Here is a 113,139-nt window from a genome sequence, read left to right as displayed (position 1 = left end):
CCGCCGTTGCCGCCGTCACCGCCATCAGGGCCGCCATATTCGATGAATTTCTCGCGCCGGAACGACACGCAGCCCGCACCACCGCCGCCAGAACGGATATAGACCTTGGAGAGATCGAGGAATTTCATGTCTTGGCGCCTTTTGCGGTTTGGGCTGCACGTAGTCTATTGTGCGTCCGCACTCAAGTCGCGCCATTGCGCGCGCCTCAGGCGCAGGTGATGCGACAGCATCGGGGTGCGCCGCGCCTTGGCATATTCAAAACAGGTGTGCCAATGATTGAGCCCCAGTTTGTCCAGCACGCGACGCGATCCAGCGTTGTCGGCCCAGACGGTCGCATCGATCCGGTCATGATCAGTGGTGTCGAATGCATGCGCGATGGCCCGTCCCGCCAATGCCGTTGCGATCCCCTGCCCCCAGACATCGCTATGCAGCATGTAGCCCAGGCTGCCGTTCGTCACACCGACCGTCCCGATGACACGGCCCGCCCGCACGATTCCCCAGACGAAACCCTCTCCGTCAAAGGGCCGCGCCCGCGACGCGGTGAATGACAGATCCGCAGGCCAGGGCCAGCCGCCAAGCTGCCGGACCGTCGGCCAATGGCTGGCCATGTCATGCAGATCGTCCTGATCTGACGCGCACAGGTCGCGGGTTGTAATGTTACTGAACACGGTCCAACCAGTCCTGACGGGTCAACTGCATCCGCTGGCACGGAACGGCACGCCCCGTTGCAATCTGATCATGCATGGCGACATGGGTGTCGCGGAAACCCAGTCCACGCAGAACAGTGCGTGACGGCGCGTTGGCAGGATAATAACCCGACACCAGCAGATCGTTCTGTGTGAAATAGGCCGCGACGACGGCACGCGCTGCCTCTTTCATATATCCATGACGCTGCGCCGCCGGTGCCAGCCAATACCCCAGATCACCACTCAGCACGTCGATCACACCGATCAGCCCTGCACCTGCATCAATCGCCCAGATGTCGCGTTGTGACGCTGCAATCCAGCCCGCCGCATCGTCCGCACTGTAGGGAAAGGGCACGTTGGTCAGCCATCGCGTCACGGACCAATCATTCAAGGCCGCCACAACCGGTGCCGCATCGGCCTGCACCAATGGGCGCAGCGTCAGCCGTGCCGTGGCAATCCGGGGCGCTAGAGCCCGGTTTTCATCATGTAGGTCCATGTCGGCACCACCGCATTCCGTGCGAGGCTGAACGCCTCTGCATCGCCCAGATAATCAAAGCCGCAGTTCGTCAGCACGCGGGCTGAACCGGGGTTGTCCTGAAAGCTTTCTGCGAAATACTGGCGCGCCCCGTGTGGATTGGCCGTCAGCAAGGCCCGCAGTGCTTCGGTCGCGAAACCGACATTCCAGAATGCGGGTGCGACCCAGAAAAACACCTCTGACTGCGCGCGATCCATCCGCACAAGGCTGACAAGGCCCAGCACCTCGGCGTGGCCTGCCCGCGATCCGTCCATGGCCCATACATCCTCGACCCGGCCCGGCTGGGACGCACGCGAGATCATGGCCGCGATCACCCCGTCCGGCAACGGGTGCGGGATCGACCGGGTGCCGCGCGCCAGGACGGGGTCGGCGGCATACATGCTGATCAGGCCGACGTCCGATGTCTGCAGTGGGCGCAACACGAAACGGTCCGACGGAATGGTCGGTTGCACGGCGGGCGGAACCGGCGTGACGGGTGCGTAGGTCATGACATCTCCTCCCAAAGATGCGGTCCCCGAAACAGGGGTCCGAAAACGCAAAAGGGGGACCGGCTGCGCGCCGGTCCCCCAAATTTTAAAAGGGTCTGGCGCTTACTCGGCGGCCTCGGCCACGGGCAGGACGGAAATGAAGGTCCGGCCCTTCAGGCCCTTGTGGAACTGAACGTTGCCTTCGACGGTCGCAAAGATCGTGTGATCCTTGCCCATGCCGACGCCTGCGCCCGGCCACATTTTCGTGCCGCGTTGACGCATGATGATGTTGCCAGGAATGACGACTTCGCCGCCGAACTTCTTGACGCCAAGACGACGACCAGCTGAGTCGCGTCCGTTACGGGATGAGCCGCCTGCTTTTTTGTGTGCCATGTGTCGGTCTCCTTACTTCGAAAGTTCTTTTGCTTGCTCGATCCAGCCTTCACGCTCGATGCGGCCTTTGAACGACAGGGCTTCGCCGAATTTTTCAACGTCCTCATCAGTCCATGCAGCGATCTGCGCAAAGGTCGTGATACCTTCAGCATGCAGTTTCTTTTCCAGCGCGGGGCCTACGCCCGACAGCTGCTTGAGGTCATCCGCACCACCGGTGACAGATGCTTCTTTGGCGGTCTTGGCCTTGGGGGCCGCTTTTTCAGTGGCGGACGGCTTGGCCTTTTTCGGCGCGGCCTCTGCCTTGTCGTCGCTGCGGGTCGCTGCATAGGCGGCGGCGGCACCAGCTGCTGCGGCAACGCCGGCGATCGCGAATGCGATACCACGGCCGGACACAGCCGCACGGATGCCGGACTTGTCAGCGCCGGATTCCAGGATGTCGCCGATACGCACCAGCGTCAGCTGTTGGCGGTGACCCTTGCGACGCTGCGAACCGTGCTTACGGCGACGCTTGACGAAGTTGATCGTCTTCGGCCCTTTGATCTGATCAATCACGGTGGCCTTGACGCCAGCGCCCTCAACCAGCGGCGCACCGACGGTGTCGCCAACCATCAGGACTTCGTTGAACTGGATTTCGTCGCCAGCTTCGGCGTTCAGCTTTTCGACACGCAGAACGTCGCCCGACTGGACGCGATACTGTTTGCCACCGGTTTTCATAACCGCGAACATATGGTCTTCCTTTTGTCTTTCGCGTCGGTCAGGTTCCCCGTGGGGCATTTGCGGCCTAGCCACCTGTCAACAGCGCGCCCTTGGGCGAATTCATGTAGGTCCGACACAAGAGACTTGCGCGGATGGCGGCTTATCTGATCAACCGGGGATCAAGTCAACCCCGCGGCGAAGGGAAATACCATGCGCGCAGGACCGATCTGCCTGATCTTTCTCACGGCTTGCGCCCCGGCGGGCGTGGCGTTTCAGAACCCGTTTACCGGAACGCTTTCGCGTCCGACAGTGCCCGATCAAACACGTGGCGCAGTTGAGCTGGCGGTGAAATCCGAATTCCCCGAAATCAACCGTGACATCGCCGCTGGTGGTGGGCCCGCGCTGACACGGGCCTTCGACGCGGCCTCGGTTCCGATGGCCGACCGCCCTGCCCGGATCATTCAGTTGCAATCGGATACCGGACTATACGCCGCAAGCCCGGCTGCACTGGGCAACGCGCTGCTGGTCTGGGGACGCTGATCTACAGGTCAGACACCCGCATCTGTGCAGCCGCCGCCAGCGCCAACTGCCGCGACGCGTCGATATAATAGGCGTCAAAAGCCGCATACATCGCCCTGCTCAGCGCCTGTCCGGGCTGGGATTCCATGAACGTGATATAGGCGTCGATATCCGCGTCGCTTAGCGGATCGTAGGCGAGGTAGAGAAACGCATAGACCCGTGAAGTCACGTCGCGCCGGATTTCGTCCTGACGGCTGTAGACGTCGCGCAGCACTTCGTCCTCGGTCAGTGACGGCGGCAGCGCGCCACCGTCCATCAGCCCCATGTAGAACGCGACGCTGGCGTTCATGGTCGATGTGACTTCTTGTTCGATGACATCATTGGCAGCCAGATAGGCGTTCATCTGATCGATGCGGGGGCCGCCATCCGCCACTGCGAGGGCCGCGGCCTCTGTTGCCGCCTCTTCGATGGTTTCGTCCAGAAACGCCTCGCGTGCCGACAGTTCCAAGGTGGTGATCTGCTGACCCAATGGACTGTCATAGAACGCCACGATCGCATCGGTCTCGGTGCCGTCCAGTCCCGCGGCCAAACCGCTGCGCAAGGTGTCGGCCATGACCGTGGTGTCGAATACCGCGTCCACCGCGCCATCCCACGCGCCGCTGACCGGTCCGTTGAACAATTCGGCGGCGATGTCATCGCCGTAATCCAGACCTTCGGCACGCAGAATGGTGACTAGTTCATCCATGCGCAGCGCATCATAAACCGGGTCGATATCCTGCGCAGTGACCGCCGACGCGCTGCCGATGACAAGGGCCGCTATAAGCGCGGGCTGACGAAGTGCTGGAAACATGAAGTGGTCCTTCGGGTGGGCTGATGTGAAATAGGTAACCGGCCATCGGCAACAGACAAGGACAAAGGCCGCATCTTGGGGCTTGCAGACCCGCGCAAGGGCGATTACACGCCGCACCGTTGACCCTTGGTGCGGAGAGGTGCCGGAGTGGTCGAACGGGGCGGTCTCGAAAACCGTTGAGCCTGCAAGGGTTCCCAGGGTTCGAATCCCTGTCTCTCCGCCACACTTTCACTTGTCATTCGAATTGTGCCCTGCCCTTGCGGCGGCGCATTTTGTGTCCGTGTGAACCTGACAGCCAGATGCATGGACGCCGCCCTCGGGCGGCGTCCTGCGTTTGTGTGGGTCCCGACGCGATCAGCAGTCGCTGACTGCGGCCTTGCGTTCGGCCTTGGCGTCGAAACGGTCCAGCATCATCACCTTGTGCCAGGCCCGCACGAATGTATCGACAAAATACCGTTCCCCATCGACACCGGCATACAGCTCTGAAATCTGGCGCAATTCGGCATTCGCACCGAATACCAGGTCCAGGCGCGTGGCATGCCAGCGGGTCTGGCCGGTTGCGCGATCAACCAGATCAAAGGCCGTTTCAGCATCCGTTTCAGGCTGCCAGTCCAGATCGGTAGAAACCAGTTCGCGGAAGAAATCAGCCGACAACGTGCCGGGACGATCCGTGAACACACCCTTGTCCGATCCGTCCCAGTTCTGATCCAGCACCCTCAGGCCACCGGTCAGTGCGGTCCATTCCGGTGCCGACAGCGACAGCAATGCCGCCTTGTCCAGCGCGATCTGTTCGGGCGAAACACTATAGCCCACCGCATCGTCCACATAGTTGCGGAAACCGTCGACAACCGGGCGCAGCCACTCAAAGCTTTCGTCGTCCGTCATGTCGGCCGTGGCGTCGGTGCGGCCCGGCACGAACGGCACCGTCACATCGTGTCCCCCGGCCTTGGCGGCGGCTTCGATCCCGGCGCAGCCGGCCAACACGATCAGGTCGGCCATCGATACCTTTGCCGGGCCTTTCGCATCAAAGTCGGACTTCAACCCGGTCAGCGCATTCAGGACACGGTCCAGACGTGCGGGATTGTTCACGGTCCAGCCACGCTGTGGTGCCAGTTGCACCCGTGCACCGTTGGCCCCGCCACGTTTGTCGCTGTCGCGGTATGTCGATGCCGCGGCCCATGCCGCCGCGATCAGATCGGTCGCAGAGACATCCAGATCCAGCGCACGCGTTTTGAGGTCGGCAATCTGCGTCTCGTTGATCAGCGGATGATCAACCTCGGGCACCGGGTCCTGCCAAATGAACGTGTCACCCTGATCCGGCCCCAGCCAACGCGAGGTCGGGCCCAGATCGCGGTGCATCAGCTTGTGCCACGCCTTGGAAAAGGTTTCGGTGAAATAATCGAAATCCTCGAGGAATCTTTCGGCGATCTTGCGATAGGCCGGATCGACCTTGAACGCGATATCCGTGGTCATCATCATCAGCGGGTTCATGACGCCCGGCAGATGGGCGTCAGGCGTTTTCGGCGCATCGGGATCGGTCGGCGTCCACTGCAGGGCACCGGCGGGCGATTTTGTCTGTTCCCATTCGAATTTGAACAGGTTGGTCAGATAATCGTTGTCCCACTGCGTCGGGTTCGGCGTCCAGGACCCTTCGATCCCGTTTGTCATAGTATGTTCGGCGTTGCCGGATCCGACCGGGTTCGACCAGCCCAGACCCTGTTCGGACATCTTGGCGATTTCCGGTGCGCCACCGATTTCAGACGCAGGCACGGCACCATGCGATTTGCCAAAGGCATGGCCACCGGCGACCAGTGCCAGCGTTTCCTCGTCGTTCATCGCCATCCGGGCAAAGGTTTCGCGGATGTCGCGCGCGGCATCCATCGGGTCGCCGTTGCCGCCCGGACCCTCGGGGTCGACATAGATCAACGACTGGTGGGATGCGGCCAGCGGGTTTTCCAGATCATAATGGTCGTCCTTTGGTCCGCCTTCCCAGCGCAGACCACGATTGACCATCTGTTCGGGATGCCCCAGCTGCGGGTCCGCGGGCTGTTCAGACGGCGGTTTGCCGAACCAGCCTTCGGGGCCCCAATAGGTGTTCACATCAGCTGACCAGGCGTCCTCGCGGCCATAGGCAAAGCCTTGCACCGGCAGACCCATGTCCTCCAGCGCGACGGTGCCGGCCAGCGCGATCAGGTCGGCCCAGCTGAGGCCGGCACCGTATTTCGCTTTGATCGGGGCCAGTAGTCGGCGCGATTTATCCGTGTTGCCGTTGTCCCACCAGGAATTGATCGGCGCAAAGCGCTGCATCCCCTGGCCCGCGCCACCGCGCCCGTCAGCGATGCGATAGGTGCCAGCCGAATGCCACGACATGCGGTTCATCTGCGGGCCGTAGTGACCATAATCCGACGGCCACCAATCGACGGGCGTATGCAGGAACGCGCGCACGTCCTCCCACAGCGCCTTGTGGTCGATCTTGGCGTTGGCTGCGGCATAGTCGAAATCGCGGCCCAGCGGGTTGGACTGCGGCGGGTCCTGATACAGCGCCTCGACTTTCAACCGGTTCGGCCACCAGTGGTTCACATTCGGCTCTGAACCTTGTGCGCCACCGATCCGCGTTCCGCGAAATGGGCAGGCACCTTGCGTTGCAGCGTGGTCTTTCATGGGGGTGATCCTTTCGTCTGCCGACACAGCGCGGGGTTGCGTGGCATTGATTTACGCAGCACAGGTGTGTGCCGCCTCTGACCGGGGAGCTAGCGCCTGCCCGTGTCGGATCAACGTCGGGGTCACAGTTGATTGACCGACCAAGATGGTCAAAGGCAATGTGCACCAAACAGGGCCAGCCTGCCGGGGTCATAACCGCGCCAGAAAAAGTCATCACTCCAGCACGGGCGAATATGCCTCGCCTCTACCTGCAACCTGATAATTTTTTTTGTTATGCGAACCTAGGGGCTCATCCGTGCCTTGATCTGGCGGCCTGCGTACAGACCGATCAGCATCATCGGCAAAAACACCAGCGTGCCCGGTGCCGCGAATGTCAGTGCGGTCCAGGCTGGACCCGGACAAAATCCGCCGATGCCCCAGCCTATTCCGAACAACGCGGCCCCGGTCAACAAAGGTGCATCAACCCGTGTGGTGTCCGGCATGTCGAATGATTGCATCAGCACTGGCGCTGGCCTGCGCCAGACCAGCCGGTAGCCGATGTACGCCGTCACGCTCGCCCCACCCATCACAAACGCAAGCGAAGGGTCCCACGGACCAAAAACATCAAGGAAATTCAGAACCTTGGCCGGGTCCGACATGCCCGAAATCACGAGGCCAAGACCAAAGACGAGACCTGACAAAAGACCAAAGAGAATTCGCACAACCTAGCCCCAGACGTGTCGGATGATGAAAACGGTGACAAAGGCAAAGGCCATGAAGGTCAGCACGGCGACAGCGGACCTCTTTGACAGGCGAGCCAGACCACAGACGCCGTGACCCGATGTGCAGCCGGACCCAAGTGCGGTGCCGGTGCCGACGATCAAACCCGCTGCGGCCATGCCCCACAGGTTCGTAGGCACGCTGTGCGGCACCTCGACTGCCACCGCCGTCACCAAGAGCGGCGCGGCAATCAGGCCGACCAGAAACGCCAGACGCCAGGACCAGTCGCGAGCGGTTGCCTGCGTCGGATCCACCACGCTGATGCCACCCGCGGTGATCCCCGTGATCCCGGCAATGCGCCCGAACAGCCCCATGACCATGACGGCCGAAAGCCCGATCAGGACGCCGCCGAAAAGCGACGCAAATGGAGTGAATGCAGTGGTGACGAATGGCAGCATGATATTCCCTGTCAAACATGATGAAGACGAGAGCTGGGACTGAACACCGACGGCCTGTCTTTCGGTTTGCGAAGATGCACTTCGAGGGCCAAAGGGGCAACCGATGAAAAGGTTGCACGTTTTCCCGAGCCAATCTGGGATTTCTGTTGCCCTAGCCACTGGTTCGATTTGTGTTCCTTAAGCCAAAAGACCGACGTCGAAGTGGTCAGTTCGACAGGTCAAATAGATAAGCAAGTTCAATGTGGTAGAAAAATTTACAAATCTGACGTAGTCATCAGGCCCGGAGGACATCGCCTCTGAGAAACCGCTTCTCGGCCGACCGGCACCGCGGCCAGTTTTCAGCCCACCTCGCATATCCCTCGAGAACAACCGAAAAATCCGGACGTAGCCGGATCGGGAGAACGCTTTCGCGAGGACAAGTGGCGGACAGACAGGGATTCGAACCCTGGAGACGGTCTCCCGCCTACACACTTTCCAGGCGTGCGCCTTCGACCACTCGGCCACCTGTCCGTTGCTGGGCTACTTAGCGGGGGTTTTCGGGGCGTGCAAGCCCGTTACCGCGGGAAATTGTCGCTCATCGCATTGTCACCCCGGACAAGAGCCGACATAGTTTTGTCACCCACAGCTGGCATCAGCGTCCAAGTCCCAAAACAGCACGGCCCCATGAAACACACGCCGAAACCAACGCCAGACGGTCAGGACCAGCGGTCAGACATGACCCGCCTGCAGACGGCTGCGCTGATCATCATCGCATTCGCCGTGGTGCTGTTCCTGCTGGTGCAGGCGCGGTTCATCCTGATTTCGCTGGCCACGGCCATCATTCTGTTCTCACTGACATCTGACGTGATCAGCTTTATCGCGCGTGCACGCATCGGTCCGTTTCATGTCCCGAACTGGCTGGCCAGTGTTGTGGCTGTCTTGTTGATCGCAACAGCCCTGATCACCCTGACCTCGATCGTGGTGGCCCAGATCAACACGGTCTTGGTCACGACGCTCGCCTATGCCGAAAGAGCCCCGGACGCGGTGGCGGCGTTATTTGCCTGGGCCGGTGCCGACGTGGAAAGCGCTGTCCGCAATTCCATGCAGTCCATCGAGCTGTCAGGCTACCTGCGCGGCGCGGCAGGCGGGGCCACCAGTCTGACACAGGCCACCGTTCTGGTGATCCTGTTCGTGGGATTTCTGTTCGCGGAACGCGTCTGGTTCCAGACCAAGCTGTTGAATTTCACGGGTGATCCCGCGCAGGCCAAGCGTATCGGGCGTATCATCGCGTCCATCATCCGCCGCGTGAACTATTACCTGCTGGTCAAGACCATCATTTCCCTCGCCACGGGGGCCATGACCTATGCCCTTGCGCGGGCGTTTGGCCTGGAAATCGCGATGCCGCTGGGTGTCGTGACCTTTGTGCTGAATTTCATTCCCAACATCGGGTCCATCATCGCGACCGGCCTTGTGGTTCTGGCAGCCTATATCCAGCTGGGTGATCCGTGGATGACGTCATTGATCTTTGTCATTGCGGGCACGATCCAGTTTGTGAACGGGTCGATCATCGATCCGATGCTGATGGGTCGTGCCTTGCGCCTGTCCAGTTTCGGCATCCTGCTGTCACTGGCGTTCTGGGGCGCGGTCTGGGGGATTCCCGGCATGTTCCTGTCGGTCCCGATCATGGTGATGATGCTGGTGGTCTGCAGCCATGTCGCCGCATTGCGCCCCTTTGCGATCCTGTTGTCGCGCGAGGGCCTGCCCGAGGAAGAAGCCGCGTTGGAACAGCGCTAGCGCGCGATGACAAATGCCGCGGCCATCGCGAACTCGATCCCGGCAGCAACCAGGATGGCATAGCTGGCCTGCCCCATGCCGTAGGACCAGATTCCGGTCAGTGCGATGCCTGCCCAGGTTGCAGCCATGCCGAACGCCACGGCATCGCGTAGTGCCCCCGGCGGCGTGTCACGCAGCAAAAACATCAGGACCGCCAGCCCCAGAAATATCGGGGCCGCCCGCCGTCCCATGAATGCGGCACCCGCGTCAGGTTGCGCATAAAGCCCGACATAAAGGCCCGGCGAAATCAGCAGAACGCAGAACAACCCTAGACAGATCACCGCGGTCGCGAGACAGATCAGGTGAAACATCAGCCGTCCTCCAGATGCAGATAGACACGCCGGTTCTGGCGGCCCTTCTTTTCGATTTTGCCAAGACGCAGCGCACCGATTTCGATGGTGCTGCGGACATGGGTTCCGCCACAGGGTTGCAAGTCGATCTGGTCAGCGCCCTGCCCGATCTGCACTAGCCGGACCTGATCCGCGCCACGCGGCGGCTTGACGGACAATGTCTTGATCAATTCGGGCTGCGCGTCCAACTCAGCCTGCGTGATCCATTGCCATGTCACGGGCAGGTCTGCCGCGATCATGCCGTTCAGCCTGTCCGTCAGACCGTCGCGATCATCAGGGGGGTCCTGCATGTCGAAATCCAGCCGCCCCTTTGCTTCGGCAATCTGGCCGCCGGTCACGGGTCTGGGAATCACGACGGACAAAAGATGCAGCGCTGTGTGCATCCGCATCAGACGGTGACGGCGTTCCCAATCCAGCGTTTGCGTCAGATGGGTTCCCACGGGCGGCAGGGCCGCGGGTTCCGCGGGCACCAGGATGATATCATCGCCGGTCCCCTTGATCGCAGTGGCAATCATCAGGCGCCGCCCCTGCCATTCCAGATGTCCGGAATCGCCGGGCTGTCCGCCCGCTGTGGGATAGAACAGACTGGCGTTCAGCACGATGCCGCCTTCGGCTGTCAGTGCCGTCACACGGCCTTCGGCCTGCCGCTGATAGGCATCATCCAGATACAACGCCGTCGTCATGCACCCTGCCCTGCATCGGGATCCGCGTCGCCGTCCGCCTCGAAATCATCTGACGTCAGCATGGCCTCCGGTTCTGAAGGGCGGCTTTGTGGCGCGGGCTCGGACTGGCCGGATTCCGTGCCGGATGATTTCGGCTGGCGCAACCAGATGTCCTGCTGCGGAAACGGAATTTCGATACCGGCGGCAGCCAGTTTTGCATTGATTTCGCCGTTCATTTCGTCGGTGACGATCATTTTCCAGTTCACGTCGCGCAGAATGACACGCAATTCGAAATCCAGCGACGACGCGCCAAAGCCGACGAACAGCGCCTGCGGTTCGGGATCGGCGATCACCAGCGGATGATTATTGCCCACAGCACGCAGAATGTCGCGCACCTGTTCGATGTCGGACCCATAAGCCACGCCGACCGGCAGGATCAGCCGACCGACCAGATTGCCACGCGTCCAGTTCGTGACCTGTCCGCTGACCAGATCGGCATTGGGAATGATCACGTCGGTCCGGTCAAAGGTTTCGATCCGGGTCGACCGCACCGAAATGTCGCGCACGAAACCGACCTGTCCGTTCACCTCGATCATGTCGCCCTCGCCGATGGGGCGTTCGATCAGCAGGATGATCCCGGACACAAAGTTCTGCACGATCGTCTGCAAACCAAAACCGATGCCGACCGACAGTGCACCCGCCACGATGGCCAGACTGCTCAGGTCGATCCCAGCCAGCGTGATCGCAATCAGCGCCGCCAGCGTGATCCCGACATAACCCAACCCGGACACAACGGCGTTCTGGCCGCCCAGATCAAGGTTCGTGCGCGGCAGAACCGAATTCTTGAGCGACCGCTGAATGAAACGGGTCAGAAGGTAGCCCACGGCAAAGACGGCGGCAAAGGTCAGGAAATCGGTCGGCGATACCACCGTTTCCCCGATCCTGAACCCGGCCAGAAACTGCGTCCAGATTTCCAGCAGATCCGTGACGCTGGCCCCCCAGACCAATGCCGTTACCGGCAACAGCAACACGACCAGTACCGCGCCGACCAGAAACGGCACCAGCGACCCGCCGTCTTGCGAATCGTCCGGGGCGTAGATCCGCGTGATCAACTGTTGCAACACGATGAACCCGCCAAGGATCGCCAGTGTCATGACCGACGGCGCAAATACGCCGCGCGCGGCCTGCGTATATCCCGACAAGGCCAAAATTGGCGTCACACCGGCAACGCCCATGTAGATCAGCCCCAGGGCGTGCCTGAACCGACCGCTGCTCTCCTCGCCGGTCTCGGCGGTCGGGGCGCGCCGCAGCAGTGCGCCCAGCATCCACAACAGCAAGCTGGCGAGAACCAGCACAGGAAAGGTGACGACAGCCCGCGCCAGCGCAGATGCGTTATCATCCTCCAGCGTTGCCGCCATGATCAACAGGACGGCAACCGCAGTGCCAAGCGCCATTCCCGTGCGCCGGATCTTGCGTCTGACGTCGGCGGTGTAGCCAAGTGGTCCGTTGAATTCGCCCTTTGGGAACAATTGCACGTTCAGCCAACGGGCGACGATCACCAGAACGCCGGCGGCATAGACCGCGCTGGTCACCGTGGTGTCACCGCTTGGCAGTACACCGAACTGACGCAGTGCGAGAAACAGCAACGACATCCCCGCAACCGGCAGGCCGATCTGTAGGCCCGATAGCAGGAATGCCCAGACTGCGCGCCCACGGGCGTGGGATTGTTCCACCTTGGTCTGGGCCCGCAAGAGAAGACGCGGCGACCGGATCAGCAATCCCAGCGCCGCCAGCAAGGCCACAATTCCGATCGGCAGGTTCGCCAGAAACTGGTCCTCGCCGACACCGGCGATCCGCAACTGGTAGCGACGGATCGCCTGCGCCAAGGATCCTTGCGCTGCGCTGACACCTTCGGCGATGCTCTCTGGCCAGAACAGGGCGTTATCGCGGGACCACATGCGTTCTGCACCGACCTGCCGCAGGCGACCGTCGATTTCCGAAATCAGACCGCTGGCCCGCGCGCTGGCTTCTGCCGCCAGCAGGCCCGGTGCGCGCAAGCGATCCAGTTCCTGACCCAAGCTGTCCAGGCGTGCGGCAATCGCGGGCGACGGTGTTGCATCCGCCGCCACCGGCGTCAGCGCCTCGATCTGGCTCTGGACCGTGCTGATGCGCCCGGAATTGATTCCCGTCTGCCCCAACAAACGCTGCCGCCAGTCGAACAGGGCATCGCGCGCCTCGGCCAGCGCCGCGTCCGATATGCCCGGATCATCAAGCTGGCGTTCGACGGCTGCCGCAAGGTCTGTCCAGTCGGACAGGTCCGGCACCGCGGCGGCAAATGCTGCCTCTGCCGCATCCAGTGCTGCGGTATCGGCCTCGGGCTCGGATGCGGCGGCATCGGGCGCAGGTTCTTCTTCGGCAGATGTGCCGCCGATCAGCCCGTCCAGACCGACCTGTGCTGCCACAGGCCCGCCCATGATCAAACCGACCATGAAGATCAGCGCGATCAGGGGCTGCGACATGGTCAAACGTCCTCGAACACGCCGGGGATCGACTGCGGGTCCTGATCCAGCCAGCCGGGAACCGGCAGGCCCTTGGATTTCAGGAACGAGGGGTTCCAGACCTTGGACTGATAGCGGGTGCCGTAGTCACACAGGATCGTCACGATGGTGTGGCCTGGCCCCATGTCGCGCGCCATGCGCATCGCTCCGGCCACGTTCACGCCGGACGATCCGCCCAGACACAGACCTTCGGTTTGCAACAGATCGAACACGACCGGCAGCGCCTCTGCATCGGGGATGCGATAGTTGAAATCGGGTGTGAACCCTTCGAGGTTGGCCGTGATCCGCCCCTGACCAATCCCTTCGGTGATGCTGTCGCCGGGGTTTTCCTCGCCTGTGTAGATCTTGAACAGGCCGGCACCTTCGGGATCGGCCAGACCGATTTTGACACCCTTGGGCTGCAACGCCATGCCGACACCCGCCAGCGTCCCGCCAGAACCCACAGCACAGATGAACCCGTCAACCTTGCCAACGGTCTGGTCCCAGATTTCGGGTCCGGTGGTTTCGATATGCGCCTGCCGGTTCGCCACGTTGTCGAACTGATTGGCCCAGATGACGCCCTCGTTGCTCTCGCGGGCCATCTGTTCGGCAAGGCGGCCAGAATATTTGACGTAATTGTTCGGGTTCTTGTAGGGCACTGCCGGTACCTGCACGAGGGTGGCACCCGCCAGCCGCAACATGTCCTTTTTTTCCTCGGACTGGGTTTCGGGGATGACGATGACGGTCTTGAACCCCATCGAGGCCCCGACCAGCGCCAGCCCGATGCCCGTGTTGCCTGCCGTGCCCTCGACAATGGTGCCGCCGGGTTTCAGCAGACCTTTTTCCACGGCATCCTTGATGATGTAGAGTGCGGCGCGGTCCTTGACCGACTGGCCGGGGTTCATGAACTCAGCCTTGCCCAGGATCGTGCAGCCTGTCGCCTCGGACGGGCCCTTGAGCTTGATCAGGGGGGTGTTTCCGACGGTATCGGCAAGATCTGATTTGATTGTCATGGCTGCGGCCTTTCGCGCGGTGTTACGTTCACCTAACTAGCGATGCCACCGCTGAACTCAACCCGCAACGCGGCGCGGTGCAGTGCCAACCAATAGATCAGCATCACGCCGGGGGCGACATTCATCTCTCCGCTGGCGACCAGTTCCAGCGCGCGATCCAATGATACCACGTGCAAACGCAGGTCTTCGTGTTCCGCGGCAAGACCGCCGGACCATTGGTCGGTATCCGGAATATCCGCGAGCCCGACGTAACAATGGAAAAAATCGGTGGCATTTCCCGGTGACGGATAGCAACCGCTGACCTTGCGCAGGGTCACGTCCAGCCCCGCCTCTTCCTTGGTTTCGCGCAAGGCGGCGGTTTCCGGCTCCTCAAAGGCGTCGATCATTCCGGCCACCGGTTCCAGAATCCACGGGTTCGGATCGTTGCGGATCAGTGCGCCCATGCGCAGCTGTTCCACCAGAACCACCCGTTCCGTGACCGGATCATAGGGCAGCACGATCACCGCCTCGATCCCAACAAACACCTCGCGCGGCAACGGCCCCTGCCGGCCACCATCGAACCTGCGATGTTCAACCCCGAACCCTTGCAGGCGGAAAAAACTGCCGACAGGCGCTTTGCGATGGGTGACCGCCACATCGCCCGCATCGGGTGTGTAGCGCAGGCTGGCGGGTGTCGCGGTCTGGCTGGCCTGCACCTGCCCCCAGGCGCGTTTCTGCATCATTGGAAATTGCCATGCGAGGTCCGACAGGCTGGGCAACGGGTCCATCGCAAACAGCTCTTGTGCCGCAAGCACCGACGCCTTTGCGTAATGCGTTTGCCAATGCGCCAGCGACCAGCTGCCGTCACCCGCAGCCGCATCCTGCGGCGGCACCCACATCTGCGCGGCGGCAGGTGTGCCGTCCGCCAGTGTCACCGTCACGTCGATCAAACGATAGTCGTAGATGCCTTCGTACAGTGCCAGCCGTGCCGCCTGATCCGCACTGATGCCACCCCACAGCTTGCCCACTGCCGTACCTTGCGGGTCTACCTGCACGATCGGGACGACACTGTCTGACAGCGGTCGCACGCCGTAGCCAGGCAGTACCGCATCCACCAACTGCCCGCCTGCACCCGCAACCGCGACACGCAAGGCTTCGTCCAGCAATGTGCCGTAAATGAACAGACGCATGGTCAGTGGTACTTGCTGCCGACGGCCTCGGTGATCAGCCCTGCGATGAGGCCGCCCAGAACCAGCACGCCGACCACGACGGGGGTTGCAAACTGCTGACCGTAGCCCGCCATCAAGCCAAAGGTCGAAATCAGTGCATCCATCGGGCCGTCATATTGCCCCCGCATCGACCGGGTGATCATCGTATGTCCCGACAGGATCAATAAGGCCCAGAACACCACGGCCCCGGCGGCCGTCAGCGCCGTGCCGATGGCGATACTGTAGCCCTGACCGACCCTTGCGCCCATGATGCGCCAACCGCACAACAATCCCGCAACGATGCATAGCGGATACCAGAAACCCGGTGCCCGTCCTGCGTCAAACAAGGGTCCCGTCAGATAGGCGAGCACCCCCGCCAGAACGGCATAAAGGATCGCCCCCGTCAGTTTTCCGGCTGTTGGCATGGCGGACCTTCCCTGGCTTGCGCAGACCGTCAGGCAGGCCGTGCGATCGTGATTTGTGTCACATCGCAGTTTTCACTGGCAAAGGTCGATGCACAAGAGGTCAGGTAAAAGTTCCACATGCGCCGAAACCGATCATCAAATCCCAAGGCGGCGACCTGATCCCATTTCGCGTTGAACGTCTCGTGCCAGCGCCGCAATGTCACGTCATAGCTGTGGCCAAATTCGACCGATTTCACCACGTTCATACCCGCGCGTGTCACCGTATCGCGCAGAATGCTCGGGCTGGGCAACATGCCACCCGGAAAGATGTATTTTTGAATGAAATCAGGGCCTCGCTTGTAGATCTTCCAGCGGCGGTCCGCCACGGTGATGATCTGAAGTGTCGCGTTCTTGCCAGGCTTGAGCCTGTTTTTGACCGTCTCGAAATAGACAGGCCAGTATTGTTCACCTACCGCCTCGAACATTTCGATGCTGGCGATGCCGTCATAGGTGCCTGTCTCGTCGCGGTAATCCTGCAACTTGATCGTGACCTTGTCGGATAGCCCTGCCTTTTCAATGCGATCCACAGCGTATTTGAACTGCTCTGTGCTGATCGTCAGGCAGGTGACGCGCAGGTCGCGCTGGCCGGCGGCGTATTCCGCAAACCCGCCCCACCCACAGCCGATTTCCAGCACGTGATCGCCGGGCTGCGCGCCCATCTCGTCAACCATGGATGCATATTTGAGCGTCTGCGCCGCCTCCAGACTTTCCTGGCCCGTCTCGAATTTCGCGCTGGAATAGGTCATCGTCTCGTCCAGCCAGAGGCTGTAGAAATCATTGCCCAGATCGTAGTGATATTCGATGTTCTTGCGCGCCTGCTTCTTGGAATTGCGCTGCAACCAGAACCGCAGCCGTTCAAAGCTGCGTACGATGAACTGGCCCGGAAAACCGTCATACATTTCCTCGGCGTCGTCGTGCACGAGGTCCATGAAGGCCTGCAAATCCGGCGTACTCCACCAGCCGTCGAGATAGGCATCACACAGACCCAGGTCGCCCTCTCGGATCGTGCGGGCAAACAGATCCGCGTTGTGTACGGTCACCTCGGCCACATGGCCGGGCGCTGCGCCCTCGGTACGGAAATGCCGTCCGTCGGGCAGGATCACGTCCAGCCGGCCGCGTTTCAATTTCAGCATGTTGAAAACAGACGAAAAATAACGCGGAAGGTCGTTTTGCCCCTCGGTGGTCGTCAAGATCATGCGCGATGTGTCCCCGTGGTTTGTCCTGCCGTTTCAGGCTTTTGCGGACATTAGTGATTATGATGCCAAAGTCACGATACAGCGGACCGAATAGTTGCGGCCTTGGTCACAATGTCACAAGCCATCAGCCATTCTTGAACCGATCATAGGCGTCCAGCGCCGCCTTGCGCCCGTCATCCGCCGCCACGACCGGATCGGGGTACGTGTCATCTGGCGACATGCCCCAATGTTCGGGGATCGCCTCAAAGTAGGACAAGGCCGTATCTGATGGATTGCTGTACTCTTCGGCCAGCCAGGCGCGCACGTAGTCGCCGTCGCCGTCAAATTTATCCAGCTGCGTGACCGGGTTGAACACGCGGAAATAAGGCGTGGCATCAGGCCCCGACCCGGCCGACCATTGCCAGCCCATCGCGTTGCTGGCCGGGTCCCAGTCGATCAGGCAATCCGCAAACCAACGCTGCCCGATGCGCCAGTCGCATTGCAGGTGCTTGGTCAAGTAACTGGCGACGATCATCCTGCCACGGTTATGCATCGTGCCGGTCACGTACATCTCGCGCATTGCGGCATCAACAAACCGGATACCGGTGCGCCCCTTTTTCCAGGCCTTGACCTCGGCCAGGCGTTCGTCGGTGTTCCAGTCGAACCCGTCCCATTCCTCGCGCCAGTTGCGATCAACGATGCGCGGCGTGTGATAGATCAGGTGATAGGCAAATTCGCGCCAGACCAGTTCCTTGAGGAATGTCTCTGCCCCGGTCCCTGCCCGGTCCATCGCGCGCCAGCCTGCATGCCAGCAGGTCAGCGGGCTGATTTCGCCGTAGGTCAGGTTTTCCGACAGGCCCGAGGTGCCGTGTTTCATGCCCGGAATGTCACGGTTTTTCTGATAATCCGCGATCCGGTGCTGTACAAAGGTTGCAAGCCGCTGAATGGCCGCATCCTCGCCCACGGTGCACCAGGGACGCACGACGTCGGCCCCGCGCTGCATCGCCGCTGCCATCTGCCAATCATCCAGATCGTCGCTGTCCGGCCACTGGTCCGGCGCGGGAACCGTGGATGGTGCCGAAATACTGTCCGGCAGTTGCCGGTCTCGGACGTTTTTCCACATCGGCGTATAGACCTTGTAGAAACCACCACTGCCGGTCTCGACCGTCCAGGGTTCGAACAGCAGATGGCCTGCATGACTCTTTGCGTCGATCCCGTCATCGGTCAGCGCTGATTTCACAGCCGTATCCCGATCCTTGCATTCGGGATCATACAGGCGCGACCACCAGACGGCCCCTGCACCTGTTTCCCTGACCAGATCGCGCAAGACAGCCAGCGCGTCACCACGGCGCAGGATCAGGCGACTGCCCTTGTCATGCAGTGCAGCGGCCTGCGCGGCAATCGACATGCCCCAACGCATTTTAGCGGCAGCACCTGTGTTTTCCACCACATCGTCGTGAATGAACACCGGAATGACGGGACGACCCGTCGTACAGGCCGCGTCCAGCGCGGGATGATCGGATAATCGCAGGTCGCGACGAAACCAAAGCAGGATAGGAGAATTTTCAGACATGCGCTGCTATCTAGCGCACCGTCGCCGCGTTCAAGCGGGAAAGTGCGGATGCCCTGATCCGGGCATCCGCAATTGCATCACGACTTTGGTTCGCTGCGCAAACCCTTGAAAATCGCGTAGCACATGATCAGCAGCACGATGGTGAATGGCAATCCGGTCGAAATCACCATGGATTGCAGCGATTCCAGACCGCCTGCTGACAACAACAGAACGATGGCCACGGCACCTTCGAACACGCACCAGAACACGCGCTGCGGCACCGGCGCATCGATCTTGCCACCTGCCGTGATCGTGTCGATCACCAGCGATCCTGAATCCGACGAAGTGACAAAGAACACGATGACCAGCACGATCCCGATGAAACTGGTGATCTGCGCCAGCGGAAGTGCTGCCAGCATCTCGAACAGCTGCACCGGCAGGTCCGCGTCCTGGGCGGCGGTGTAACCGTCCTGCACGACCTGCTGGATGGCGACGCCGCCAAAGACCGACATCCACAGCACGCAGACCAGCGACGGGATCAGCAACACGCATGTCACGAATTCACGCACCGTGCGGCCGCGGCTGACACGGGCGATGAACATGCCGACAAAGGGCGACCAGCTGATCCACCAGGCCCAGTAGAACGCCGTCCAGCCTTGGACAAAGTTCGCGTCCTCACGGCCGACCGGGTTCGACAGCGCGGGCAGGAATTCCAGATAGGCAAGCAACGACGAGCCGAATGTCGAAAGGATCGCAACCGTCGGCCCCACCAAGAGCACGAACACCAGCAGCAACGCCGCCAGCCCCATGTTGATTTCCGACAGGATTTTCACACCACCATCGAGGCCGCGCGTGACGGACACCAATGCAACCGCGGTGATCGCGGTAATCAGCAGCACCTCGGTCGTGGCTCCCACGGGGACGCCGAACAATGCGTTCAGACCGGCATTTGCCTGCGTCGCACCGAACCCCAGCGATGTCGCCAGACCGAACAATGTCGCAAACACGGCGATGATGTCGATCACGTGACCTGTCCAGCCCCAGACGCGTTCACCAAAGATTGGATAGAACGCCGACCGGATCGTCAGTGGCAGGCCCTTGTTGTAGCTGAACAGCGCCAGCGACAGGCCGACAATGGCGTAGATCCCCCAAGGGTGCAGACCCCAATGGAAAATGGTGGCCGCCATGCCCAGCCGGATTGCCGCTTCGGTATCGCCCGCAGCGGCACCCAACGGTGCCCAGTCCGTGCGCGCGCCTTCTTCGACGCTTGTGCCACCCAAGGCGGTGGAAAAATGTGTCAGCGGCTCGGACACACCGTAGAACATCAGGCCAATGCCCATGCCGGCTGCGAACAGCATCGCGAACCAGCCCAGATAGCTATAGTCAGCGGTCGCATCCGCGCCACCCAGCCGGACCCGGCCCAGCGGCGAGACAATCAAGAACAGGCAAAACAGCACAAAGATGTTTGCGGCCGTCACAAAGAACCAGTCGAATTTCTGGGTGACGGTCGAAAACAGCCAGCTGAATACCGCGCCGGCCTGATCGGGCAGCGCCAGCGTATAGAAAACGAATGCCACGACCGCGGCGCCCGAAATCGCGAATACCGGGTTGTGAATGTCAAAGGCAATCCGTCCAAGATTGCCTTCAAAGTTGTCTTGACCGATCTCGTAATCGGTCTGGATCTGCTCAACAGCGCCTTCCGGGGCGGGAATGCCCTCTGGCGTTACTTCTGTCATCTTGTCTCCTTACCGTTCAGTTAATCCTGCGCGACGATTAGCGGAAAATTGCCCAAGATAAAACCAACCCCACCTATTCAGCGGGGTTGGCGACTGCTTCAGCGGCTTTGGCACGGCGCCCGTCACGGTACAGCGCCTTGATCAAAGACAGGCACATCAGCACCATGACGACCGAAAACGGCAGTGCGCCGATGATCATCGCAGTATTGATCGCGTCCAGCCCGCCCGCCACCAGCAAGGCACCGATCACAAAGCCAAGGATGCTGCCCCAGGCGATGATATGCAGCCGGCCCTTAGGCGATTCGTCACCTGCCGCCGCAATCGTGTTGATGATCAGGATCGCGCTGTCGGCAGAGGTCACGAGGTAGGTCAGCAGCAATACGACGATCACCGCGCTCATCAGTTTGGCCAACAAAGGCGACAGCATGAAGTTGATCATCGCGAACAGCTGGCTGGAAATGCCCGCACCGGTGATCTGGTCGCCCGCACCACCGTTCAGCGTCAGATCAATCGCCGTCCCGCCGGCAAAGGCAAACCAGACGAAACACATCAGCGACGGCACGATCATGGCCCCCAGCACGTATTCCCGCACCGTTCGTCCACGACTGATCCGCGCCAGGAACAGACCCACGAATGGCGCAAAGGCAATCCACCAGGCCCAGTAAAAGATGGTCCAGCCCCCCTGCCAACCGGCCAGGGCGTTCTGCATGTTGTCCGCGTCAGTGCCATCAGGACGAAAGAGCGTCAGCGACATCGCGGGCAGATTGATCAGATAATCCCACAGCCCCACGAACAGCGACCGGAACGCAAATAGCGTCGACCCGAACACCAGAAAAAACGCGAGGATGAAAAACGACAGGCCCATGTTCAGGTTCGACAGCCACTTGATTCCCTTGCCGACGCCGGACAGGGCGCTCAGGACAGAACAGAACATCACCACGACCAGCGCCGTCAGCATGCCGGCGACAGTCGGTGTTCCTTCGGCGTTCATCAGCCAGGCCGCACCCGTGATGTTGAATACACCCGATGCAAATTGCGAAACGCCGTAGCCGATGGTCACGGCAACCCCCAGGATCGTCGCGATGACAGAGACGATATCGATGACGTGACCCAGCGGCCCTTCCAACGCGCGGCCGAACAGCGGCGTCAGACCGGAACGGATCGTCAGCGGCAGCCCGCGCGAATAGCTGAAAAACGCCAGTGCCAGACCCACGATCGCGTAGCATCCCCATGCGGAAAAGCCCCAATGCAGGAACGACCATTTATAGGCTGAAATCACATTGTCAGCCGCGCTGGCCGTGGTGGCCCCGGTGATCGTGTCGGGATTGATGCCGAAATGATAGATCGGCTCTGCGGTGGCATAGGTCAGCATGCCGATCCCGATGCCCGCGCCGAACATCATCGAAAACCAGGAAAAACTGCTGAATTCAGGCTTATCGCCCGGCTGACCCAACATCAACCGACCCGTTGTCGGATACAGCGCAAGCCCCAGCGCCGTGACGATGAAAAACGCGACCGCGTACATGTACCATGGGCCGGTATTCGCGTCGATGGTTGACCGGATGTTGCTCAGGATTTCCCCTGCCTGGATCGACCAGACGGCGGCCCAGACGATCAAGACCCCGATCAGAACCTTGGACCCGACAGAGACGATGGTGTTGAAACCTTCGTAGAATCCGTTGTCGGCGGTCTGAATATCGAGATCGGTAAGGGGTGGCTTCAACGGCATCTGAGAGTCTCCGGCTATGAACAGGAAACTAAACCTAGCCCGCGCCGCCGGATCTGACACCCGACGGCGCGAAATAAAATTGCGCGTCAGTGATTGACGTCGACGACGACGCGCCCGCGCACCTGACCTTTCAGGATGTCCGCGCCCAGCTTTGGCAGATCGGACAAGGTCGCAGGCTGGATCATCGCGTCGAGTTTATCCATCGGCAGATCGGTGGCGATCCGGCCCCACGCCCGCTGACGGTTTTCAAACGGCTGCATGACGGAATCGATACCCAGCAGGTTCACGCCGCGCAGCAGGAAAGGGATCACCGTCGCAGGCAGGCCAGCGCCCCCGGCCAGTCCCACCGCCGCAACTGACGCACCATACTGCATCTGGCCCAGCAGACGTGCCAGCATGTCGCCACCCACCGCATCGATACAGCCGCCCCAGCGTTCGCCCTCCAACGGGCGTTTGACGGTCTCATTCAGATCGGTGCGTGCCACGATCTCGGTCGCGCCCATCTCGCGCAGATAATCCGCGCTCTCGGGCCGGCCGGTGACGGCGGCAACAGAATAACCCAGATTGGACAGGATCGCGGTGGCCACCGATCCCACGCCGCCAGAGGCACCGGTGACCAGCACCGGCCCATCCTTGATGCCGTGATCCTCCAGCGCCATGACCGCCAGCATCGCCGTGAAACCGGCTGTCCCCACGGCCATCGCCCGGCGCGCATCCAGACCATCGGGCAGCGGCACCAGCCAGTCCGCCTTGACCCGCGCTTTTTGTGCGTAACCGCCCCAATGCGCCTCACCGACGCGCCAACCGGTCAGGACCACCTTGTCACCGACCGCATAGCGGTCATCCGATGACGCCTCGACGGTCCCCGCAAAATCGATGCCTGGCACATGCGGATAGTTTCGCACCAGACCGCCACCCGGACCGATGCACAGTCCGTCCTTGTAGTTGACGGTCGAATAGTCGACCGCGACCGTGACCTCGCCCTCGGGCAGATCATCCAGCCCGATCTGTTTCACCTGGGCCGACGTCTTGCCGTCCTCGCCCTTGTCCACGATCAATGCATTGAACATCGCTGTCTCCTCGCTTGTAAAATCTTTCCGCCACAGGTCACGGTTCCGCATGTGCCCGAGCCCGTCGTATCATCTTGCCCCAAATACTCCCGCCGGAGGCACCGCCGCCGCAACCCGCGCAACATCCAGACCGTTGCACGCAACATGACATCGCGCGGCCATGATCCCCCGCAGGCCCATCGGTTATGGTCTCCGCAGGCAGGCAGTGACACGGGTCACGCGGGGGGCGTCTCGAACAGGTTGACGCTGGGCAACGCATGACCCATCGCCGCCAGATGCGTGCGGATCACCGCCCGCTGATCGGTCTGCTGGTTGAACATGTGCATGACGCAGGCATCCTTTTGCAGGATGATGTCCTGCTCCAGCGAAATCGACCAGAACGCGATTTGTTCAAGCAAATCCACGGAATTGAGCGTATCCGCCCACATCCGCAGCGCACCGTCGGTGCGAAACCGATCCAGCCACCATGCGCGTATGTCCGGGGTCAATGTCGTGCTCTCGGACAGGTCCTTTGCTGGCGGTTTGATCGCATAAAGCCGCGACAGCCACATGCGGTCCAGCCACAGCAGGTGGTTCACCGCCCCCAGGACCGAGCCGTGAGGCGATACGATCTTTGCTGACAGTTCGGCATCCGTCATCGTCTGAAAGACGTCCCACAAGGCCTTGTTCTGCCACGCATTGTAGCGGGCCATCATGCGGCAATAGGCGCGGTCGATCACGGCTTGGGACCTTTCCAGTCGATCGGACAGACCTCTGCCGACTTGCCGCCGAAATCCCAGACTCGCCCGTAGTCGCGGACCTTGGATTTCAGGCCGGTGGCCGCGATGATGTCCGGGCCCATCCAGTATTTGCTGTTGGACACCATCACTGGGTGGTCCTTGTCCTTGCCGGCCAGCATCTCGATCTCGCCCTGGATCTTGCGACCGATGTAGATGCCGCGCCTGTTGCCGTCGCGCACGATCTCGACCTTTTCACGCTCTGCTCCGATGATTTCGGACACCAGCATCGTGAACAGCCCCGTCGTGCCCCCCGCCTGACCGGAAAAGATCTTGAGCAGACCGTTATAGGCCTTTTGGCTGGACCGGTCGTCGACATAGGCCGCGACCTTCCAGTTACCTTCGGCCATGCGTCCGGGGATGTCGACCAGCAGGCCAACGTTCAATCCCGACAGAACCTCACCCTCGAAATGGCCTTCGTCGATGGCGATGGCCATCCACGCATGGCAATGCCCTTCGGTGGGGGGATGCGCGCCCAGCGATACGACGCAAGGACAAAAGACCGTGCAGGAACAGTTCAGAAACAGCTCGCCCTTGATGGCCCAATCGGTCGGCTGCATCTTGCGTCTGCGCGGGTTCGGCATCCGGCTGTCGATGCGTTGCGAAATCGGCAGGCGATCGGTCGTCGTGGCCATCGGCATTCCTCTCAGCGCAATGCGACGAACAGGCCACCGGCAATCAGCGCCCATCCCGCAGGTTTGATCAGACGATGCCCGATCTGTGGTAATTTCTCGAACACCATGAACACCGTGGCAAGCCCCATCCACAACAAAGACATCACACCACCCACGAAACCCAGCGCCATGAACCCCCAGCAACACCCGACGCAGAACGCCCCCAGCCCCAGCCCCATCCGCAGGCCGCCAGCGAAACCGGGCCGCCATGACCCCAGGAAATAGTGCATTGGCGCATGACATACCCCGTGGCACACCTCCTTGGCGCGGGTGAACTGAAACGCGCCCACGACGATCAGCAGCCCCGCAGACAGCCAGCGTGACGTAACGGCACCCAGCACATCGATACCGCCAAAGGCCAGCAGGGCCAATTGTGCCATGGAAATCACCGCTGCGAATCCAACCCAGACGATCAGGTATCCCAACAAGATACCTACCCAGCCCGCACGGCTGCCATCTGCCGACCGCATCAATGCCTCGTATGTCGTCAGGGTCGGTATCATCGTGGGCAACATCATGGCCGCCATCATCACGGCCCACATGGGAAACAACATCCCAAAGGTCGTCAGCGGCATCATGTTGGGCCCGGTCACCCGCCCCCAGACATCCAGCCCCGCCATCATCGACATCATGTAGAGCCAGGCCCAGGACAGCAGGATCGCCACGAAAAAACCCAGCCACAGCGCCGTTCGTATCCCATGCCGGGCAATCCGTTCCATCGCGATCTCCGATTTGGTCAGACAGGTTTTGTGCCAGCGCGCAAACTTGGGATCAAGCCGTGCGATCCTCTCTTGTCGCGACCCGCGCGAGGTTCTAGCGTTTCTGGCGACAACAGGTTCACACAGGGGATGCACCATGACCTTTGCACGTCTACTTGGCACAGCTGCCGCCGTCGCAACCGCCAGCGCTGCGGGTGCGCAGGACAGCGATCTGCTCGTCTTTGACTACCCCGGGTTTGAAAACCCCGAATTCCATCAGGCCTATATCGAAGCACATGGCGACAGCCCCGCCTTCAGCTTTTTCGGGGACGAAGACGAGGCGTTCCAGAAAATCCGGTCCGGGTTTCAGGCCGATGTGGCGCATATCTGTGCAGGATCGGTCACCCGTTGGGCCGAAAGTGGTATCCTGGATGAATGGGACACCAGCCGCATTGACGCTTGGGCCGATCTGGACAGCAACCTGACGGGCGAAAACGTGGCGGACGCCGCCGGCGTGTTCTTTGTGCCGACAGATTTCGGCTCCACCGCCATTGCCTACAACCCCGAAGAGGTCCCGGCAGAGGATGTTGCCTCACTTCAGGTCTTCCAGAACCCCGCCTACGCCGGTCGCATGACCCTGCCCGACAACGTCGACGATGCCTATGCGCTCGCTTATCTGGCGACCGGCGTGGACAACTGGCAAAATGCGACCGACGAACAGTTTCAGGCCGCATCGGACTGGCTGCGGGCCGTGCACCCGAACCTGCGGACCTATTGGACCGACCCCGCGGAACTGGCACAGCTGATGTCGTCTGGCGAAATCCTGGTCAGCTGGGCCTGGAACGAGACCTACCCCACCATGGTCGAAGAAGGTCGCCCCATCGCCTTCCAGCGTGAGGCCGCAGAAGGGTCGTCATTGTGGCTGTGCGGCTACGTGAACCTGTCCGACGGCGAAGGCTCCGAGGACAAGGCCTATGACTACATCAACGCCATGCTGGCCGCGTCCTCTGTCGTGCCGCTGCTGGACGCGGGCTTCGGATCATCGAACAAGGTCGCCCTGAACGATCAGGTCAGCGAAGAGGATCTGGCAGCCTCCGGTCTGGAACCGATCGCCGTGCCGGTTTTGGCACAGCTGCCCATGAGCAACGAGATGCGCGAACGTCAGGCAGAGACGTTCGAACTGATCAAGGCCGGTTTCTAAAAACCGGTGAGCGGCGGGCGGCCCGACATCGGACCGCCCTTCTGCTGCTTGCGTTAAATGATGCCGCGCAACCCATCCGGATACAGCGCCGGACCCCCGGGCAGTTCGAGTGTGTCAGGATCGACCCAACTGGCGTGACACAGGGTGCCGTTATCCTCGTGAAATGCGATCCGGTCGACACCGTCAAATGCGCCATTCGGAAAAACCACCTCAAAGACGGCAATGATTTCGTGGCCTGGCGCACCGTGATGCACGAACAGATTCTCGACATCGTCAGCTGCGCCGATGGTCTGGACGTCGATACCCAATTCCTCCCTGAATTCGCGTATGACAGCGGTTTGCGCCGTTTCGCCAAAATTGACCGAACCGCCTAGCGGCCGCATGCCCTTGATGCGTGCATCATCATCCGGCACCGCTGCCGCCAGCATGGCTGCGCCGCACCAATGCAACCCAAGCGCCTTGAACCGGATGTCGGCGGCGGGTCACCAGCGATGGCTTAAAGTGTCTTGCATGTGCGTTCCCCTGTGTGCCGCGACGCATGCGCCATTCTTCTGGTCAAAAATATCCTCGGGGGTCCGGGGGTGAAACCCCCGAAAAGGGGTGGGTGGGCGGGGCCACCCACCGCACTAGGTTGAACCGCAACGCAATTTCAAAGGCACATCGCAATGGACATCATCAACATTCTGCTCGCTCTTCTTTCAATCGGTTTCGGTGTCATCGGATGGCTGGCACCGCGCTACACCATGGATGTGCTGGACACCGCGACCAAAAACGACAGCACCATGGGCCTGTCAGAGGTCCGCGCTGCCTCCGGTGCGCTCTTCGTGGGTCTGGGGGTCGGAGCACTTCTGACTGGCCTGCCCGGTGCCTATGCAGCGATCGGGTTTGCCTGGGGTGGCGGTGCAGTGGGCCGGCTCACCTCGATCGTGCTGGACGGTCCCAGCCGCCTGAAATGGATCTTTTTCGCGGTAGAGGCCGTGGTTGGCGTCACGGCGATCGTCATCAACCTGTGAACCCCGCTGGCGCAGGTCCCGCCTAGTCGATAGACAGACGGCCATCGGCGCATACTTGGGGGTTTGCACATGGCGTTCATGTTTCGGTGGCTACTGCGGATCGCGACGGGTCTGTTCGTCCTGTTCGTCGCGGCGGTGACGCTGATCTGGTATTTCGCATCGCGGTCCCTACCTGACTACGAGGGCAATTTTGCCGTCGCAGGTATCTCTGCCCCGGTCGAGATCGTGCGCGACAATGCTGCTGTGCCGCATATCTTTGGCGAAACGGATGCCGACACCTTCTATGCGCTGGGATATGTCCATGCACAGGACCGGTTGTGGCAGATGACCATGCTGCGCCGTACGGCGCAGGGGCGTCTGTCCGAACTCTTTGGTCAGCGGACGGTCAGCATCGACAATCTGCTGCGCAGGCTCGATCTGTACAATCTTGCCGTCAGCTCGGTGCAGGCGCAGGATGCGCAGACGATGGACGCGCTGAATGCCTATGCCGCCGGGGTCAATGCCTGGCTGGCCGAGATCAACAGCGGCGCGCGCGGACGCGGCGCGCCCGAAATGTGGGTATTCAATCACGCCATCGCGCCCTGGCAGCCTGCCGACAGTCTCGCCGTACTGAAACTGATGGCGCTGCAATTATCCGGTCAGGCCGACTACGAGGTTCTGCGCGCGCGGACCTCGCTGATGCTGCCGAACGCACGCCTGTCCGATATTCTGCCCGATGATCCATCGTCCGGCGTCGCCGCACTTCCGGAATACAGCGCGATGGTGGGTGACCTGCCGCAACCGACATCCGGCACCAGGGTATACGATGATCCCCTGTCGCCACTGAAATCACACGAGCTGTCGGGCGCATCCAACGCCTGGGCCGCCGGTCTGACCCGGTCCGCCGCGGGTTCGACACTCCTGGCGAACGACCCGCACCTGGGACTGACCGCGCCGACGATCTGGTATCTGACGCGGTTGCAACTGGAAACGGGCGACGTGATCGGGGCCACGATTCCCGGCCTGCCGGTGGTCCTGTCCGGGCGCAGCGCGGATGTCGGTTGGGGTGTGACCACAGCCTATGTCGACGATCAGGACATCCACCTCGAACAGATCAATCCCGACAACGCCAACCAGTATCGCACGCCGGATGGCTGGGCGGATTTCCGGTCGCGCGACAGCATCATCCGGATCAAAGGCGCGCCCGCGATCACGCTACGTTTGCGCTGGACAGAAAACGGACCTGTCCTGCCCGGAGATGTGTTCGACGTCGGCAGCGTGACACCGCCCGGCCATGTGGCGGCCCTGTCATGGACGGCCCTGTCGGATCGCGACACCTCGGTCAGTGCCGCGATGGCCATGATGCGCGCCCGCACCGTCGAAGGCGCGATTGACGCCGCCGAAGACTACCTGGCACCCGCACAGAACCTGACGCTGGCCGACCGCACTGATGTCGCCATGAAAACCATCGGCATGATCCCGCGACGCGACCCCATGCATATCAGCCGGGGCCGCCTGCCAGCCTATGGCTATTTGCCGGAAAACCGCTGGCAGGGCCGCATGCCCTATGCCGACAATCCCGAATTCGTGGCCCCCGAAGGCGGCATTCTGGGAAATACCAACAACAAGACGGTGGACCGGCCGTTTCCGAACCATGTCAGCTATCGCTGGGGCGATACGCAGCGCATCAACCGCTGGCGTCGCCTGATGCAAAGCCGACAGGTCCACACGCGCGACAGTTTCATCGAGGCGCAGCTGGACACCGTCAGTTTCACCGCGCGCGCCCTGCTGCCGCTGATCGGTGCGGACCTGTGGTTCACCGGAGAGGCTGCCGCAGACGGCACACCCGAGCGTCGCCGTCAGATCGCACTAACGCTGCTGGCCAACTGGAACGGAGAGATGAACGAACATCTGCCCGAGCCTTTGATCTATGCCGCCTGGCTGCGTGCCCTGCAAACACGCCTTATTCAGGATGACCTCGGGCCATTGGCGACCGAATTTACCCATGTCGATCCGGTCTTTGTCGAACGGGTGTTCCGCGACGTGGACGGCGCATCGGCCTGGTGCGACGTGATCCAGTCCGCCCCGGTCGAGACCTGTACGGACATGGCGCGTCTGGCATTGGATGACGCGTTGCAGTGGATCGACGATTCCTTTGGCACGAACCTGGAAACCCTGCGTTGGGGCGATGTGCATCAGGCGACCCACGACCATCCGACGCTGGGCGGCGTCCCCGTCCTGCAATGGTTCGTGAATATCCGCCAATCGACGTCCGGCGGGGACAACACGTTGATGCGCGGCCGCACTGCAGGCGAAGGTGCGAATCCGTTTCGCAACGTCCATGCCGCAGGCTACCGGGGCGTCTACGATTTTGCCGACCCCGACAGCTCTGTTTTCGTGACGGCCACTGGCCAGTCCGGGCATTTCCTGTCGCGCTACTATGACAACCTGGGGGAATTGTGGCGCCGTGGCGAATACATCCCGATGTCGCTGGACCCGGCGCTCGCGCGTGGGGCTGCGTTGGGCGTCATGACGCTGGTCCCACAGCAAAATGACGACTAAAGCCTGCTTGCTTTAATCTATTGATAACGAATGCACTCTAAGTCTTTTGCATGTTGCAAAAGCTGCTTTCAGTCATGATTTCCATTGCCCGTTGGATGATGCCAAAGGGGCGGGTCGACCTGATGTTGAAGGTCACGCTGATGACCGTCTTCATTCACCTGTTTTCAGTCAGCGCAGAATGGTTTCTGATCGGACAAATCGCCTACCCGTTCTGGCCGCGTCTGATGCTGACGGCCATTTCGGCATTCCCCTTTGTGGCGATGGTCGTCGTCAGTTTTCACGTTGCAGAGAAAAGCCGCGCGAAGCTGCGTGCTTTGGCGGATACGGACACATTGACCAGCCTGCCGAACCGGCGGGCCTTTATCGCAGCCACCACCGCCGCGATCGACGCAGGCATGCCCGGCTTCCTTGCGATCCTTGATGGCGATTGCTTCAAGTCGATCAACGACACGCTTGGCCATGCGACGGGTGATCGCGCACTTTTGGCCATTGCCGCACAGTTGCATCGGTTGCAGGGTCCCCACGTCTGCGTTGCACGACTGGGCGGGGATGAATTCGGCATCCTGGTTCTGGCGGAAAACCCGGTTTTCCAACTCGACCACATCGAAAGCGTGATCTGCGCGGGGGTTCGGTTCAACATTTCCGAGGGTGGACAGGACCTCGTGCTGCGGATGTCGGCTGGTGCTGCCCGATTGACGGCAGATCAGACTGTCATTCGCATCATGGCAGAGGCTGACTGGGCGCTTTATGCCGCCAAAAAGAAAGGCGGCGCATGTCTGGTCTATCGCAAGCAACAGGTTCCGGGGGCCAGGCAATCTGCCATTTTCCATGAAAAAGGGGCACTGCGATCACGCAGCGCCCCCATCACTTGACTGCGGTTGCCGTCAGCCGCGGGCGTTTGCGACCAGCTTCCACAAGCTGGGCACCAGCAGCGCCGCCAGCACCAGCTTGACCAGGTCGCCGACCAAGAACGGTGTCAGACCCCAGGCGACGATCGGCTGGTCCCAGCCGTACAGCACGCCAAGCCACAGCAGACCCGGAACGTAGATTGCGACATTGCCTGCGATCAACGCGGCAACCATGCCCTTGACACTGCGATCATAGCCTGCGCGCGCGGCAAAACCCAGCATCACGGTCGCCAGAACATAACCCACCAGATAGCCGCCTGTGCCGCCCAGCATGTAGGTCAGGCCGGATGCATCCGCACCGGTGCCTGCAAAAACGTCCAACCCCAGCGCACCCAGGATCATGTAACCCATGATCGTGACCAGACCCAGGCGCGGACCATAGGCCGCCCCCAGCGTCAGCACGGCAAAGGTTCCCATCGTGATCGGAACGGGCCACATCGGCACCTTGATCTTGGCGGCAATCGCAAGGAACGCGATGCCTGCGATGACCAGCGCCACCTGCTTTACCCGCAGGGCCGTGCCTTCGGTCGCGCCAAAGGATTCACCCAGCACTTTATCTGTCAATGTCAGCGCCATGCGCGTCACTCCTGTTCGAACAAATGGTCACTCATGTTTGACGCAGCGTTTGCGGGGGCGCAAGGGCTCAACCCCGGCGATATGCGCTGGTCATGGTATAATTCTTGGCCGGGCCCGTAACGATCCAGACGCTCTGCCACGCGGGCCAGCGCGTGAAATCATAGGTGACGCGGTAATAATCAGACCCGCAGGGGTGGTCCGTGCCTGCCGCCATGCCTTGGGGCGTGAACGCATGAAAATCGCGCCCGTCACTGAACTGCACCGCGATCCCGTCAGCACCAAAGGTCCACAGATAGACCCTCTCGGCCCGAAAACCCGGACCGTTCCCCAGTCGAAGCACACCGGTTTCATGATAGCGCAGACCGCCCGCGCCGTCCGGTGTCAGCACGGCATGGCCTGCAAATGTGCCGCGCTGGCACGCATGCCTGTCGTCGATCTGCCGGGCGATCTGCCATGTGCCCGCGAAATCCTCTTGCCCCAGGGTCATGCCGGTGCCTTTCCATTCCTGCCTGACGGCAGTATGACGCGCGCGATCCCGCTGCCAACCCGAAAGGCCCGCCCAATGATCCCACGTTATTCCCGCCCCGACATGGTCGCCATCTGGGAGCCCGCCACGAAATACCGCATCTGGTACGAAATCGAGGCGCATGCCTGCGACGCGATGGCCAAGCTGGGCGTGATCCCGCAGGCCAATGCCGACGCGGTGTGGAAAGCCAAAGATGTGACATTTGACGTGGCCCGCATCGACGAAATCGAAGCGGTGACGAAACACGATGTCATTGCTTTCCTGACGCATCTGGCCGAACACATCGGGTCCGAGGACGCGCGTTTTGTCCACCAGGGCATGACGTCATCGGACGTGCTGGACACGACGTTAAACGTGCAGTTGACCCGCGCTGCCGATCTGCTGCTGGACGGGATGGATCGCGTTCTGGCCGCGCTGAAAGCCCGCGCGATGGAACACAAGGACACGGTGCGCATCGGGCGCAGCCATGGCATTCACGCGGAACCAACGACCATGGGCCTGACCTTTGCACGGTTCTATGCCGAAATGGACCGTGGCCGCCGCCGCCTGGTCGCCGCCCGCGAGGAAATCGCCACGGGTGCGATTTCGGGTGCTGTCGGCACATTCGCCAATATCGACCCCGCGGTCGAGGAACACGTCTGCGCGCAGATGGGCCTGACGCCCGAACCGATCAGCACTCAGGTCATCCCCCGCGACCGCCATGCCATGTTCTTTGCCACGCTGGGCGTCATCGCATCCAGCATTGAAAACATCGCTACCGAGGTGCGTCACATGCAGCGCACCGAGGTGCTGGAGGCCGAAGAGTTCTTTTCCAAGGGACAAAAAGGCAGCTCTGCCATGCCGCACAAGCGAAACCCGGTCCTGACCGAAAACCTGACCGGTCTGGCCCGCCTGGTGCGCATGTCGGTGGTCCCCGCGCTGGAAAACGTGACCCTGTGGCACGAGCGCGACATCAGCCATTCGTCGGTCGAACGCGCCATCGGGCCCGACACCACCGTGACGCTGGATTTCGCCCTGCACCGTCTGGCCGGATTGATCGAGAAACTGGTCATCTATCCGCAGAACATGCTGGACAACATGAACAAGTTCCGCGGCCTGGTGATGTCGCAGCGGGTGTTGCTGGCCCTGACGCAGGCCGGCACCAGCCGCGAGGACGCTTACCGTCTGGTGCAGCGCAACGCCATGAAAGTGTGGGAAGAAGGCAAGGATTTCCAGACCGAACTGCTGGCCGACTCCGAGGTGACGGCCGTGTTGTCCGAGGATGAAATCCGCGAGAAATTCGACCTTGGCTATCATACCAAACATGTCGACACGATCTTTGCGCGGGTTTTCGGATAGCTCCGATCTGTCGCAGGTGACGCAGGGTCAATCGCGTGCTAATATTGCTTCACCTCAAAAAGGGAGAAGTACGATGATTGCACGAACGATCCTTGCGCTGTTTCTTTTGTCCCCTGCGACGGCCTTTGCCGCAGGGTGCAGCAGCAGCGAGACGGCCATGTCCTGCCCCGAGGGTGCGATGATGGACCACGAGACCGGCACCTGCGTGCCCGTCGTCAGCAGCTGAACAAAATCTGTGAACGGACCCCCTGCGTTCAGGGTCCGTTCATGATCGCAGGGATATCACCATGGCATGCGCCATGAACCCGACCTGCCCCAGTCCGCGACCGATCACATCCTGCCGCTGTCCCGACGGCGCAAGGCTGCGATCATCGTGCAACTCCTGATCAGCGATGGCAGCAAATTGTCGTTGGCCGACCTGCCCGACCGTCTGCAAGAGGATCTGACCGCTGAACTGGCGTCCATTCGTCTGGTCGACCGCGATACGGTCAATGCCGTCGCTGCGGAATTCGCGGATCTGCTGGATGCCATCGGTCTGAGTGCGCCAGGGGGCGTGGCGGCTGCGCTGGATGCACTGTCAGACCATCTGTCACCCTACATCGCGACACGTCTGCGCGGTCGGGTCACGGGGCCAGACAATGCCGACCCGTGGGACCGGCTGATCAACCTTGACAACGAGACGATCCAGCGCATTCTGATGGCGGAAAACATCCACATCGGCGCGATCCTGATGTCGAAACTGCCTGTCCCGCGCGCGGCAGAACTGCTGGGAAAACTGCCGGGTGATCTTGCGCGTCGCCTCGCGGTCGGGATCAAACAGACCGAAACAATCGCCCCGCAGGCTGTCGCACGGATCGGCGCGGCACTGATCGCAAACTACAGCACCACGCCTGACACCGCGTTCACTGCCCCGCCAGGCAAACGGGTCGGCGCGATCCTGAACGCGGCCAAACCATCCATGCGCGAAACGCTGCTGACCGGGTTGGACGCCGATGACCAAGGGTTTGCCGCGGATGTGCGCAAATCCATTTTCACGTTCGAGGATATTCCCGCACGTGTCCGACCAGTGGACCTGCCGATGTGCCTGCGCGATATCGCCCCGGACGATCTTGCGACGGCGATGGCCTATGCAACGGCAACCGGCAATGATGCTGCGACGACCGCCACCTTCATCCTCGATAGTCTGTCGCAACGCATGGCCAGCCAGATCCGCGACACCATCGAAGATCTGGGCGAGGTTTCTGCCCAGGCGGGTGAATCCGCCATGAGCATCGTCAGTGCAGCTGTCCGCGCGCAAGCTGACAGCGGGCGGATCAGCCTGATCCAGACCGAGGCACCCTGACCCCTTTTCAAACAGCGGCGGTGTCGCTAACGCTGACCTATGCAGAGCGAAAAAATCACCGGCAGCATGTCCGAGAAACTTCAGGATACGGCGCTTCGGGCCGTGCTGGCCGGGTTGATGCGGCTGCCGTACACCAAACGCGTTGCGCTGATGGGACGGCTTGTGGCGGGCACATTCGGGCCACTGGCAGGCTATCGCAAACGGGCGCTGGCCAATCTGGCGCAGGTTCGGCCCGATCTGACACCACAAGACAGACAAAAGATTGCCGATCTGGTCTGCGACAATTTCGGGCGCACGCTGATCGAAAACTATTCCTACCAGGAATTCGGTGCCCATCTGCGTGGCACGACACCGACTGGTGACGGACTGGATGCGCTGCAAGAGGCGCGCGACACGGGCCGACCGGTGATTTTCGTGACCGGCCATTTCGGAAATTTCGAGGCACCGCGCCATGTCTTGACCCAATCGGGCCTGACGATTGGCGGGCTGTATCGCCCGATGTCGAATGGCTATGTCGATGCGCACTACCGCGAAACCATGACCAGCTGGGGCGGACCCGTCTTTGCGCAGGGCAGTCGCGGAACGATGGGTTTTGCGCGCCACATCAAATCAGGTGGCATGGGAACGCTCTTGTTCGATGTGCACGTCAGCGAGGGAACCGCCACGCCGTTTTTGGGACAGGATGCGTTTACGTCATTGTCAGCTGCCGAAATGGCGCTGCGTTTCAACGCGCTCTTGATCCCTTATTTCGGCATCCGGCAACGCGATGGCCTGTCGTTCGCGGTCGAGGTGGATGCCCCCATTCCGCATGGTGATCCGCTGGAGATGATGCAGACCGCCACTGCCGCATTGGAAGAGCGTATCGCGCGGCACCCTGCACAATGGTTCTGGATCCACCGCCGCTGGAAACCGGCCCGCTAGGGCAGTTTGACAGCCCCCAGGATCGGACCGGACGTCCCGTCCTGCACGATGACAACCACAGGCCCCGCATGATCCAATGGCACGGACAGGCGGGCGGGCTGTGCTGTCGTCCATATGCCGGCGTTCTGCCAGCCTGTCACGACATTGCGATAGTCTATTGTTTTACCAGCATTTTCACCGCGTTCGATATTGCGCGTTACGGAATGGGTCAGACTGACGACCTGCACCAGCGCCTGCGCCGGAACGTCCCCTATGGCGCGTGCGGAAATGTGTAAACCGTCCCCTCGGCGCAAAACCTCCAGCGCAATGGGGCTGGCGGTGTTGCGATGAACCGCCATCGCGTTCATGACCGCGCCAGGGTCACTGCCAACGACGCCGACTGCACCTGCAATCACCATCTGGGGGGTGTAGACATTCTTGGCGTTCCACCGCTGGGCGTAGGCGCGTTGTCGCTGGGTGTATTCCGGCCGGGCCAGATCGTCGGTCCAGCCGATATAGTCCCAATAATCGACATGCAGCGCAATCGCGATCACATCGTCGCGGTCCGCCATCTGGGCCAGCAAACGATCCGCTGGCGGGCAACTGGAACACCCCTGCGAGGTGTAAAGTTCGACCACTGTGCCGGATTGTTGGGCACCAGCCGGGCCAGCCAGCGCAATCGCGCAAGATAGCGCTGCAATGAGATGACGCATCAATGAACTCCTGTCATGATGATGCACGAGGTACAGCCTGCGTCTTGAAATGACCAATCAAGCAATCGCGACAGAAGCGGACATCATCGCGACTGCAACACAATGGCCACATCAACTTTGTATGCAGATGTATACAAAAATGCGTACTAGGCCTTGATCCCTTGCGTCAGCTACGGCAAAACGAGGCAAGAGAACTGCATCAACGCCCACACTGAAAGGGACATCATGACCGTCACCGTCGGCACCGATACCGCAAAAACCCGTAAGACCCTGACCGTTGGCGACCAGTCGGTCGACTATTATTCCATCGACGCGGCGACGGCCGCTGGCTTGGGCGACTTTTCGCGTCTGCCGGCAGCACTCAAGGTCGTTTTGGAAAACATGCTGCGGTTCGAGGACGGCAAGACCGTCACCACAGACGACATCAAGGCCTTTGCTACCTGGGCTGAAAACGGTGGCAAGAACCCGATCGAGATCGCCTACCGCCCTGCCCGCGTGCTGATGCAGGATTTCACCGGCGTGCCTGCCGTGGTCGACCTCGCCGCCATGCGCGACGGCATCGTGGCCCTTGGCGGTGACGCGCAGCAGATCAATCCGCTGAACCCCGTCGATCTTGTCATCGACCACTCTGTCATGATCGACGAATTCGGCAATCCGCGTGCATTCCAGATGAACGTGGACCGCGAATACGAACGGAACATGGAACGCTACCAGTTCCTGAAGTGGGGCCAAAAGGCGTTCAACAACTTCCGCGTGGTGCCGCCGGGCACGGGCATCTGCCACCAGGTGAACCTGGAATATCTGGCGCAGACCGTCTGGACTGACACCGACCAGAATGGCGTCACCGTCGCCTATCCCGATACGCTGGTCGGCACCGACAGCCATACCACCATGGTCAACGGCCTGGCCGTTCTGGGCTGGGGTGTCGGCGGGATCGAGGCCGAGGCCGCGATGCTGGGCCAGCCTGTCTCCATGCTCATCCCCGAGGTCGTCGGCTTCAAGCTGACCGGCGAAATGACCGAAGGCACGACCGCAACCGACCTCGTGCTGAAGGTCGTGGAAATGCTGCGCGCAAAGGGCGTCGTCAGCAAGTTCGTAGAATTTTATGGCCCTGGCCTGGACAACCTGCCGCTGGCAGACCGCGCCACGATCGGCAACATGGCCCCCGAATACGGTGCCACCTGCGGTTATTTCCCGATCGACAACGAAACCCTGAAATATCTGCGTCTGACCGGCCGTGACGAGGACCGCATCGCACTGGTCGAAGCCTACGCCAAGGAAAACGGTTTCTGGCGCGGTGCAGATTACGAACCCGTCTACACCGACACGCTGGAACTGGACATGAGCACCGTCGTGCCCGCCATTTCGGGGCCGAAACGTCCTCAGGATCACATCAACCTTGATGTTGCCGCAACGGCCTTTGGCGAATACGTCAAGGGCGTCCGCGCAGGCAAGGACGCCTCGGTCAACTCGGAAATCCGTTGGGAAGGCGAAGGCGGCCAGCCTGAACCCGCCCAGATCCCCGGCGACGAAGGTCACCATGCCCGTGGATATGTGAACAACCCCAACGGTGAAAACTACCAGATCCATGACGGCAGCATCGTGATCGCCTCGATCACATCCTGCACGAACACCTCGAACCCCTATGTCATGATCGGGGCCGGTCTGGTTGCACGCAAGGCGCGCGCGCTTGGCCTCACCCGCAAACCCTGGGTGAAAACCTCGCTCGCACCCGGATCGCAGGTCGTGTCCGAATACCTCGAGGCCGCCGGCCTGCAAGAGGATCTGGATGCTCTGGATTTCCACCTGGTCGGCTATGGTTGCACCACCTGCATCGGCAACTCCGGCCCGCTGGAACCCGAAATCAGTAAGGCGATCAACGATTACGACGTGATCGGCGTGTCTGTCCTGTCCGGCAACCGCAACTTCGAAGGTCGGATCAGCCCTGACGTGCGCGCCAACTATCTGGCATCACCGCCGCTGGTCGTGGCCTATGCGCTGGTCGGCGACATGAACGTCGACATCACCAAGGACAGCCTGGGCAAGGACAAGGACGGCAACGACGTCTACCTCAAGGACATCTGGCCCACCCAAAAGGAAATCGCCGATCTGGTCGAACGCACCGTCACGCGTGAAGCCTTCATGTCGAAATATGCTGATGTGTTCAAAGGCGACGAAAAATGGCAGTCGGTCGAGGTCGTCGACTCCGAAACCTACAACTGGCCGCCGCAGTCCACCTACGTCCAGAACCCGCCCTATTTCCAGGGCATGGCCAAGGACCCGGGCAGCATCGCCAGCGTCAAGGATGCAAAGATCCTCGCGCTGCTGGGCGATATGGTCACCACTGACCACATCAGCCCTGCCGGTTCGTTCAAGGAAAGCAGCCCCGCCGGTCAGTATCTCACTGATCGTCAGGTGCCCGTGCGCGAATTCAACTCCTACGGGTCGCGTCGCGGCAACCACGAGGTGATGATGCGCGGTACCTTTGCCAACATCCGCATCAAGAACGAGATGCTGGACGGCGTCGAGGGCGGCTACACCAAGGGCCCCGACGGACAGCAGACATCGATCTTTGACGCCGCCATGGCTTATCAAGAAGGTGGCAAACCGCTGGTCGTGATTGCGGGCGAACAATACGGTGCCGGGTCCAGCCGTGACTGGGCGGCCAAGGGCACGGCCCTGTTGGGCGTCAAGGCCGTCATCGCCGAGAACTTTGAACGGATCCACCGCTCCAACCTCGTGGGTTTCGGTGTGGTACCGTTCGAATTCACCGGCGACGGCAACCGCAAGACCCTGAACCTGACGGGCGAGGAAACGGTCACCATCGACGGGCTGTCCGAGGTCAAACCGCAGCAGATGTGCACAGCACAGATTACCTATGCTGACGGCACGACCAAGGATATCCAGATCAAGTGCCGTATCGATACCGCGATCGAAATCGAATACGTCGAACACGGTGGCGTTCTGCACTACGTCCTGCGCAATCTGGCCAAAGTCGCCTGAACTGCATTCCACTGAAAACAAGGGCCCCGTCGGAACAATCCGACGGGGCCTTTTTCATGGCGCAGGACATCATCGCACTTCACGACCGTCCGACTTCTTCTGGTCAAAAATATCCCCGCCGGAGGCATCTGGATCGCACAGCGATCCAGACCCTTACTCGGTCGCAGACTCCAACATCGGAACGAACCGCTGTTCGTAATCCGACCCGATCAGCGGTCCGATGAAACGGTGCAACACGGTCCCATCCGGCCCCACAATGAATGTCTCGGGCGGCGCGGTCACGCCCCAGTCAATGGCACGCCGTCCGCGCGGGTCGAACCCGGTGGCGAAAAACGGATCGCCCTCGTCCGCCAGATAGCGCGCGGCATCATCCGCCTGATCGCGGAAATTGACGCCTGCCACGCGGTAGCCCGCATCGGACAAAGCCTGCAAGGTCGGGTGTTCCGCCCGGCAGGGCGGGCACCAGCTGGCCCAGAAATTCACGATCGTGACCTCGCCAGCGGACAAATCTGCCGCCGTCAGCAGCGTCGTGCCGGACACCGCCTCGTCGGGCAAGGCAGGGGCTGTCTGGCCGATGAATGTCGACGGAATTTCACCGGCATTGTCCCGCATCAACCCGCCGTAAAACAGCGCGGCAAGACCGGCAAACACCAGCGGCGGCACGATCAGCAGTGGCGATACCTTAGCCACGTTCGATGTCCTCCAGCGCACGTTTGACCCGCCGGGAACGACGCCAGCTCAGCCCGATGATGGCGACCAGCAGGACGATTGTCGCGACATAGGACGATATCACGTAGACGGTGTAATCCCCCAGTTCAGGCACGTGCAGCCCTCGCGGTCAGCGCGCGCATGCGGCGGGCGCGGATCTCGGTCCGGGTGCGCAGCAGCACAAGTGCGATGAACAGAATGCCAAAACCGAACATGCAGATCACCAGTGGAATGAAATAGATATCGGCGATGGTGCGTCCACCCGTCACAACCGGTACGGATGTGCCCTGATGCAGTCCCTGGTTCCAGAACCGCACTGCGTAGCGCGAAAGGATCGCAAAGATCGACCCCACGATGCAGAGCACCGCCGTCAGATCAGCCGCCGTGTCGGGATCGTCGATCGCCTCCCACAGGGCCATATAGCCCAGATAAAACAGGAACAGGATCATGAAACTGGTCAGCCGCGGATCCCAGACCCAATAGGTCCCCCAGGTCGGCATGCCCCATATCGCCCCCGTCACCAGCGCGATCACGGTCATGACCATCCCCACAGGCGCTGCCGCCCGTGCGGCAAGGGCGCTGACATGGTGCCTGCGGATCACCCAGATGACACTGGCCACCAGCATCATGAACCATGCATTGATCGCCATGAGCGCCGCCGGAACATGCAGATAGATGATCTTGACCGTCGACCCGAATTTGTCGGCATCGGGCGTCAGGAAAAAGCCCCAGAACAACCCGCCGACGACCAGAACACCGGACAGGCCAAAGGCCCATGGCACGACGGGCGCCGTCCATTCCATGAACCGTTTCGGATTTGCATATTCCCACATCGACATGACGTTTACCTATCCTCGGGGCGTGCCCCGCTCAATCCCAATTCACCGCAGATTGATCCGCAAGGCGGCTGCCGTGGCAAAGGGTAGCAGCGCAAAACAGCCCAACGTGATAACCCCCACCAACATCAGGGGTGCTGTGACCCCGCTGCCATCCGCCCCGCGTCGCACGGCCTCGGCACCAAACATCAGCGTCGGAATATACAGCGGCAAGACCAGCAGCGACAACAAAAGACCGCCACGCCGCAGACCCACCGTCAGGGCAGCGCCGAATGTGCCGATCATCGACAGGGCCGGCGCGCCAAGCGCCAGCGACGCCAATAGCCAGACATAGGCACCTGGCGCCATGTTCAGGAAAAACCCCAGCACGGGTGCGACACATGTCAGGGGTAACCCGGTGGTGATCCAGTGTGACACTGCCTTGGACAGGGCCACGCCTTCCAGCGGGATCGGTGCCGTGGCCAGTAATGGCAGCGAACCATCCTCGAAATCCAGTGCAAAGATCCGGTCCAGCGACAACAGGGCCGCCAGCAACGCCGCGACCCACAGGATGCCCGGCGCGATGGGGGTCAGAATGACCCGGTCAGGCCCGACGCCGAATGGCACTAAAACGACGACGATCAGGAAAAACGCAAGTCCAAGGCCAAACCCGCCCCCTGCGCGAACTGACAACCGCAGATCCCGCAACAAAAGCGCAATCACAGGAACGCCGCGTCCGCGCCGCCGTCTGCATCCGCCGCCGCGATATAGGGCGTCAGATCCAGCGCCGGAACATCTAGCCCGAGGTCGATATGAGTGGCGATCACGGCGCAACCACCCTGCCCCAGATGTGCGTCGCGCATCCAGTCGGCAAACATCCGAACCGAGAAATTATCCAGACTGACCGTCGGTTCATCCAGAAACAGCACGGATCGACCGATCACGGCAAGACGGGCCAGACCCAGCCTGCGTTTTTGCCCCGCTGACAACGTGCCCGCCAGCCGGTCACGCAGGTCATGCAGGTCGAATGCCGCATAGGCCGTCTCTGGCACGCTGCGGTCGTGAATCTGTGCCCAGAACGTCAGGTTTTCCGTCACCGTCAGCGCGGATTTGATTCCGTCGGCATGGCTGGCATAGGCACCGCTGCCCTCGGGGTAATCCACGGTCCCGGACAAGGGAGGTTGCAACCCGGCCATGGTGCGCAGCAGCGTCGTCTTGCCCACACCGTTCGGACCGCGCAGGATCATGGCCTCTCCGGGGTTCAGCGCGAACGACACCCGTTCCAGAACAGGCACGCCCCCACGGGCGCAGCGCAGGTCGGTGACCTGCAACACGGCGATCAGACCGGAATCAGCGCAAGGGCGACGCGGCGCCCCTCGCTTAGCAGGATGTTGAATGTGCGGCAGGCGGCTGGCGAGGCCATCACATCCAGTCCGACCCCGGCATCCTCCAGCCGCTGGCGAAAGGCCTTGGGCGCATGCGCGACTTCGGCCCCTGTGCCGACAAAGAGAACGTCGATCGTATCCGCCTCGGCCAGCAGCGTCGCGACATCGTCAAAACCACCCCAACTGGCCACCCCGGACGGCAGAACCGTTACCGGGCCCTCGATCACCTGGCCGCCAATCCGGAAAAAACCCGGGCCATAGCCGTCGACGGGTTTGGATTTGTCGTAGGTGATTTCGGTCAGGCGCATCAGCTGTCCTCGATATCCGCGTAACGTCCGCCCGTGGCGGGGTTCTTTTTCGACCAGTCGCGTTTGACGCCCAGCATCAATACCACGTTCTTGGCCACATAGATCGATGAGTAGGTGCCGACAATGATGCCCCAGGTAATCGCAAAGACAAACCCGCGGATCACGTCACCACCAAGCGCCAGCAGTGCGACGAGCGCCAGCAGCGTCGTGCCCGAGGTCATCATGGTCCGCGCAAGGGTTTCATTCGCGGACAGGTTCAGCACATCGACCAGCGGCATGACCTTGTACTTGCGCAGGTTTTCCCGCACCCGGTCGAACACCACGACGGTATCGTTGATCGAATAGCCGACGATGGTCAGCAAGGCCGCGATGATCGCGAGATCGAACCGGATTTGCAGCAGCGAAAACAAACCGATGGTCAGGCCGATATCATGGATCAACGCCACGATCCCACCGACGGCAAACTGCCACTCAAACCGCAACCAGATGTAGATGATGATCGCCGACAGCGCGCCGATGACAGCAAAAATAGCTGACTGAATGAGTTCGCCGGACACCTTGGGTCCGACACTCTCGACCGAGGTAAAGTCGACCTCGGGGTCTACCGCCTGCAGGGCCGTGCGGACACTGTCGATGGTGCTTTGTGCAACGCTTTCCGCATCGTCCTGCGCCTGAATACGCACGGATGCGACGAATTGATCCGCGCGGAATGTCGGGTCAAACACCTCGGTGATGCTGACATCACCCAATTCCAGCGATTCCAGTGCAGTGCGATAGGCGCTGACATCGACGGGCTGCGTGCTTTCCGTGCGGATCGTCGTGCCGCCCCGGAAATCGATTCCGTAGTTCAGACCAAAGGTCATGAAGGCCACGATCGACAGCACCAGCAGCACCATGCTGCCGCCAAAGGTCACGCTGGCGAGTTTGAAGAAGTTGATATTCGTATCGTCGGGGATCAGGCGCATACGCATGGGATCAGACCTCGATTGTCTTGGGACGCTTGCGCGAGAACCACAGCACGATCAACGCGCGCGTGACGAAAATGGCGGTGAACACCGACGTGATGATGCCCAGGCCCAGCGTGACGGCAAAGCCGCGCACGGGACCAGACCCCAGCCAATACAGAATGCCTGCCGTGATCAGCGTCGTGATGTTGGCGTCAATGATCGCTGACAGTGCACGTTCGTATCCCAGCTCGATAGCACGGGCGGGTCCCTTGGCGGTTTTCAACTCCTCGCGGATACGCTCGAACACCAGCACGTTGGCGTCGACGGCCATACCGACGGTCAGGACGATGCCCGCAATGCCAGGCAGGGTCAGCGTCGCCCCGATGAGCGACAGAACGCCAAAGATCAGACCCAGGTTCACGATCAGCGCGATATTGGCGAAAATACCGAACAGGCCGTAGGTCATGCCCATGAACACGATGACCAGCAGGCCACCCACCATCGCGGCCCGCTGGCCTGCGTCGATGCTGTCCTGACCCAGTTGCGGGCCGATCGTGCGTTCCTCCAGGAATTCAAGCGAGGCCGGCAGAGCACCTGCACGCAACAACACAGCGAGGTTTGTCGATTCCTCGACCGTGAAATTACCGGTGATGATACCGGACCCGCCGGGAATATGGGACTGGATCACCGGGGCGCTGATGACCTCGGAATCGAGGACGATGGCGAACTGCGTGCCGATATGATCCAGTGTGTAGTCGCCGAATTTACGGGCACCGGACACGTTGAAACGGAAATTGACGGCCGGACGCCCGTTCTGGTCGAACGCGGGCTGTGCATCGACCAGTTCCTCGCCCGTGACGACCGGAACGGAATCAAGGATGTAGAACACCCCCTGCTCGTCGATCGAGGGCAGAATTTCCTGACCCACGCCGGGGGTCGCGTCTGCACCTGCCGGGCCGATCACCTGCTGGAATGTCAGCTGTGCCGTTGTTCCGATCAGTTCGATGATCTCGGCGCTGGACCCGACACCGGGCACCTGAATCAGGATCCGGTCGGTGCCCTGACGCTGAATCGTGGGTTCGCGTGTGCCGACCTCGTCGATACGGCGGCGAATGATCTCGAGGCTTTGCTGCATCGTACGGTCATCGACGGCCTGTTTTTCAGCGTCGGACAGTTGGATGGTCAGCACGGGGCCGCTGGTGCTGACCTCGATGTCGGTAGACCCGGCACCGGTCAGGGTCTGGATCGGGCGGGCCAGACCGCGCACGATTTCTGCGGCACGTGCCGCACCGGCCGGTTCGGAAATCCGCACGACCAGGATATCGTCAGGGCTGTCCTCGCGGGTGACGAAACCGACCGTGTCGCGTTCGGCGGCCAATGCGTCACGCACCTCGGGCCAGGTGGCGTCCATGATGGACGCATAGACATCGGGGGTGTTCACCTCTGCCAGCAGATGCGCCCCGCCCCGCAGGTCGAGGCCGAGGTTCACCAAATTGGATGGCAGGAATGATGGCCAGCCTGTCGCGTCTTCGCCGGTGGAAACCGCGTCGTTGTAGGTTTCAACCCGGTCATAGAACAGGTTCGGCAGGGCCAGTAGCAGCCCCACCGTCACCGTGAGCCAGATCAACGCTTGCCGGAACGGCGAGATATTCAGCATGTACTGGCCCCCTTGGCCATCAAGCGCGGTCGCTTACTTGGCAGGTTCGGTCTTGTTGATCACGGTCGCGATGGTGGACTGGATCACGCGCACTTTCACGCCAGCGGCGATTTCGACTTCCAGTTCCTTTTCCGCCTCGCGCACGGCCGTCACCTTGCCGACGATACCGCCCTGCGTGATGACCTGATCGCCGCGGCGCAGCGCGCTGACCATGGCTGCATGTTCCTTCAGCTTTTTCTGCTGCGGACGGATCAGCAGGAAATACATGATACCAAAGATCAAAAACAGCGGGACGATGGATGCGATGCCTTCCATGGCGGCTCCTCAGGGTTGGCGGCGCAAAGCACCGGGGGTCAAAGTCGCGGCACACTAGAAGCGAGGTGCCGCAATGGCAACAGGCTCGCTTGTGCCTCGCCGCGATATAGTAAGGATCACCGGATGCGCCAACCGGGCGACGACCCGAATTTGATGAAAACCGCGATATTGCGTGGCCTGGACCGGTGCCGCACGCTAGCCCCTTCACCATCGCCGCGTGATCGGGCATACCGCGCGCAGCACAAGTGAGGACCCGACATGCATGATATTCGCCTGATCCGTGACGACCCCGCCGGATTTGACGCGGCCCTGTCCCGGCGCGGTGTCGCGCCACAGTCCGAGGCCATCTTGCAAATCGATTCCGACCGCCGCGCCGCGATCAAGGCGGCCGAGGTCGCACAGGCCGCAGCAAATCAGGCTGCCAAACAGGTCGGTGCCGCCAAGGCCAAGGGTGACGAGGACGAATTCCAGCGTCTGCGCACCCTGATGGCCGACAGCAAGGCGCAGATCGCCGACCTCAACGCCAAGGCCAAGGAGCTGGACGCGCAACTGAACGCGCATCTGCTGGGTCTGCCCAACCTGCCCTATGCCGATATTCCCGACGGCGTGGACGAGGCTGACAACGTCGAGCTGCACCGCCGCGGTGCGCCGCGCAATTTCGATTTCACCCCCGTCGAACATTACGAAATCCCCGCCGTCGCAGGCGGCATGGATTTTGAAACCGCAGCGAAACTGTCAGGCAGCCGCTTTGTCATGCTGACCGGGGCCGTGGCCCGTGTTCACCGCGCGCTGGCCCAGTTTATGCTGGATACACATGTCGATGAACACGACCTGACAGAGGCCAATGTCCCCGTGATGGTCCGCGAGGATATGATGGTCGGCACCGGTCAACTGCCGAAATTCGGCGAAGACAGCTATCAGACTACAAACGGTTGGTGGCTGATCCCGACCGCAGAGGTGCCTTTGACCAATACCGTGAACGGTGACACCGTTGATGGCGCGACCCTGCCCCTGCGCTATGTCGCACATACCCCCTGTTTCCGGTCCGAGGCCGGAAGTGCCGGTCGCGATACCAGCGGCATGTTGCGCCAGCACCAGTTCGAAAAGGTCGAAATGGTGTCCATCACGCATCCAGACCAAAGCGATGCGGAACATGAGCGTATGACCCGCTGTGCCGAAACCATCCTGGACAAACTCGAACTGCCCTACCGGACGGTCGTGCTGTGTGCAGGTGACATGGGTGCAGGCGCAAGTCGCACCCACGATATCGAAGTTTGGCTGCCCGGTCAGAACGCCTATCGCGAAATTTCGAGCATTTCGACCTGTGGCGACTATCAGGCCCGGCGCATGAACGCGCGGTTCAAACCTGCCGACGGCGGCAAACCCGCGTTCGTTCATACGCTGAACGGGTCCGGTCTGGCTGTCGGGCGCACCTTGATTGCCGTTTTGGAAAACGGACAGCAGGCCGACGGTTCGGTGCATCTGCCAGCGGTGTTGCACGGCTATCTGGGCGGGAAGTCACAGATTAGCGAGAACGGCCTTCTGATCTAGTTTGACTGCAACCTTTGCAGTCCGCGCCGCGTTGGACCGCATGAACAAATCACTCGCCCCCCTGACGCTGATCCTGACGCTGGCCTTTGCGCTGTCGCCGCTCTTTTCCTCGTTCAGCGGGTTTCAGTCCGACCAGCTGCCGATCCCGCAGATCAACCCGCCAGTTCAGCCTGCGGGTTACGCATTTGCGATCTGGGGGCCGATCTATCTATGGCTGACCGCATCCGCGATCTACGGCCTGTGGAAATCACGCAATGATCCACAATGGGACGCAGCCCGCAAGCCGCTGTGCGGCAGCCTCGCCGTGGGTGTGCCATGGCTGTGGGTTGCAAACCAAAGTGCGGTTTGGGCCACCGTATTGATCTGGATCATGCTGGGCTTTGCGATTGCCGCATTGATCAGCAGTCCACCCCTGTCGCGTTGGACCTTTCGCGGGCCGGTCGCCCTATATGCAGGGTGGCTGACGGCGGCGAGTTTCGTGTCGCTGGCGACGGTGCTGGCTGGATACGGGATTGGGTTCAGTGCCTACGGCTGGGCCTTTGCCGGCATTATCGGTGCGTTAGTGTTGGCCATGGCCGTCTATCGCAGACAGCCTGCGCCGGTTTATCTGCTCGCGATCATCTGGGCCCTGATCGGCGTATGCGTGAACAACGGTTTTGATCGGTTCCTGATCACGGCAACAGCCATCACCGGGATCGTCGTCCTGATCTGTGTGATGGCTGTCTGGTTTCCGCGCGTCCCGGCGGCCTGACGGTCAGCGGTCGCTGCCGGGCTTTTTCTTGTGCTTTGACAGACGTGACGGCTGGGACGACTTGCGATCCTTGTAAGGGTTCTTGTCACCCTGATCGCGCAGCGTCAGCCGGATCGGCGTGCCGGGCATGTCGAAATCCTCGCGCAGACCATTGACCAGATACCGGTTGTAGCTGGCCGGCACGAGGTCGGGATGCGACGTCATCACAACGAACCCCGGCGGGCGTGTTTTGACCTGCGTGGCATAACGCATCTTGATCCGCTTGCCGCCCGGTGCGGGTGGCGGGTGCTGTTCCAGCATACCTGTCAGCCAGCGGTTCAGCTGTGCTGTGGTGACGCGCCGGTTCCAGGTTTCATAGACCCGCATCACGGCCTGTTGCAGCCGGTCCAGCCCCTTGCCCGTCTTGGCCGAGACCGTCACCAGCGGCGCACCGCGCAGCTGTGGCAGCAAACGGGTGAATTCCTCTTTGAGTTCGCGCAGTTTGTCCTGCTTGTCCTCTTCGACGTCCCATTTGTTGACACCGATGACGACGGCACGCCCCTCGCGCTCGGCAAGGTCAGCAATCCGCAGGTCCTGCTGTTCAAACGGGATATCCACGTCCAGCAAAACGATCACGACCTCTGCAAATTTCACCGCACGCAGGCCGTCACTGACCGACAGCTTTTCCAGTTTTTCGTTGATCCGCGCCTTTTTGCGCATGCCCGCGGTGTCAAAGATCCGCATCGGGACGCCACCCCAATCGGTCTGGACCGAAATGGCGTCGCGCGTGATGCCTGCCTCCGGGCCGGTCAGCAGACGATCCTCTCCGATGATCTTGTTGATCAGGGTCGATTTGCCGGCGTTGGGCCGTCCCACGACCGCAATCTGAAGGGGCCGCGTGCGCGTCGGCACCCGCACGGCGTCATCGTCGTCCTCGGCATCCGCGTCGATATCGATGTCGGTTTCGGGGGCGTCACGCTTGTCCCGTTCGGCAAATTCTTCGGAAAGTGGCCGCAGCGCATCCATCAGCTCGCCCATGCCCTCGCCGTGTTCGGCGGACAGGCGGATCGGCTCGCCCAGTCCCAGCGCATAGGCCTCGAGGATGGTCGCATCCGCGGCCTTGCCCTCGCCCTTGTTGGCAGCGAGGATGACGTTCGCATTCTTGCGGCGCAGGATATCGGCAAAAACCTCGTCCGCGGGCAGCACACCGGCACGCGCGTCGATCATGAACAGGCAGACGTCGGCCATTTCCACGGCGCGTTCCGTCAGCCGGCGCATCCGCCCCTGGAGGGATTCGTCTGTCGCCTCTTCCAGACCGGCAGTGTCGATGACCGTGAACTTGATGTCGGCAATGCGACCCGGCCCCTCGCGCAGATCGCGTGTCACACCGGGTTGGTCGTCGACCAGTGCCAGCTTCTTGCCGACCAGCCGGTTGAACAGCGTGGATTTCCCCACGTTGGGTCGGCCCACAAGGGCAAGTGTAAAGGTCATTGCGACGACTCCGGATAGATCAAGTGCCGGGTCTTACACCGGACTTGCGTCAACGGAAAGCCAGCAGTTGACCATCCTTGTTGACCACGTACAAAACACCGTTGGCAATCGCCGGGGTCGATGCGGCACCGCCGGGAATGGCGATGGACGACATCAATGCGCCAGAGCGCGGATCGAACGACCGCAGCTGCCCGTCAGAGGATGCCACGACCAGCCGGTTGCCCGCCATGATCGGACCGTAATGGGCAAACACCGTCCGCTTGCTGCGCAGCCAACCGCCGTTGTCGACAAAGTCAGGCAAGGCCACGCGCCAGATCGGTGTGCCCGTGGCGGCATCCAGACGGATCAGCTCGTTCAGGTCATTGACCATGAACAGCGACCCACCTGCGGGCCAGACCGGGCCGGTGGCCCCTTCTTCTGCGGTCCAGATTCGATCTCCGGTCGCCTTGTCCAGCGCCACAGTGCGGCCTGAAAAATTACCGACATATACACGGTCGCCGTCAATCACGGGATCGCCAGAGATATCCGAAATCGCGGCGACGGCCTCGCCCACGCGGTCACCAGAAATGATCTGCGACCAGCGTTGAATGCCGCCTTGCGGAAAGACGCCGACCACCTCGCCGGACGGAAACGGGAACACGGCCAGATCGGACGTTACCGCCGGCCCGGCACCGCCGGAAAAGGACGACACCGACGGGATACCGCCCAACTGGTACCGGATGCGGCCATCGGCCGTGTCGATGGCCCAGCCCGTGCTGTCGCGGCTCACAACATAGACCAGATCGCCGGAGACAGTCGGCGCAGAGGTGCCGGGCGCATCCAGATCCTGCGTCCAGAATGTGCCGCCCGTCGCCGGGTCAAGTGCTGTCAGACGACCGAAACCGGTGGTCACGAACAACCGTCCGCCGCCAAAGGCCAGACCACCGCCGGAGGCATCCGTGCGGCTGTCGGTCGGCGGTGTCAGTTCCACGGACCAGACGGGTGCGCCCCCCGTCGTCGTCGCCGTCACCCGTGACAGGGCGTCCAGCGTGTAAACAATCCCGCCTGCCACCACAGGATCAGCCGTGATCCGGGCAGATTTGCTGTCACCCGCGCCGATATCCACCGCAAAGGCAAGTGTCGGGCTGGTCGAGAACACGGGCTGCGGGAACATATGGTCCGCGTCGCCATTGCGATGGGTCCAGCTGCTGTTCAGCTGCGGCGCCGCAAAAGAGATCGGAAGAGCCTGGTTCACCTCGGCATTGCCGGGCCGGATCGGTTCGCGCACACCGGGCAGAATGATGTCGTCCTCGCCACAGGCTGTCAGGGTCATGACGGCCAAAAGGCCGGCGCAGATAATCTTGGCTGTCACGGCATCTGCCCCTTTGGCTCTTATTCGCTCTGGATCGTGTCGGGCACCGGTGCCCCCAGCGCAACCATTAATGTTTGGGCGCGGTCACGCAACCCTCGCGTGGCACCGGCGTCCTCGATCAGCGCGGTCAGCTTGGCCACGGCGGCATCACTGTCGCCATCGGCCAGATCCATCAGGGCCAGCTGTTCCTGCGCCAGCAGGCTGAACGGTTGGCCGGGGGACGCCAGGTTTTCCAAGGTCTGACGACGGGTCGCCATGTCCAGTTCGCCACCGATCACGGCTGCCTTGAATGATGCAAGGTCGCGGTAAACCTGCGGCACGTCGCCATTCAGCGCCAGCGCCTGCAGGGTCTGCGTCGCAGTGACGGCCTCTTCGCTTTCCAGTTGGGTCGCGGCCTCCAGCAGGTCGACAACAGCACGGGCGGGGCCCTGCCCTTCGACCTGCGCAAGTGCTGCCGCGCGGGCGGCGGGATCGTCCTGTTCCAGTGCGGCCAGCACGGCATCGCCCTTGGCCTGTGCCGCAGCCATGTCGCGCGCCTTGGTGTATTCGATCCAGGCGGCACCACCGACCAGCAGCACGACGGCCAGGATGGCGATCCAGCCATAACGCTTTATCAGGCCATACAGCCTGTCGCGGCGGACCTCTTCGGTCACCTCGTTGATAAAGCTGTCAGTATCGCTCATCTTGTCTTCCCCCGCAGATCGGCTGTCCTGTTGTGCCAGACCGACATTTGCGGGCTACATAACGTGAAGCAGACCGCATTGCCAAGACCAACCCGCCGTCCGGGCGCCGCAAGTCGCAGGGCGTGGCGCAAACGTGAAAACGGCGGACACCCTGCCCGCCGTTTTCAAACAGGCTGACGCCATTGTGTCAGCTGATGGCAGGCGGGGTCGCAGGGTCCAGAGAGATGCGCCGCAGGGTCAAGAGCGCGAGCACCAGCGCCGCGACACCGCACATCGCGATTGCCACGACCATCGGCAACGCCGTGCCGTCGACGAACAACGAGGTGATCGCGATCATCACGCCACCGGTCAGCATCTGCAACGTGCCGCCCAAGGACGACGCCAGCCCCGCGATCCGGCCATGGGCATCCAGTGCCACCACCATCGAGGTCGGAATGACGACACCCAGACAGGCGTTGGCGCAGAACAACATGCCGACAATCACATAAAGGCTGGCCGCCCCCGACATGGCCAGCAGCATCAGCGCCACGGTAAATCCCGCGAACCCGAACACGCCGAACCCCATCAGCCGCACGATGCCGACACGTGCGCCCAGCGGACCCGCGACCTGACTGGCACCAAAGAACCCCAGCGCGTTGATGGCAAAAGCCAGCGAAAATCCGGTCGATGTCAGGCCGAACTGCCCCTGATAGACAAAGGATGCGTTGGCGATAAAGACAAAGAAACTGGCCATACCAAAGCCGCCGATCAGCGTCAGCCCCATGAACGCGGGGTCCGACAACAGCACCTTGGATCCGGCCCAAAGCGAGCGCAGGTTGATCGGTTGACGGTCAGCGCGTGCCAGCGTTTCCGGCAGCGCCGTGCCCGTCAACACAAGCGACAGAACCGCCACACCGCTGAGCGCCCAGAACAACAGACGCCAATCGCCCAACTGAACCAGGGCCGTGCCGACAAGCGGAGCCAGCATCGGCGAGACGGAAATGACCAACATCACCATCGCCATCAGCTTGGTCGCCTGCGTGCCGGTATGCATGTCGCGGATGATGGCGCGTGGTACCACCATCAGCACAGCCGCCCCAACGCCCTGAAGCGCACGCGCGGCCAGCAGCCAGCCGATGTCGGGGGCCATCGCACAACCGACGCTGCCGATGATGAACAGGGTCAAACCTGCATAGAGTGGCATCTTGCGCCCTGATTGATCCGACCACGGGCCGTAGAACAACTGCGCCAGACCGAATGTCACGAAATAGGCTGTCAGTGTCAGCTGCGCCCCCGCCTCGTCGATACCCAGTGACGCGGCCAGTTGCGGCATCGCGGGCAGATAAAGGTCGATGGCAAACGGGCCGACCGCAGATAACAGGCCCAGAACGAGGGCTGCGCGAAATAGGGTCATGGGTCTGTCTTTCGTTTTGATTGGCCGAGGACCTAGCCCCGCGCCGCCGTGTGGGCAATCCGCAGTGACCGCGCAATGTCCCCCCATATTTGCGCACAGCTATTGGGCCGCGTCACGCGCTTCATCGCTCAGCCCGGACCACCATGCGGCATAAGACGTATTGCGGGGGTGTTTGCCGCCCTCGTCCGGGGACCCATCGTCCCACCAGACCGGACCGCGTTCTCCCAGATCACGCTTTGCCGCATCGACGGCGGCGCGGGCGGTTGCCACGGCCTCGGGGGTGGCGGCCTGACCCACGGCGCGGCGCGCCTGCATCAGCCGTTTGATCGCGGCGCGGCGCGTGGTGTCGTCCAGCGCCGGGTTCGTCTTGCGCCACAACCGCCCCTTTGCCACGAAATACCGCCCGTCGGGGGTCGTGGGGTAATCGCGCCCTGTCACGCGGCGTCTTCTTCTTCTGATTGCCTGTTCCACAGCTGCGCATAGCGCCCCGCCTGGGCCAGCAGCGCATCATGATCGCCCTGTTCGACGATTTCCCCGTTTTCAAGCACCACGATCCGGTCTGCGTCCTGAATGGTAGACAGCCGGTGCGCAATCGTCAGCACAGTGCGGCCATGCCCCATGGCCCGCAATTCGGACTGAATCTCACGCTCGGTATCGGTGTCCAGCGCGCTTGTCGCCTCGTCCAGCAGCAGGATCGGCGGGTTTTTCAGCAAGGTCCGCGCGATGCCGACCCTCTGTTTTTCACCGCCCGACAGTTTCAGGCCCCGTTCGCCCACGGTCGTGTCATATCCGTTGGGCAGTTCCATGATGAAATCATGGATCTTGGCCGCGCGGGCAGCCTCTCGGATTTCGGCCTCGGTCGCGCTGGGGCGGCCGTATGCGATGTTGTAGTGGATCGTGTCGTTGAACAGCACCGTGTCCTGCGGAACGACACCGATCTGCGCGTGCAGACTATCCTGTGTCACGTCACGCACGTCCTGACCGTCGATCAGCACGGCACCACCTGTCACGTCGTAGAACCGGAACAACAGCCGCCCGATGGTCGATTTTCCCGAGCCCGACGAGCCCACAATGGCCACCGTCTGACCCGGCGCGATATCGAGGTTCACCCCCTTGAGGATCGGGCGCGCGGCATCATAGCCGAAATGCACGTCGTGTAGTTCCACGTGCCCGCCCTGCACGCGCAGGGCCGTGGCACCGGGTTTGTCCGTCACCTCGGCGGGCTGTTCCAGCAGGTCGAACATGTCACCCATGTCGATCAGCGCCTGCCGGATTTCACGGTAAACCGTGCCAAGGAAATTCAGTGGCATGGTGATCTGGATCATGTAGGCGTTGACCATGACGAAATCGCCAACGGTCAGGGTGCCGTTTGCCGCACCGATCGCCGCCATGACCATGACCAGAACCAGCCCCGTGGTGATGATCAGCGACTGGCCGAAATTCAGAAACGCCAGCGAATAGTTCGTCTTGACCGCCGCCGCCTCGTATTGGCGCATCGCGTTGTCGTAACGCCCCGCCTCCCAGCGTTCGGCACCAAAGTATTTCACCGTTTCAAAGTTCAGCAGGCTGTCGATCGCCTTTTGGTTGGCGTCGGTGTCCTGTTCGTTCATCACCTTGCGGATCTTGACCCGCCATTCCGTCACCCGAAACGTAAAGGCGACGTACAGCACGATCGTGCCGACCACGACGACCAGATACCACACATCGAACAGGAAAAAGAGCACGACCGAAATCATCAGCAGTTCCAGCAGCAGCGGCCCGATGCTGAACAGCAGGAACCGCAGCAGGAAATCGACGCCTTTGACTCCGCGTTCCATCACGCGGGACAGACCGCCCGTCTTGCGCGTGATGTGATATCGCATCGACAGCCGGTGAATATGTGTAAAGGTTTCCAGCGCCAGCGCACGCAGCGCCCGTTGCCCCACGGGGGTAAAGATCACGTCGCGCAACTGTTGCAGCCCGACGTTGCCCAGACGTGAGACGCCATAGATGATCGTCAGCGCCACCGCGCCAAAGCCGATCAGCAGCGCGTCATCGCGCACCTCGCCGGACAGGGTGTCGACCGCAGCCTTGTAGAAAAATGGTGTGCCGACGGCGATGACCTTGGCCAGCAGCAGAACGGTAATGGCAGCGACGACGCGCCGTTTGATCCCGGCCTCGCCTGCGGGCCACAGGTAGGGAATGACCCGGCGGATGACGGCCATGCCCTGAATACGGGCGTCAGGATCGAAATTGCTGTCGGTCTTGGTCAGTCTGCGCATGGGGATCCCGTATCAATGAACCCCATTCGTAGCCGCCCGCCCCCGGAATGTCAGGGGCTACATGTCGGGAATGACAAACACCTGTCCGGGATAGATCAGATCGGGATCGCGGATCTGGTCGCGGTTGGCCTCGAATACGGCGACATACATCCGTCCGTCACCGAAACGGTCGGTCGCAATCGCCCACAGGCTCGCCCCCGGTTGCACGGTGCTGGTGGCGATCTGCTGCACGGCCTGTGCGTAATCGCGCAGCGCGCGGATCGCGGCGGGATCTTCCTTTTGGAACGGGGTTTCGACACGGCTGGCGACAGTGCCATCTGCCGCGATTTCGTCGATCCGCAGGGTATAGGTGCCCGCCGCGACATCGGGCAGTGCGATCTGGAAATCACCGGCACCACTGACCGGCGCATCGCTGACCGGCGCATTGTCCAGATAGACCCGCAGGTTGCCGTCCTGCGGCGCACGCCCGGCAAGCTGGACCTCGCCACTGTCGTCATAGGTGATGGCATCCAGTGCGACCTGCGCGCTGGGGGCTGCGTTGGGTGCCACACGCGCGCCATCTGCCGTCACGATGATGTTCGCGGCGGGTGGGTCCGCCTGCACGCCGCTGCCTTGGGTCACGGGCGGCATCGCGGGTTCTGCGACCTGTGCCGTTTGTGTGTTAACGTCCACATCAGCCGCAGGACCGCCTGTCCCGGCCTGAACCAGAATCGTATCCCCGCCTGCCGCAGCACCATCGACCGCGAACGTCAGCGCGCGGGTCTGGTCGGTGGCCGCAATCTCGGCCGTGCCGGCAAACGCGCCGCTCGCATCAGATCGCGCCTGACCAACAGCAACACCGTCCAGCATCAGCGTGACCTCTGCGTTGGGTTTGGCCCGTCCGGCCACCACCGCAACACCGTCAGGGCCCAGCAGGAATGTATCGATGCTTGTCACCTGCGCAGGTTTTGCAGGAGCTGTTGGCGCATCACTGTCAGACACCGCCACCTGCGGCGCGTCAGACACCGTTGCCACGTCCAATGGGGCAGAGGGAAACATCCACACCACAACCAGAGCGAGGACAACAGCACCTGCGGCACCGCCCAAGAGTTTCGCATTGTTGCTGGCCATCTGCATCCCTTGCCAAATATGCGCCGTCCGCGCAGGCTGTGGCACATTAACAAGGGTTTGGCCCACTTCAAAGCCCGCAACACCGAGAGGCGTCAAATGGCAACAGTCACCCATTCCATCTGTGTCTATTGCGGCAGTCGTGACGGCCATGACCCGGCCTTTGCCGCCGCAGCAGAACAAACCGGCCAGATGCTCGCCACGAATGGCTGGCGGCTGGTTTACGGGGCGGGTGATGTGGGGTTGATGGGGCGCGTTGCGCGGTCAGCACAATCGGCGGGCGGTGCCACCATGGGTGTCATCCCACAGCACCTGCTCGACTGGGAGGTCGGCAAACGCGATCTGGATACCTTTGTCGTGACTGAAACCATGCATGAACGCAAAAAGGTCATGCTGATGAACGCCAACGCCGTGGTCGTGCTGCCGGGCGGTGCGGGATCACTGGACGAGCTGTTCGAGGTGCTGACATGGCGCCAGCTGGGTCTGCACGACAAACCCATCATCGTCGTGAACGTGGCCGGCTACTGGGATCCGCTGGTGCGTTTGCTGGATCATGTCGTGGAGCAGGGTTTCGCAGGTCAGGACACCCGCGACTATGTGACGGTGGTCGACAGCACCGCCGCCGCCGAGGCGGCCCTGCGCCTCGCCCTGTCCTGACGGTATGCGGCGACCGAATAGATCACCAGCGCCCCCCAGATCAGCGGAAACGCGATCCCGTGCCATGGCGTGACCAGGTTGCCGAAAAACAGGACGGCACAGGCAAATTGCAGCGATGGGTTCAGGTATTGCACGATCCCCACGGTGGACAGACGCACATGCTGTGTCGCGTATGAAAACAGGATCAGCGGCAGCCCGGTCAGCGGACCCGACAGCATCAGCAGGGCATGTGTCCCCAGATCCGCACCCTGCCCCGGCCACGTCGTGCCGCGCAGCGCCAGCCAGCCGATCGCCAGCGGCGCAATGATCGCGACCTCCGCGGTGACGGATGTAACGGCCCCCAGCGACAGCCGCTTTTTCAGCACGCCGTAGGCACCAAAGGTGCCTGCCAGCAACAATGCGATCCACGGCGGCACACCCAGCCCCAGTGTCAGCACGCTGACCGCAACAGCGGCCAGAACCACCGCGGCCAACTGGGCACGCCCCAGCCGTTCGCCGAAAAAGACAGCACCCAGCACCACGGAAACCAGCGGAAAGATGTAGTAGCCCAGCGACGCCTCAAGCCCGTTGCCCCGCGAGATCGACCAGATGAAACCGAACCAGTTGACAGAAATCATCACACTGGCCGCGATGAGGATCATCTGGGTGCGCGGATCACGCAGCGCCTGCCCCACCCGGTGCAGACGGCCCTGTACCGCCAGCAACCCGGCAAAAAAGACCAATGACCACAGCGTGCGGTAACTCAGCACCTCTAGCGGTGGGATGTCCGACAACAGCCAGTAAAACAGCGGCGACAGGCCCCAGACCGTGCAGGCTAGCACCAGTGCGGCTATTCCCTTGACCATGACCCGGGTTCCTTTTGCTGATGCCGCCATGACTGACGACAATCACGGACCTGCGCAAGCAAAAGGCCGCCCCGGATGGGACGGCCTTTGGTCAGCAACCTGATCATTCAGGCGGCGAGGTCTGATTTCACAATCTTTTCGATATCACCGACAGTGTGGTTGGTCAGTGTCTTGTCGATTTCACCGATGACCTTTTGCGTGACCTCTTGGTGAAGCTGGTCGCGCAGTTCGCCCAAGATATGCGGTGACGCCACCAATACGATGCTGTCGAACTGCCCCTTGTGCGCACGCGCGTAGAGCATGTCAGCAAGGTCAGCCGCGAAACGATCCTTGGCCAGTTCATGCCAGTCGGTATCGTCATAGGCGCTCTTGCCGGGGTTCGCACTTTGGCCGACGCGGCCGGGACGGTTGGCGGATTGGTCGATGTCCTTGGGGTTGTCCTGTTCTTCCTTGCGGATCACTTCGAGGTTGGGGTTCTCGCCGTCCGTGATGTTGCGCAGGAACAATGCTTTTTCACCGTCAGCCACGACGACCCATGTACCATTCTTGATCTTAGTCATTGCGCGTATCCGTTCCTGTTGCGATCTTGTCCGACTTCTGCGCATCGGTATGCGTGTCGGGACTTTTGGTGACGCGCTCTTCTTCGTCGCGTTTGCCGACCCGGCGGGCCAGTGCGCCGCCATCGGTACCGGACGCCGCGGGGGCATCACCGGGTTCACCGATCAGTTCGGACGTTTCAGAGCGACCATCGCTGGATTTCTGACGTTCTGCCATTTGAAATTCCTCGCTTTCCTGTTTTCACAAGTTCAACGAGGGGACGCGGACAAAGTTCCGAAATCAGGACAGAATCTGCTGATAACGCCCCAGCGAGATGTTCGACCCGCAGGCGATGATTCCCACATGCCGCCCCGCCAGATCGTCGCGCAACGGACCGCAAATCGCGGCGAGCGAGGCCGCACAGGCGGGTTCCGCCAGTATTCGCAAGACATCCATGTAGTGCCTCATCGCCGTCCGCATCTGGTCGTCAGTGACATGCACAATGCGGTCGACATGCGCCCGTGCCGCGGCAAAGGACAACGGCATCGCCATCGGCGCGCTCAGGCTGTCGGCGATCGTGTCGATCCGGTCCAGCCTGACCGGATGCCCTGCGGCCAGCGACCGGGTCATGCTGTCGGCACCGACAGGTTCCACGCCGATCACCTGGATCGCGGGATCACGCCGCTTAGCTGCCGTGGCCACGCCGCTGATCAGACCGCCGCCACCCACCGGCACAACCAGCGTGTCGATTTGCGGTGCCTGATCCAGATATTCGGCACCGCAGACCGCCGATCCCAGTGTCATGTGTGCGCCTTCGAAGGGATGCAGGATCGCGCGCCCTTCGTCGGTCACGACGCGATCCATTTCGGCGAATGCTGCTGGCATGTCGTCGTGCAACGACACCTCTGCCCCCAGGGCCCGACAGCCGTCGATACGCAACGGGTCAACCGTGCGTGGCATGGCGATGCGTGCAGCCACGCCCGCTGCCTGTGCGGCCCAACTGACGGCCAGCGCATGATTGCCGCCCGATGCGGCCACAACCCCTGCTGCGCGCTGATCGGGGGTCAGTTGACGAATCCCGAGATAGACCCCGCGCGATTTGAAACTGCCAGCCTGCTGAAACAATTCCAGTTTGACGGTCACGCTGGCCGCCTGTGGCAGGATCGCGTCCCACCGGGCAGAACGCAGCGCCAGAACGGGGGTGCGGATCAATGCGTCCTCAGTCACGGCTCGCGCGTCTGAAATCTGGTCTGGGGTCGGTCCGTGCATTGCGTCTTCCATGAAAAAGGGGCCCGTGCGGTCTGCACAGGCCCCTGATAGATCAACACAAGTCCGGATTACATCCGGCTTGCGACGTTTTCCCAGTTCACCAGCTCGTTCAGGAAGTTATCCAGATAGGCCGGGCGCGCGTTGCGGTGGTCGATGTAATAGGCGTGTTCCCACACATCACAGCCCAGCAGCGCGGTCTGGTTGTAGCACAGCGGGTTGATGCCGTTGGCGGTGTTGGTGACCTTCAGGCTGCCGTCGCTATCCTTGACCAGCCAGACCCAGCCGGACCCGAACTGACCGGCACCCTTGGCCTTGAATTCGTCCATGAACTTGTCGGTCGAACCAAAGCTCTCGTTGATCGCCTTTTCCAGCTCGCTTGGCATCTTGCTGTCGCCGGGCGACATCATTTCCCAGAACTGGCAGTGGTTCCAGTACTGCGACGCGTTGTCGAACAGGCCGGACTGCGTGACAGAGCTGGCATCGAATGTGCCCTTGACGATCTCGTCGATCGACTTGCCTTCCCATGCGCTGCCCTTGACCAGATCGGTGGTCTTGGTCGCATAGGCGTTGTGGTGCTTGTCGTGGTGGTATTCCAGCGTTTCCGCAGACATCCCCTTGGACGCCAGTGCGTCGTGGGCATACGGCAGATCAGGAAGTTCGAAAGCCATGGGTGGTCCCCTTTATTCTCTTGGTCTTTGACGCGTCAGATAAGAGCGCGTTTTGCTACGGGGTCAACCCATGCGCGGGGGTTAAGTTCCACGCGCAAAATGCCCTACCGGCCCTGCCTTGGCCGAGGCGGCCAGCAGATCAAAGGCATAATCCGCAACCGACCTGAAACAGATGACCTGCACCGTCGCGTCATCCACCAGCCAAAAGGCCGCCGCGACCTGCCCCAGCCGCGACCGGATGATCTGGCTGGGCTGCCAGACATCGGGATGCAGATCGACGGGGGCCAGTTTGGCCACCACCTCGCGGACAAAAGTCCCTTGCAGCAACATCACGCTGCGCGCATCGGACACATTCACCGCCAGATGGTGCTGACCCGACAAGGCCTTGGCAATCTTGTCCAGCGCCTCTGGGACATCGTCATAGGCCACCATGACCAGCAGTTCGTCGGGGGACATCCAGGCGATGCCCGTGTCGCCGTCCTGCACGACGCCGTTGCGGGCCGGCAGCTTCAACCCTGTCACCGATTTCACGACAGAGGCAAGTTTGCCGTTCGACAGATCACCGCGCAGGGTGATCATGCCGCGCAGGCCAGCATCGCGGACCTGCACCGACCCACTCGTTTCGCGGTTGCGCAAGGCGCTGACACGTTCAGACATTCTGCTTTTCCCCGTCCTTGTCGTAAAACACCGGATCGACGATCCGCGCGTCCTGCGTGCCGCCGCCTTCCTTGGTAAAGGCGATGACCTCGCCCATGCGGTTTGGACCGTTGCGCACCAGCCCCATGGCGATTCCCCGCCCCAGCGTCGGCGAATGATAGGTGGACGTCACCCGCCCCTGCACGCGGCGTTGGCCGTTGGCGTTGGTGCCATCCTCGGGCGCATAGGCCCCATCGGCCAGAACCGACCCATCCAGCGTTTCCAGCCCCACCAGTTTCCAGCGGTCCGGATCCTGCATGTGATCGCGCAACTGGCCGCGTTTGCCCAGAAAGTCGGTTTTTTTCTTGCTGATGGCCCAGTGCAGGTTCAGGTCCTGCGGGATGACCGTGCCGTCGGTTTCGTCGCCGATCATGATGAAACCCTTTTCGGCGCGCATGATGTGCAGCGCCTCGGTACCATAAGGCATCACGCCAAGCGGCTCTCCGGCCGCCAGCAAGGCACCCCAGAACGCAGGCCCCTGCGATGCGGGCACGGCAACTTCGTACGACAACTCGCCGCTAAAGCTGATGCGGAACACGCGGGCGTCGAAACCGCCCAGCTTGCCTTCGGTCCACTGCATGAAGGGCAGCGCCTCTTTGGTCAGGGTCATGCCGCCGATGGTCTGCAACAGACGCCGCGCCTTGGGTCCGACAACCGCGAATTGGGCGTATTGCTCGGTCACATTGGCGACATAGACCTGCCAGTCCCACCATTCGCACTGCAACCAGTCCTCCATATGGGCATGGATACGGTCCGCACCGCCGGTGGTCGTGTGGCACAGCCATGTGTCATCATCGATGCGCGCCACGACACCGTCGTCGATCAGAAAACCGTTTTCGCTGCACATCAGCCCGTACCGGCATTTGCCCACAGCGAGGTTCGACATCATGTTGGTGTACATCATGTCGAGGAATTTGCCCGCGTCGGGTCCCTTGACGACCAGTTTGCCCAGTGTGCTGGCGTCCAGCAGACCCACGTTTTCGCGCGTGTTGGTAACCTCACGCATCACGGCGTCATGGACCGTCTCGGACCCGCGTGGATAAGCGTAGGGCCTGCGCCACTGGCCAACGGGTTCAAAGTCCGCACCGTTGTCGTCATGCCAATCATAGATCGGTGTCTTGCGGACCGGTTGGAACAGATGATCGCGCGCAACCCCCGTGATTGCGGCCAGCGGCAGGGGCGTATAGGGCGGCCTGAATGTCGTGGTACCGACCTCTGGGATTGCCTTGTCCAGTGACGTCGCAAGGGTCGCAAGGCCGTTGATATTACTCAGCTTACCCTGATCCGTCGCCATCCCCAGTGTGGTATAGCGCTTGGCGTGTTCGACGCTCTCGAAGCCTTCTTGCGCGGCAAGTTGCACATCCGTGACCTTGACGTCGTTCTGATAGTCCAGCCACATCTTTGCGCGTTTGTCGTAGGACGCGTTCGCTGGCATCAGCCAGACGGGTTCCATCGGGTCCTCGACGGCGCAATCGCCTTGCGGAACTGCACCGACCTTTTTGTCAAAGCCCAGGGCGCGGGCGGCCTGTTTGCCGGCGGCGAACCCGTCCGCCACGGATTCGGCAGTGTACAGGTGCCCATTTGCAGTGCCTGCCGCGCGCACGAAACCTGCCCCGTCCGCCCCCAGCGGCGGACGATTGGGGTCGGGCCGGAACATGGCTTGCGTATCGTCCCAGATCAGCTTGCCGCCACAGTGCGACCACAGGTGGACCACCGGCGACCAACCACCCGACATGGCCACGCAATCGCAGGCGATTTCCTCGGTCACGGTGCCGTCACCGGCCTGATCGCAGATCCTGACACCCGTGACACGCTTGCCACCCTGCACGGCTGCAACCGCCTTGCCTGTCTCGACCCGGATGCCGCGCGCGCGGGCACGCTCGACCAGCTCTCCACCCGCGACGGCGCGGGCATCCAGCACGACCGGCACGCTCAGCCCCGCATCGACCAGCGCGATCGCAGTGCGATAGGCGTCGTCGTTGTTGGTCACCAGCACCGTTCGTTCGCCCACGGCTACCCCGTAATTCACCACGTAGTCCCGCAGCGCCGACGCCATCAGAACGCCCGGCACATCGTTGTAAGCAAAGGACAAAGGCCGTTCTATCGCGCCCGTGGCCGTTATGATCTGACCCGCACGCACCCGCCACAGGCGCTGCCGCGGCCCGTCGGATTGCGTCAGATGGTCGGTCAATTGTTCGTTGCACAGCGCATAGCCGTGGTCATAGACGCCCGCACCCTGCGTGCGATTGCGCAGCGTCACATTCGGCATGGTCGCAAGCGCGGCCAGCGTGTCGTCGATCCAGTCCTGCGCATCCTGACCGTCGATACGCGGCTGATCCACCGTGGCGCGACCGCCCCATGCGGCGGTCTGTTCGACCAGCAGCACCCGCGCACCTGCGCGCGCAGCGGCCAGTGTCGCAGCCAGACCTGAAATTCCACCACCGATAACAAGCACATCCACGGTGATGTTAAAGTGTTCGTAGCTGTGGTCATCCGCTGTTTCCGGTGCCGCACCAAGGCCTGCGGATTTGCGGATGATCGGCTCATAGACGTGTTTCCAGAACGCGCGCGGCTGGATGAAGGTCTTATAATAGAAACCGGCGGGCAAGAAACGGGACAGCTTGGAATTGATGACGCCCACGTCGAATTCCAGGCTGGGCCAGTGGTTCTGCGACCGCGCCACCAGTCCGTCGGTCAGTTCGACCTGTGTCACCCGGTGATTGGGTTCCTGACGGTCGCCCCGCCCAAGTTCGACCAACGCGTTGGGTTCTTCTGCGCCAGAGGCGACCAGCCCGCGCGGGCGGTGATATTTGAACGACCGGCCCAGCAGGATCTGGTCGTTGGCCAAGAGAGCAGAGGCCAGCGTATCGCCGCGATAGCCGCGCATCCGTTTGCCGTTGAAGGTGAAATGCACCGGCCGGTTCTTGGCGATCAGGCGGCCGTGGTTCGTCAGTCTCATGCCTGCGCCTCTTTGATCGCGTCCAGAATTTGCTGCGGTGGTTCAGTGGTCTGTGCGGAATAGGTCCCGTAAACCTGCAACGTCGCGGTATTGCGGGCGGCCAGAAACCACTTGCCGCAGCCATAGACATGCCGCCACCGTTCGAAATGCACCCCCTTGGGGTTTTCGCGCATGAACAGATAATGTTCGAATTCGTCGTCCGATGATCCGGGGCCAAAGCGTTTCAGATGCGCCTCGCCACCGGCGTGCAGATCGGTTTCGTCCACGTCACGAACGCAATAAGGGCAGTTCAAAATCAACATGTTACAATGCCCTCTTAATGCGCCACACCGGCGGCGACGCTTTCGTCGATGAATTTGCCGTGCCGGAAACGGTGCATGGTGAATTCCTCGGTAAGCGGCGAATGACCCTTGGCCACCAGTTCGGCCATGGCCCAGCCTGACCCCGGGATAGCCTTGAACCCGCCCGTGCCCCAGCCGCAATTGACAAACACGCCTTCGACGGGTGTGGCCGACAGGATGGGTGACCGGTCGCCCGTCACATCCACGATGCCACCCCATTGGCGCAGCATTTTCAACCGCCCCAGGATCGGAAAGGTTTCGACCAATGCGCGCACGGTTTCCTCAATATGATGAAAAGACCCGCGCTGCGTGTAGTTGTTATAGCCATCCGTGCCGCCCCCGATGACCATCTCTCCCTTGTCGGATTGCGACAGGTAGCCGTGCACCGTGTTGGCCATCACGACCACGTCCATGCAGGGTTTGATCGGCTCTGACACCAGCGCCTGAAGGGCGACGCTTTCGATCGGCAGCTGGAAACCGGCCTTTTGTGCCAGCACCGAGGCATGGCCCGCCACGACCATGGCAAGCTTGTTGCACTTGATGTCGCCACGCGTGGTGCTGACCCCGGTGACCTTGCCACCATTCGTCTGCACGCCCGTCACCTCGCATTGCTGGATGATGTCCATGCCCATGTCGGCGCAGGCGCGGGCATAGCCCCAGGCGACCGCATCATGGCGGGCCGTGCCGCCACGGGCCTGCCACAAGGCGCCCAGCACCGGATAGCGCGGCCCGTCGATATTCATGATGGGGCACAATTCCTTGACCCGGTCGGGGCCGATCCATTCGGTGGTGACACCCTGCAGGCTGTTGGCATGGGCCGTGCGCTGATAGCCCCGGATTTCGTGCTGCGTCTGCGCCAGCATCATCACGCCGCGCGGACTGAACATCACGTTGTAGTTCAGGTCCTGACTCATCGTTTCATACAGGCTGCGCGATTTTTCATAGATCGCGGCAGACGGGTCCTGCAGGTAGTTGGACCGGATGATCGTGGTGTTGCGGCCGGTATTGCCGCCACCCAGCCAGCCCTTTTCCAGAACGGCGACGTTGGTGATGCCGAAATTCTTGCCCAGGTAATAGGCGGTCGCCAGACCATGACCGCCTGCGCCTACAACGATCACGTCATATTGCGACTTTGGCTCGGCCTGTCCCCAGGCGCGCGTCCATCCGGTATGCTGGCGAAAGGCCTCTCGGGCCACGGCAAAGGCAGAATAGCGTTTCAACAGGGACCTCTTTGCGCTGGTGTCCATCTGGGGTTTGGACCCAAGCGGCTTAACTTACGTCACCAACAGCGGCAAGTGAGGCCAAGTTTGCGACATTCCCCTGCGCGCCAGCGCCGCAGGGCGCGGGTCCCTCTGGCAAGTCTGTGGTGGCATCGCTAGATAGACCGCATGTTTTGGCTGATCTGTATCCTGATGACCCTTTGTGTGGCCGCCTATGTGGCGGTCCCATTGATGCGTTCCGATCCCCTGCCCGAGGAATCGCAAGACCTTGCGATCTACAAGGGACAGTTGGAAGAGGTCGACCGTGACGTGGCGCGCGGCGTGCTGATTCCCGAAGAGGCGGACCGCGCCCGCACCGAAATTTCGCGCCGTTTGCTGCTTGCGTCACGCGCGATCCGCAAAACCGGAAACGCCTCGGTGACTGTGAACCGCGGCGTTGCGATTGCGACTCTGGCGATGATGGCTGGCCTTGGCGCATGGATCTACACATCCATCGGCGCGCCGGGACTGCCGGACCAACCGCTCTCGGCGCGGCTGGCCTTGGCGGACGAAGTCCGCGCGAACCGGCCCGATCAGGCAGCGCTCGAGGCGGCGACACCGCCGCGTGCGCCCGTGGATGCCCCCGCCGACTACATCGAACAGATCGAACAACTGCGCATCATCGTGCCCACCCGTCCCGACGACCTGCAAGGCTGGACACTGCTGGCCTATCACGAATCGCAGCTGGGCAATTTCGGGGCCGCGGCCCGTGCCCAAGCACGCGTTGTCGCCCTGCAAGGCGACGATGTCCCATTGGCCGATCTGGAACGGCAGGCCGATCTGCTCGTGATTGCCGCCGACGGCATCATCTCGCCCGAGGCAGAGGCCGTGACCGAGGCCATCCTTGCCCGCGACCCGCGCAATGTGCCAGGGCGTTATTTCATGGGTGCGCTGTATTACCAGATCGGGCGTGCGGATACGGCCTTCCGGATCTGGCGCCCTCTGGTGGAAAGCGGTGAGACCGGATTTCATGCCGACATGGCACGCAGCCAGATCGAGGATGCGGCGCGCCGTGCAGGTGTCGAATACAGCCTGCCTGAACGGCCCGGTCCCAGCCCTGCCGATATCGCCGCCGCCGAAAACATGTCCGAAGAGGACCGCAACGCCATGATCGGCGGGATGGTCAACCAGTTGGCCGATCGGCTTGGCTCGCAGGGTGGGCCTGCGACCGACTGGGCGCGCCTGATTTCGGCCTATGGTGTGTTGGGTGAAACCACCGCCGCCGCCGAAGTCTGGGCCGAAGCACAGCGGACATTTGCAAATAATCCAGAGGCGATCGAAACGCTGCGCGCCGCTGCACAGGGCGCGGGTGTCGCGGAATGATCTGCGCCGATATCGCAGATTTCACCGCTGCCGTGCCGCCGATGGGTTCGCTTGCGGGGTTGGATCTGGGGACCGTGACCATCGGGCTTGCCGCCTCTGATGTACTGCGCGGCGTGGCCACCCCGGTCGAGACGATCAGGCGCAAGAAATTTGGATTGGATGCCGCCAAGCTGTTGGCATTTTGTGAAAAACGCCAGATTGGCGGGATGGTTCTAGGACTGCCGCTGAACATGGACGGCAGCGAGGGGCCGCGCTGTCAGGCGACGCGCGCCTTTGCCCGCAATCTGGAACGTCTGACCGATCTGCCGATCACGTTCTGGGACGAGCGCCTGTCCACCGTTGCGGCCGAACGCGCGCTGATCGAGGCGGACACATCGCGGGCAAAGCGCGCGCAGGTCATCGACCATGTTGCTGCCGCCTATATCCTGCAAGGCGTGCTGGACCGCATGGCCCATGTGAGGCGCGAGGCATGAGTGATCGCATCTGGAAACGCGACGAGATCGACAGCCCCTGCACCAAGGTCTGTGTGATCGAACCCAAGAGCCGCCTGTGCACGGGATGTCTGCGCAGCATCGACGAAATCGGCAGCTGGTCGTCAATGACGCCAGAGGTACGCCGCGCCATCATGGATGAATTGCCCGGCCGCCGTGGGCAACTGACACAGCGCCGTGGCGGCCGCGCCGGGCGCCTACGTTAACCCATCAGCCTTTTACCGATGCGTGGCAGACGCGCCTTTTTCATGAGGGCGCGGATGGTCCACGGTTCTGGCGAGAGGCGGTTCGCCTCTGCCAGCACCCTGTCCCCGATGCCCGCGACAGTTTCAGGGTGTTCATCATGCAGTCGCAACAACAGCCCGTCGGGGTCTGACCGGAACAGCCCTTCTTCGGCCAACAGGTTGCCGGGAAAATCCTTGGCGTTGACCGTGACGATTCCGTCGCAATGGCCCGCCACGGCAGCGGCAAGGACATGGATATCGTCGGGGTCCGGCAGCCACATCTGGCGGAGCATCTCGGCCGGGTAACGGACCTCTGCCGCTGGATGGCGTGCGCGCAGCATGGCGATCTCGCTCCGGGCAAAGACTTCGGCCTGGGGTTCCAGTTTCAGCGTGGCGCGCGCCCATTCCTCGAGAATGCGGTCGGACCAGCGCGGCTGGAACAGGCCCGCGTCCGCACAGCCCATCAGCATTTCGCGCATGACGGTCGGATACAGAACGCAGGCGTCCAGCAGCAGCCTCATAGACGAAAGGTGACAGCCTTGAGGTAGCCGCTTTCAGCCAGATGCGGCAGCAAAGGATGATCCGGCCCGGCAAAGCCCGTGTGCACGATCTGCCCGCGCCGCCCGGCCCGGCCAATGCCGCGCGCGGATGCGTTGCGGAATTTTGTCAGATCGGCTGCGTGACTGCACGAACACAGCGTCAGATATCCGCCATCCGCGACCAATGGTGCGGCCAATTTCGCTACGCGTTCATATGCGCGCAAGCCCGGTTCCAATGCGGATTTCGACGGCGCGAAGGCGGGCGGGTCGCAGATGACCACATCGAACTGCGCGCCTTCTTCGGCCAAGGCGGCCATCACGTCAAAGGCATCGCCCTTGCGGGTTTCAAACCTGTCGGCCACGCCCATCGCGTCAGCACCCTGCCGTGCGAGGGTCAACGCAGGATCGGACCCGTCCACCGCCAGTGCCGATGCCGCACCCTGTGCCAACGCCGCCAGCCCGAAACCACCGACATGCGCAAACACATCCAGCACACGCGCATCCCGCGCCATCCCGGCGACAAAGGCGTGGTTCGGGCGTTGGTCGTAGAACAACCCGGTTTTCTGACCGCCTGTCAGGTCGGCCATATAGGTTGCACCGTTCATCTGCACCGGCACGGCAGCAGTCGGGGTTTCGCCCAGCAGGGTGCCTGACCGGTCCTCCAGCCCCTCCAGCGTGCGAGCGCGACCGGATGCGTTCATCAGGATCGTCGTCACGCCCGTCACGCGCGCCAGTGCATCTGCCAGCGGGGCGATCAGCGTGTCGGCCCAGGCGGCATTTGGCTGGATCACCGCATGATCACCAAAGCGGTCGATGACGACACCGGGCAGGCCGTCCGCTTCGGCGTGGATCAGCCGGTAGAACGGCTGATCGAACAGCCGCGTGCGGTGGGCCAGTGCGCGGGTCAGACGGGCGGCAAACCAATCAACGTCGATCACCGCGTCCGGGTCGCGGTCCAGCATCCGGCAGATGATCTTGGAATTGGGATTGACCGCAACGAGGCCCAGCGGCACGCGGTTCGTATCCTCGAGCACGGCCAGCGATCCAGGGGCCAGCCCCCGGGTGCGACGGTCGGTGACCAGTTCATTGGCGTAAACCCAAGGAAACCCGTGCCGGACGGCACGGGCATCGCCCTTGGGCAGCATTCTCACGGTGGGGTATGGTGCATCTGTCATGCACATCCCCTACCCCGGCGGCGGGTCCACCGCCAGTAGGTTTAGCGGCTTGCGGTCTGCACCGGGCCCGACAGTTCGTCAGACAGGACCAGCGTCAGGAAATCGGTCACGCGCACCTTTTCGGTTTGTCCCGATTGTTCGGCAATGATCGCGGCGGTGCCACCGGGGGCCGGCAGGTTGGCCACGACCTTGCGGGCGGGCTCGATCACCGCACCGGTTTTTGCATCGCGCACGGTCATGTCGAACACGATGTTGTAGACGCCACCGACCGAATAACGCACCCGCTCGGTCACGCCGTGGAACCGGCGCAACTGTACATCGACGACCACCGGACGGCCCAGTCCGTCAGCATCCATGTTCCGCGTAGCCGCGGTGCGGAACAGCTCTGCGATCTGTGTCTTGCGGTCACCGATCCGGTCGCCACGCCAGACAATGTCAGCCATCGGATAGTAACCGTTGCGTTCAGAAACCGACAATTCTGCGGGGGCCACGAAATTCAGGTCCACGATTTGATAGTCGCGCTGCTGGATCGTCTGCCCGGCCTCGACGCCGGGGCCAAGGTCAAGCGGTGCGTTTCGCATCGCCACTTGGTCGGTACTGCCGCAGGCGGTCAGAATGGCGCAAACCGCACCGAGCGCAAAAAACTTCACAAATCCCATTACCGTACTCCAAACGTTTAAGTGACACGTGGCCACTGTCGTCGATTTCGTCTGGCGAGATGACTAATTGCGAAATGGGGTCAGAATGTGGTCAGCTCATGGTTGCGACGCGACATCAATCAACAGCCACATATCTGTTGCCCATTTCACACTGGATGAGTTGTTAGCGCTAACTAGACGTGCTAGAAGATCGGCAACCCGCAAAACCAGAGGTTCCAATGGCCCTGCATCCCAAAATCGCAGAAGTAACCGACCGTATTCGCGCCCGGTCCGAAGGACCGCGCAAGACATATCTCGACACGATGGCGCGCGCCGCCGCCGCAGGTCCGCGCCGGTCGCACCTGACCTGCGGCAACCAGGCCCATGCCTACGCCGCGATGGCCGGACAAAAGGATGCGCTGGTCGGGGATGTGGCCCCCAATATCGGCATCATTACCGCCTACAACGACATGTTGTCGGCGCATCAACCCTTTGAAACATACCCGAACTTTATCAAGCAGGCCGCCAATGCCGTCGGTGCGACAGCACAGGTGGCGGGCGGTGTGCCTGCCATGTGCGATGGTGTCACGCAGGGCCAGACCGGGATGGAACTGTCGCTTTTCAGCCGCGACGTGATCGCGCTGGCCGCTGCCGTCGGCCTGTCGCACAACACCTTTGACAGCGCGATCTATCTGGGTGTCTGCGACAAGATCGTGCCCGGCCTCGTGATGGCCGCCGCGACCTTTGGCTACATCCCGTCGATTTTCCTGCCCGCAGGCCCGATGGTCAGCGGTCTGCCAAACGATGAAAAGGCCAAGGTCCGCCAGCAATTCGCCACCGGCGAAGTCGGCCGCGAGGAACTGATGAAGGCCGAAATGGCCAGCTATCACGGGCCGGGCACCTGCACGTTCTACGGAACGGCCAATTCCAACCAGATGCTGATGGAGTTCATGGGGCTGCACCTACCCGGGGCGTCATTCGTGAACCCCAACACACCATTGCGCGATGCCTTGACGGTCGCGGGCACAGAACGGGCGGCCCAGATCACGGCGCTTGGCAATGATTTCACGCCGGTCAGCGACATTCTGGACGAACGCGCCTTTGTGAACGGTCTGGTGGGTCTGATGGCCACGGGTGGATCAACGAACCTTGTGCTGCATCTGCCGGCCATGGCGCGGGCGGCTGGCGTGATCCTTGATCTCGAGGATTTTTCGGATCTCTCGGACGTGACGCCGCTGATGGCCAAGGTCTATCCGAACGGTCTGGCCGATGTGAACCATTTCCACGCGGCGGGCGGTCTGGGCTACATGATCGGAGAATTGCTGAACGCCGGTCTGCTGCACGACGACGTGCGCACTGTGGCGGGCGACGGACTGGAGTTGTACACGCAGGAACCCAAGCTTGACGATGGTCGCGTCACTTACGTCAAGGGCGAGGGCAAGACGCAGAACGACAAGATCCTGCGCCCCGCCACCGATCCGTTCCAGCCCACGGGCGGCCTGCAACAGCTGGCCGGCAACCTGGGCCGTGGTGTGATGAAAACCTCGGCCGTGGCCAAGGAACGTCACATCGTCGAGGCCCCTTGCCGCATCTTTCACGATCAGGACAGCGTCAAGGCGGCGTTCAAGGCGGGTGAATTCACGTCCGATACGATCATCGTCGTCCGGTTTCAGGGGCCGAAATCCAACGGCATGCCGGAACTGCATGGTCTGACCCCGGTGCTGGCGGTGTTGCAGGACCGCGGGCTGAAGGTGGCCTTGGTCACCGACGGGCGCATGTCGGGTGCGTCTGGCAAGGTGCCGTCGGCCATTCACGTCTGCCCCGAGGCGGCAGCCGGTGGGCCGATTGCACGACTGCGCGACGGTGACGTGGTTCGCCTGGACGCCGTGACCGGAACCATCGACGCCGTTGGCGTAGACCTCGACACGCGCGATCTGGCGGTGGCTGACCTGTCCGGCAACGGCACGGGTGTCGGACGAGAGCTGTTTGAAACCTTCCGCAAGAACGTCGGCCTTGCCACCGACGGCGCTGCTGCAATCCTCTGATCCAGCTCTAGAATAGGAACCAAAGACATGACCCCTGAACAAGCCTCTGAGCTGAACCGCAAACTGTGCGAACTGGCCCCGGTCGTGCCCGTGCTGGTGCTGCATGATGCGGCCAAGGCCGCCGATCTGGCCCGCGCGCTGATCGCAGGCGGCCTGCCCGCGCTGGAGGTGACTTTGCGCACCCCGGCGGCACTCGACGCCATCCGCGAAATGGCCGCCGTGCCGGGTGGAGTGGTCGGTGCAGGCACGCTGCTGACACCCAAGGACGTGGAAAATGCCAAGGCGGCAGGCGCGCAATTCGGTGTCTCGCCGGGTGCAACAAACCTGCTGCTGGACGCTTGCGAGGCGAACGAACTGCCCCTGCTGCCCGGTGCCGCCACGGCATCAGAGGCAATGGCCCTGCTGGAACGCGGCTACACCGTGCAGAAATTCTTTCCGGCAGAGGCGAATGGCGGCGTGCCCGCTCTCAAGGCGATCGGCGCGCCGATCCCGCAGGTCAAATTCTGCCCCACCGGCGGTGTCAGCCTGAAAAACGCGCCTGACTATTTGGCGCTGTCGAACACACTGTGTGTCGGCGGCAGCTGGGTCGCACCGGCAAAAATGGTCGCCAGCGGCGATTGGGCCGGGATCGAGGCCTTGGCCCGCGAAGCCGCCCAACTGGCCCGCTAGGACATGCGGCCCGCGCGTCCGCCCCGCCTGCCGGGCCGGGGCGCGCGGGCCAATCCTTCGCGCAGGGTCTGGATCATCGGGTGGTTGTCCGGCTGATCCGCGTGGCGTTCCAGCAGCTCGGGGATGACCGACTGGCTGTCCTGCTGAACGGGCAGTTTCAGCGCCCAGTCCAGAAAGATATTCCGACATTCCGCCTGCGTGATGCCTTCGATCCGAAAGGATTCGGCGATCAGGCCACTGGGGTCGCGTGCGTCACCCTTCATCGGGGACCCTCCAATAATCTTGCGAATGCCGCATCTGCGGCCCGCGATACCGTTGCGATACGATCGGCCAGCGCGTCAAGGTCGTCACATCCCACCTCGCGCAGAACGAACCGACGGCCGCCTTCGCCCAGTGCATCTGGGTCCAGAATCGCGCCAGTCAACAGCCGTGCAGCGGCCTGCAACGACCAGAACAGATCCTGCGCCGCACATAGATCGGTGATGGTTGCATCCGAAACGCCAGCCAGCGACCGTCCTGCATCAATCTGGTCGGGTGCCGCGCGTGCAGGTGCCCCCGCCAAGAGCGCGATGGTCTGCGCCGCCAGATCGCTGTCCATCAGACGACCGGCACCGTTCTTGGCGTCCCAGACAGCCCCCGTCGGCTTGGCCTCTTCCAATCTGCGACGCATGTCCGCCACGTCCGCCAGAACGGTTTCGCCCTGCCCCTTGATCCGCAACAGATCACGGCGAAAGCTTTCGACCCCCTGGGCCAGATCCGCAGGGCCAGCGATGACCCGCGCGCGCGTCAGGGCAAGGTGTTCCCATGTCCACGCCTCGGCCGTCTGATAGGCCTGAAAGGCGGCCCAAGATGTGGCCACGGGCCCCTTGCGACCCGAGGGCCGCAGACGCATGTCGACCTCGTACAACCGACCGTCGCCCATCGGTGCGGACAGGGCTGTGACCAACGCCTGTGTCAGCCGGGCATAATATGTCCGCGCGGGCAAGGGCCGTTTGCCATCGGACATCGCGTCGCCGTCCGCATCATAGATCACGATCAGGTCCAGGTCGGACTGCGCGTTCAACCGCCCCGCCCCCAGTGATCCCATCGCCACGACTACCGCTCCACGCCCCGCAACGCTGCCGTGTTTTCGCGTGAATTCGTCACATACCACCGGCCAGAGCGCTGTCACGACAGCGCCTGCAAGGTCGGCATATTGCGCCCCACTGGTGGGTGCGTCGATCAATCCGCGCAGATGGTGCACACCGATGCGGAAATGGCGTTCCCGCGTCCAGAGGCGCGCGCGGGACAACGCCGCCTCATAGTCCTGCGCCTGCGCCAGATCATCGCACAGCCCCTGCGTCAGCGCGTCCTGACCGGGCCAGGGCGCAAAGAAATCGCCGCCGATCACCGCATCCAGCACGCCTGCGTTGCGCGACAGATATTGCGCAAGGGCCGGTGCGGTCGCACAGATGTCGACGATCAGCTGGGTCAGTTGGGGATTGGCATCGAACAGCGAAAACAACTGCACCCCCGCCGGAAGACCGGCAAGAAAGGTATCGAATTGCGCCAGCGCCTCTTCGGGGCGCGCCGCATCTTGCAGGCGTCTGAGGATGACCGGGCGCACGCGGCGGAAAATCTCGACCGCGCGTGCGGACCGCAAGGCGGGATAATCCAGCCAGCGCGCGGTCAGCTGCTCTCCCCATTCCGGGGCCGGTTCAGGGGTGTCGGGGGCAAAGAATCCTTCGGTCAGATCATGAACTGATTCCAGCCGTTCCGTCAGGTCGCGTCGCAGGTCGTCCACGTCGCGGTCCATCATGGCGGCCAGCCGGGCAAAGCCGTCGCCATCGTTGGGCAACGCATGGGTCTGGGCGTCCTGCACCATTTGCAGGCGATGTTCGACCGCACGGTGGAACGTGTAATGATCGGACAGCTGGTCACGCACGTCGCCGGGAATCCATCCTGCATCCGCAAGGGCGGCAAGCCCGTCCAGCGTGCCACGCACCCGCAGGCCGGGATCACGCCCGCCCGCGATCAACTGCCGTGTCTGGGTAAAGAACTCGATCTCGCGGATGCCGCCGCGCCCCAGCTTCATGTTGTGCCCCGCCAGCGTCAGCGGACCGTGCAATCCCTTGTGGTCACGGATGCGCAAGCGCATGTCATGGGCATCCTGGATCGCCGCGAAATCAAGGTGCCGCCGCCAGACAAACGGTCGCAGCGTCTGCAGGAACCGGTGACCCGCCGCGATGTCCCCGGCGCAGGGGTGCGCCTTGATATAGGCCGCACGTTCCCAGGTGCGGCCGACGCTTTCGTAATAACGTTCGGCGGTATCCATCGCGATGCAGACCGGCGTGACGCTGGCATCGGGGCGCAACCGCAGGTCGGTGCGGAACACATAGCCGCCAGCGGTCACATCCGACATCATCGCGCACATGCGCCGCGTGACCCGCACGAAACCGGCACGCGCCTCGGCGACATCCTCGGGGGCGAACCGGGTCTCGTCAAACAGGCAGATCAGGTCGATATCGGACGAATAGTTCAGCTCTCCGGCACCCATCTTGCCCATGGCCAGCGCCGTCATCCCGCCTGCCGTGGCCGCGTCATCAACCGTCAGACCCGGCAGCTTGCCGCGCGCGATCTCGGTCTCGGTCAGCGCAACAAGGGCCGCATGTGTGGCGGTCGCGGCCAGATCGGTCAGCGCCTGCGTAACCTGCCCCAACGGCCAGACGCCCCCCAGATCGGCCAGAGCCGTCAACAGCGCCACACGCCGCTTGGCCTGTCGCAGACCGTCGGGCAGATCGGACAGCGACAGCGACGCTACAGCCGCCAGCGTATCGGACAGCGCCTGTTCGGGTGCTGCCTCTGCCTGTGGCAACCAGTCGGCCTCGCGCGCGATCAGGCCCGCAAGATACGGGCTGCACCCCGCAGTGCCCGCGATCAGGTCACGAAACGGACCCGTAGCGTCAGGCAGGCGTTCCAACGCATCGGCGCCGCGTTCCGCATTGTGGGCGCGTGGCACCCGGATGATACGATCCCCCAGACGACCTGTTGACGGGACTGGATCAGCTGTCATGGCGCAGATACCTTTTGTCGATTGCAGCCCAACCGTGTCAGGAGCCACCCCGATGAGCAAGAGTCTGAAACGCGTCACGCAGGCCCTGACGGCGGCGGGACTGGATATCATGCCTGTCGCCCTCGCCGAAGGGACACGGACCGCACAGGCCGCAGCCGATGCGCAGGGATGTGCGGTGGATCAGATTGCCAAATCCATCATTTTTCAGGGGATTGAGACAGGCAATCTGGTGCTGTTCATCACCGCCGGAGGCCAAACCGTCGATCCCACGACAGCCGCCGCCCTGACAGGCGAGCCGCTGACGCGTGCCGATCCCGCCGTCGTGCGCAAGGTGACGGGATTCGCGATCGGTGGCGTGTCACCCGTTGGGCATCTGACGCCGCCTCGGGCGTTCATGGACCCCCACCTGATAACGTTCGATGTCGTCTATGCGGCCGCTGGAACACCCCACCATATCTTTGCGGTGGCACCCGCCGACCTGTTGCGGATATCCGGCGCACAGCTCGCGCCATTCACCGTCAAGAATGACCTAAGTAACTGATAAAAAATACGAATGACGATTTATGTAAAAAACGTTCACATCAACACTTGCACAGCGAAGATACCACACCGATATGGGTAATGTGAAAGGCATTTACATAAACCCGAACGGAGAAACATCATGACTGCGACCAATACCTACCCCGTCACAACGACCGGTCCGATCGCCTGGCTGCAACGCGCTGAATCCTGGCTGGACGCCCGCGGACGCGGCGCATGGATCGCCGCGACCGTTGCGGCCTTCATCTTTGTCTGGCCGGTTGGTCTGGCACTGCTGGCCTACATGGTCTTTGCCGGTAAATTCGCGCGAGGAGCCAGGACGTCCGCGCCACGCAGCGTCAATGTCATGGCATCCTCGGGGAACCAGGCATTTGACGCCTACAAGGCGGACACGCTGCGTCGTCTGCAAGAGGAACAGGACGAATTCACAGCGTTCCTGGGCCGCCTGCGCGAAGCCAAGGACAAGGCCGAATTCGACCAGTTCATGGCCGACCGTAGCCAGACCAAGGACTCCGAGCCGTCCGATAAGACCGCCTGAACCAAACCTCCGGCCCCCGACAACGGGGGTCGGTCCCAATCTACATGATACGATAGGATGACCATGACGACGCTGACCGCCCTGCCCGATCCGGACAAGATGCCGGAATTCTACGACGGTGTTCGCAGCCGCAGGCTGTTGGCCTGGCTGGTGGATGTGACCGTGGTTTTCCTGATGTCACTGATCCTGCTGCCGCTGACGTTGTTCATCGCGCTGTTCTTTTTTCCGGTGCTGATGATGGTCGTCGGTTTTCTGTACCGGTGGTTCACGATCGCCAACCAATCGGCCACCTGGGGGATGCGCCTGTTCAACATCTCGCTGCGTGACGCACAGGGTGGAGCGCTGACATCGGCAGGGGCGTTGGTGCATACCGCAGGCTATGCCATCAGTGTCGTGACATTCCCGCTGCAACTGATTTCGGTGGGCATGATGGCCGTCACGGCCAAGAGGCAGGGATTGACCGACATGATCATGGGTACGACCGCCATCAATCGTCCGGCATAAATACGCGTGATCTGGCACAAGTTGCATCGGCGGGGGTTGTCAGCCACGCCGATGCGCACCAATCTTTGGTCATGCGCCACGATCTACAAATCGCCCCGCAGTTCTATGTGACTGCGCCACAGCCCTGCCCCTATCTGGAGGGGCGGATGGAACGCAAGTTGTTCACCGCACTTCAGGGCGAGCAGGCGGCCGAACTGAATGACGCCCTGTCCAAACAGGGGTTCCGGCGGTCGCAGAACGTGTTGTATCGTCCGTCCTGTTCGGAATGTGCCGCCTGCATGTCGGCGCGTATCCGGGTGGCGGATTTCGAACCGACGCGGAGCCAGAAACGTGTGCTGAAACGCAACGCGCATCTGGAACGCCGCCCGACCTCGCCCTGGGCGACCGAGGCGCAATACGATCTGTTCCGCGAATACCTTGATACACGGCACGCCGACGGCGGGATGGCGGACATGGATATGTTCGAATTCGCCGCGATGATCGAGGAAACGCCCGTCAGATCCCGCCTGATCGAATATTCCGACCGCAATGTCCCCGATGATGGTCCCCTGGCGGCCTGCCTGACCGATATCCTCGACGATGGGCTGTCGATGGTCTATTCGTTCTTTGCGCCTTCGCTGACCCGCAACAGTCCCGGCACGTTCCTGATCCTTGACCACGTCAACGTAGCACGCGAATTGAACCTGCCTTATGTCTATCTGGGCTATTGGGTGCCCGGCAGTCCCAAGATGGGGTACAAGGCGAATTTCGACGCGCTCGAGATTTTTCGCGATGGGGCATGGCAGCCGATTGGCGATCCGGATGGCTATGACAGTGCGCTGCATCCGCTGTCCACCGACCCGATTGCCGAACAGGTCGCGCGGATTTCGTTACCCGGCGGGCGCCCCGTCGGACGCTGACCCTTGATCCGCAGCCCGTAGGGCTAAATGGTCGATGGAAACGCATTGATCAAAGGTCTGACCATGTCCGATTACACCCCCCCCAAGGTCTGGGAATGGGACGCCGAGAACGGCGGCAAATTCGCCAGCACGAACCGCCCCATCGCAGGCCCCACGCATGATGCACCGCTGCCGCAGGGTGAACACCGTTGGCAGCTGCACAGCCTTGCCACGCCAAACGGGGTCAAGGTCACGGTGATGTTCGAGGAACTGCTAGAGGCCGGGCATGATGCGGAATACGACGCCTGGCTGATCGACATCGGCAAGGGCGACCAATTCGGCAGCGGTTTTGTCGCCGTGAACCCCAATTCCAAGATCCCGGCCCTGCTGGACACGAAAACCGGCATTCGCCTGTTCGAAAGCGGGTCGATCCTGTTGCAATTGGCGCAGGAATACGACGCCTTTTTGCCGCATGATCCGGCGACACGGTCGGAAACACTGAACTGGCTGTTCTGGCAGATGGGCAGCGCGCCCTATCTGGGCGGCGGGTTCGGCCATTTCTACGCCTATGCGCCAGAGCCGATGGAATACCCCATCAACCGTTTCACGATGGAGGCCAAGCGTCAGCTCGACGTGCTGGACCGCACCCTTGCTGATCGTCCGTTCATCGCCGGCGACAGCTATACCATCGCGGACATCGCCATCGCGCCGTGGTACGGTGCCGTGGCAAACGGCTCGGTCTATGACGCCAAGGAATTTCTGCAAGCCGACAGCTACAAGAACGTCCAGCGCTGGAGCGCGGAAGTCATGGACCGTCCCGCCTACAAACGCGGCCGCATGGTAAACCGGTCCTTTGGTGATCCGTCCGAACAGCTTCACGAACGTCACAGCGCGTCGGACTTTGACACGAAAACACAGGACAAGATCGGTCAGTCATGACCGATCTCCGTTCGGCACCACGCGGCCCGAACGCAATCCGAAAGGAACAGGATGACAGATAGCACGGCGCACCCCGGATCGCTGACGGCCAAGGGCTGGATCGCGGTCGTCAAACGCATTTTTGCAAACATCGGCCGCGATCACCTGACGTTGATCGCGGCGGGTTGCGCGTTTTACGGGCTGCTGGCCGTGTTTCCGGGGATTGTGGCCGCCATGGCGCTGGCCGGATATTTTACCGATCCGTCCATGTTGGTGAACCAGATGCAGACCCTGTCGGCGTTCATGCCGCAAGAGGCCGCGCAGATCGTACTGGATCAGGCCAAATCGGTGGCAGGGTCCGACAGCGGCGGTCTGGGGCTGGCCGCGATCATCGGTGTGCTGACGGCATTCTATTCGGCATCCGCCGGCATGTCGGCGCTGATCGAGGGACTGAATGTCGCCTTTCGTGTCGAGGAGGCGCGCAGCTTCCTGCACAACCTGATGGCGCGTATCGTGCTGACATTTGCCATGGTGATCGGGTTTTTCGTCATCGTGGCAGCACTCGTGCTGCTGCCGGTGATGTTGAATTTCATCCGGCTCGATCCGAATGCGGAATGGATCATCATTCTGGTGCGCTGGCCGATCGTGCTGCTGTTGGTCGCGGCGGGCCTTGCGATCCTGTATCGCTACGGTCCTGCCCGCAAACCGCGCAGGTGGCGCTGGATCACCCCCGGTGCGCTGGTGGCTTGCGTCCTGTGGCTGGCCGGATCGGCCGGGTTTGCCTTTTACGTGCAGAATTTCGCCAGCTACAACGAAACCTTTGGGGCCTTGGGTGGCGTGATCATCCTGCTGATGTGGCTGTGGCTGTCGTCTTTCATCGTGCTGTTCGGCGCCGAAATCGATGCAGAGCTCGAGGCGCAGGCAAAACAGAATCCCGCCCCCGCAAACGCCGACCGCAACACGGCTGACAGCAATGATCTGCCCGACGCGACACGCGCGAACTGATTCCGTCGCATCACCCGCTGAAAGAAAGTTACCAAAACCACCCCCTTTGGCGACATTTTATCCAGCGGGCCTGTTGACCCTGTGAAACCCTGCGCATAGTGTCCCCACACCTAAGGAAATTCGCATGAACACTGTCGTACTAATTGTAGGAAAGACGCGCATGGGCCGGTAACGGTTGACCCATCAGGTTCCCATGCGCCCCCGTGTCACGCCGGGGGTTTTTTTATGCCAAGCGACAGCATTGAACGGACGAGACAATGACAAAAACGATGACCGGCGCAAAAATTGTGGTTCAGGCCCTGATCGATCAGGGGGTCGAGGTCGTGTTCGGCTACCCCGGTGGGGCCGTGCTGCCGATCTACGACGAGATTTTTCAGCAAAACAAGATCCAGCACGTGCTGGTGCGCCATGAACAGGGTGCCGTTCACGCCGCCGAAGGTTACGCCCGGTCCACCGGCAAACCTGGTGTGGCGCTTGTCACATCCGGCCCCGGTGCGACCAACGCGGTCACCGGCCTCACGGATGCGCTGATGGACAGTATCCCGATCATCGTGCTGACCGGACAGGTGCCGACATTCATGATCGGGTCCGACGCGTTCCAAGAGGCCGACACCGTCGGCATCACGCGCCCCTGCACGAAACACAACTGGCTGGTCAAGGAAACCGACAAGCTGGCAGGCACCCTGCACGAGGCGTTCCACATCGCCACCGCCGGTCGTCCCGGCCCCGTGCTGATCGACATCCCCAAGGACGTGCAGTTCGCCACTGGCCAATATACGGAAAAATCGAAACGCACCTCTCACTACAACCCGCAGGTGAAGGGCGATATCGACACGATCACCGAATTGGCCCGTGCGATGGAAACGGCAAAACGACCGGTGTTCTACACGGGCGGCGGCGTCATCAACTCTGGCCCGGCGGCCAGCCAGTTGTTGCGTGAACTGGTCGAGGCAACCGGTTTTCCGATCACGTCCACGCTGATGGGTCTGGGCTGCTATCCGGCATCGGGTGACAAGTGGCTGGGCATGCTGGGTATGCACGGCACCTATGAAGCCAACATGACGATGCATGACTGCGACCTGATGATCAACATCGGTGCGCGATTCGACGACCGGATCACAGGGCGCGTCGATGCCTTCAGCCCGAAATCGAAAAAGGCGCATATCGACATTGATGCATCCTCCATCAACAAGGTTATTCGCGTCGACATGCCGATCCTGGGCGACGTGGCCCATGTGCTGGAGGACCTGCTGAAGGTCTGGAAGGCCAACGGGCGCAAGACCAACACCGAAGGTCTGGCCAAGTGGTGGAAACAGATCGAAGCATGGCGTGCGATTGACTGCCTTGGGTACGAACAGACCGGGTCGGTCATCCGCCCGCAGCACGCCATTTCCCGTCTCGAAGCCCTGACAAAGGGCTATGACCGCTACATCACGACCGAGGTCGGCCAACACCAGATGTGGGCCGCGCAATACATGGGGTTCGAGGATCCGAACCGCTGGATGACGTCCGGTGGCCTTGGCACCATGGGGTACGGCACGCCCGCGTCCATCGGTGTGCAGATGGCGCACCGCGACGCGCTGGTCATCAACGTCGCAGGCGAGGCATCGTGGTTGATGAACATGCAGGAAATGGGCACGGCCATGCAGTATCGCCTGCCGGTCAAACAATTCATCCTGAACAACGAACGGCTGGGCATGGTGCGTCAGTGGCAAGAGCTGCTGCACGGCGAACGGTATTCGTCCAGCTGGTCAGAGGCCCTGCCCGATTTCGTCAAACTGGCCGAGGCCTTTGGTGCCAAGGGCATCAAGGTCGATGACGCGGCCGATCTGGACGACGCGATTCAGGAAATGATTGATTACGACGGTCCGGTGATCCTGGATTGTCTGGTCGAGAAACACGAAAACTGTTTCCCCATGATCCCGTCGGGCAAGGGTCACAACGAAATGTTGCTGCCGAACGCGAAAACGCAAGGTGCGATCACGGCCACTGGCGCGGTGATGGTCTAAGGCCATCCGCCAAGGAATTGGAAAGATTACGAAATGTCAGCACTCAAGATCAAAAAAGGCTCTTCCAGCCATTCCGCCTATGACCTGCGGTCGCATTTTTCCGACGTGATTGAACGGCACACGCTGGCGGTCATCGTGGAAAACGAACCGGGCGTTCTGGCGCGGGTCATCGGCCTGTTTTCCGGTCGCGGCTACAACATCGAAAGCCTGACCGTCGCCGAAATCGACCATACGGGTCATCGCAGCCGCATCACGGTCGTCACATCCGGCACGCCGCAGGTCATCGTCCAGATCAAGGCGCAGCTGGGCCGGATCATTCCGGTCCATGAGGTGCACGACCTGACCGTCGAAGGCCCGAGCGTGGAACGCGAACTGGCCCTGCTCAAGGTGCGTGGCAAGGGCGATGCCCGCGTCGAAGCGCTGCGTCTGGCCGATATCTTTCGCGCCAGCGTCGTGGACAGCACACTGCAAAGCTTTGTGTTCGAAATCACCGGAACCCCAGAAAAAATCGACGCCTTCGCCGAACTCATGCGCCCCTTGGGCCTGCAAGAGGTCGCGCGCACGGGTGTGGCCGCCCTTGCACGGGGTGGCGACAGCATCGTCTGAATAATGTGTGGCCCGTCCGATCAGGGCGGGCCATTGTCGTTTCAGATCTCGTCGTCGTCGAGACGTCCCAACGTGCCGGTTATCCCGTTGGGGTTCTGGGCCTGACTGAACAGTTGCTGCTGTTCGAAACCACTCAGCAGGCCGTCACCGTCACGATCGAACCGTGCAAACAGCTCTGGCGTGATGTCGGGGTATTGGTCCTGGATCGACTCGTAGGTTTCGGTCAGACCCGGCCCGCCGTTTTGCTGGGCGGCATCGCATCCGGCCAGCGTCAGAACCGCGGCGGGGATCAACAGGGCAAATTTCATGACATATCCTTTCATGGTGTGATGTTGCCATCCCAACCGCCAGAGCCGCGCAAGTGTTCCACACCTTGCAAAGGTCCGCCGCCTTGGCGGTCCCTCCTTGCCCCGCTGGCACTGGCGGGCCACATAGGGACAAAGAGAAGGACAGACCATGGCACGCAAGATCATCATCGACACAGACCCCGGTCAGGACGACGCCGTCGCCATCCTGCTGGCGATGGCATCGCCCGAATTGGACCTGTTGGGCCTGACCTGTGTCGCAGGCAACGTGCCACTGGCGCTGACGGCGAAAAACGCGCGTATCATCTGCGAACTGGTCAACCGGACCGACGTGCCCGTCTACGCAGGCTGCGACACCCCCATCGCCCGCAAGCTGGTCACGGCGGAACATGTCCACGGCAAGACGGGATTGGACGGCCCGACCCTGCCCGACCCCGTCATGCCGGTGCAGGAACAGCATGCGGTTGATTTCATCATCGACACGCTGCGCGCCGCACCAGCCGGCACCGTGACGCTGTGCCCGCTGGGACCATTGACGAATATCGCGACTGCCTTTGACCGCGCGCCAGACATCGTGGACCGCGTGCAGGAAATCGTGCTGATGGGTGGCGCCTATTTCGAGGTCGGCAACATCACACCCGCTGCGGAATTCAACATCTTTGTCGACCCAGAGGCCGCCAAGGCGGTCTTTGCCGCCGGTGTGCCGCTGGTCGTTCTGCCATTGGACGTCACGCACAAGGCGCTGACGACACAACCGCGTGTCGATGCGTTCCGCAACCTCGGCACGCCCGTGGGTCAGGCAGTCGCGGAATGGACCGGCTTTTTTGAACGGTTCGACAAGGAAAAATACGGATCGGCCGGTGCGCCGCTACACGACCCTTGTGTCATTGCTTACCTGTTGCAACCCGACCTGTTCAGCGGACGCCATATCAACGTGGAAATCGAAACCGCATCGGACCTGACGCTGGGCATGACGGTCGCGGATTGGTGGCGCGTCACTGACCGAACCCCCAACGCGCTGTTCATCGGCGATGTGGATGCAGACGGGTTCTTTGCGATGCTGACCGACCGTTTGGCGCAGCTATGAGCACCGCCATCACCCTGGCCGGACCTGACATGGCAGACCGCGTCCTCGCGTTGATGGCCCGCTATCACGAAGAATCCGGCCTGCCATTCGACGATGCGCATCGCGCGATGGTCGCGGGTCCCCTGCTGGACGGTTCGCCGCTTGGCGCGATCTGGCTGATCGGCCCCGCGCGTGCGCCGTTGGGTTATGTCACCGTGACATTCGGTTGGTCTGTCCCGCATGGCGGTCTGGTCGGCTGGCTGGAAGAGGTGTTCATCCGTCCCTCGGTCCGGGGACGCGGAATCGGGACAGAGGTGCTGCACGCGGTCACGGTGAACCTGCAAAGGGCACAGTTGCAGGCGATGCATGTCATCCTGCCCAACGATGATGCAGGACTGGCCCGGTTTTGCACACGCACCGGGTTTCGGTCCGTTCCCAGCCCCAGGATGATGACTGACCCGCTATGACGATTCCGTTCGACAACAGTTTCGCGACCCTGCCGGGTACGTTCTACACGACGATCGCACCCACCCCGGTCGCGGCACCGGGCGCGATTGCCGTGAATGACGGTCTGGCGGATGTTTTAGGGATCGACCGCGCATGGTTGCACACGCCGGACGCGACGGCTGTGTTCGCAGGCAATGCCCTGCCGGACGCGGCGTCGCCTCTGGCGCAGCTCTACGGTGGGCATCAGTTCGGCAACTGGTCCGGACAATTGGGCGATGGTCGCGCGATCCTGTTGGGTGAGGTGATCGGCACCGACGGCATCCGGCGCGATATCCAGCTTAAGGGGTCAGGCCCCACGCCCTATTCACGGGGCGGCGACGGCCGGTCTTGGCTGGGTCCGGTTCTGCGCGAATACCTCGTGTCAGAGGCCATGCACGCCATGGGCGTGCCGACCACCCGCGCGCTGGCGGCCGTCACGACCGGGGAACAGGTCTACCGTCAGACGATGCTGCCCGGTGCTGTTCTGACCCGCGTCGCAAGCAGCCATATCCGCGTCGGCACATTCCAGATCCACGCCGCACGGCAGGATACGGATGCGCTGCGCCAGCTGACCGACTATACGATCCAGCGCCACTCTCCGGATGCGGATGGCCCGGCGGGCCTGCTGGACGCCGTGGTTGCAGCACAGGCAGAACTGGTCGCCAAATGGATGGGACTGGGGTTCATACACGGGGTGATGAACACGGATAATTGCAGCCTTGCGGGGGAAACCATCGACTATGGTCCTTGCGCGTTCCTGGATGCCTATGATCCGCAAAAGGTGTTTTCCAGCATCGACCGGATGGGGCGCTATGCCTACGCCAATCAGCCCGGCATCGCGGTCTGGAACCTGGCGCAGCTGGCAACCGCGCTGATCCCGCTGATGCCGGATCAGGATGCGGCGGTCGCGGATTTCACCACGCGCATCAATCGGTTTTCGGACATCTATCAACAGGCCTGGGTGCGGGTATTCGGGGCCAAGCTGGGGTTGGATGACCCAAGCCCCGAGGATGCCACACTTGTTCAGGATCTGCTGACCCTGATGGCGCAATCGGATGCCGATTTCACTGCGACCTTTGCGCGGATGACGAACGGAGATGACCCGGATGACATGCCCGGCTGGCAGGATTGGACCACCCGCTGGGCAGGCCGACGGGCGACGGACCATCGTGCGATCATGGCCAGGGCCAATCCGCAGGTCATTCCGCGCAATCACCGCGTCGAAGAGGTCATCACAGCCGCAACGGGCGGCGATTTCGGGCCGTTCCACCGCATGTTGAAGGTCGTCACCGCCCCCTATGCGCCACTGGATGAGGTGCGCGCGCCCTATGCGCTGCCGCCTGAACCGTCCGAGGAGGTCCGCGCCACGTTCTGCGGCACCTGACAGATCGAAGTGGCATTTGGCGCTTTGCGCAAAGCAATCGGCCTAGCCGCACGACCTTTGGGTCGCTGCCGGGGATACTGAATGGCCCCCTCACCCTGCGATGAAGGGGCCGTTGGTTTATTCGGTGACCGTGACGGTCGTCATCACGTCGGGATCAGACGTGACCGACCCGTTGGGGCCATCACCGCGTTTGATCTGGTCGACAACATCCATGCCGGATGTGACCTCGCCCACGATGGTGTATTGACCGTCCAGGAACGGACCCGGTTCGAACATGATGAAAAACTGGCTGTTGGCCGAGTTCGGGTTCTGGCTGCGCGCCATGCCGACAACGCCGCGTTCGAACGACAGGCTGTCGCTGAATTCGGCAGGAATGTCAGGCAGATCGGACCCGCCGGTGCCGGCACGCGACAGATCGGACCCGGTCACGCCGAATTGCACGTCGCCGGTCTGCGCCATGAATTCGTCGATCACGCGGTGAAACACCACGCCGTCATAGCCGCCAGCGGCCGCAATGGACGTGATCTGTGCGACATGCAGCGGGGCCACATCCTCGAACAGATTGATGCTGACGGTGCCATTGGCCTGGCCCGCAATTTCGATGTCCAGACCGGTGGCCAGCGCGGGGCTGGCCATCAATGCAAGGGGAATGGCGAATTTAAGCATCGGCAGCCACCACGACCTTGATCATGCGGTCGGGGTTCGCGGGTGGCTCGCCCTTGGCGATGTTGTCGACATGCTTCATGCCTTCGATGACCTGACCGTAGACGGTGTATTGACCGTTCAGGAAATCGTTGTCCTTGAAATTGATGAAAAACTGGCTGTTGGCCGAGTTCGGGTTGGCGGAACGTGCCGCACCCAGGCTGCCGCGCGCGTGAGGAACCTTGGAAAATTCCGCGGGCAGATCGGGCAGATCGGATCCACCTGTGCCAGCGCGTCCGGGGGCATAGTTGTTTTCCATGTTGGCGTGCTGCACGTCGCCTGTCTGCGCCATGAAGCCGTCGATCACGCGGTGAAATGCGACGTTGTCGTATTTGCCGGCGCGGGCCAGTTCCTTCATCCGCTCCACATGCTTGGGGGCCACGTCGGGCAGCAGCTTGATGACGACATCGCCGTCCTTGAGTGTCATGATGATCGTGTTTTCGGGATCGTCGTAGTCGGCCATGTGGGCGCACTCCTGTTTATTTCTGGCACTGACATATGGTGCAGCGGCGTGATTGCCAACCGGGCACCGTTGACGCTAGGCGGCGGTTGGCACAGGTATGGCGAAACCAATGACAGGAGGCCACGATGGGCTGGAAAACACTCGACGACATGGATCTGGACGGCAAACGCGTGCTGGTGCGGGTGGATATCAATGTTCCCGTGGCCGATGGACAGGTCACCGATACCACGCGGATCGACCGGATCGTGCCGACGGTGCGCGACATCAAGGCTGCAGGCGGCACCCCCATCCTGCTGGCACATTTCGACAGGCCCAAGGGCAAGGTCGTCCCGGAAATGTCGCTGGGCCAGATTGTCCCCGCACTGGAAGCAGCGCTGGGGTGCAAAGTGACGTTTCTGGACGGCAACTACGGTGCGGGTGTCGCGGCCCTGGGTCAGGGCGACGTGGCCCTGCTGGAAAACCTGCGGTTCAACCCCGGTGAGGAATCCAATGACGACGGTTTCGCGACCCGTCTGGCCAGCCTGGGCGACGTTTATGTCAACGATGCGTTTTCCGCAGCCCACCGCGCCCATGCCAGCACCGAGGCGCTGGCCCGCAAACTACCGGCCTGCGCGGGTCGCCTGATGGCCGAAGAACTGGGCGCACTGGACCGTGCGCTGGGCCAGCCTGACCGCCCTGTCGTCGCCGTTGTCGGCGGGGCCAAGGTGTCGACCAAGCTGGACCTGCTGTCGAACCTTGTGGAAAAGGTCGACACGCTGATCATCGGTGGCGGCATGGCGAACACGTTCCTTGCGGCATCGGGCATCGACGTGGGCAAATCGCTGTGTGAACACGATCTGGCCGACACCGCCCGCGCCATCACACAAAAGGCCGCCGACAAGGGCTGTGAAATCCTGCTGCCCCGCGACGTCGTCGTGGCACGCGAATTCAAGGCGGGTGCCGACAACGAAACCGTCAAGACCGAGGATTGCCCAGCGGATGCGATGATCCTGGACGCAGGCCCGGATTCGGTGGCCCATATCGAACAGGTGCTGGAACGGTCGAAAACATTGGTCTGGAACGGCCCGCTGGGTGCGTTTGAAATTGCGCCCTTTGATGCCGCCACCAATGCCGCAGCGCAATCCGCAGCACGGCTGACCAAGGCGGGCACATTGATTTCGGTGGCCGGTGGTGGCGACACCGTCGCCGCGCTGAACAAGGCAGGTGTGGCCGACGACTTTTCCTATGTTTCGACCGCAGGCGGCGCGTTTCTGGAATGGATGGAAGGCAAGACCCTGCCCGGCGTAGCCGCGCTGAGCGACTGATAGCGTTAACTAAATAACGGTTTGCGCTATCAGAATTGTGTATCGTCGGGCTCTTGCCTAACCGTAGGGCAATTGATCACAGGAGGCCCCGACGATGAATCAGGACATGGCAAACCAGATGCGCACGGCAAAAGGATTCATTGCCGCGCTGGATCAAAGTGGCGGGTCGACGCCCAAGGCGCTGGCCGCCTACGGTCTGTCCGAAAAGGACTGGTCGAATGACGACGAGATGTTCGACCTGATCCACGCCATGCGGGCCCGCATCGTCGCTGCCCCGGATTTCAGCGGCAGCAAGGTGCTGGGTGCGATCCTGTTCGAACAGACGATGGATCGCGCATTCGAAGGCAAGCCCGCACCCCGTCACCTGTGGGAAGACCAGCACGTCGTGCCATTTCTGAAAATCGACCACGGGCTGGAGGACACCGCCGATGGCGTGCAGCTGATGAAACCGATTGGTGGGTTGGATCACACCCTGCAGCGCGCCTACATGCTGGGCGTTTTCGGGACTAAGGAACGGTCCGTCATCCATGCCGCGAATCCTGCGGGGATCGAGGCGATCGTTGCACAGCAATTCGATATTGGCCGGCAGGTCCTGTCGCACAAAATGATGCCGATCCTGGAACCGGAAATTACCATCTCGATTCCGGACAAGGCTGAGGCCGAAGGTCTGCTGCTGGATGCAGTTCTGCGCCATCTGGACATGCTGCCAGATGACACCGAGGTCATGATCAAACTGACCTTGCCCGAGACGCCCGGACAATACGATGCGCTGGTCAACCACCCCAAGGTGATGCGCGTCGTTGCCCTGTCCGGCGGCTATGACCTGAACGAGGCGACCGCCCGTCTGGCCCGCAATCCCGGGATCATCGCCAGTTTTTCGCGTGCACTGACCGAAGGATTGTCAGCCCGCCAAGAGGACACGGCATTCAACGCCGCCATCGGACGCAACATCGCGTCGATTTACGCAGCATCTGTCACGGGCTGAGTCCAACACGCCACGCCGCAGGGTTTTTCCGTGCCGGGGATTCACATTCCCGGCCGCCGTGTTAATGTCATGCCAATCGCGGCCAACAACGCGACCCAAGAGGCAAGCATGACAAGACAAAAAAGACCCGCAATCGGGACCTTGATCTATTTTCTGGGCGCACTGGCGTTAGGGTTCTATTTCACATTTGCCGCGATCCAGGGCGACTACGGTGTTCTGAAACGCAGTGGCATCGGAGCCGAAGGTCGCGCGCTGGAGGTCGAACTGGAACAGCTGCGTGCCGAGGTCGCCCGCATGGAAAACCTGACCATGCGGCTGTCGGACAAATACCTCGACCTTGATCTGCTGGACGAACAGGCCCGCGACGTGCTGGGCCTGATCCGCACGGACGAGATGGTGATCCGCTGACCCACAGCTTTTTGCGGCGATCGCGTTGCGTTACCCTGCGTCCCGTTCTATGTTCGGGGAATAGTTTAACACTAAACAATTCTCTGGAACCACGAGGGGACCCGCGATGCCGCCAAAGAAAAAGGACGCCCAGCCGAATGTGTCGGCGGAAGAGCTGAAAGGCTACTACCGCGACATGCTGATGATCCGGCGTTTCGAGGAGAAGGCCGGACAATTGTACGGCATGGGCCTGATCGGTGGTTTCTGCCACCTCTATATCGGCCAAGAGGCTGTCGTCGTCGGACTCGAGGCCGCCGCCAAGGAAGGTGACAAGCGCGTCACGTCCTACCGCGACCACGGCCACATGCTGGCCTGCGGCATGGACCCCAAGGGTGTGATGGCTGAGCTGACGGGCCGCGAAGGTGGCTACTCCAAGGGCAAGGGCGGGAGCATGCACATGTTCTCGAAGGAAAAGCATTTCTACGGCGGTCACGGGATCGTCGCGGCACAGGTGCCGCTGGGCGCCGGTCTGGCCTTTGCCGACAAGTACAAGGGCAACGACAACGTCACATTCACCTATTTCGGCGACGGTGCAGCCAACCAAGGTCAGGTCTACGAGACCTACAACATGGCCGAACTGTGGGATCTGCCGGTGATTTTCGTGATTGAAAACAACCAATATGCGATGGGCACATCCACGCAACGGTCCACGAAATCCCCCAGCTACTGGGAACGCGGTGCCGCCTACGGCATCCCCGGCGAAGAGGTTGACGGCATGGACGTGCTGGCGGTCAAGGAGGCCGGCGAAAAGGCTGTGGCCCACTGCCGCGCCGGCAAGGGCCCCTATATCCTGGAAATCAAGACCTACCGCTACCGTGGGCATTCCATGTCCGATCCCGCAAAATATCGGACCCGCGAAGAGGTCCAGAAAATGCGGGACGAACGAGATCCGATCGAACAGATCCGCGATCTCCTGCTGACCGGCAATCATGCGACCGAGGACGACCTGAAGGCGATCGACAAGGAAATCAAAGGCATCGTCAACGAATCCGCAGAATTCGCCAAGGAAAGCCCCGAACCCGCACTCGAAGAGTTGTGGACCGACATTTACGCAACCGAAGTTCCGCAGGAGGCTTGATCGATGGCAACCGAAATTCTGATGCCCGCCCTGAGCCCCACGATGGAAGAAGGCACGCTGGCCAAATGGCTGGTCAAGGAAGGCGACACCGTCGCATCCGGTGATATCCTCGCCGAGATTGAAACCGACAAGGCCACGATGGAATTCGAGGCCGTCGACGAAGGCACGATCGGCAAGATCGTCATCCCCGAAGGCACCGAAGGCGTAAAGGTCAATGACGTGATCGCCGTGCTGCTGGAAGACGGCGAAAGCATGGACGACGCCAAGGTAGACGACAGCCAGTCGCAACAGCCCGTGGCAGCCGACAAGGAACAATCGTCCGAAACAGCCCCCGCCGCGGCCAAGACGCACCCCGCGCCAGCCCCGTCCGACCGGACCCCGGACTGGCCCGAGGGCACAGAGGTCAAGAAAACCACCGTCCGCGAAGCCTTGCGCGACGCGATGGCCGAGGAAATGCGCCGCGACGAAAGCGTCTTTCTGATGGGCGAAGAAGTCGCCGAATATCAGGGTGCCTACAAGATTTCCCAGGGTCTGTTGGACGAATTCGGCGCACGCCGCGTGATCGACACACCAATCACCGAACATGGTTTTGCCGGGATCGGCGTGGGTGCTGCCTTTGGCGGTCTGCGTCCCATCGTGGAATTCATGACATTCAACTTTGCCATGCAGGCGATGGACCAGATCATCAACTCTGCCGCAAAGACGCTGTATATGTCCGGCGGCCAGATGGGTGCGCCCATGGTGTTCCGTGGTCCCAATGGTGCCGCTGCCCGTGTGGGCGCGCAGCACAGCCAGGACTACGCGGCATGGTTCATGCAGATCCCCGGCCTCAAGGTCGTGATGCCCTACTCTGCCGCAGACGCCAAAGGTCTGATGAAAACGGCCATTCGCGACCCGAACCCGGTGATCTTTCTCGAGAACGAAATCCTGTATGGTCGGTCCTTCGATGTGCCTGTGATGGATGATTTCACCATTCCATTTGGCAAGGCCAAGATCGAACGCGACGGCGATGATGTGACCATCGTGTCGTTTGGTATCGGCATGACCTACGCGCTGGAAGCGGCTGACAAGCTGGCCGAAGAAGGCATCAAGGCCGAGGTCATCAACCTGCGCACCCTGCGCCCGATGGACACTGCCACGATCCTCGAATCCGTGCGCAAGACAAACCGTTGCGTCACCGTCGAGGAAGGCTGGCCGCAGGGCAGCGTCGGCGGCTACATCAGCGGTGTGATCATGCAAGAGGCCTTCGACTATCTGGATGCGCCCGTCATCACCTGCACCGGCAAGGACGTGCCCATGCCCTATGCCGCCAACCTTGAAAAGCATGCCCTGATCACCACCGACGAGGTGGTCGAGGCCTGCAAACAAGTCACTTACAAATAAGGATTTTAGGACATGCCCATTGAAATCCTGATGCCCGCCCTGTCCCCCACGATGGAGGAAGGCACGCTGGCCAAATGGCTGGTCAAGGAAGGCGACACCGTGCAGTCCGGCGATCTGCTGGCCGAAATCGAAACCGACAAGGCCACGATGGAATTCGAAGCCGTGGACGAAGGTGTCATCGGCAAGATCACCGTAGCCGAAGGCACCGAAGGCGTGAAGGTCAACGACGTGATCGCGATCCTTCTGGCCGATGGCGAAACTGCCGACGACATCGGCGGCGCAGACGCCAAACCCGCACCTGCGTCATCAAACGCTGCCCCGGCAGAACCGTCAGAGGCGACTGAACCCGCCGCCGGTTACGGCCGGTCCGGATCGGCCGCGCAAGAGGACAAGCCCGCAGCCCCGGCAGCGGGTTCCAAGAACGGTGAGCGCATCTTTGCCTCCCCCCTCGCCCGCCGGATCGCCGCGGACAAGGGCCTCGACCTTGCCAACATCACCGGGTCCGGCCCGCGTGGCCGTATTGTCAAGGCTGACGTTGAAAACGTGACGGCCCAGCCTGCCACGGCAAAAGCCGAAGCAGCTGCACCTGCGGCCAAGGCGGACGCCCCCAAAGGCAGTGCGATGGCAACTGGTCCATCAACGGATGTCATCCTCAAAACCTACGAGGGTCGCCCGTTTGAAGAGGTCAAACTCGACGGTATGCGCAAAACCGTCGCCGCCCGCCTGACCGAGGCCAAGCAGACCGTGCCTCATTTCTATCTGCGCCGGGATATCCAGCTGGATGCGCTGATGAAATTCCGCAGCCAGCTGAATACCCAACTCGAAGCGCGCGGCGTCAAGCTGTCGGTCAACGATTTCATCATCAAGGCCTGCGCACTGGCCCTGCAACAGGTGCCAGAGGCAAACGCCGTCTGGGCCAACGACCGCACGCTGCGATTTGAAAAGTCCGACGTCGCCGTTGCCGTCGCCATCGAAGGCGGCCTGTTCACCCCGGTGCTGAAAGACGCCGAGATGAAATCGCTGTCGGCCCTGTCGTCAGAGATGAAGGACCTGGCATCCCGCGCCCGCGACCGCAAACTGGCACCGCACGAATATCAGGGCGGCAGCTTTGCGATTTCGAACCTGGGAATGTTCGGCATCGACAACTTTGACGCCATCATCAACCCGCCACACTCTGCGATCCTCGCGGTCGGCGCGGGCGTCAAGAAACCCATTGTCGGCAAGGACGGTGAATTGTCCGTGGGCATGGTCATGTCCGTGACCCTGTCGGTCGATCACCGGGTCATCGACGGTGCGCTGGGGGCAAACCTGCTGGCAGCGATCAAGGACAACCTTGAAAACCCGATGACGATGCTGGCCTGAACCACCGCAACCAAAACACAAAACGCCGGGTCACTGACCCGGCGTTTTCATTTTGAAGTCAAATCATTCAGTCCATCGGACCCAGCATATGATCCATCAGGATCGACGGCTGTGAACAACCCGCCTCGCCCACGATCTTGGCTGGAACGCCTGCAACCGTTTTCATTGCGGGCACATCGTGCAACACGACCGACCCTGCCGCCACACGGCTGCAATGGCCCACAGTGATATTGCCCAGAACCTTTGCACCTGCACCGATCAGGACGCCGTTTTCGATGGTCGGATGCCGCTTTTCCTCGTCCTTGCCGGTCCCGCCAAGGGTCACGGAATGCAGCATCGACACATTATCCCCGACAATCGCGGTTTCACCAACCACGACGGAATGCGCATGGTCGATCATCAGACCCTTCCCGATCTTGGCACCGGGATGAATATCGACCCCGAACACCTCGGATGCACGCATCTGTATGAAATAGGCCAGGTCTGCCTGTCCGTCGCGCCACAGGAAATGGGCCAGTCGGTGCGACTGAACCGCCTGAAATCCTTTGAAAAACATCAATGGCTGCATCATCCGATGGCAGGCCGGATCGCGTTCGAACGTCGCAACCAGATCTGCACGCGCATCCAGCGCCAACCGTGGTGCGCGACCATAAATATCGTCTGCGATCTCGCGCACGTTTTGTGCCGACATCTCACTGGATGCCAGTTTCAGCGCAAGCCGGTAGGCCAGCGCATCATTGAACGTCTCATGTTGCAACACCCCGGCATGGAACATCGCACCCATTGCGGGTGTCTTGCGCACCGCACGCTCTGCATCACCCCTGATCTCATCCCAGACAGGGTCGATGCTATGCAGCTGTGATTGTGATATGGCCATGGCGGCACCCTCGCGTGATCTTTGGTCACCATATAGAGCGACGCTCCGAAAAGCAAAAGCCACGCCTCTCGATCAGCACATCAACCACGATGCGCAGCGCTGCCAGATAAGTCTGTTCCACGACACGCCCGCGCACAGTTGCATATGGCGCAGTGGCCGCACTCAATGTGCCATCACCATAGACCGCGTGCCGCCGCCCAAGTCGCTTGCGATACCGGTCGGCCACATCGGCCCGTCCGATAATCTCGCGGGCCAGACCATACTGCTCTGGGACTGTGACGGCACACAGACAACGCGCCACGGCATCAAGGTCCAGCAGACCGACGGGCCGCATCAGCCCCCCACGTTGATCGACACGAAGGGACCGGTGCCATAGCGTTCGGACAATTGCGCGACTGCGACAACAAAGGCTGCATTCCCGACCTCGGCCAGCCCGTCGTCACGCGGGTAGGTCCATGCCGATGCCGATACCGTGTCCTCGCGCAGGATCAGGTCACCCTGCCTGACCTGTACGACATAGCGTTCGCGTTCCTCGCCCAGCGGCACATCTCCGCGTCCCCAATGGTCGCCGTCAATCCGCGTCTGCCTGATCCATGCCACGTTCAACCCCGCTGGGACGAAATCCGCCTTTAGATGCACAACAGGGTATGGCCGATAGCCGTTGCCTTTGAACACCTCGACAACATGCCGGTAGCTGCGGTCGGTATAGGGACGCTTGACCGGGCCGAAACGGAAATGCCGCCGCTGTCCCCGTGCGTAGGTCGGTATCGTCACCTGCTCTGGTCGGCCGTCCATCAGCACCACCTTGGACCCGGCAGGCCAGGTGTCACGGATCATCGCACTACTGCCGGCCTGTCCGCGCAACAGCTCTGTCAGGGCAAAGGTCCGGTCCCCGATCAGCTGCGCTTGCGCAAATTGCACGATTTCCCAATCATCGGCGCTGCCGTCACCGATCGCCAGCACATTGCGGCCGAACAGAACGTCCTCTGGATCAATTGCATAGAGCGCACCGTGCACCAGATTGACGGTTAGGGTCTGCCGGTCCCACAGTGCCGTGCGACCACGCGCAAGCGGGGATGTCAGCTCTCCGATGACGCCGCGCCTGCGGAAAACATCCTGCAGGACATAGCCATTGTCGGACGGGGCCGAATACAGGGCCACCGCTGACCCCCAGTTTTGCGAAGTCGTGGCGAAATGTGGCTCATGCGGCACCTCATCACCCCGGATCAACGGCAGGTCCAGGAACAACCCGACCACCTTGCCGGGTGCCTTGTAGCTGCGCAGGCGTGCGCCTTCCTCCGACCGGCGCTGCGGTTGGAACGCTTCGGGGTGCAACCGTGTCGCCTCGATCCGGCGCATCCCCATCTCCTCGATCCTGTCGATGCGATAGCGGCCGGCCAGCCCGGCGTCGTCCAATTCCACGACATCGCCCGCGCCCAGCGCCCCGCGTGATTGCGGAACCGAAAATGCCACCGTGTCGCGCCCGGTCCTTGCCTCGTTGATCCACCGATGCGCAACACGCAGACCCTCGGTCCTAGTCAGGACCAGCGGAAATTCGGTCCGCGCCGTGGTCGTCGTCTGTTCCGCTGCATGGATGGCCTGGGCGACACTGACGGCATAGTCAGCCTCGCTTTCGACATAGCCAACCTGTACGCGACCGGTGACCTCGGCCTCCGGGGCACGGATATGCAGGATATCGGCGCCGCGCTCGTCATCCAGCACCAGATCGTCCTGCGTGATCCGACCCACAGCAACCCCGTCACGATTGCGGAACACCAGAACACCATCTCTTTCAGCCACCTCCACACCGTAGGCCAGCAGCAAGGGTTGCAGAGCTGCGCGGGCCGTGCCGACACGGTCGATCACATAGCCGCGCACCACCCCATACAGACAGGAGACATCAACACGGGTCAAACCGGCCTCTGCACAGATCTCCGCCACGACACCTGCCAGCGTCCGCGCCGTGGCACGTCCGTTCAGCCAATGCCCACGGGCATAGTTGTCACCGTCGGACCACAATGCGGCATTTGCAGGAAAATGCGGGAATGGGCGTGCGTCCCAGCACCAGACATGCGCCCTGTCCATATCCAGCATTCGCCCCCGGTAGGGGCCGGTTTCAGACAACGGGTTGTTCTGCGGCACGGCATAATGCCCCCAGATCGCCCGCAAGTACTGCATCTGCATGAAATCATCCCGCGCCCCGCTGGAATAACGCGGCAAAAGTGATTCCGACGATTTGGGGTCCAGAAACTTGTTGGGTTGGTTCGTCCCCTTGTCGATGGCCGCACATCCGAATTCCGTGAACCAGATCGGCTTGCTGCCGGGAACCCAAGGCGTCGGCACAGCAGACCGGACACCACCGATGCGATCATGATGCCGGTTCTGCCACCACCCCGAGAGATCCTTGTACCGCCAGACCCAGGGTTCACCATCGCCATCAGTGATCGGCACGCGCCGTTGGGCCGCGCGGGCCTCGGGCGTCGGGTAATACCAGTCAAAGCCTTCGCCACCGGCGACATTCGCCCGCAGATAATCCAAATCGTAGATGGACCCGGCGGACGCGTCGCTGTGATCCTCGCCGTCACGCCAATCCGACAGCGGCATGTAGTTGTCGATCCCAATGAAATCGATGTCGTCGCTGGCCCATAGCGGGTCGAGGTGAAAATACTTGTCCGCTGTCCCAGCTGGCTGATAGCCATGATACTCTGACCAGTCGGCAGCATAAGAGATCTTGCAGTCCGGCCCGAGAATACCGCGCACATCGGCGGCCAACTGCCTTAGCGCCGCTACCGCAGGAAAACTGTCACTTGCCCCGCGGATCTGGGTCAGCCCCCGCATTTCCGATCCGATGCAGAATGCCTTGACCCCACCCGCGATCCTGCACAGATGCGCGTAATGCAGGATAAATCTGCGATACCCCCAGCCCGCGGGCCCGGTATAGCGCACAAACTCGCCGTCGCGGACAAAGTCATCCGCCTGCGCCGTTCCCATGAAATCCGCAACTTCGCCCGCTGCTGCGGCACTGCGATCAGGGCTTTGCGTCTGCCCGGGTGCGCGGCTCAATGTGATCCGCCCCCGCCATGGCAACCGAGGTTGCCCCGTAACGCCGGTCCAGGGATTTGGCAGATCGTTCCCCGCCAATTGGGTCATCAGGATAAAGGGATAGAACATCGGCTCCATCCCGCGTGCTGACAGATCACGGATCGCCTGGATCACGGATGCATCCGAAGGTGTGCCACCATAGACAGGACGCCCGTCAATGCGCGGCACACGCTGCGCGAAATAGCGATTGGTATCGCAGACAATCCACGGGTCGTCGCCCTCGGACTGATACTGCTCGACCATCGGGCGGACATCGCAGTGACCGCAGCGCAGATCGGTCCCGAACCATGACACCACCAGACTGACGGACCGGCATTTTGGCAATTCCTCCTCCAACGCCAGTGCCGATGTGCTGAAATCAGTCCCGCCGCTGGGTGAATTGACGTTGATTGCACGGCTATCGCCGAAACCGGCACTCAACTCGACCTGTCGCGTGCCCAGCGCGTATTCGCCCGTACCGGGGATCATCGCAACCGCCCGCACCTGTTGGGACAGATCGGCCAGCGCCTCTGGTGTGCCCGGCTCTGCCGGGCGCATCACCTCGAATGTGAATTGCGGGACGCGGTTGCCGAATTGGCCCAATGGCAGATCTTCAAAAACGACATAGGCAATCCCGCGATAGGCCGGCGTATTGGTGGCCCCCTCCACGACCGCGATCTTGGGATCGGGTTGCTGCGTCTTGCTGCCGCGATAGACCCGCATGTTCAGATCGACGGGTGACACCTCGACCCCGTCTGCCCAGACCCGCCCGACCCGTGCAATCTGACCTTCGCACAGCGCCAGCGCCATGCTGACGGTATAGCTGTAGGTGGTCACCTCCGGGTCAGGAGTCCGCGGTGCACCCTTTCCGCCGCCCCCCGTGACGGTGGAATCCTCCTGAAATGCCGTGGCCCAAATAACATGCCCGGCCAGACGCATACGCCCATGCAGCCGCGGAATGGCCGCGCCCTCGCTTGCGCCCATCAGGCGAAAACGATCGACCTGCCCCACCGCGACAGGCTCACTCCCGTTCCCGAGGATACGTTGGTCGATCTGCCGTCCAATCGTCGCCCCCACAGCACGCCCGATGACCGCTGTCGACAGGCCCAGAACGGACCCGCCAAGCGAGCCGCCCGCGGCCATTCCTGCCGCCGATAGAACAAGAGTAGCCATAGCCGTTTATCCTTTGTTGAATGCGAAACGCGCCGCAATCCGGCGCTGCCAGGGGGCAGACAACGGACTTTCAGTCACGGCGTGACCGCTGTAGGCGTGGATAAAGGTCGGACACTCACCAACCTGCGCGACGATGCCCAGGTGCTTTGCCATTGCGCCATCACGCATGCGGAACAACAGAACCTGACCTGCTGCAATCGACACATGATCCACCGGGATCAGATGCCTGGCAGCGGCTTGCAACAATTGCTCGTCGCCCTGCGGTTCGGCCCAGTCTGACGAATAGCGCGGCACGATCTCCGGCTCTTTGCCATAGAGTGTCCGCCAGACCCCGCGCACCAATCCCAGGCAGTCGCACCCATGGCTCAGCGCCGATGCCTGATGCACATACGGTGTACCGATCCAGCCTCGGGCGATCTCTACCGCACGGCTCATCGCACCAGGCTCCCGCCATCCGTGTCACCATCGGCGCGCGGCACAGCCATCAGCCAATCGTCACCCGGCATGTCCGGAAAACCTTGAAAGTTCACGAGGTTCGCAAATTTCTCCCGACAGGTCTCGGCACGCTTGTCGCACCCGGCAATCAGACGCACACGGTCACCCGCCACGACATCGGCGCGCAGCGCGTCCCACAGACGAATGCGTTGCAGGCTTCCTTCCGCGCGATGGTCCTTGATGACTGCGGTCAGGCCGACCCCGGCACCGTCCAGCACCTGGATGAAACCATTGGTGAACCAATGATCGTCCACGCCGCTAGCCACCACAGTCAATGTCGCGCCATCGGTCACCGCGTCGATCCTGCGATCCTTGTGCAACCTGTCATCGGCCAGATCGACACCGCAGGCCCCGTCACCCAGGACCGCCGCACAGCTGCGCAGGAAACTACGCCCGACTGGCTGATTCAACCGCTCTGCCAGCCCGCGCAGTGCCACCTTGAATTGCCCGCCTTCGCGGGTGATTTCCCCAATCTCACCCCGGAACCGAATGGCGCGTTCTGTCACATTGTCCCATCGCACCAGCCAGTGGGTGATTTCCGCACCGTCCAGACGGCCCGCCATGATATCCGCATCCCGGATCATGTCCGATTGCAGCAGCCCCACAGCCTCTGAATTATCGACACTCAGGCCCGTGCTTGTTGCAAGCGCGCGCGCGCTCAACCCGCTATTGGCGTGAAACAGAATATCGTCGAAAGTCAGATCGCAATCGTGATCGGTAAATCCATAGGTGCGCCCGTCCTTGCGCGTGATCGACCAAGCTTGGCAAACATGGGCCGATCCGGTCGCCAGATGCGCAAACAGCTTCGACGCGCTCATAGCCGCACCTCGACCACGGGTACGCTGGGGGCCTGACCCGCCTGAAAATGGGATACTGCGGTTTCGATCCTGTCAGTGTCGAACCGCACCGCAACATCAAATTCGAAACCGGCACGTACCTCGGCGCCGAGATCAGGTGCATCGCGAAAGGTCAGGATACCGGTCGTGAGATCGACATCGAAATCGACACCTTCCTGCACTTCGTCCCCACCCACAGCGACCCGCACGGTTCCAGCAACAGGTTTCGCGATGGGCCGCAGATATGTTTGCTCACCAGAGGCATAGCCTTTGACCAGTTGGATCACATAGGTCCGGTCGTCACCCATCGCGATCAACTGATCCAGCGGCGTGATGCGCTGTGACGGCAGACTGGACTTGAAATCGGCCCAGTCTTTCCAGCGAAACGCGTGCAGCTGACCTTCACGCGCCTCAAAGAATGCGATCAACTGTTCGATATCGTCCAGAGACCGCAACCCCATCCCCGCATCATAACGCCTGCGCGCATGTTTCCAGGGCGATGATCGCTCTTCGAAACCGTTGGCGAGCGTCACAATGTCGGTGCGCCGCTCCGGCCCACCCATCGCACCAAAACTCAGGTTGGCGGGAAAACGTATGTCGTGAAAGGCCATGCGCCTGTCTCCTCAACGGTTGCGGTTGCCAGTCCCCAGCATGCGGCTCATCTGTGCTGCGATCTGGCTTTGACTGCGCTGGAATCCCTGCACGTCAGGGGTCGTGATGTTCATGGTGACGCTGACATGGCCGCCACCGGATGCACGCACACCCAGACTGCCGTCTGCGCCACGGGTCAGCGGCATGATGGCCTCTGGTCCGGCCTCACCCATCAGGCCCGTGCCACCACGCATCGGAAAACGGGTCGCACCACTGACGACTCCACCCTTGGCAAAGGGCATCACGCGGCCCTGGCTGAATGCGCCACCCTGCCCGAATGGCATCAGACCGGACACCGCCGCATTGACCCCGTCCGACAGCAGCCCCCCGGCATGTTTCATCACGGGATTGATTGCGGCAGCATAGGACGTGTCGATCATGGACTGCGCGACACCCTTCATCGCGTCCGACAGCTTGAGCCCGTCAAAGACAACGCCATCAAATGCACGCCGCAATCCCTGCGAGAAACCGGTCGTCAGATTTCCCAGATCACGCGTTGTCTCGCCCAGCGTCCCCTGCATGCCGCGCAACGTCTGGTCAAAGGTCCGTGCCATCGCGCTCGCATCTCCAAGGCTGCGTTCCAGCGCATCGACATCGGCCTCCAGCCCGTCGATCTGATCTAATTCAGTCATCCTCACCTTCACTTTCGGTTTCGTCAGGAAATGCCGCCAGCAGCGCATCCAGGCCGCTGCGATCCATTGGCCGCTGTACGTCAGCCAGGCCCAGCATCAGCGACAGCTCTGCCGGGGTCAGTCGCCAGAACGCGTCGGGTGCCAATCCCAGCTGGCACATCCCCGCACGCATCAATGCCGCCCAATCCAATCGCGTCATGACGGCGGCGCAAAGGCGCGTGCCAGCAACTGGGCCGCAACAGTCGCGGCCCCCACAGGCCCGCCTGCAATATCAGCACTCAGCAGGTCATCGGCCTGTCCGCGCCAGCCACCTCCACGCAACCCGGCCACGATCAAGGCCAGAACATCGCGTCCCCGATAGTGCCCGCTTTCGAAACGCTCGACGAGCGTGATCAACGTGCCCTCGTCCAGCTCTGCCTCCAGCGCGGCCAGCGCACCCAGTGTCAGTTTCGCGCGATGTGGTATCCCGTCGATCGTCACCGCCACCTCACCGGCGAGGGGATTGATCATCATGCCGCGGCAAAGCTCAGCTGACCCGCACTCGACAGCGACATTTCATACGTCGCTTCGCCGTCAAATGTGCCTGCATATTCGATGGAACTGATCTGGAACGGTCCTTCGACCACGCCGAAATCGGGAATGACAACCTGGAATGCTGGGGTCTCACCCGCGAAAAACACCTGCCGCATCCGCTCGTCCGTGGCCGCATCGCGGAAAATGCCCGACCCGCTGATCGCGGCGGTCTTGACCCCTGCACCGGCCAGCAATTCGCGCCAACCCCCTTCGCTTTCCAAAGAGGTCACATCGACGGCCTCTGCGTTGAAACTGATGCGTGTCGCACGCAGGCCCGCGGCACTCTCGAACGTGCCGTCGCCGCTCATGTCCACCTTGACCAACAGGTCCTTACCACTTTGGGCTGCCATGTCGTTGCTCCTTGTTGTGAAATCTGCGGTGTCAGTCGTCTGACAGCCGCGCGTGAAAAATCAGATCAATCCGCCTGCGGTCGGCTGTTCCGATCCGCGCGGCAGCGGCCTTGTGAAACCGCAGTCCCAGCACGCGCCCCCGGCTCAGGACCAGGTCATGACCTGTCACCGCGTCGCTCACAGCGGCGGCGGCTGCCTTTGCACGCGCAAAACCTGCTGCTTGCGTCAGCACGGACACGGTGAATTCATGGATCGCACCTGCCCCACCCGCATCAGAGGCATCGCGCACCTTTTCAGCCCCCAGAACAACATAGAGATCCGGCAGCACACCTTCGGGCACATTGTCGTAGACATCTCCACCGACCAGCGCGGTTAGTTCAGGGTCCGCTGACAGGCGTTGATAGACGGCCTGTTGCAGCGCCAGCGACATTGCATAACTCATGCCGCGACCTCCTCTTGGGCGCGGCACGTCAGATAGCGCCCCGCGCCATCGCGTTCCGTCACCGCCAGAATGGCGAATATCCGTGCCCCCTCGCGAAACCGCTGCCCGGCCACGGGGCGTGCATCGTCACCCACGGCAGCGGCGCGGACCGTGATGGTCAGGGGCACACGGCTTAGCCGCGCTTCGCCCTGGAACCGGACAGCGCCGGAACCCGCCTTGATGTCCGCCCACAATAGGCCCCGCGCGGCCCAGTCAGTGACCGTCCCGCCAGATCCGTCCGGAATGGCGACAGGCGCTTCCAATGTCAGCGCACGGTTCAGAACAGGCAGCTTCATGTCCGCCCCCCCATGAAAAGCCGAACAGTGCGATAGCGTTCAATCAACGCTGCAACACCCTGCGGCAAAGACGTGTCACGCGCATCGCCACCGATCCGGTATTCGTAGAAATGCGCAGCCAGCAGCATGACCGCCTGCCCCAGATCCGCGGGCAGGTCCGTCCATTCCGGTCCGAATCCCGCCATCAGAACAATTTCAATCCGGCCGCCGAGCGGCACTCGTGGCAAGGCAGCCCCGGTCGCATACAAGGTCGGACGCTGCAAATCACTCGCCAGCGCATATCGCGTGCGCGCCACCTCCTCGGGTGGTGTCGCAACCCCAAATCGGGTGACGCTGACGATTGCATTGACGGGTGCCAACGGCAGAGGCTGGCGCACTTGATCACGCCATTCATGCAACTCCCAACGGAATTCACGCTCGATCAATATCTTGCCGGTGCGCGCCTCGATGGCCGCAAGGGCCGCACGCAGATAGGTTTCCAGATCCGTGTCGTGGGCATCGTCATTCTCAAAACCCGACCCCAGCCGCAGATGCGCCTTGAGGGCCGCAATCGGCAGTGAGGCCGTGGGCACGCTGGTCAACTCGACTAACATCATGGATGGGTCTCCGGTCATCATCTGGCGCATCATGGAATTGGGTCGGGACGCGGCGCAGGCAGGATCTGAAACGCGCCCAAGGCCGGTGCGACGACGCAGGTCGTCGCACCGTCAGGATCAGCTGGTGGCGAACTTCAGCAGCTTGATCGCGGCAAAATCGCTCACGCCGCCACCCACGCGCTTAGTGGCGTAGAACAGTACATGCGGTTTGGCCGAAAACGGGTCGCGCAGCACGCGCAGGTCGGGACGTTCCGCCACGGTATAGCCAGCGCCAAAATCGCCGAACGCGATTGGCGTCGTACCACTGCCGGCATCCGGCATGTCCTCAGCAATCAGGACAGGATAGCCCATCAGACGGGCCGGCTCGCCGCTGGCCAAACCGTCGGACCACAGGAAACGCCCATCCGCGTCCTTCAGCTTGCGCACCATGCCCGCCGTGCGCGAATTCATCACGAACGCAGCGCCCGCGCGATATTCGGCCCCCAACGCGTAGACCAGGTCGATGATGGCATCCGCATCGCCCAGGGATCCGTCAACGCCGGTCGGCACATAGCCCAGGTTGCCCCACTGCCACAGCACGTTATCGACCGACGGATAGGCCAGGATGCCACGCGGCTTGTCGATACCGTCACCGTTGACAAAGGCGGCCGCCTCGGACCGTGCGAACTTGTCCGCGATACGCTGCGCCAGCTAGCCCTCGATATCAAAAGCGCTGTCATCCAGCAGACGCTGCGACGCTTTGGGCAAGGCCGACAGCTCGTGCAACGGAATGGTGATGCGATCGATCTGCGGCGCGTCGGTCTCGGTTGTGGGGTCACTCTCGGTGGCCCAACCCGCCCCCATCTCGGTGTGATCGATCAACACATCAAAGGAGGTGGCATCGACATTCACGATATTGGCGATCGCACGGATCGAGGCTGTCGCGCTCAGCGTGCTCCGGATCGTGTCGGCTGTCTGCGGGTCCACCAGATAGCCACCGTCGGCAGCAACGGCAGTGCTCATGCCCTTGCCTTCCAGTGTCAGACCGCGCAATCCGTCATCGTCCCCGGACCGCAGATACGCGGCAAAGGCCTTTTGATGTGGCGCGTCCTCTGCCGCAGCCGTTGCCAGTGCCGGCCGCTGTGCCATCATTGATTTGCGATCAAGCTTGTTCATACGGTCTTCCTGTTTTTGCAAAGTGGCGTGAACGCCGGTTGAAAAGGTTTTGAATTCCGCCACGAAATCGCCAATCGCGATCCGCAGGTCCTCGGCCGGAGACAGATCTTTCCCGGTCCGAGGCGGCACCTCGGTTTTGTCCATGTCTGGTCCTTTCTGGTCAGTGTCTGTGCCGGGATCAGTCCCGGCGTAGCGCCTCACGCGCGTCGACAAAGGGGGTCGTCAGCACGCGCAACGTAGTGTCGGCGGGATCGTCGGACTTTGCGCCAACGCGCGCGTCCTGCAGCATCGGAAAGGTCACAAGGGATACCTCCCACAACTCCAGCTCGGCCAGGTTCCGACCGCCGTCCGCCGTCTTGCTGGCCCTCACCGTGCGATACCCGATCGACAGCCCGTCAATGGCGCCCGCATCAATTAACGCCGCAGCCTCGCGCCCGCGCGCCACGTCCCGCAGAATGCGTCCCTTGACATGCAGCCCGTGCGCGTCCTCCCGGATCTCGTCCCAGACGCCAATCGGCTGCATCGGGTCGTGTTGCCACAGCATCTTGATCCGGTTCCCCGAGGCTGCGACCTTTTCCAAGGAGGCACGATAGGCACCACGCAAGACACGGTCGCCACCTTGGTCCGCTTGTTCGAACAAGGATGCATATCCCGAAATCTCGCAACCGTCCGCCACCTCCAGCCTGGCTTGCGGCGGGCAGAATTTGTGTTCCAGTGTCATTCGTTTCTCCCTTTCAGGGGGCTGTTTCAATGGACCGGCAGGAATTGCGCCACGTGCAGACCCAGCACGGCCATTGCACCACAGCACAGCGCCCAGATCTGCCATTCCAAACGGCGCAGCATCCGCTCGATTGCAGCCAGACGCTGGTTGATTTGAGCGTGCCAGACATCCGCCGCCTGCGGCAAAACGGGTTGAACGACGCGGTTCTTCAGCGTGACGACCTTGTCCGGCATCATTCGACATCCTGCGCGGGCAAGCCCAAGAGACTGCGTTTTTCAGCGTTGGTCAGGAATGCGGCCTCTGTCACCCGCCGCCAATGGGCGTCGCGTTCGGCGGCCAGTGCAGGCACCTGATCCAGATCGGGCCGCAAATCCAACCGTTCCGCCGTAAAATCCGACAGCCAGTCGGCAATGGCACTCGTCACCCGCATCGCCAATGGCAGAACCGTCAACCGATAAAAGGCACGATTGGCCTCTTGATAATTGGCGTAGGTCGCATCGCCCGGAATGCCCAGCAGCATGGGTGGCACGCCAAACGCGACCGATATCTCGCGCGCGGCGGCCTCCTTGGTCTTTTGGAATTCCATGTCGGACGGGGAAAATCCCATCGGCTTCCAGTCCAGCCCGCCTTCCAGCAACATCGGCCTGCCCGCGTTGCGCGCGCCCTGATGCTGATGCTCCATCTCGTCGACCAACCGGTTGTACTGATCCTGGCTCAGCTGCGACTGGCCGTCTCCGCCCTTGTAGACGATGGCACCGGACGGACGCGCCGCGTTATCCAGCAGAGCCTTGGACCAGGCAGAGGCCGCGTTGTGCACATCAATGGCATTGGCGGCCGCCTGCATCGGACTGAAACCATAGTGGTCATCCTGCGGGTGAAAACTCTTGATATGACAGATCGCCGATCCTTCGGGCCCGACGGCAAACCTGTGCTTGTTGGCACCGACTGCATATTCATAGGCCTCGGCCCAGCCATTGCCCCCCGGCACCAGACGCATGCGATCCGACCGCAAGACATGCAGTTCGACCGGCAGCCCACCGTTTCCCACCGCCTCCAGATAGGCATCCCCCGTCAACAACAACTGACCATAGAGCGCCTCCAGCAGCTCGGCCCGCCCCTGTGCTGCGTTGGGGCGATTGATCAGCGTCTGCACGGGGTGGGCATCGTAGCGTTGCAGGCGGTCCTGCGTAACCAACGGCAGTGCGGCAGCGGCTTCTGCAATCAGTTTGACCGCGCGAAAACCGATCGGGTTCGACGCAAATCCCGCCCGGGTCAGCGATGCGTTGTCCCGCGCGCTCCAGGCAACACGACCCTGCGTCGCCCAGCTGACGACCTTCCCCGTGGCCGAGGCCTTGACCTCGGTGGCCGCAGGCTTGGCCGCCTTGTTCCAGAATTCAAACATCTCGCACTCCTCGGGGACGGACTGACTGTCCTTGGAAAAACGTTCTGAACCCGAAACCTTGCCAAGTACCGATTGCACCGCGCGCTGTCTGCGCAACACCTCACAACCGACGCAGGCGCGGCGCCTGCCATGCCTTGGCCGGTGCGATCATCAGCTCATGCATGGCCCACACCAGCGCATCGACGCGGTCCGGCGATCCCTGCCCCACGAAACCAGCCCGCGTCATCAGACACATCTGGTCTTCCAGTTCACCCAACCCGCGCGCATGCTTGATGCGCATCTGCTCATAGAGCGCGGCCACCGGTTCAGCCCTCGCGATCTTGCCTCGACGGGCATTCACACCGCGGTAGGAAATCAGCGGATCAATCTGGCGCACGATGGTTTCGACCATATCGCCCCCTTGATTGACCTCGGCCACCAGCCGGTCCGCGCCATGCCGACGGTAGGCCGCAACAGCAGCCTTGGCCCAATCCAGCGGTCGCGCCGCCTGCACACTGGCATCCTCCAGCACATAGCCGCGCCAGGCATGCGGAGGACCCTTGCAGACGACACCCGCCACGATAATCCCGCAGGCATCAGACCCCTTGTGTCCTGTGACCGGTGGATCGACGGCAACGACAATGCGCTCCAGACTTTCAATGTCCTTGCGGATCAGCCCGTCCAGTTGCGCCGTTGTCCACAGCGCGCCCTCGGCATCATCCAGCAATACGCCGTCCAACTCCTGACGCCCCAGCCGGGTGCCGCCATAGCGCCGCCGGACCTCTGCCAGAAACGACGGCGCGAGGTTCGCCGCATTGTCAAACGTCGTCGCATGGGTAACCACGGTACTGGACCGAGCCAGCATTTCTTTCAGCACAGGCGCATTGCGCGGCGTCGTCGTAACCACCGCCTGTGGGCAAGACCCAAGCCGCAGACCAAATTCCACCATGTCCCAGGTGGCACTGCCGTTTTTCCATTTGGCAACCTCATCGGCCCAGACAGCATCAAATTGCGGGCCGCGCAGCGCCTCGGGGTCGAATGCCGAAAACACCTGCGCTTCGGCCCCGTTTGGCCAGCGCAACAGTTTGCGCCCCGCAATCCACTCCGGCCCCCGGTCATCGGGGGAACAGGCAACGATACCGCTATCCCCCATGACCATGACCTCGCGTGCCTGATCGTAGGTCTCACCGATGATCGCAATCCGCCGTGCACGGCCACGGGTTAACGGTCTGGGCCCCTCTGCCATCGCCCGGACCCACTCGGCACCCGCCCGTGTCTTGCCCGCCCCACGACCACCCAGCACAACCCATGCCCGCCAGTCACCATCGGGGGGAACCTGATGCGCCATCGCCCAGAAATCGAACAGATACGGCAGTCCGGCAACAGAGTTGTCACTCAGCTCCGTCAGAAACGCCTTCTGTTGCGAGGCTGGCCCTGATGCGATCAAGTGCGCACCCGATCTCGTCGCGCAATGTGTCGTAGTCGAGGATCGTCGCATCGTCTTGGGCGTATTTCTCACGAAATGCCTCCTCTGCTTTCAGTAGGATCAGATGGGCCGCCGACAACTCGCCGATTTTACCAATCAACAGTTTCGGCGGGGCTCCGTCAGACGCACCAAGTGTTTTGATTTCTTTCAGGATCGCGGCGCGCAGCGTCGCATATAGCCCTGCAATTTCGTGCTGTCGGGACAGTGCCGCAGCACGCCCGTGCCCTTCCGGGTCGTCTTTAATAATCATCTTGTTCCGCCAATCAGGTCTGGCCAAGCCATTCCGACAATCGGCAGCATGACGGCGCAACCGGCACGTCAGAATAAAATCGGCCCGCCTCCAGCTAGAAGGCGAGCCATTAATTTTACAATAAATACAGCACTCTGACAGCCCGCAGCCCCTAATGGCTGGTTAGGCGACCGTCCTTAACCGTCGTTGGCTGCACGCTCCGCCTCGATCGCACGCCAGGCTGCGACATTGCGATTGTGGTCATCAAGGTTGGTCGCGAATGCATGCCCACCCGTGCCATCGGCAACAAAGAACACGTAGTCCGTCGTATCCGGGTCAAGTGCTGCCTCGATGCTTGCCCGTCCGGGGTTCGCAATGGGCGTCGGCGGCAAGGCCGGGATCGTGTAGGTATTCCACGGCGTCGGCGTATCCAACTCGCTGCGGCGCAAGCCACGTTCAAGCACGCTGCGCCCCTCCGTGACACCATAGATGACGGCCGGGTCCGTTTGCAGACGCATGCCGCGTTCCAGGCGATTGACGAAAACGCTTGCAACCTGACGACGCTCGTCAGCAACTGCAGTTTCCTTTTCGATCAACGACGCAAGGATCAGCGCCTCCTCCGGCGTTTCCAACGGCAGCCCATCGACACGCGCGGCCCAGGCTTCGGCCAGGATGTTCTCTTGGCGCTCGGTCATCCGGCCAATGATGCTGCCCCGCGTCATGCCTGCGGTAAATTCATAGCTGTCAGGTGCCAGACTTCCTTCTGCCGGAATGTCGTCGACGGGGCCTTCCAGCACGTCAATCGCATTCAGCGCCTGCACCACCTGCCAGGCGGTCGTGCCTTCGGCGACGGCCAGTCTCAGACGCGTGTCCGCAGCATCCAGCACCGCAGTGTACTCAGACGGCACTTCACCTTCGCCCGGCGTGAATGCGGCAACTTCCTCGTAGCGACCGGTGACAGGGTCCAGTTCCCGGACCTGGACCTCGTTGACCCGAACACCCACACGATAGACGATCTCGGTCCCGCACGTGCTGGCCCCGCCGCGCGTCACCGTATCCACGATCTCGGCCATCGATGCGCCCTCGGCAATCAGGAAACTGCCCGCCTTCAGCTCGGATGCCTTTTCGGTGTAATCCGCGCCCATGCGGAAAATGGCGGCAGAACTCACTGCGCCTTGCGCCTCCAGGTCCTCGCTGACCCGCCGCATGTTCGACCCGCCCGGCACCTGCAGACAGATCCCCTGCGCCAATGGGCCGGGGTTGCTGTACTGCTGCGTGCCCCACGCCACGACACCTGCACTGACAAACAGCGCCACGACCATGAACGTCAGCGCGTTGGACGCGATGTGTCGCCACATTTATTCGACCTTCCCCAACACCAGACTTGCGTTGGTCCCGCCGAACCCGAATGAATTCGACAATGCAATGTCGATCTTGCAGGGGCGTTTTTCGTTCGCGCACAGATCAACCTGCGTCTCGGCGTCGACCTGATCCAGATTCAGCGTTGGCGGAGCCACTTGATCGCGGATCGCCAGGATCGAGAAAATCGCCTCGATCGCACCCGCGGCACCCAGGAGGTGACCCGTTGCGGATTTCGTCGACGACATCACCAGTTTGGCGGCGGCTTCTGGCCCCACCATACGTTCCACGGCACCCAGTTCGATGGTGTCGGCCATGGTCGACGTGCCATGCGCGTTCACATAATTGATGTCCTGCGGCGTGATCCCGGCATTCCGGCAGGCCGCACGCATCGCACGCTCTGCACCTTCGTGATCGGGGGGCGGTGCAGTGATGTGATGCGCGTCGCCCGACAGACCGTAGCCCTTGACCTCGGCATAGATCTTGGCACCGCGCGCCTTGGCGTGCTCGTATTCTTCCAGCACGACGATACCCGCACCCTCGCCCATGACAAAACCGTCACGGTCCTTGTCCCAGGGACGCGACGCCTTGGTCGGATCGTCTGCACGGTCCGTGGACAAGGCCTTGCAGGCATTGAAACCGGCGATACCGATCTTGCAGATTGCGGCCTCGGCCCCACCTGCGATCATCACATCCGCATCCCCATACTGGATCAGACGGCTGGCGTCGCCGATGGCGTGCGCCCCTGTCGAACAGGCGGTCACGACCGAATGGTTCGGTCCCTTGAACCCGTAACGGATGCTGACCTGCCCGGAAATCAGGTTGATCAAGGCACCCGGCACAAAGAACGGCGACACACGGCGCGGACCTTTTTCTTCCATCATGATCGCAGTGTTCGCGATGGAATTCAGACCACCGATCCCCGATCCGATCAGAACGCCGGTGCGTTCCAGATCCTCTGTCTCGGTCGGTGCCCAGCCGGAATCTTCGATCGCCTGCTGTGCGGCCGCGATGCCGAACATGATGAATGTATCGACCTTGCGCTGCTCTTTCGGCTCCATGTAGGCGTCAGCATTGAACGTGCCATCGGTCCCATCACCGCGCGGCACCTCGCAGGCATAGGTGGTGGTCAGCCCCGTGGGATCAAACTGGGTGATCGGACCAGCACCGGACTGCCCGTCCAGAATGCGGCTCCAGCTGGCCTCGACCCCATCGGCCAGCGGCGTGACAAGTCCCAATCCCGTAACAACGACCCGGCGCATAATTCGTACCTTTCCGACAGAGAATTGCCGACCTGATACCGTAACATCGTCAGCAGGGGCAAGTGCCGCAGGGCAGCGATACCGCCACGCGCACAGGGCATCACTGCAATCTGCGCGATTCAGCCGATCATACGCCCCACGGCAACAAAAAAGACCCCCGGAAGGACCGGGGGTCTTTTGTATCAGACGGTCCAAGAGGACCGGGACGCTGACTTACAGTGCGCCCTTGATGAACTTGACCGCATCGCCGAAGGTCTGGATGGTCTCGGCTGCATCGTCGGGGATTTCGATGCCGAATTCCTCTTCGAATGCCATCACCAGCTCGACGGTGTCGAGGCTGTCAGCGCCGAGGTCGTCGATGAACGACGCGCTTTCGACGACTTTGTCTTCTTCAACACCAAGATGCTCTACAACGATCTTGCGTACGCGGCCTTCGACGTCGCTCATGAAATATCCTCACGTTCTGTATGGGGCATGCCCCGGTTTTGAAACGGACCATGTGGCCCGTCTATTCGTTTCCGCCCGGCCTATAGCAGAGAAACGAGAGCACGCAAACGCTTTCGCACTCCGACCGGCCACGGCTCAGAGCATGGCCATTCCGCCATTCACATGCAAGGTCGCACCGGTGACATAGGCGGCCTCGGGGCTTGCCAGATACAGAACAGCGGCTGCAATCTCGTCAGCTTCACCCATCCGACCTGCCGGAATCTGGCCCAGAATACCGCTGCGCTGTTCGTCGTTCAGTGCGTCTGTCATCGGCGTGGCGATGAAACCGGGTGCCACACAGTTGACCGTGATTCCACGACTGGCGACCTCGTAGGCGATGGATTTGCTCATGCCGACCATGCCGGCCTTGCTGGCGGCATAGTTTGCCTGACCGGGGTTGCCTGTGGCCCCGACGACTGAGGTGATGTTCACGATCCGACCCCAACGCGATTTCATCATGCCGCGAATGGCCCCTTTGCACAGGCGCATGCTGGATGTGAGGTTCACGTCCAACACGCTGGCCCATTCGTCATCCGACATCCGCATAAAGATGTTGTCGCGCGTGATCCCGGCGTTGTTCACCAGAATGTCCAGCGACCCCATCGCCTCGATCGCCTGTTTCGGCAGTGCCGTGACAGCCTCTGAATCGCTCAGGTTGCATGGCAGAACGTGAACCCGTTCGCCCAGCTCGGCCGCAAGCGCTTCCAGCGGTTCGACCCGCGTACCGGACAGACCCACCGTGGCCCCCGCCCCATGCAGCGCGGTCGCAATGGCACCGCCGATCCCGCCAGAGGCACCCGTCACCAGCGCATTCTTACCTGTCAAATCGAACATGTCTTATCCCTTCATCGCGGCTGCAACCGCCTTTGCCTCTTCAGGCGTGCCGACATTCGCACACGCCGCGTCTTTTGCGATCCTGCGGATCATGCCGGACAATGCCTTGCCTGCACCGATCTCGGTAAAGGACGTGACGCCCTGATCGGCCATCCACGCAACCGAAGTTGACCACCGCACACGACCTGCAACCTGTGCAACCAGCAAGGCGCGAATCTCGTCGGGGTCCGTCACGGCGCTTGCGTTGACATTGGACACCACCGGAACACGCGGGGCGCGGATTGTCACGTCAGACAGCGCGTCTTGCATCACCTGCGCTGCGGGTGCCATCAACGCACAATGAAACGGTGCCGAAACCGGCAGCATCAGGGCACGCTTCGCACCCGCCTCTTTTGCCAGAACGGCCGCACGTTCCACTGCGGCCTTGGCCCCCGAAATGACGGTCTGGGACGGATCGTTTTCGTTTGCGACCTCACAGACGCCCGCGTCAGCGGCGGCGGCGACCACCTCCTCGACCTGCGCGATGCTCAGCCCCAGCACCGCAGCCATGGCACCCTCGCCGACGGGCACGGCGTTCTGCATCGCCTCGCCGCGGGTGCGTAGCAGCCGCGCGCAATCGGCAATGTCCAATGCGCCAGCCGCCGCCAGTGCCGAATACTCACCCAGCGAATGC

Annotated in this window: 120 protein-coding genes, 2 tRNA genes and 1 pseudogene (2 of these 123 only partly in view); 37 read left to right on the top strand and 86 right to left on the bottom strand. The window is 61.9% G+C overall.

Translation table 11 applies throughout. The features are described from left to right. From obgE to LGQ03_RS01690, 6 genes are all read right to left on the bottom strand, one after another. On the bottom strand, positions 1–128 hold the 5' portion of the coding sequence (obgE, locus tag LGQ03_RS01715; protein WP_226747003.1) for a GTPase ObgE. 919 nt of this gene lie to the left of the window's left edge; 128 of the gene's 1,047 nt are visible here — the first part of the coding sequence; the start codon lies at positions 126–128; its stop codon lies beyond the left edge, outside the window. A gap of 36 nt (positions 129–164) precedes the next feature. Further along, positions 165–668: a GNAT family N-acetyltransferase gene (locus LGQ03_RS01710; protein WP_226747002.1), complete on the bottom strand. Its 504-nt coding sequence runs from the start codon at positions 666–668 to the stop codon at positions 165–167. Next, entirely contained in the window at positions 658–1,182 is a 525-nt protein-coding gene (locus LGQ03_RS01705; protein ID WP_226747001.1) for a GNAT family N-acetyltransferase, read from the bottom strand. The genes LGQ03_RS01710 and LGQ03_RS01705 overlap by 11 nt, the downstream gene beginning before the upstream one ends. After that, entirely contained in the window at positions 1,152–1,709 is a 558-nt protein-coding gene (locus LGQ03_RS01700; RefSeq protein ID WP_226747000.1) for a GNAT family N-acetyltransferase, read from the bottom strand. The genes LGQ03_RS01705 and LGQ03_RS01700 overlap by 31 nt, the downstream gene beginning before the upstream one ends. 102 nt (positions 1,710–1,811) lie before the next feature. Continuing rightward, positions 1,812–2,081 carry a 50S ribosomal protein L27 gene (gene rpmA / locus LGQ03_RS01695; protein ID WP_056031912.1) on the bottom strand — a complete coding sequence of 90 codons (270 nt, stop codon included), beginning with the start codon at positions 2,079–2,081 and terminating at the stop codon, positions 1,812–1,814. Between the two features lie 12 nt (positions 2,082–2,093). Continuing rightward, entirely contained in the window at positions 2,094–2,807 is a 714-nt protein-coding gene (locus LGQ03_RS01690) for a 50S ribosomal protein L21 (RefSeq protein WP_226746999.1), read from the bottom strand. A 180-nt stretch (positions 2,808–2,987) separates the two neighbouring features. On the opposite strand from LGQ03_RS01690, the gene LGQ03_RS01685 reads away from it, so the two are divergent. Then, positions 2,988–3,317 (top strand): hypothetical protein, encoded by a 330-nt coding sequence (locus LGQ03_RS01685; protein ID WP_226746998.1) that lies wholly within the window; start codon positions 2,988–2,990, stop codon positions 3,315–3,317. A 1-nt stretch (position 3,318) separates the two neighbouring features. Here the strand turns inward: LGQ03_RS01685 and LGQ03_RS01680 are convergent, their stop codons facing one another. Continuing rightward, positions 3,319–4,146 (bottom strand): DUF2059 domain-containing protein, encoded by an 828-nt coding sequence (locus LGQ03_RS01680; protein ID WP_226746997.1) that lies wholly within the window; start codon positions 4,144–4,146, stop codon positions 3,319–3,321. 133 nt (positions 4,147–4,279) lie between these two features. Here LGQ03_RS01680 and LGQ03_RS01675 point away from each other — a divergent pair. Then, positions 4,280–4,369 (top strand) — tRNA-Ser (locus tag LGQ03_RS01675). A 131-nt stretch (positions 4,370–4,500) separates the two neighbouring features. Here LGQ03_RS01675 and katG read toward each other — a convergent pair. The 4 genes from katG to LGQ03_RS01655 form a co-directional block, all read right to left on the bottom strand. Beyond that, on the bottom strand, positions 4,501–6,807 hold the full coding sequence (katG, locus tag LGQ03_RS01670; protein WP_226746996.1) for a catalase/peroxidase HPI: 2,307 nt from the start codon (positions 6,805–6,807) through the stop codon (positions 4,501–4,503). Positions 6,808–7,088: 281 nt separating this feature from the next. After that, complete coding sequence (locus LGQ03_RS01665; protein ID WP_226746995.1) at positions 7,089–7,508, bottom strand: DUF6691 family protein; 420 nt, start codon at positions 7,506–7,508, stop codon at positions 7,089–7,091. A 3-nt stretch (positions 7,509–7,511) separates the two neighbouring features. Beyond that, positions 7,512–7,964: a YeeE/YedE family protein gene (locus LGQ03_RS01660; RefSeq protein ID WP_226746994.1), complete on the bottom strand. Its 453-nt coding sequence runs from the start codon at positions 7,962–7,964 to the stop codon at positions 7,512–7,514. A gap of 420 nt (positions 7,965–8,384) precedes the next feature. Then, positions 8,385–8,474: transfer RNA gene (locus LGQ03_RS01655), tRNA-Ser, on the bottom strand. A gap of 153 nt (positions 8,475–8,627) precedes the next feature. Between LGQ03_RS01655 and LGQ03_RS01650 the strand changes: the two genes are divergently transcribed. After that, the gene (locus LGQ03_RS01650) at positions 8,628–9,737 is read left to right on the top strand and encodes an AI-2E family transporter (protein WP_177172685.1); all 1,110 of its coding nucleotides are present in this window, start codon (positions 8,628–8,630) and stop codon (positions 9,735–9,737) included. Here LGQ03_RS01650 and LGQ03_RS01645 read toward each other — a convergent pair. The 14 genes from LGQ03_RS01645 to LGQ03_RS01580 form a co-directional block, all read right to left on the bottom strand. Next, positions 9,734–10,087, bottom strand: a complete 354-nt coding sequence (locus tag LGQ03_RS01645) for a hypothetical protein (RefSeq protein ID WP_226746993.1) — start codon at positions 10,085–10,087, stop codon at positions 9,734–9,736. The two genes, LGQ03_RS01650 and LGQ03_RS01645, sit on opposite strands and share 4 nt — an antisense overlap. Continuing rightward, on the bottom strand, positions 10,087–10,809 hold the full coding sequence (locus LGQ03_RS01640) for an alanyl-tRNA editing protein (protein ID WP_226746992.1): 723 nt from the start codon (positions 10,807–10,809) through the stop codon (positions 10,087–10,089). The genes LGQ03_RS01645 and LGQ03_RS01640 overlap by 1 nt, the downstream gene beginning before the upstream one ends. Further along, positions 10,806–13,307, bottom strand: coding sequence for a mechanosensitive ion channel family protein (locus LGQ03_RS01635; protein ID WP_226746991.1), 2,502 nt, complete (start codon positions 13,305–13,307; stop codon positions 10,806–10,808). Before LGQ03_RS01635 ends, LGQ03_RS01640 begins: the two co-directional genes overlap by 4 nt. A gap of 2 nt (positions 13,308–13,309) precedes the next feature. After that, complete coding sequence (locus LGQ03_RS01630) at positions 13,310–14,338, bottom strand: cysteine synthase A (RefSeq protein WP_226746990.1); 1,029 nt, start codon at positions 14,336–14,338, stop codon at positions 13,310–13,312. Between the two features lie 32 nt (positions 14,339–14,370). Continuing rightward, entirely contained in the window at positions 14,371–15,507 is a 1,137-nt protein-coding gene (locus LGQ03_RS01625; RefSeq protein ID WP_226746989.1) for an NUDIX domain-containing protein, read from the bottom strand. 2 nt (positions 15,508–15,509) lie between these two features. Then, positions 15,510–15,950, bottom strand: coding sequence for a TrgA family protein (locus LGQ03_RS01620; RefSeq protein WP_090159378.1), 441 nt, complete (start codon positions 15,948–15,950; stop codon positions 15,510–15,512). A gap of 29 nt (positions 15,951–15,979) precedes the next feature. Then, positions 15,980–17,185 carry an SAM-dependent methyltransferase gene (locus tag LGQ03_RS01615; protein WP_226746988.1) on the bottom strand — a complete coding sequence of 402 codons (1,206 nt, stop codon included), beginning with the start codon at positions 17,183–17,185 and terminating at the stop codon, positions 15,980–15,982. 124 nt (positions 17,186–17,309) lie between these two features. Beyond that, on the bottom strand, positions 17,310–18,737 hold the full coding sequence (locus LGQ03_RS01610) for a cryptochrome/photolyase family protein (RefSeq protein WP_226746987.1): 1,428 nt from the start codon (positions 18,735–18,737) through the stop codon (positions 17,310–17,312). Between the two features lie 77 nt (positions 18,738–18,814). Further along, entirely contained in the window at positions 18,815–20,452 is a 1,638-nt protein-coding gene (locus LGQ03_RS01605) for a BCCT family transporter (RefSeq protein ID WP_226746986.1), read from the bottom strand. A 73-nt stretch (positions 20,453–20,525) separates the two neighbouring features. Beyond that, the gene (locus tag LGQ03_RS01600) at positions 20,526–22,181 is read right to left on the bottom strand and encodes a BCCT family transporter (RefSeq protein WP_226746985.1); all 1,656 of its coding nucleotides are present in this window, start codon (positions 22,179–22,181) and stop codon (positions 20,526–20,528) included. A gap of 86 nt (positions 22,182–22,267) precedes the next feature. Continuing rightward, positions 22,268–23,251, bottom strand: a complete 984-nt coding sequence (acuI, locus tag LGQ03_RS01595) for an acryloyl-CoA reductase (RefSeq protein ID WP_226746984.1) — start codon at positions 23,249–23,251, stop codon at positions 22,268–22,270. Positions 23,252–23,466: 215 nt separating this feature from the next. Then, positions 23,467–23,970 carry a DinB family protein gene (locus tag LGQ03_RS01590; protein WP_226746983.1) on the bottom strand — a complete coding sequence of 168 codons (504 nt, stop codon included), beginning with the start codon at positions 23,968–23,970 and terminating at the stop codon, positions 23,467–23,469. Continuing rightward, a complete protein-coding gene (locus LGQ03_RS01585) occupies positions 23,967–24,662 on the bottom strand; it encodes a DUF1326 domain-containing protein (RefSeq protein ID WP_226746982.1) in 696 nt (231 codons plus the stop codon). The genes LGQ03_RS01590 and LGQ03_RS01585 overlap by 4 nt, the downstream gene beginning before the upstream one ends. 11 nt (positions 24,663–24,673) lie before the next feature. Beyond that, positions 24,674–25,420: a DUF2182 domain-containing protein gene (locus LGQ03_RS01580; RefSeq protein WP_226746981.1), complete on the bottom strand. Its 747-nt coding sequence runs from the start codon at positions 25,418–25,420 to the stop codon at positions 24,674–24,676. 136 nt (positions 25,421–25,556) lie between these two features. On the opposite strand from LGQ03_RS01580, the gene LGQ03_RS01575 reads away from it, so the two are divergent. Further along, positions 25,557–26,600, top strand: a complete 1,044-nt coding sequence (locus tag LGQ03_RS01575; RefSeq protein ID WP_226746980.1) for a type 2 periplasmic-binding domain-containing protein — start codon at positions 25,557–25,559, stop codon at positions 26,598–26,600. Positions 26,601–26,653: 53 nt separating this feature from the next. On the opposite strand, the gene LGQ03_RS01570 is transcribed toward LGQ03_RS01575, so the two are convergent. After that, the gene (locus LGQ03_RS01570) at positions 26,654–27,028 is read right to left on the bottom strand and encodes an NUDIX hydrolase (protein WP_226746979.1); all 375 of its coding nucleotides are present in this window, start codon (positions 27,026–27,028) and stop codon (positions 26,654–26,656) included. 237 nt (positions 27,029–27,265) lie between these two features. Between LGQ03_RS01570 and LGQ03_RS01565 the strand changes: the two genes are divergently transcribed. The 3 genes from LGQ03_RS01565 to LGQ03_RS01555 all read left to right on the top strand — a co-directional run bounded on the left by LGQ03_RS01565 (position 27,266) and on the right by LGQ03_RS01555 (position 31,026). Then, complete coding sequence (locus LGQ03_RS01565; RefSeq protein WP_226746978.1) at positions 27,266–27,613, top strand: DUF4345 family protein; 348 nt, start codon at positions 27,266–27,268, stop codon at positions 27,611–27,613. A 69-nt stretch (positions 27,614–27,682) separates the two neighbouring features. Next, positions 27,683–30,154: a penicillin acylase family protein gene (locus LGQ03_RS01560; protein ID WP_226746977.1), complete on the top strand. Its 2,472-nt coding sequence runs from the start codon at positions 27,683–27,685 to the stop codon at positions 30,152–30,154. A 50-nt stretch (positions 30,155–30,204) separates the two neighbouring features. Continuing rightward, positions 30,205–31,026, top strand: coding sequence for a GGDEF domain-containing protein (locus tag LGQ03_RS01555; RefSeq protein WP_226746976.1), 822 nt, complete (start codon positions 30,205–30,207; stop codon positions 31,024–31,026). A gap of 12 nt (positions 31,027–31,038) precedes the next feature. Here LGQ03_RS01555 and LGQ03_RS01550 read toward each other — a convergent pair whose 3' ends face one another. Beyond that, the gene (locus LGQ03_RS01550; RefSeq protein ID WP_226746975.1) at positions 31,039–31,638 is read right to left on the bottom strand and encodes a biotin transporter BioY; all 600 of its coding nucleotides are present in this window, start codon (positions 31,636–31,638) and stop codon (positions 31,039–31,041) included. 67 nt (positions 31,639–31,705) lie between these two features. Next, a complete protein-coding gene (locus LGQ03_RS01545; RefSeq protein WP_226746974.1) occupies positions 31,706–32,125 on the bottom strand; it encodes a DUF6314 family protein in 420 nt (139 codons plus the stop codon). 75 nt (positions 32,126–32,200) lie between these two features. Between LGQ03_RS01545 and purB the strand changes: the two genes are divergently transcribed. The 4 genes from purB (at position 32,201) to LGQ03_RS01525 (ending at position 35,765) form a co-directional block, all read left to right on the top strand. Next, positions 32,201–33,502: an adenylosuccinate lyase gene (gene purB, locus LGQ03_RS01540; RefSeq protein ID WP_226746973.1), complete on the top strand. Its 1,302-nt coding sequence runs from the start codon at positions 32,201–32,203 to the stop codon at positions 33,500–33,502. Between the two features lie 73 nt (positions 33,503–33,575). Further along, positions 33,576–33,728: a hypothetical protein gene (locus LGQ03_RS01535; protein WP_226746972.1), complete on the top strand. Its 153-nt coding sequence runs from the start codon at positions 33,576–33,578 to the stop codon at positions 33,726–33,728. Positions 33,729–33,794: 66 nt separating this feature from the next. Continuing rightward, positions 33,795–34,844 carry a FliG C-terminal domain-containing protein gene (locus tag LGQ03_RS01530; protein WP_226746971.1) on the top strand — a complete coding sequence of 350 codons (1,050 nt, stop codon included), beginning with the start codon at positions 33,795–33,797 and terminating at the stop codon, positions 34,842–34,844. Between the two features lie 66 nt (positions 34,845–34,910). Further along, positions 34,911–35,765 carry a lysophospholipid acyltransferase family protein gene (locus LGQ03_RS01525; protein WP_226746970.1) on the top strand — a complete coding sequence of 285 codons (855 nt, stop codon included), beginning with the start codon at positions 34,911–34,913 and terminating at the stop codon, positions 35,763–35,765. On the opposite strand, the gene LGQ03_RS01520 is transcribed toward LGQ03_RS01525, so the two are convergent. Then, on the bottom strand, positions 35,762–36,457 hold the full coding sequence (locus LGQ03_RS01520) for a DUF1223 domain-containing protein (RefSeq protein WP_226746969.1): 696 nt from the start codon (positions 36,455–36,457) through the stop codon (positions 35,762–35,764). The genes LGQ03_RS01525 and LGQ03_RS01520 overlap by 4 nt on opposite strands. A 225-nt stretch (positions 36,458–36,682) precedes the next feature. On the opposite strand from LGQ03_RS01520, the gene acnA reads away from it, so the two are divergent. Beyond that, positions 36,683–39,460, top strand: coding sequence for an aconitate hydratase AcnA (gene acnA, locus LGQ03_RS01515; RefSeq protein WP_226746968.1), 2,778 nt, complete (start codon positions 36,683–36,685; stop codon positions 39,458–39,460). A 153-nt stretch (positions 39,461–39,613) separates the two neighbouring features. Here acnA and LGQ03_RS01510 read toward each other — a convergent pair whose 3' ends face one another. Genes LGQ03_RS01510 through yajC form a run of 9 tightly spaced genes read right to left on the bottom strand, consistent with a single transcriptional unit; the run spans position 39,614 to position 45,595 of the window. Continuing rightward, a complete protein-coding gene (locus tag LGQ03_RS01510) occupies positions 39,614–40,150 on the bottom strand; it encodes a DsbE family thiol:disulfide interchange protein (RefSeq protein ID WP_090159359.1) in 537 nt (178 codons plus the stop codon). After that, entirely contained in the window at positions 40,143–40,283 is a 141-nt protein-coding gene (gene ccmD / locus LGQ03_RS01505) for a heme exporter protein CcmD (protein WP_226746967.1), read from the bottom strand. The genes LGQ03_RS01510 and ccmD overlap by 8 nt, the downstream gene beginning before the upstream one ends. Continuing rightward, positions 40,276–41,007, bottom strand: coding sequence for a heme ABC transporter permease CcmC (gene ccmC / locus LGQ03_RS01500; RefSeq protein ID WP_226746966.1), 732 nt, complete (start codon positions 41,005–41,007; stop codon positions 40,276–40,278). Before ccmC ends, ccmD begins: the two co-directional genes overlap by 8 nt. 42 nt (positions 41,008–41,049) lie before the next feature. Beyond that, the gene (ccmB, locus tag LGQ03_RS01495; RefSeq protein ID WP_226746965.1) at positions 41,050–41,706 is read right to left on the bottom strand and encodes a heme exporter protein CcmB; all 657 of its coding nucleotides are present in this window, start codon (positions 41,704–41,706) and stop codon (positions 41,050–41,052) included. After that, on the bottom strand, positions 41,703–42,317 hold the full coding sequence (gene ccmA, locus LGQ03_RS01490; RefSeq protein WP_226746964.1) for a heme ABC exporter ATP-binding protein CcmA: 615 nt from the start codon (positions 42,315–42,317) through the stop codon (positions 41,703–41,705). The genes ccmB and ccmA overlap by 4 nt, the downstream gene beginning before the upstream one ends. Before the next feature lie 5 nt (positions 42,318–42,322). Continuing rightward, positions 42,323–42,676 (bottom strand): Mth938-like domain-containing protein, encoded by a 354-nt coding sequence (locus LGQ03_RS01485; protein ID WP_226746963.1) that lies wholly within the window; start codon positions 42,674–42,676, stop codon positions 42,323–42,325. Continuing rightward, complete coding sequence (gene secF / locus LGQ03_RS01480) at positions 42,676–43,647, bottom strand: protein translocase subunit SecF (RefSeq protein ID WP_090159354.1); 972 nt, start codon at positions 43,645–43,647, stop codon at positions 42,676–42,678. The genes LGQ03_RS01485 and secF overlap by 1 nt, the downstream gene beginning before the upstream one ends. Before the next feature lie 4 nt (positions 43,648–43,651). After that, positions 43,652–45,280 carry a protein translocase subunit SecD gene (secD, locus tag LGQ03_RS01475; protein WP_090159353.1) on the bottom strand — a complete coding sequence of 543 codons (1,629 nt, stop codon included), beginning with the start codon at positions 45,278–45,280 and terminating at the stop codon, positions 43,652–43,654. Between the two features lie 33 nt (positions 45,281–45,313). Further along, positions 45,314–45,595 carry a preprotein translocase subunit YajC gene (yajC, locus tag LGQ03_RS01470; protein WP_056031791.1) on the bottom strand — a complete coding sequence of 94 codons (282 nt, stop codon included), beginning with the start codon at positions 45,593–45,595 and terminating at the stop codon, positions 45,314–45,316. Between the two features lie 258 nt (positions 45,596–45,853). On the opposite strand from yajC, the gene serS reads away from it, so the two are divergent. After that, positions 45,854–47,146, top strand: a complete 1,293-nt coding sequence (gene serS / locus LGQ03_RS01465) for a serine--tRNA ligase (RefSeq protein ID WP_226746962.1) — start codon at positions 45,854–45,856, stop codon at positions 47,144–47,146. Between the two features lie 40 nt (positions 47,147–47,186). Then, positions 47,187–47,897: a hypothetical protein gene (locus LGQ03_RS01460; protein ID WP_226746961.1), complete on the top strand. Its 711-nt coding sequence runs from the start codon at positions 47,187–47,189 to the stop codon at positions 47,895–47,897. A 3-nt stretch (positions 47,898–47,900) separates the two neighbouring features. Here the strand turns inward: LGQ03_RS01460 and der are convergent, their stop codons facing one another. The 7 genes from der to LGQ03_RS01425 form a co-directional block, all read right to left on the bottom strand. Then, positions 47,901–49,367 carry a ribosome biogenesis GTPase Der gene (gene der / locus LGQ03_RS01455; RefSeq protein ID WP_090159351.1) on the bottom strand — a complete coding sequence of 489 codons (1,467 nt, stop codon included), beginning with the start codon at positions 49,365–49,367 and terminating at the stop codon, positions 47,901–47,903. A 49-nt stretch (positions 49,368–49,416) separates the two neighbouring features. Beyond that, complete coding sequence (locus LGQ03_RS01450) at positions 49,417–50,718, bottom strand: PQQ-like beta-propeller repeat protein (protein ID WP_226746960.1); 1,302 nt, start codon at positions 50,716–50,718, stop codon at positions 49,417–49,419. 20 nt (positions 50,719–50,738) lie between these two features. Beyond that, the gene (locus tag LGQ03_RS01445; protein ID WP_090159350.1) at positions 50,739–51,401 is read right to left on the bottom strand and encodes a hypothetical protein; all 663 of its coding nucleotides are present in this window, start codon (positions 51,399–51,401) and stop codon (positions 50,739–50,741) included. 187 nt (positions 51,402–51,588) lie between these two features. Further along, the gene (locus tag LGQ03_RS01440) at positions 51,589–52,794 is read right to left on the bottom strand and encodes a multidrug effflux MFS transporter (protein ID WP_226746959.1); all 1,206 of its coding nucleotides are present in this window, start codon (positions 52,792–52,794) and stop codon (positions 51,589–51,591) included. Between the two features lie 99 nt (positions 52,795–52,893). Next, a complete protein-coding gene (locus tag LGQ03_RS01435; protein WP_226746958.1) occupies positions 52,894–53,232 on the bottom strand; it encodes a hypothetical protein in 339 nt (112 codons plus the stop codon). Beyond that, on the bottom strand, positions 53,229–55,055 hold the full coding sequence (locus tag LGQ03_RS01430; RefSeq protein WP_319004433.1) for an ABCB family ABC transporter ATP-binding protein/permease: 1,827 nt from the start codon (positions 55,053–55,055) through the stop codon (positions 53,229–53,231). The genes LGQ03_RS01435 and LGQ03_RS01430 overlap by 4 nt, the downstream gene beginning before the upstream one ends. A gap of 57 nt (positions 55,056–55,112) precedes the next feature. Continuing rightward, complete coding sequence (locus LGQ03_RS01425; protein WP_226746957.1) at positions 55,113–56,165, bottom strand: LysM peptidoglycan-binding domain-containing protein; 1,053 nt, start codon at positions 56,163–56,165, stop codon at positions 55,113–55,115. Between the two features lie 96 nt (positions 56,166–56,261). Here LGQ03_RS01425 and LGQ03_RS01420 point away from each other — a divergent pair, with 96 nt between their 5' ends. Beyond that, on the top strand, positions 56,262–56,819 hold the full coding sequence (locus LGQ03_RS01420) for an LOG family protein (protein WP_226746956.1): 558 nt from the start codon (positions 56,262–56,264) through the stop codon (positions 56,817–56,819). Here LGQ03_RS01420 and rarD read toward each other — a convergent pair. The 9 genes from rarD to LGQ03_RS01375 all read right to left on the bottom strand — a co-directional run bounded on the left by rarD (position 56,756) and on the right by LGQ03_RS01375 (position 65,354). Continuing rightward, positions 56,756–57,664 (bottom strand): EamA family transporter RarD, encoded by a 909-nt coding sequence (gene rarD / locus LGQ03_RS01415; RefSeq protein ID WP_226746955.1) that lies wholly within the window; start codon positions 57,662–57,664, stop codon positions 56,756–56,758. The two genes, LGQ03_RS01420 and rarD, sit on opposite strands and share 64 nt — an antisense overlap. Positions 57,665–57,771: 107 nt before the next feature. Then, positions 57,772–58,224, bottom strand: a complete 453-nt coding sequence (locus LGQ03_RS01410) for a host attachment family protein (RefSeq protein ID WP_056031768.1) — start codon at positions 58,222–58,224, stop codon at positions 57,772–57,774. Next, positions 58,217–58,438 (bottom strand): hypothetical protein, encoded by a 222-nt coding sequence (locus LGQ03_RS01405; RefSeq protein WP_226746954.1) that lies wholly within the window; start codon positions 58,436–58,438, stop codon positions 58,217–58,219. The genes LGQ03_RS01410 and LGQ03_RS01405 overlap by 8 nt, the downstream gene beginning before the upstream one ends. Before the next feature lie 63 nt (positions 58,439–58,501). Continuing rightward, positions 58,502–59,470 carry a threonine ammonia-lyase gene (locus LGQ03_RS01400; protein WP_226746953.1) on the bottom strand — a complete coding sequence of 323 codons (969 nt, stop codon included), beginning with the start codon at positions 59,468–59,470 and terminating at the stop codon, positions 58,502–58,504. A gap of 68 nt (positions 59,471–59,538) precedes the next feature. Beyond that, entirely contained in the window at positions 59,539–60,138 is a 600-nt protein-coding gene (locus tag LGQ03_RS01395) for a superoxide dismutase (protein WP_226746952.1), read from the bottom strand. Between the two features lie 81 nt (positions 60,139–60,219). Beyond that, the gene (locus LGQ03_RS01390) at positions 60,220–60,795 is read right to left on the bottom strand and encodes a sarcosine oxidase subunit gamma (RefSeq protein WP_226746951.1); all 576 of its coding nucleotides are present in this window, start codon (positions 60,793–60,795) and stop codon (positions 60,220–60,222) included. Further along, complete coding sequence (locus tag LGQ03_RS01385; protein ID WP_226746950.1) at positions 60,788–63,793, bottom strand: sarcosine oxidase subunit alpha family protein; 3,006 nt, start codon at positions 63,791–63,793, stop codon at positions 60,788–60,790. Before LGQ03_RS01385 ends, LGQ03_RS01390 begins: the two co-directional genes overlap by 8 nt. Then, positions 63,790–64,095 (bottom strand): sarcosine oxidase subunit delta, encoded by a 306-nt coding sequence (locus LGQ03_RS01380; RefSeq protein ID WP_226746949.1) that lies wholly within the window; start codon positions 64,093–64,095, stop codon positions 63,790–63,792. The genes LGQ03_RS01385 and LGQ03_RS01380 overlap by 4 nt, the downstream gene beginning before the upstream one ends. A 14-nt stretch (positions 64,096–64,109) precedes the next feature. Beyond that, positions 64,110–65,354, bottom strand: a complete 1,245-nt coding sequence (locus tag LGQ03_RS01375) for a sarcosine oxidase subunit beta family protein (protein ID WP_090159633.1) — start codon at positions 65,352–65,354, stop codon at positions 64,110–64,112. 168 nt (positions 65,355–65,522) lie between these two features. Between LGQ03_RS01375 and ccmI the strand changes: the two genes are divergently transcribed. From ccmI to LGQ03_RS01360, 3 genes are read left to right on the top strand one after another with little or no spacing between them, the layout of a single operon-like run. Next, positions 65,523–66,716 carry a c-type cytochrome biogenesis protein CcmI gene (ccmI, locus tag LGQ03_RS01370; RefSeq protein ID WP_226746948.1) on the top strand — a complete coding sequence of 398 codons (1,194 nt, stop codon included), beginning with the start codon at positions 65,523–65,525 and terminating at the stop codon, positions 66,714–66,716. Further along, positions 66,713–67,189, top strand: coding sequence for a Holliday junction resolvase RuvX (gene ruvX, locus LGQ03_RS01365; RefSeq protein WP_090159336.1), 477 nt, complete (start codon positions 66,713–66,715; stop codon positions 67,187–67,189). The genes ccmI and ruvX overlap by 4 nt, the downstream gene beginning before the upstream one ends. After that, on the top strand, positions 67,186–67,413 hold the full coding sequence (locus tag LGQ03_RS01360) for a DUF1289 domain-containing protein (RefSeq protein ID WP_090159335.1): 228 nt from the start codon (positions 67,186–67,188) through the stop codon (positions 67,411–67,413). The genes ruvX and LGQ03_RS01360 overlap by 4 nt, the downstream gene beginning before the upstream one ends. Here the strand turns inward: LGQ03_RS01360 and LGQ03_RS01355 are convergent. Genes LGQ03_RS01355 through LGQ03_RS01345 form a run of 3 tightly spaced genes read right to left on the bottom strand, consistent with a single transcriptional unit; the run spans position 67,410 to position 69,804 of the window. Further along, positions 67,410–67,952, bottom strand: coding sequence for an RSP_2648 family PIN domain-containing protein (locus LGQ03_RS01355; RefSeq protein WP_226746947.1), 543 nt, complete (start codon positions 67,950–67,952; stop codon positions 67,410–67,412). The two genes, LGQ03_RS01360 and LGQ03_RS01355, sit on opposite strands and share 4 nt — an antisense overlap. Continuing rightward, complete coding sequence (locus LGQ03_RS01350) at positions 67,949–69,145, bottom strand: RSP_2647 family RNA methyltransferase (RefSeq protein WP_226746946.1); 1,197 nt, start codon at positions 69,143–69,145, stop codon at positions 67,949–67,951. Before LGQ03_RS01350 ends, LGQ03_RS01355 begins: the two co-directional genes overlap by 4 nt. Positions 69,146–69,186: 41 nt before the next feature. Beyond that, the gene (locus tag LGQ03_RS01345) at positions 69,187–69,804 is read right to left on the bottom strand and encodes a DUF6778 family protein (RefSeq protein ID WP_226746945.1); all 618 of its coding nucleotides are present in this window, start codon (positions 69,802–69,804) and stop codon (positions 69,187–69,189) included. Between the two features lie 218 nt (positions 69,805–70,022). Between LGQ03_RS01345 and edd the strand changes: the two genes are divergently transcribed. Continuing rightward, positions 70,023–71,828, top strand: a complete 1,806-nt coding sequence (gene edd / locus LGQ03_RS01340) for a phosphogluconate dehydratase (RefSeq protein ID WP_226746944.1) — start codon at positions 70,023–70,025, stop codon at positions 71,826–71,828. Between the two features lie 27 nt (positions 71,829–71,855). Continuing rightward, positions 71,856–72,497: a bifunctional 4-hydroxy-2-oxoglutarate aldolase/2-dehydro-3-deoxy-phosphogluconate aldolase gene (gene eda, locus LGQ03_RS01335; protein ID WP_226746943.1), complete on the top strand. Its 642-nt coding sequence runs from the start codon at positions 71,856–71,858 to the stop codon at positions 72,495–72,497. Here the strand turns inward: eda and LGQ03_RS01330 are convergent. Beyond that, entirely contained in the window at positions 72,494–72,760 is a 267-nt protein-coding gene (locus tag LGQ03_RS01330) for a hypothetical protein (protein WP_090159329.1), read from the bottom strand. The two genes, eda and LGQ03_RS01330, sit on opposite strands and share 4 nt — an antisense overlap. Continuing rightward, a complete protein-coding gene (locus LGQ03_RS01325; protein ID WP_226746942.1) occupies positions 72,757–75,549 on the bottom strand; it encodes a [protein-PII] uridylyltransferase family protein in 2,793 nt (930 codons plus the stop codon). Before LGQ03_RS01325 ends, LGQ03_RS01330 begins: the two co-directional genes overlap by 4 nt. Positions 75,550–75,601: 52 nt before the next feature. Here LGQ03_RS01325 and LGQ03_RS01320 point away from each other — a divergent pair, with 52 nt between their 5' ends. The 8 genes from LGQ03_RS01320 (at position 75,602) to ilvN (ending at position 82,547) form a co-directional block, all read left to right on the top strand. After that, complete coding sequence (locus LGQ03_RS01320) at positions 75,602–76,090, top strand: YbaK/EbsC family protein (protein ID WP_226746941.1); 489 nt, start codon at positions 75,602–75,604, stop codon at positions 76,088–76,090. A gap of 120 nt (positions 76,091–76,210) precedes the next feature. Next, a complete protein-coding gene (locus LGQ03_RS01315; RefSeq protein ID WP_226746940.1) occupies positions 76,211–76,627 on the top strand; it encodes a DUF2852 domain-containing protein in 417 nt (138 codons plus the stop codon). 63 nt (positions 76,628–76,690) lie between these two features. Beyond that, positions 76,691–77,131, top strand: coding sequence for an RDD family protein (locus LGQ03_RS01310; protein ID WP_226746939.1), 441 nt, complete (start codon positions 76,691–76,693; stop codon positions 77,129–77,131). Positions 77,132–77,202: 71 nt separating this feature from the next. Next, complete coding sequence (locus LGQ03_RS01305; RefSeq protein WP_226746938.1) at positions 77,203–78,030, top strand: arginyltransferase; 828 nt, start codon at positions 77,203–77,205, stop codon at positions 78,028–78,030. A 63-nt stretch (positions 78,031–78,093) separates the two neighbouring features. Next, positions 78,094–78,948 (top strand): glutathione-dependent disulfide-bond oxidoreductase, encoded by an 855-nt coding sequence (yghU, locus tag LGQ03_RS01300; protein WP_226746937.1) that lies wholly within the window; start codon positions 78,094–78,096, stop codon positions 78,946–78,948. Between the two features lie 51 nt (positions 78,949–78,999). Beyond that, complete coding sequence (locus LGQ03_RS01295) at positions 79,000–79,932, top strand: YihY/virulence factor BrkB family protein (protein WP_226746936.1); 933 nt, start codon at positions 79,000–79,002, stop codon at positions 79,930–79,932. Between the two features lie 257 nt (positions 79,933–80,189). Beyond that, on the top strand, positions 80,190–81,941 hold the full coding sequence (locus LGQ03_RS01290) for an acetolactate synthase 3 large subunit (RefSeq protein ID WP_226746935.1): 1,752 nt from the start codon (positions 80,190–80,192) through the stop codon (positions 81,939–81,941). Between the two features lie 33 nt (positions 81,942–81,974). Continuing rightward, positions 81,975–82,547, top strand: a complete 573-nt coding sequence (gene ilvN, locus LGQ03_RS01285) for an acetolactate synthase small subunit (protein ID WP_226746934.1) — start codon at positions 81,975–81,977, stop codon at positions 82,545–82,547. Between the two features lie 41 nt (positions 82,548–82,588). Here ilvN and LGQ03_RS01280 read toward each other — a convergent pair whose 3' ends face one another. Next, a complete protein-coding gene (locus LGQ03_RS01280; protein ID WP_056031706.1) occupies positions 82,589–82,855 on the bottom strand; it encodes a hypothetical protein in 267 nt (88 codons plus the stop codon). Between the two features lie 148 nt (positions 82,856–83,003). On the opposite strand from LGQ03_RS01280, the gene LGQ03_RS01275 reads away from it, so the two are divergent. Genes LGQ03_RS01275 through LGQ03_RS01265 form a run of 3 tightly spaced genes read left to right on the top strand, consistent with a single transcriptional unit; the run spans position 83,004 to position 85,788 of the window. Beyond that, positions 83,004–83,939, top strand: coding sequence for a nucleoside hydrolase (locus tag LGQ03_RS01275; RefSeq protein WP_226746933.1), 936 nt, complete (start codon positions 83,004–83,006; stop codon positions 83,937–83,939). A 29-nt stretch (positions 83,940–83,968) separates the two neighbouring features. After that, a complete protein-coding gene (locus tag LGQ03_RS01270) occupies positions 83,969–84,385 on the top strand; it encodes a GNAT family N-acetyltransferase (RefSeq protein ID WP_226746932.1) in 417 nt (138 codons plus the stop codon). Further along, entirely contained in the window at positions 84,382–85,788 is a 1,407-nt protein-coding gene (locus tag LGQ03_RS01265) for a protein adenylyltransferase SelO (protein ID WP_226746931.1), read from the top strand. Before LGQ03_RS01270 ends, LGQ03_RS01265 begins: the two co-directional genes overlap by 4 nt. A gap of 117 nt (positions 85,789–85,905) precedes the next feature. Here the strand turns inward: LGQ03_RS01265 and LGQ03_RS01260 are convergent, their stop codons facing one another. Together LGQ03_RS01260 and LGQ03_RS01255 are read right to left on the bottom strand one after the other, a co-directional pair. Further along, positions 85,906–86,454 carry a peptidylprolyl isomerase gene (locus LGQ03_RS01260; protein WP_090159318.1) on the bottom strand — a complete coding sequence of 183 codons (549 nt, stop codon included), beginning with the start codon at positions 86,452–86,454 and terminating at the stop codon, positions 85,906–85,908. After that, complete coding sequence (locus LGQ03_RS01255; RefSeq protein WP_090159317.1) at positions 86,447–86,953, bottom strand: peptidylprolyl isomerase; 507 nt, start codon at positions 86,951–86,953, stop codon at positions 86,447–86,449. Before LGQ03_RS01255 ends, LGQ03_RS01260 begins: the two co-directional genes overlap by 8 nt. 125 nt (positions 86,954–87,078) lie before the next feature. On the opposite strand from LGQ03_RS01255, the gene LGQ03_RS01250 reads away from it, so the two are divergent. The 6 genes from LGQ03_RS01250 to LGQ03_RS01225 all read left to right on the top strand — a co-directional run bounded on the left by LGQ03_RS01250 (position 87,079) and on the right by LGQ03_RS01225 (position 93,512). Further along, the gene (locus LGQ03_RS01250) at positions 87,079–88,257 is read left to right on the top strand and encodes a phosphoglycerate kinase (RefSeq protein WP_226746930.1); all 1,179 of its coding nucleotides are present in this window, start codon (positions 87,079–87,081) and stop codon (positions 88,255–88,257) included. Between the two features lie 94 nt (positions 88,258–88,351). After that, a complete protein-coding gene (locus LGQ03_RS01245) occupies positions 88,352–89,242 on the top strand; it encodes a fructose bisphosphate aldolase (protein ID WP_226746929.1) in 891 nt (296 codons plus the stop codon). A gap of 108 nt (positions 89,243–89,350) precedes the next feature. After that, on the top strand, positions 89,351–89,650 hold the full coding sequence (locus LGQ03_RS01240) for an FtsB family cell division protein (protein WP_226746928.1): 300 nt from the start codon (positions 89,351–89,353) through the stop codon (positions 89,648–89,650). Between the two features lie 106 nt (positions 89,651–89,756). Continuing rightward, on the top strand, positions 89,757–90,767 hold the full coding sequence (pdhA, locus tag LGQ03_RS01235; protein WP_090159314.1) for a pyruvate dehydrogenase (acetyl-transferring) E1 component subunit alpha: 1,011 nt from the start codon (positions 89,757–89,759) through the stop codon (positions 90,765–90,767). Between the two features lie 3 nt (positions 90,768–90,770). After that, positions 90,771–92,150, top strand: coding sequence for a pyruvate dehydrogenase complex E1 component subunit beta (locus tag LGQ03_RS01230; RefSeq protein ID WP_226746927.1), 1,380 nt, complete (start codon positions 90,771–90,773; stop codon positions 92,148–92,150). Between the two features lie 12 nt (positions 92,151–92,162). After that, entirely contained in the window at positions 92,163–93,512 is a 1,350-nt protein-coding gene (locus LGQ03_RS01225; RefSeq protein ID WP_226746926.1) for a pyruvate dehydrogenase complex dihydrolipoamide acetyltransferase, read from the top strand. Positions 93,513–93,579: 67 nt separating this feature from the next. Here LGQ03_RS01225 and cysE read toward each other — a convergent pair whose 3' ends face one another. The 24 genes and pseudogenes from cysE to fabD all read right to left on the bottom strand — a co-directional run. Then, positions 93,580–94,389 carry a serine O-acetyltransferase gene (gene cysE / locus LGQ03_RS01220; RefSeq protein ID WP_226746925.1) on the bottom strand — a complete coding sequence of 270 codons (810 nt, stop codon included), beginning with the start codon at positions 94,387–94,389 and terminating at the stop codon, positions 93,580–93,582. Positions 94,390–94,414: 25 nt separating this feature from the next. Further along, complete coding sequence (locus LGQ03_RS01215) at positions 94,415–94,723, bottom strand: DUF7742 family protein (protein ID WP_226746924.1); 309 nt, start codon at positions 94,721–94,723, stop codon at positions 94,415–94,417. Further along, positions 94,723–98,643, bottom strand: a complete 3,921-nt coding sequence (locus LGQ03_RS01210) for a baseplate multidomain protein megatron (RefSeq protein ID WP_226746923.1) — start codon at positions 98,641–98,643, stop codon at positions 94,723–94,725. Before LGQ03_RS01210 ends, LGQ03_RS01215 begins: the two co-directional genes overlap by 1 nt. Positions 98,644–98,649: 6 nt before the next feature. Next, positions 98,650–99,078, bottom strand: a complete 429-nt coding sequence (locus LGQ03_RS01205) for an NlpC/P60 family protein (protein ID WP_226746922.1) — start codon at positions 99,076–99,078, stop codon at positions 98,650–98,652. Further along, complete coding sequence (locus tag LGQ03_RS01200) at positions 99,075–99,956, bottom strand: DUF2163 domain-containing protein (RefSeq protein WP_226746921.1); 882 nt, start codon at positions 99,954–99,956, stop codon at positions 99,075–99,077. Before LGQ03_RS01200 ends, LGQ03_RS01205 begins: the two co-directional genes overlap by 4 nt. Next, positions 99,953–100,585 carry a DUF2460 domain-containing protein gene (locus LGQ03_RS01195; protein ID WP_226746920.1) on the bottom strand — a complete coding sequence of 211 codons (633 nt, stop codon included), beginning with the start codon at positions 100,583–100,585 and terminating at the stop codon, positions 99,953–99,955. Before LGQ03_RS01195 ends, LGQ03_RS01200 begins: the two co-directional genes overlap by 4 nt. Positions 100,586–100,597: 12 nt before the next feature. Then, positions 100,598–101,257, bottom strand: coding sequence for a phage tail tape measure protein (locus LGQ03_RS01190; RefSeq protein WP_226746919.1), 660 nt, complete (start codon positions 101,255–101,257; stop codon positions 100,598–100,600). Continuing rightward, positions 101,250–101,456 (bottom strand): rcc01693 family protein, encoded by a 207-nt coding sequence (locus LGQ03_RS01185; protein WP_226746918.1) that lies wholly within the window; start codon positions 101,454–101,456, stop codon positions 101,250–101,252. The genes LGQ03_RS01190 and LGQ03_RS01185 overlap by 8 nt, the downstream gene beginning before the upstream one ends. Next, positions 101,453–101,767, bottom strand: a complete 315-nt coding sequence (locus LGQ03_RS01180; protein WP_226747262.1) for a gene transfer agent family protein — start codon at positions 101,765–101,767, stop codon at positions 101,453–101,455. Before LGQ03_RS01180 ends, LGQ03_RS01185 begins: the two co-directional genes overlap by 4 nt. Then, a complete protein-coding gene (locus tag LGQ03_RS01175; RefSeq protein WP_056031646.1) occupies positions 101,767–102,180 on the bottom strand; it encodes a phage major tail protein, TP901-1 family in 414 nt (137 codons plus the stop codon). Before LGQ03_RS01175 ends, LGQ03_RS01180 begins: the two co-directional genes overlap by 1 nt. A 31-nt stretch (positions 102,181–102,211) precedes the next feature. Beyond that, on the bottom strand, positions 102,212–102,622 hold the full coding sequence (locus LGQ03_RS01170) for a DUF3168 domain-containing protein (protein ID WP_226746917.1): 411 nt from the start codon (positions 102,620–102,622) through the stop codon (positions 102,212–102,214). Continuing rightward, complete coding sequence (locus tag LGQ03_RS01165) at positions 102,619–102,957, bottom strand: head-tail adaptor protein (protein ID WP_226746916.1); 339 nt, start codon at positions 102,955–102,957, stop codon at positions 102,619–102,621. The genes LGQ03_RS01170 and LGQ03_RS01165 overlap by 4 nt, the downstream gene beginning before the upstream one ends. Continuing rightward, a complete protein-coding gene (locus LGQ03_RS01160; protein WP_226746915.1) occupies positions 102,954–103,553 on the bottom strand; it encodes a head-tail connector protein in 600 nt (199 codons plus the stop codon). Before LGQ03_RS01160 ends, LGQ03_RS01165 begins: the two co-directional genes overlap by 4 nt. A gap of 117 nt (positions 103,554–103,670) precedes the next feature. Then, positions 103,671–104,852 (bottom strand): annotated as a pseudogene (locus LGQ03_RS01155) (phage major capsid protein). A gap of 34 nt (positions 104,853–104,886) precedes the next feature. Beyond that, positions 104,887–105,429: an HK97 family phage prohead protease gene (locus LGQ03_RS01150; RefSeq protein ID WP_226746914.1), complete on the bottom strand. Its 543-nt coding sequence runs from the start codon at positions 105,427–105,429 to the stop codon at positions 104,887–104,889. A 26-nt stretch (positions 105,430–105,455) separates the two neighbouring features. Beyond that, positions 105,456–105,665 (bottom strand): hypothetical protein, encoded by a 210-nt coding sequence (locus tag LGQ03_RS01145; RefSeq protein WP_090159300.1) that lies wholly within the window; start codon positions 105,663–105,665, stop codon positions 105,456–105,458. Beyond that, on the bottom strand, positions 105,662–106,831 hold the full coding sequence (locus LGQ03_RS01140) for a phage portal protein (RefSeq protein WP_226746913.1): 1,170 nt from the start codon (positions 106,829–106,831) through the stop codon (positions 105,662–105,664). Before LGQ03_RS01140 ends, LGQ03_RS01145 begins: the two co-directional genes overlap by 4 nt. A 100-nt stretch (positions 106,832–106,931) precedes the next feature. Further along, positions 106,932–108,308 (bottom strand): DNA-packaging protein, encoded by a 1,377-nt coding sequence (locus LGQ03_RS01135; protein ID WP_226747261.1) that lies wholly within the window; start codon positions 108,306–108,308, stop codon positions 106,932–106,934. Beyond that, the gene (locus tag LGQ03_RS01130) at positions 108,202–108,573 is read right to left on the bottom strand and encodes a hypothetical protein (RefSeq protein WP_226746912.1); all 372 of its coding nucleotides are present in this window, start codon (positions 108,571–108,573) and stop codon (positions 108,202–108,204) included. The genes LGQ03_RS01135 and LGQ03_RS01130 overlap by 107 nt, the downstream gene beginning before the upstream one ends. A gap of 149 nt (positions 108,574–108,722) precedes the next feature. Further along, positions 108,723–109,883, bottom strand: coding sequence for an endolytic transglycosylase MltG (gene mltG / locus LGQ03_RS01125; protein WP_226746911.1), 1,161 nt, complete (start codon positions 109,881–109,883; stop codon positions 108,723–108,725). Next, a complete protein-coding gene (gene fabF / locus LGQ03_RS01120) occupies positions 109,884–111,146 on the bottom strand; it encodes a beta-ketoacyl-ACP synthase II (RefSeq protein ID WP_090159297.1) in 1,263 nt (420 codons plus the stop codon). A gap of 213 nt (positions 111,147–111,359) precedes the next feature. Beyond that, complete coding sequence (locus LGQ03_RS01115; protein WP_056031618.1) at positions 111,360–111,593, bottom strand: acyl carrier protein; 234 nt, start codon at positions 111,591–111,593, stop codon at positions 111,360–111,362. A gap of 135 nt (positions 111,594–111,728) precedes the next feature. Continuing rightward, entirely contained in the window at positions 111,729–112,466 is a 738-nt protein-coding gene (gene fabG / locus LGQ03_RS01110) for a 3-oxoacyl-[acyl-carrier-protein] reductase (protein WP_226746910.1), read from the bottom strand. A gap of 3 nt (positions 112,467–112,469) precedes the next feature. After that, positions 112,470–113,139, bottom strand: partial view of an ACP S-malonyltransferase gene (gene fabD, locus LGQ03_RS01105; protein ID WP_226746909.1) — the 3' portion only. 269 nt of this gene lie beyond the right edge of the window; the window shows 670 of its 939 coding nt (coding positions 270–939); its start codon lies beyond the right edge, outside the window — the gene reads right to left on this strand; its stop codon occupies positions 112,470–112,472.

The organism is Loktanella gaetbuli (genome assembly GCF_020531945.1).
GTDB classification, from domain to species: domain Bacteria; phylum Pseudomonadota; class Alphaproteobacteria; order Rhodobacterales; family Rhodobacteraceae; genus Loktanella; species Loktanella gaetbuli.
The sequence above is the reverse complement of the archived record's forward strand: the minus strand, read 5'-3'. Positions and strand labels throughout refer to the sequence as shown.

Coding starts and splice junctions, on each gene's coding strand:
- LGQ03_RS01705 (WP_226747001.1), bottom strand. CDS start 1,182: ATGGACCTACATGATGAAAACCGGGCTCTAGCGCCCCGGATTGCCACG.
- LGQ03_RS01700 (WP_226747000.1), bottom strand. CDS start 1,709: ATGACCTACGCACCCGTCACGCCGGTTCCGCCCGCCGTGCAACCGACC.
- rpmA (WP_056031912.1), bottom strand. CDS start 2,081: ATGGCACACAAAAAAGCAGGCGGCTCATCCCGTAACGGACGCGACTCA.
- LGQ03_RS01690 (WP_226746999.1), bottom strand. CDS start 2,807: ATGTTCGCGGTTATGAAAACCGGTGGCAAACAGTATCGCGTCCAGTCG.
- LGQ03_RS01685 (WP_226746998.1), top strand. CDS start 2,988: ATGCGCGCAGGACCGATCTGCCTGATCTTTCTCACGGCTTGCGCCCCG.
- LGQ03_RS01680 (WP_226746997.1), bottom strand. CDS start 4,146: ATGTTTCCAGCACTTCGTCAGCCCGCGCTTATAGCGGCCCTTGTCATC.
- katG (WP_226746996.1), bottom strand. CDS start 6,807: ATGAAAGACCACGCTGCAACGCAAGGTGCCTGCCCATTTCGCGGAACG.
- LGQ03_RS01660 (WP_226746994.1), bottom strand. CDS start 7,964: ATGCTGCCATTCGTCACCACTGCATTCACTCCATTTGCGTCGCTTTTC.
- LGQ03_RS01650 (WP_177172685.1), top strand. CDS start 8,628: ATGAAACACACGCCGAAACCAACGCCAGACGGTCAGGACCAGCGGTCA.
- LGQ03_RS01645 (WP_226746993.1), bottom strand. CDS start 10,087: ATGTTTCACCTGATCTGTCTCGCGACCGCGGTGATCTGTCTAGGGTTG.
- LGQ03_RS01640 (WP_226746992.1), bottom strand. CDS start 10,809: ATGACGACGGCGTTGTATCTGGATGATGCCTATCAGCGGCAGGCCGAA.
- LGQ03_RS01635 (WP_226746991.1), bottom strand. CDS start 13,307: ATGTCGCAGCCCCTGATCGCGCTGATCTTCATGGTCGGTTTGATCATG.
- LGQ03_RS01630 (WP_226746990.1), bottom strand. CDS start 14,338: ATGACAATCAAATCAGATCTTGCCGATACCGTCGGAAACACCCCCCTG.
- LGQ03_RS01625 (WP_226746989.1), bottom strand. CDS start 15,507: ATGCGTCTGTTCATTTACGGCACATTGCTGGACGAAGCCTTGCGTGTC.
- LGQ03_RS01620 (WP_090159378.1), bottom strand. CDS start 15,950: ATGCCAACAGCCGGAAAACTGACGGGGGCGATCCTTTATGCCGTTCTG.
- LGQ03_RS01615 (WP_226746988.1), bottom strand. CDS start 17,185: ATGATCTTGACGACCACCGAGGGGCAAAACGACCTTCCGCGTTATTTT.
- LGQ03_RS01610 (WP_226746987.1), bottom strand. CDS start 18,737: ATGTCTGAAAATTCTCCTATCCTGCTTTGGTTTCGTCGCGACCTGCGA.
- LGQ03_RS01605 (WP_226746986.1), bottom strand. CDS start 20,452: ATGACAGAAGTAACGCCAGAGGGCATTCCCGCCCCGGAAGGCGCTGTT.
- LGQ03_RS01600 (WP_226746985.1), bottom strand. CDS start 22,181: ATGCCGTTGAAGCCACCCCTTACCGATCTCGATATTCAGACCGCCGAC.
- acuI (WP_226746984.1), bottom strand. CDS start 23,251: ATGTTCAATGCATTGATCGTGGACAAGGGCGAGGACGGCAAGACGTCG.
- LGQ03_RS01585 (WP_226746982.1), bottom strand. CDS start 24,662: ATGGCCACGACGACCGATCGCCTGCCGATTTCGCAACGCATCGACAGC.
- LGQ03_RS01580 (WP_226746981.1), bottom strand. CDS start 25,420: ATGGAACGGATTGCCCGGCATGGGATACGAACGGCGCTGTGGCTGGGT.
- LGQ03_RS01575 (WP_226746980.1), top strand. CDS start 25,557: ATGACCTTTGCACGTCTACTTGGCACAGCTGCCGCCGTCGCAACCGCC.
- LGQ03_RS01570 (WP_226746979.1), bottom strand. CDS start 27,028: ATGCTGGCGGCAGCGGTGCCGGATGATGATGCACGCATCAAGGGCATG.
- LGQ03_RS01565 (WP_226746978.1), top strand. CDS start 27,266: ATGGACATCATCAACATTCTGCTCGCTCTTCTTTCAATCGGTTTCGGT.
- LGQ03_RS01560 (WP_226746977.1), top strand. CDS start 27,683: ATGGCGTTCATGTTTCGGTGGCTACTGCGGATCGCGACGGGTCTGTTC.
- LGQ03_RS01555 (WP_226746976.1), top strand. CDS start 30,205: ATGTTGCAAAAGCTGCTTTCAGTCATGATTTCCATTGCCCGTTGGATG.
- LGQ03_RS01550 (WP_226746975.1), bottom strand. CDS start 31,638: ATGGCGCTGACATTGACAGATAAAGTGCTGGGTGAATCCTTTGGCGCG.
- LGQ03_RS01545 (WP_226746974.1), bottom strand. CDS start 32,125: ATGACCCTGGGGCAAGAGGATTTCGCGGGCACATGGCAGATCGCCCGG.
- purB (WP_226746973.1), top strand. CDS start 32,201: ATGATCCCACGTTATTCCCGCCCCGACATGGTCGCCATCTGGGAGCCC.
- LGQ03_RS01535 (WP_226746972.1), top strand. CDS start 33,576: ATGATTGCACGAACGATCCTTGCGCTGTTTCTTTTGTCCCCTGCGACG.
- LGQ03_RS01530 (WP_226746971.1), top strand. CDS start 33,795: ATGCGCCATGAACCCGACCTGCCCCAGTCCGCGACCGATCACATCCTG.
- LGQ03_RS01525 (WP_226746970.1), top strand. CDS start 34,911: ATGTCCGAGAAACTTCAGGATACGGCGCTTCGGGCCGTGCTGGCCGGG.
- LGQ03_RS01520 (WP_226746969.1), bottom strand. CDS start 36,457: ATGCGTCATCTCATTGCAGCGCTATCTTGCGCGATTGCGCTGGCTGGC.
- acnA (WP_226746968.1), top strand. CDS start 36,683: ATGACCGTCACCGTCGGCACCGATACCGCAAAAACCCGTAAGACCCTG.
- ccmC (WP_226746966.1), bottom strand. CDS start 41,007: ATGTCGATGTGGGAATATGCAAATCCGAAACGGTTCATGGAATGGACG.
- LGQ03_RS01485 (WP_226746963.1), bottom strand. CDS start 42,676: ATGCGCCTGACCGAAATCACCTACGACAAATCCAAACCCGTCGACGGC.
- secF (WP_090159354.1), bottom strand. CDS start 43,647: ATGCGTATGCGCCTGATCCCCGACGATACGAATATCAACTTCTTCAAA.
- secD (WP_090159353.1), bottom strand. CDS start 45,280: ATGCTGAATATCTCGCCGTTCCGGCAAGCGTTGATCTGGCTCACGGTG.
- yajC (WP_056031791.1), bottom strand. CDS start 45,595: ATGGAAGGCATCGCATCCATCGTCCCGCTGTTTTTGATCTTTGGTATC.
- serS (WP_226746962.1), top strand. CDS start 45,854: ATGCATGATATTCGCCTGATCCGTGACGACCCCGCCGGATTTGACGCG.
- LGQ03_RS01460 (WP_226746961.1), top strand. CDS start 47,187: ATGAACAAATCACTCGCCCCCCTGACGCTGATCCTGACGCTGGCCTTT.
- der (WP_090159351.1), bottom strand. CDS start 49,367: ATGACCTTTACACTTGCCCTTGTGGGCCGACCCAACGTGGGGAAATCC.
- LGQ03_RS01445 (WP_090159350.1), bottom strand. CDS start 51,401: ATGAGCGATACTGACAGCTTTATCAACGAGGTGACCGAAGAGGTCCGC.
- LGQ03_RS01440 (WP_226746959.1), bottom strand. CDS start 52,794: ATGACCCTATTTCGCGCAGCCCTCGTTCTGGGCCTGTTATCTGCGGTC.
- LGQ03_RS01430 (WP_319004433.1), bottom strand. CDS start 55,055: ATGCGCAGACTGACCAAGACCGACAGCAATTTCGATCCTGACGCCCGT.
- LGQ03_RS01425 (WP_226746957.1), bottom strand. CDS start 56,165: ATGGCCAGCAACAATGCGAAACTCTTGGGCGGTGCCGCAGGTGCTGTT.
- LGQ03_RS01420 (WP_226746956.1), top strand. CDS start 56,262: ATGGCAACAGTCACCCATTCCATCTGTGTCTATTGCGGCAGTCGTGAC.
- rarD (WP_226746955.1), bottom strand. CDS start 57,664: ATGGTCAAGGGAATAGCCGCACTGGTGCTAGCCTGCACGGTCTGGGGC.
- LGQ03_RS01410 (WP_056031768.1), bottom strand. CDS start 58,224: ATGACTAAGATCAAGAATGGTACATGGGTCGTCGTGGCTGACGGTGAA.
- LGQ03_RS01405 (WP_226746954.1), bottom strand. CDS start 58,438: ATGGCAGAACGTCAGAAATCCAGCGATGGTCGCTCTGAAACGTCCGAA.
- LGQ03_RS01400 (WP_226746953.1), bottom strand. CDS start 59,470: ATGCACGGACCGACCCCAGACCAGATTTCAGACGCGCGAGCCGTGACT.
- LGQ03_RS01395 (WP_226746952.1), bottom strand. CDS start 60,138: ATGGCTTTCGAACTTCCTGATCTGCCGTATGCCCACGACGCACTGGCG.
- LGQ03_RS01390 (WP_226746951.1), bottom strand. CDS start 60,795: ATGTCTGAACGTGTCAGCGCCTTGCGCAACCGCGAAACGAGTGGGTCG.
- LGQ03_RS01385 (WP_226746950.1), bottom strand. CDS start 63,793: ATGAGACTGACGAACCACGGCCGCCTGATCGCCAAGAACCGGCCGGTG.
- LGQ03_RS01380 (WP_226746949.1), bottom strand. CDS start 64,095: ATGTTGATTTTGAACTGCCCTTATTGCGTTCGTGACGTGGACGAAACC.
- ccmI (WP_226746948.1), top strand. CDS start 65,523: ATGTTTTGGCTGATCTGTATCCTGATGACCCTTTGTGTGGCCGCCTAT.
- ruvX (WP_090159336.1), top strand. CDS start 66,713: ATGATCTGCGCCGATATCGCAGATTTCACCGCTGCCGTGCCGCCGATG.
- LGQ03_RS01360 (WP_090159335.1), top strand. CDS start 67,186: ATGAGTGATCGCATCTGGAAACGCGACGAGATCGACAGCCCCTGCACC.
- LGQ03_RS01355 (WP_226746947.1), bottom strand. CDS start 67,952: ATGAGGCTGCTGCTGGACGCCTGCGTTCTGTATCCGACCGTCATGCGC.
- LGQ03_RS01350 (WP_226746946.1), bottom strand. CDS start 69,145: ATGACAGATGCACCATACCCCACCGTGAGAATGCTGCCCAAGGGCGAT.
- LGQ03_RS01345 (WP_226746945.1), bottom strand. CDS start 69,804: ATGGGATTTGTGAAGTTTTTTGCGCTCGGTGCGGTTTGCGCCATTCTG.
- edd (WP_226746944.1), top strand. CDS start 70,023: ATGGCCCTGCATCCCAAAATCGCAGAAGTAACCGACCGTATTCGCGCC.
- eda (WP_226746943.1), top strand. CDS start 71,856: ATGACCCCTGAACAAGCCTCTGAGCTGAACCGCAAACTGTGCGAACTG.
- LGQ03_RS01330 (WP_090159329.1), bottom strand. CDS start 72,760: ATGAAGGGTGACGCACGCGACCCCAGTGGCCTGATCGCCGAATCCTTT.
- LGQ03_RS01325 (WP_226746942.1), bottom strand. CDS start 75,549: ATGACAGCTGATCCAGTCCCGTCAACAGGTCGTCTGGGGGATCGTATC.
- LGQ03_RS01320 (WP_226746941.1), top strand. CDS start 75,602: ATGAGCAAGAGTCTGAAACGCGTCACGCAGGCCCTGACGGCGGCGGGA.
- LGQ03_RS01315 (WP_226746940.1), top strand. CDS start 76,211: ATGACTGCGACCAATACCTACCCCGTCACAACGACCGGTCCGATCGCC.
- LGQ03_RS01310 (WP_226746939.1), top strand. CDS start 76,691: ATGACGACGCTGACCGCCCTGCCCGATCCGGACAAGATGCCGGAATTC.
- LGQ03_RS01305 (WP_226746938.1), top strand. CDS start 77,203: ATGCGCCACGATCTACAAATCGCCCCGCAGTTCTATGTGACTGCGCCA.
- yghU (WP_226746937.1), top strand. CDS start 78,094: ATGTCCGATTACACCCCCCCCAAGGTCTGGGAATGGGACGCCGAGAAC.
- LGQ03_RS01295 (WP_226746936.1), top strand. CDS start 79,000: ATGACAGATAGCACGGCGCACCCCGGATCGCTGACGGCCAAGGGCTGG.
- LGQ03_RS01290 (WP_226746935.1), top strand. CDS start 80,190: ATGACAAAAACGATGACCGGCGCAAAAATTGTGGTTCAGGCCCTGATC.
- ilvN (WP_226746934.1), top strand. CDS start 81,975: ATGTCAGCACTCAAGATCAAAAAAGGCTCTTCCAGCCATTCCGCCTAT.
- LGQ03_RS01280 (WP_056031706.1), bottom strand. CDS start 82,855: ATGAAATTTGCCCTGTTGATCCCCGCCGCGGTTCTGACGCTGGCCGGA.
- LGQ03_RS01275 (WP_226746933.1), top strand. CDS start 83,004: ATGGCACGCAAGATCATCATCGACACAGACCCCGGTCAGGACGACGCC.
- LGQ03_RS01270 (WP_226746932.1), top strand. CDS start 83,969: ATGGCAGACCGCGTCCTCGCGTTGATGGCCCGCTATCACGAAGAATCC.
- LGQ03_RS01265 (WP_226746931.1), top strand. CDS start 84,382: ATGACGATTCCGTTCGACAACAGTTTCGCGACCCTGCCGGGTACGTTC.
- LGQ03_RS01260 (WP_090159318.1), bottom strand. CDS start 86,454: ATGCTTAAATTCGCCATTCCCCTTGCATTGATGGCCAGCCCCGCGCTG.
- LGQ03_RS01255 (WP_090159317.1), bottom strand. CDS start 86,953: ATGGCCGACTACGACGATCCCGAAAACACGATCATCATGACACTCAAG.
- LGQ03_RS01250 (WP_226746930.1), top strand. CDS start 87,079: ATGGGCTGGAAAACACTCGACGACATGGATCTGGACGGCAAACGCGTG.
- LGQ03_RS01245 (WP_226746929.1), top strand. CDS start 88,352: ATGAATCAGGACATGGCAAACCAGATGCGCACGGCAAAAGGATTCATT.
- LGQ03_RS01240 (WP_226746928.1), top strand. CDS start 89,351: ATGACAAGACAAAAAAGACCCGCAATCGGGACCTTGATCTATTTTCTG.
- pdhA (WP_090159314.1), top strand. CDS start 89,757: ATGCCGCCAAAGAAAAAGGACGCCCAGCCGAATGTGTCGGCGGAAGAG.
- LGQ03_RS01230 (WP_226746927.1), top strand. CDS start 90,771: ATGGCAACCGAAATTCTGATGCCCGCCCTGAGCCCCACGATGGAAGAA.
- LGQ03_RS01225 (WP_226746926.1), top strand. CDS start 92,163: ATGCCCATTGAAATCCTGATGCCCGCCCTGTCCCCCACGATGGAGGAA.
- cysE (WP_226746925.1), bottom strand. CDS start 94,389: ATGGCCATATCACAATCACAGCTGCATAGCATCGACCCTGTCTGGGAT.
- LGQ03_RS01215 (WP_226746924.1), bottom strand. CDS start 94,723: ATGCGGCCCGTCGGTCTGCTGGACCTTGATGCCGTGGCGCGTTGTCTG.
- LGQ03_RS01210 (WP_226746923.1), bottom strand. CDS start 98,643: ATGGCTACTCTTGTTCTATCGGCGGCAGGAATGGCCGCGGGCGGCTCG.
- LGQ03_RS01205 (WP_226746922.1), bottom strand. CDS start 99,078: ATGAGCCGTGCGGTAGAGATCGCCCGAGGCTGGATCGGTACACCGTAT.
- LGQ03_RS01200 (WP_226746921.1), bottom strand. CDS start 99,956: ATGAGCGCGTCGAAGCTGTTTGCGCATCTGGCGACCGGATCGGCCCAT.
- LGQ03_RS01195 (WP_226746920.1), bottom strand. CDS start 100,585: ATGGCCTTTCACGACATACGTTTTCCCGCCAACCTGAGTTTTGGTGCG.
- LGQ03_RS01190 (WP_226746919.1), bottom strand. CDS start 101,257: ATGACTGAATTAGATCAGATCGACGGGCTGGAGGCCGATGTCGATGCG.
- LGQ03_RS01185 (WP_226746918.1), bottom strand. CDS start 101,456: ATGACGCGATTGGATTGGGCGGCATTGATGCGTGCGGGGATGTGCCAG.
- LGQ03_RS01180 (WP_226747262.1), bottom strand. CDS start 101,767: ATGATCAATCCCCTCGCCGGTGAGGTGGCGGTGACGATCGACGGGATA.
- LGQ03_RS01175 (WP_056031646.1), bottom strand. CDS start 102,180: ATGGCAGCCCAAAGTGGTAAGGACCTGTTGGTCAAGGTGGACATGAGC.
- LGQ03_RS01170 (WP_226746917.1), bottom strand. CDS start 102,622: ATGAGTTATGCAATGTCGCTGGCGCTGCAACAGGCCGTCTATCAACGC.
- LGQ03_RS01165 (WP_226746916.1), bottom strand. CDS start 102,957: ATGAAGCTGCCTGTTCTGAACCGTGCGCTGACATTGGAAGCGCCTGTC.
- LGQ03_RS01160 (WP_226746915.1), bottom strand. CDS start 103,553: ATGATGTTAGTCGAGTTGACCAGCGTGCCCACGGCCTCACTGCCGATT.
- LGQ03_RS01150 (WP_226746914.1), bottom strand. CDS start 105,429: ATGACACTGGAACACAAATTCTGCCCGCCGCAAGCCAGGCTGGAGGTG.
- LGQ03_RS01145 (WP_090159300.1), bottom strand. CDS start 105,665: ATGATGCCGGACAAGGTCGTCACGCTGAAGAACCGCGTCGTTCAACCC.
- LGQ03_RS01140 (WP_226746913.1), bottom strand. CDS start 106,831: ATGTTTGAATTCTGGAACAAGGCGGCCAAGCCTGCGGCCACCGAGGTC.
- LGQ03_RS01135 (WP_226747261.1), bottom strand. CDS start 108,308: ATGCGACGATCCTCGACTACGACACATTGCGCGACGAGATCGGGTGCG.
- mltG (WP_226746911.1), bottom strand. CDS start 109,883: ATGTGGCGACACATCGCGTCCAACGCGCTGACGTTCATGGTCGTGGCG.
- fabF (WP_090159297.1), bottom strand. CDS start 111,146: ATGCGCCGGGTCGTTGTTACGGGATTGGGACTTGTCACGCCGCTGGCC.
- LGQ03_RS01115 (WP_056031618.1), bottom strand. CDS start 111,593: ATGAGCGACGTCGAAGGCCGCGTACGCAAGATCGTTGTAGAGCATCTT.
- fabG (WP_226746910.1), bottom strand. CDS start 112,466: ATGTTCGATTTGACAGGTAAGAATGCGCTGGTGACGGGTGCCTCTGGC.